This is a genomic window from Ruminococcus sp. 8Y-12, assembly GCF_058119865.1.
The window spans coordinates 4,793,357-4,908,699 of the sequence record NZ_CM176623.1; the positions used below are offsets into that span (position 1 = coordinate 4,793,357).

Sequence of the window (115,343 nt, forward strand, 5' to 3'; positions counted from 1 at the left end):
AGTCCAATGCTGCAGATGCCAAAGGCCAGGCAGATGACTACAAAGGTCCAGAACATCAATGTGGACGGACTCTCCAGCATCCCTGAAAACCCCTGCTGAATCCTGGCTGAGTCCGCAGCTGCAAACTCTCCGCCTGCCATACGGAAACAGTAGTAGAGCATCCATCCCCCCACCATGGTATAAAACATTACCAGCAAATAATTGCCTGCAATGGCAAACCACTTCATTCCATGCCATCTGGTATGTTCCGGCTCCAGCACATCAAAGGATCTGGCAATGCTCTTTTGGCTGGCCCTGCCCACACTGTACTCACACACAATGATCGGCATTCCCAGAAGCACCAGAAAGACCAGATAGAGGAGAATAAAGGCCGCTCCCCCGTATTTTCCAGCCATATAAGGAAATTTCCACACATTCCCCAATCCGATGGCACAGCCTGCGGACACCAGAATAAATCCCAGTCTGGAACCAAAGTGTTCTCGATTCATACAAAATACCCCCAAATTCTTTCTTGATAAAACTCTGGAACCAGTATATCATGAAATAAACAATTTGAATAATTGATATATTCGAATGATTCCATCATTTATTTTGATAGGAGGTTTCTATGGAATTACGAACTCTGGCCACCTTCATACGCGTGGCCCAACTGCGCAGTTTTTCCCAGGCTGCCAGAGAGACTGGCTACTCCCAGTCCGCTGTGTCGACCCAGATCGGCCAGCTGGAGAGGGAGCTTGGAACTCCGCTCTTTGACCGGGTAGGGCGCACAGTCTCCCTTACCCAGCAGGGGCAGATATTTCTGGAACATGCCCAAAATCTGGTCCGCATGTCTGAGACCGCAAAAAAGTCAGTGCAGCATACTCCCCTGGAATCCGGAGAACTGCGCATCGCCATGGCGGAATCTCTGAGCATCTCTCTGTTTCCGTCCATACTCACGGAATATCGCAGACGCTTTCCCCAGGTGAACATCATCCTGCGCACAGGGGGAACAGATGACATGTTCCGAATGCTGGCGCAGAATGAAGCAGACTTAATCTACACGCTGGACCGCAGAATCTACCAGTCCGACCTGGTGATAGTTCAGGATAAGCCCGAGCCCGTGTGCTTCACAGCCCTTCCGGGCCACCCTCTGGCGCAGATGCCCGGGCTGTCTCTATCCCAGCTGGTGTCTCTGCCCTTTCTCCTCACAGAAAAGCACATGAGTTACCGCATGCAGTTGGACCATATCCTGGCCTCCCGGGGCCTGGAGTTGACCCCCTGCCTGGAACTTGGAAACACGGAGATGATTAAGCAGTTTGTTCTGGACGGCATGGGGCTGTCCCTGCTCCCTCTATTTGTGGTGGAAAGAGAATTGGCAGCCGGTGACTTAGTCGCACTGAATGTCACCGACTGCCCTATCGAAATCTGGCGCCAGCTCATTTACCACAAAGGCAAATGGGTCACTCCTGCCATGCAGGCCATGTTTGATCTGATCACTGACATCAAGGCAGAGCCCCCCCTGGAAGCAGCCCGTTCAGAGCGCACCTGCAATAATAAGCCCCATATCCGGCAAAGGCTCACGTGAAATTAAAAGCTCCGTATCCGGTCAGTGCCTTCCTCCCCAGTCTTTTCAATGGATTTGATCCTGATATAGTAGGAGAAATTCTCATTAACCCTCACCTCCACCCGGTCCCCGATTCTGTGCCTGAGGATGGCCTTTCCAATGGGGGACTCTGTGCTGATCAGCCCCTCCAGGGAATTCCCCCGGATGCTGGTCACCACGCGGTAAGTCTCCGTCTCATCCTCGTCCTCGATGTAGATCTGTACCGTATCATTAATTCCCACCTCGTCCTCCCCGGACTCATCGGAGACAATCTGCGCAGTCCTCAGCATCCTCTCCAGATAGCGAATCCTGCTCTCATTCTTATTCTTATCCTTCTTGGCTGCATAGTACTCAAAATTCTCACTCAGATCCCCCTGAGCTCTGGCCTCTTTCACTGCCTCAATGGCCTCCTTGCGGACCACCAGTTTCCGGTACTCAATCTCCTCCTGGATCTTCTTTACATCACTTTTGGTCAGTTGTTCCCGCATCCTTCTACTCCTCCAACTCTCTTCTTAATTTTTCTGCCGCTCACAAAAGCAGGTACCTTTCCCTGCCGTACCTTCCCGTCTGCTTTCCAAACTTCACGCATCCGGCTGCACCCGGCTCAGTTCCCCGCCGTGTACCTTCAGCCATCTCCTGTGCTCACGGTATTCCGGCAAAATCTCCTCCACACAGTCCCAAAACTCTGCGGAGTGGTTCATATGCTTTAAGTGACACAGCTCGTGCACTACCACATAGTCCAACACTTCACCGGGCGCCATGACCAGGCGCCAGTTAAAGTTCAAATTCTTCCTGCTGCTGCAGCTCCCCCAGAGCGTCTTCTGATCCTTAATGCGAATTCTGCCATACGTCACCCCCATCTTCCCGGCATAAACTGCCACACGGCGGGGAATGTGCTGCTCTGCCATCCCTCTGTAAGCCTCATACTTCTTTTCGGGGATGGTCAGATCAGAGGTCCTGGCATCCAATGCCTGCAACTGCCTGCTCTTTCTGACAATCCAATCCGCCTTTTCCGCCACCAGATCTCTCAGCCGCTGACAAGGGATTCCTCCGGATGCCCGCACCTCCACCTGAAAAGGGGCTTTTAAAGTCAGCCCTACCGTTCTCCTGCGGCTGCGGACAATATGATATTCAATCTGCTCACCCCTGTACTCTATCTGCATCCTTGCCCCTCCTGGCATTATGTAAGAAGAAAATGCACAAGCTGCTCAATCATGAGGAACTTGTGCACTCTGCACTTCAGACTTACTTCTTAAAACAGTTTTTCTTCCCACTCTTTTTCCTTAAAGCCTGTCAGTACGAAATCTGTCCCCACAATCAGGGGCCTCTTTACCAGCATTCCATCTGTGGAGAGCAGCTGATACTGCTCCTCCTCACTCATCCCAGGAAGCTTATCTTTCAGCTGAAGGCTCTTGTACAGCATACCGCTGGTATTGAAGAAACGCTTCAGGGGCAGCCCGCTTCTCTGGTGCCACTCTTTTAGTTCCTCTGCCGTGGGGTTGTCCTCCTTTATGTGTCTGTCCTCATAGGCTATTCCATGCAGATCCAGCCATTTTTTCGCTTTCTGGCAGGTGGTGCATTTGGGATACTCTACAAACAATACGCTCATCGCTTACTCTCCTTTTTCTGAATCCGTCTCTGTCTGTGTCTCGCTTACGGATTCCGACTCTGATTCCGACTCTGATTCCGATTCTGATTCCGATTCTGTCCCGCTCTTCGATGTCTGCCTCTTTGGCTTTTCCTTCTTAACTTTTTCCGCGTCAGCTGTGTCATTCTGTACAGAGATCACATTCATCTGATCCGTGTCTGCCCCGGACACCTCCCCGGTGTAAGAGACCACCACTTTGGTTCCCCTGGTCATGCCCTTTGCAAAATACATTCGGACATTGGCAATCTTAAAGGTCAGTTTCTCTTCCTCCTCTGTGACAATGGTCATTTCCCCCATGGCCACATGTTCCACAGCTCCCCTCAGCTCTTTGGCCGGTTCCTGGGACTCTGACTCTTCTTCGGTTTCCTCCGGGTCCGCATCCTCCGGATTCTCTGACTCTGGATTCTCTAAATCCGAGTTTTCTGCCTCCGGGTCCATATCTGATCCAGTTCCGCTTTCCGGCTCCTCCTCAGAGCCTTCCCGGCTCTCGGATTCCGTCTCGCTCTCCTGATCCCCAGGTATCACTTTTACGTCTGCGGAGTCCGCCACCCGGGCCACCTTTACCTCCCCGGCAGTGCTGTCTTTTTCTACGATCTCGCCTGTATATTCCACAGACACCAGGTTTCCCACCCGGAATCCGTTTCGGAAATCCAGCTCAGAATCCCGGATTGATAAGATCACTTCATTTCCATTATCCGTCAGAACCGTGATCTGATCCATATCTATCTCTTCCATGGAGCCAATAATCGTATTGGTCTGCTGCGCTTCGGTTTCTTTTTCTGTCTCGGTCTCCGTCTCTGATTCCGTCTCCGTCTCGCTCTTTGTTTCTGTCTCCACTTTCACTGACTGTTTCTCTGTCTCCGTGGCGATTGTCTGAGGGCTGCTCTGACATCCGATCATGGAAAGGCCAAGCAGCAGGGCAGCTGCAAAGCATACTCTTTTTTTCATCTGTACTCTCCTCCTCATCAATACTGTGCATCCGCCTTGATTATAGCTTTTCAATGATTCAAATACAACTGACTTCATGAAATTTTCACAATTTTATTCCGCGCCCGGTTACTGTTCACTCGTTCACAGTAACATGCATAAATCCATGCAAAATCGCCTTCGGCGATGGGATTTATGCACTCTTGAATCATTTTCTTACAGTCTGCGCAGTATATGCTCAGACCTGAGTGAATAGTAACCACACCTGGTATCTTGTCAAATCTTTTCTATAATCTTACCTGTGCGGTAAGCTTCCACAAGCCGTTCCAGCTCTGTGATGCTCTCCCGCAGTTCTTTTCCGATATCCGTATCGGCCACCGTTCTGCGGCGCATCACGCGCTCCACCACCATGCTCTCAGAGTGGATATCCGTCTCCTTTGCAATAGCCTCCTCAAGGGAGACAAAGGGCTCGTGGGCCACCAGCCTCATCCCGTAGGAATTGTATACCAGGGTATACCCGGCAATTCCTGTCACCTTTTGATAAGCCTTGGAGAAACCACCGTCAATGATCAGCAGCTTGCCGTTGCACTTTAAGGGTGTCTCCCCCTTGGAGACCTTCACTGGCATGTGCCCGTTGACAATATGGGATTCGTTAACGTCCAGTCCAAACTCCTCCAGGATCTGATTCACGGTGCCCTCCTGTTCAATATACCGGTAGTAAGGATTTTTCTCCTCATGGTGGGTTTTAGGATCTTTGACCAGATACCGCTCCAGGGTCGTCATCTTGTCCTTGCCGAATACCGGTGAATTGCCGTTGCACCATATGTACCAGAGAATGTCCTGCCCCTTTGAGCGCTCCTCCAGATCCAGCTGTGAATAGTAGCCCTTTCTGGCATACACCTCCAGAATGTCGTACAGTGCCTTCCCGCTGTATTCCCTGCCAAAGACATTCACCTTCCGGAAGCTTCCGTCCTCATTCAAGGGAACGCATCCGTGATACAGCAGATTTCCATTAAACACTTTATAGAGGCTTCCATTAGAGAACAGGAAACGCACGTGGCGCTGCAGCTTCTCACACTTTTCAAAAGCAGACTGTATCCGCTCCATCACCTCTTCCTCCTCCAAAGAGAGGGCATAGGGGTCTGAGGGGTCAATGGTGGGGAAATTGGTATCCTCCAATGGATACTCCTCCCCCTCCACCAGAATAGTCCCCCGCTCCAGATCCATCTTATCCAGCATCAGCCTGTCTTCCATGCCAAACTCGGGTCTGCGCCTGATGATCTGGCCCTCCAGCTTAAACTGGATGACAGCGATAGCCTTCTGAATCCTTCTGTCCCACTCCAGATCCTTTGTGTTATACTCATCTGCATTGTAATTGATTTTAAAGCAGCTGCACTTGTCATCCCCGTATGTATTCATTGCCAGGTTTGCCAGGGGTATTAGATTGATACCATACCCCTCCTCCAGCATATCCAGGTTCCCGTATCTGGCCGCAATCCGGATCACATTGGCTATACTGGCCTGGTGGCCCGCAGCCGCTCCCATCCATGTGACATCATGGTTGCCCCACTGGATGTCCACAGAGTGATACTGCATCAGCCTGTCCATGATAATGTGCGGACCAGGTCCCCTGTCATAGATATCCCCCACAATGTGAATATGGTCAATGACCAGCCTCTGGATCAGATTGCTCATGGCAATAATAAAGTCCTTAGCACTTCCAATCCGGATGATGGTGCTGATAATGGAGTTATAATAAGCCTCCTTATCCTGCACCTCCTCCTTTTCTGTGATCAGCTCTTCAATGACGTAGGCAAAGTCCTTGGGAAGCGCTTTGCGCACTTTGGAGCGGGTATATTTGGATGACACTCTCTTACAGATCTGGATCAGCCTGTGCAGGGTGATTTTATACCAGTCCTCCAGATTATCCTCTGTCTTTTCCACCATATCCAACTTGCGCTTTGGGTAATAAACTAAAGTAGCCAGGCTTTTTTTGTCCCGGCTACTCAGTGTGTTTCCAAATTCTTCATCAATTTTTCTGCGCACAGAACCTGACCCATTCTTCAGAACATGGAGAAACTGTTCGTACTCTCCGTGAATGTCCGTCATAAAATGCTCGGTTCCTTTTGGAAGGTTTAAAATAGACTGGAGGTTGATAATCTCTGTGGAGGCAGAGGCAATGGTTGGATACAGCTTTGCCAGGCTCTTCAGATACTTGATTTCATACTCCTGATCCATAAATTAATTCCTCCTCGAATCGTTCTTGTCAAGCGTTGATCACATCGCTCATATCATAAAATCCAGGGCCTTTGCCAGCCAGGAATTTTGCGGCCTGAATGGCCCCCTTTCCGAAGACAGCCTTGGAATAAGCTGTGTGCTTAAAGGTGATCACCTCATCCGTGCCTGCGAAAATGACCTCATGCTCTCCCACGATATTTCCACCTCTCACAGCCACCACGCCGATTTCCTTTTCATCTCTGGCTTTGCGCTCCTGACTGCGGTCAAAGGTATAAGTGTAGGAATTTCCAAGCGCCTCGTTCAGGCTGTCAGCCATAGCAAGAGCTGTCCCGCTGGGCGCATCCACCTTGTGTCTGTGGTGCTTCTCCACGATTTCCATGTCAAATCCAGCCGGGGCCAGCACCTTGGCTGCCTCTTGCAGCAGTTTCAGCAAAGTGTTGACGCCCAGGGACATGTTCGCAGATTTCAAAACTGCCACCTGTCTTGAAGTATCCTGTATTTTCTGTACCTGCTCAGGGCTGAGTCCTGTAGTGCAGACCACAACCGGCACCTTTTTCTCTGTACAGTAATCAAGCAGATCATCCTCCGCCTTTGGGGACGCAAAATCAATTATGGCATCCGCCTCCACATCACAGTCCCAGATGCTTTTAAATACTGGATACCCGTTGTCCCTGTTGTCATACAGATCGATTCCCGCAACGATCTGGGCCTCCTGGTCCTCTTTTACCAGCTGCGAAATCACCTGGCCCATATGCCCGTTACACCCATGCATTATTATCCTTACCATATCTCTACTCCTTATCTGCTGGTATTTCTCCGTTTTCTCTGCTCACGGGGAAGGCGTAGCTCTATTTCAGCTTCAGTCCGAAGTCCACCATCTCCCTGGCCAGCTTCTCAGCATTGGCCTCCTCCATCTCGGTCAGCGGCCCTCTCAAGGGTCCGGCTTCCCTGCCCATGAGGTTTAAAGCCTTTTTCACAGGAATGGGATTTACCTCACTGAAGAGTGCGTTAATCAAAGGCAGCGCCTTTAACTGCAGCGCGCAGCTCTCACGCACCTTGCCCTCCATAAACAGCTCCACAATATCATGGGTCTGCTGGGGTGCAATGTTTGAGAGTACAGAGATAACACCCTTGCCGCCCAATGACATCAAAGGAACAATCTGGTCATCATTTCCGGAGTATAAGTCAATACATCCATCCGCCAACTGCATAAGCTTTGCAACCTGTGATATATTTCCGCTTGCCTCCTTGATAGCCACAATGTTCTCCACGTTTTTAGCCAGATACACCGCTGTCTCCGGAGTTATATTGCAACCTGTCCTGCTGGGCACATTGTAAAGGATAATGGGCACCTTTACAGAGCTTGCGATCTCGGTGTAGTGGGCGATCAGGCCCTTCTGTGTAGCTTTATTGTAATAGGGGGTCACCAAAAGCAGGGCATCCGCTCCGTACTTCTCCGCCTCAACAGACAGGTATACTGCTGTTTCCGTGCTGTTGGAACCTGTTCCCGCAATCACAGGTATCCTCTTTGCGACTTTATCCACCGCATACTTGATCACATCCAGATGCTCCTCATGTGAAAGCGTGGAAGACTCTCCGGTAGTTCCGCAGATAATGATGGCATCCGTGGAATTGGCAATCTGCTCCTCCAAAAGTTCCCCTAATTTTTCGTAATTTACCTCTCCATTTTCCTTCATTGGTGTAACAATGGCAACACCTGCGCCTGTGAAAATAGCCATATCTTTTCCTCCTTAAAAATAAGAGCAGACCAATGAGAGTCTGCCCTAAAGAATCGTGATACACGATAGTTTTCTTTCTTCAGGTAGCTCCCCATCGTAATACGATGACAGTCATACAGTTATTCACTGTATGCCCAAGCATGCAGTTACAGGTACTGCATCTTTCGGCGTTCTCCCCTTTCCCCCGCATTCCACTGTGCCTGAACACATCCAGCGGGTTACTGATGAAAAACGCAACCTCTACTCAAAACTATTTAGTTGTTTTAACTATAGCATTATTAAAAAACCTTGTCAATGATTCTTTTTCGTTACCATTTCTGTCACCACATCGGCCAGGTCCCAAAATTCTCTTCCTTCATAAATGCCCGTTAAAATCAATTCCGTGTCATCATGTTTTGCTTCCAACAGCCCACGGATTTCAGAAGCGCCGGCAATGCCGTGCTCCACAAGCCCCAGCACCTCGTCCAGGATCAGTACATCGCACTCTTCTGTAACCAACACCTTTCTGGCAAAATTCAGAGCGTTTCTCAGATTCTGAATCTCTTCCTGCCGCTCTTCTTCCGACAGGCTGTCAAAAGACTTTTCTGTCTTTTCAAACCGGAAAACCTTGATCTCCGGTTCCAGACGCCTGATAAAGCCGATATCATCCCTCTGCTTCTCCTTCAGAAATTGGATGATAATCACAGATTTCCCTTCGCTGGCTGCCCGGATTGCCTGCCCAATAGCAGAAGTTGTCTTACCTCTTCCTTCACCGAATATAATATGCACTAAGCCTTTATCCATAACGCACCTCTCAATTTTCAACGCCTGCTTACAATTTCTTAATATTACTACAAACTGGCGGAAAATGCAATATTCATTCTGAACTGTCTCGTACCGAATCGTAACAGTTCAGGCAGGTGTGCGCATTTACTGCGCATACCGTAAGAACATGATTCAAGAGTGCATAAATCCCATCGCCCCAGGCGCTTTTAATGGATTTATGCAGTAACAGTTATATTTATTCGATATATTCCAGCTTGCTCACGGAAACCTCGTATGCGGTGCGTTTCTCTGTGAGATCGCCCTCCAGCTTCTTCATATAATCCCTGCTCTGAATTCTTCCCCACACCTGAACGTGCCCCCCGACATCAAAGCTGGAGGCAAATCTGGCATTTCTACCCCAACATATGCAGGGAATATAGTCCGATTTCCCATAAGGCCTGTTTACCGCAATCAACATATCTGCAATCTCCCTCCCCAGGGGTGTCTTGCGGTAAACAGGTGCTTTACAGATATACCCATCCAAAAAGATCTGATTGGTCTTCATTCTGTCATTTTCTTCTTCCACAAAGCTGACCTCTCTGGCAAACACAGACAGTACCAGCCTGTTCTTCTTTTCTTCGTGCCTGTTATAGGAGCGGAACTGTCCTGCAATCTGTATGTACTCTCCCTGAAAATCCTGTGTAACATCAATCAGTCGCTCGGACACCATCACTGGTATTCTGTCATAAGAATCGCTTAAGCGCTTTACCAAAATGTCCAGCATGTAAAATCCCTCTCCAAAGACCTCGTGACTGAACACGAACTCTGATGCAATTTGTCCCATAATGGATACCTGATTGTTTTCAATAACCTTATCTGCCATGAATAATTGTTCTCCCTTCTTCTTACGAAGTATCTCTTTTCGTATTTGGTATATAAATATGTTTATGACGTCTCTTTCTCTCTTAGAACTATTTTTTTCAAATTTTTCAAAAAATACCTGAAATATTGAAAACCCCTTGTAATCTTGTGAAAATGTGATAAACTGTATAAGTTAAAATCACACCATACTTAGATATAAGAAGATATACCCTTAAGAAGAAAGAGAGAAATCCAATTTATGAAAAGAGAAGATGTTCGTAATATTGCAATTATTGCCCACGTAGACCACGGTAAAACCACGCTGGTGGATGAGCTGCTAAAACAAAGCGGTGTATTTCGTGCCAACCAGGAGGTTGTGGAGCGCGTTATGGACTCCAACGATATCGAACGCGAACGCGGTATAACAATTTTATCAAAAAACACGGCAGTATTCTACAAAAATACGAAAATCAATATAATTGATACTCCAGGACACGCAGATTTCGGCGGCGAGGTCGAACGTGTATTAAAAATGGTGAACGGCGTTATCCTGGTAGTGGACGCATTTGAGGGTTCCATGCCCCAGACTAAATTTGTTTTAAGAAAAGCGCTGGAGCTGGATCTGCCAGTTATAGTGTGCATAAATAAAATTGACCGCCCTGAAGCCCGCCCTGATGAGGTCATCGATGAAGTTCTGGAGCTGCTGATGGATCTGGATGCTTCTTCTGCCCAGTTAGACTGCCCCTTCCTGTTTGCCTCTGCGAAAAACGGCTACGCTGTCCGCAATATGGATGATGAGCCCAGGGATATGATTCCTCTGTTTGAAACCATATTAGAGTATATCCCCGCACCGGAAGGCGACGAGTCAGCCGGCACTCAAGTGTTGATCAGCACCATAGACTACAATGAGTATGTAGGCCGTATTGGCGTTGGCAAAGTGGACAATGGTACCATCAGAGTAAACCAGGATTGCGTACTTGTCAATCACCATGAGATCGACAAACAAAAAAAAGTGAAAATAAGTAAGCTATATGAGTTCGATGGACTAAATAAAATGGAGGTCCAGGAGGCCACTGTAGGCTCAATTGTAGCTATCTCAGGGATCGCAGACCTCCACATAGGAGATACCCTGTGCTCCCCGGAGCACGTGGAGGCCATTCCCTTCCAAAAAATATCCGAACCCACCATTGCAATGCACTTTATTGTAAATGACAGCCCTCTGGCCGGAAAGGAAGGCAAATTCATTACCTCCCGCCACCTGCGCGACCGCCTGTTCCGGGAGCTGAACACAGATGTGAGCCTGCGCGTGGAGGAGACGGAGACCACAGAGGCTTTTAAGGTTTCCGGCCGCGGTGAACTGCACCTCTCTGTTTTGATAGAGAATATGCGCCGTGAGGGCTATGAATTTGCGGTCAGCAAAGCAGAGGTGCTCTACCACACGGACGAGAGAGGCAGGAAGCTGGAGCCTATGGAGATTGCATACGTGGATGTCCCTGAAGAGTTTTCCGGCAGTGTTATCCAGAAGCTGAGCCTCCGAAAAGGTGAGCTTCAGGGAATGAGCATGGCCAGCGGGGGTTATACCCGGCTGGAGTTTTCCATCCCCTCCAGAGGCCTGATTGGATATCGGGGTGAGTTTATGACCGACACCAAGGGAAATGGAATCTTAAATACTATTTTTGACGACTACGGCCCCTACAAGGGAGATATCCAGTACCGCAAGCAGGGTTCCCTGATTGCCTTTGAGTCCGGAGAATCCGTGGCCTACGGTCTGTTCAATGCCCAGGACCGGGGCACTCTCTTTATCGGACCGGGTGAAAAGGTGTACTCCGGTATGGTTATCGGCCAGAGCGGAAAGACGGAAGATATTGAGCTGAATGTGTGCAAGAGCAAGCATTTGACCAATACCAGAGCCTCCGGTTCCGACGATGCACTGAAGCTCACCACACCCAAGGTCCTGAGCCTGGAGGAGGCTCTGGAGTTTATTGATACGGACGAGCTTTTGGAAATCACGCCAAAGAGCCTGCGCATCCGCAAAAAGATATTGGATCCTACTATGAGAAAGCGCGCAAATAGAAAATAATGTATAAGGTCAAAAGCCATTTTCCGGTTATTGTTTGGAAAATGGCTTTTTGGATGGCAGGTCCCAGGTCCGACAGGTCAGGTATGTTACTGGCTGTGGCGGACGCTTCCTCCGGCGCAGGGCTATGCTTCGTGGACGCGTGCAACATTCCGATGAACTCTCTGCTAACTACAACTAAGACGCTCAGGAAAGCCTTCGCGTCTAAGTTTCCGTAACCAGAGGATTTCATCTCCACTAAAAACGCACGCCAATTGTCCCCGAAGCATAGCCCTGCGCCAGAGAAAGCTGTTTCTTTGAGCCGGAAGATCATACCACCCAGGCAATTTGCAAACAAGCTTTTGGGAGGTTCTCGGTTCCAGTAAGCAGTCACCCGGGCGTTGGCAGCTCTCTAAGCAAACAATTTACGTGCGTTTTTAGCGGCAGGGAAATAACCGTTTACGGAAACTTGGACGCGAAGGCTTTCCTGAGCGTCCTTAGTTGCAGTTAACAGTTAGTTCCCCAGAGCGTTGCACGTGTTTGCGTGAGAGCTGCCAACGCCCGGGTGACGTCCGGATGGTAACGCACGTAACAGCCTGACCCGTCTAAACTATTACCTTTTTATGCAACACTTGGAGACATTCTCCACACTTTTTAGATAAGAGGAACGATTTTCTAAACAGAAGGGAGGAACTTCTATGAAAACTTATCTTTTTAAATTGCTTGCTTTCGTATTTGTAATTATCCTTGCGGGCTGCCAAAGTATTCCATCTGAGGATGCCGTCACATCCTCCGGGGATGAAATCACTTCCAGCAGCCCCTCCTATGAACACCCGGAAGAGCTGCAGACTAATCTGGAAACCACCGATACTGAACTGTCCACTCAGGATAATCCTGATTCGGAATCTGTTGAAGTGGAAGCTGCTTATGATAAGGGAATTTACATAAAATACAGGGACGATTACTATGTTTTCGGCCATGTCGCGGAGGATGGCACCCCACTCCCGGATAAGGGCGTCTTTTATGCCTCTGTACCGGAAGGGCAGCTCTATGACATCAACGGCAGGCAAATCACCCGTGAGGCTTTGAAACCGGGAAATCTTGTGATTATTTCCGGAGATCTTTTTTATGAGGATTCTTATCCAGGTGTCTGTTGTAACATCACGCAGATGAGGGTGTTAAGACAGGGAACTGCCGGAGACGCCGCACTCTTTGGCAAGATGCTGAATATTAAGTTTCTTTCTCCTCCTCCCTCAGAGCAGCCTTTGCTCCAGGTTAAGATAATGGAAGATGGACTGGAGTACTTTTACGTTGATTTCCCCAAATATGGCTATGAGTGGACCTGGGAAAATGAGGATGGCACTGCCTCCAGCTCCAACGCTGATTCCCCTCATGTGCTTGACATCAAGGACCTCACAGAGGTGGACGCGAAGGATGGAAAGCCGCTGACCCTGCATTTCACCAAGGCCCCTGATTCCGTCAAGGTTATCTGTTGGCCTCTGGGTACTCCATCCAGTAAGGCAGATCAGGGAACCCAGGTCCAGGGAAGCCTTAACGGCAAAAACTATACACTCGAGGATTTACCCGCAGACTGTGTATATCAGATAACAGGTATCTGGGAAAGCGGTTATGTAAACTATGGATTTGTGCTGAAATCAGATACCCCATAGCAAACTCAAAACCACTTTGTCTTTATCTCAAAATCGCTTGTCCTCCAGTCAAACAGACTGTCATACTCCTCCTCAGTGAGCACATTTTTCAGCTCTTCCTTTTGTTCCTCCGGTACCACTGCGTGGATGGAATCGATAAAGCAGAGGTTGGGATAGAGGACGCACCACCAGTTTTTGCCCTGCGCCTCCCCGATACACACGCGCAGCGCCTCGTACTCTCCTGCCGGAAAGGTGCAGTCCCCATAGGTTTTTATGGGAAAATAGCATTTGGTCAGCCCCGCCTCCACCGGGTAGTCATACCCCTGGCTTTTGATCACCTCTGTGGCTTTCTCCTCTATCTCTCCCAAATGGTCCTGGATTCGTACTCTCGTCTCACTGATATCCCCGGCGTCTTTCAATATGGGCTCCATATATTTTACAATCTGATCCTTGACCAGGAGTTTCAGATCCTGATCCTCCTGGCTATCACTGTTGGCAATCACATGAAATCGGATAATTTCCCCTGCGATCCCCTCCTGAATGCTCTCTGCAGCCATTGTCCTTCTCCCCTGAACGGTCAAGGTCACCGCTGCTGTGATCCCCAGCACGCTCAGGATGCAGCAAACCGCTACCACCGGGCGTCTGTGTCTCCATAACCAGTCCTTTACCTCTTCCCACATTCTTTTTTTCATAATTTATGTAACCTCCTGATTTTATATTTGCTGTCTGCAATGCCTTCTTATCAGGAGTATGACCCTTGAGGTCACTTCTATTCATTAATTCTTCTTGGAACCGGTGAATTCATAGTGGCAGCCACTGCCTGACGAATGGTCAGACTGTCCTGCGGAAGCGCTTTTCCGTCAGACCATATCAGATAGGGAATTTCAATGGATTCCTCCAGGTTATGCAGATAGTTGAGCATTTCTTTCAATGCGGTGCCCTTAAAGGAGGAGCCCTTTGGCTGATTCTTGTACAACTTTTCCAGATAAGCCCCCATCTGCTCCGAATCGGTCTCTGCCGCCTTCAGAACCTGCTCGTCACCTGCAAAGATGAAAATACTTCTCGCAAATACCGGCCTGTCCTCCAGGTACAGCAGCACTTCCTTCAGGCTCTCTCCATCCTCTGCTATTTCCTGGGAGAGAATTACCGCCTTTACATGTCCATAGTCAATATACTGACTGCTCTCCTCCTGTTTGAGATTCTGCTCCTTTTCCACCTCCGCTGTGGTAATGGCCAGCACGGAGGGGAAACTGCGGTCCTCCAGTTCCCTCTTTGCACATCCGGTCAGCAGCAGAGCTGTCATAAGTACACCCATCAAATATTTTACTGCCCTCAACCTTTTCTCCTCCCTTTGACATATTCCAAAACGATCAGAAATATAGTAAACAGTACCGCCAGAGGCACCAGGATATATCCGTTCACCACAGTAAAAACTTGCGCGGCCGTCTCATAGGAGCCGCACCACACAGACGCCGCCAGGACCAGAAGAGTCAGCACCGGCAGATAGGCGCTGCTCTTTTTTGCAAACACCCTCTCTGTCAAAAAACGCATATAAAAGAGCCCTGTTCCCACTGAGATAAAAAAACTGACCAGAAGCAGTCCTGTGAAGATCACATCCCAGCGCTGCAGAAATCCGCCTGGAATCTTGGCGCTGCTCATCAGGGTCAATGCCGGCCACGCCAGGGCTCTCATACCCGACTCCCCAAAAGCGCCGATGGAGATCAGAAAGATAAAGAATACACTGGCACAGGATATGACCACCGCTTTTTTCAGATAGTGCCCCATCTTTTCCCGCCTGTTCACATAAGGTGCAATGAACAAAAAGATCCCCATCCCTCCAAATGCAATAAACATCTGCAGACCATGCTTCAGTGTCTGGACAGAATAGGATGCCTTCCCGGGTCCCAGATACTCCGGATTGATGGAAAAAGCAGCAAAGAGCAACATCAGCGCCAGGGGATAGAGGACAACCCCGTAGAGAATCTCCCCTACTCTCGCTCTCACCTCCAGCCCTCCTGCGGCGATAAAATAACCTCCGGCCAGAACCATGAGCATCAACAGCATGTGCGCAGTCTCCGGAAGCATAAACAGAGAGGCAATCACTGCAAACAGGCGTATCATGAATACCGTGTTCACAAAAGCATAGCAAATATACAGGATACCTGCCAGCCAGGCTGCTCCCAGCCCCAGCCTTTCCCTGATATAGTCATAAAAATCTGTGTCCACATGCCTTGAAAGCCACCCCACCATACACGCGTACACAAAAGTCAGGGCAATCCCCAGAAGAAGGCTCAGCATAAAGCTTCTTCCATCCGCCTTCTCCGTAAATCTGGGTAGAAGCAGGCCGGCTTTTCCTATCCAGTCCATCACAATCAGCCTTTTTAACTGTCTTCCTGAAATCTTATTGTTATCCGAAAACATTCCAATCCTCCCCTGTCTACTTCATCCGAAGCCGGGTTCTGTTCTGTCTGCGCGCAAATACCGGCCGTTTCCACATATCCATCAGGGGGAAACGGATCAGGCTGTCCTTACTCTCACCCCCTGGATTGATATCTTTTGCGGCGTATGGCATCAAATAGGGGATGCCAAAGCTTTTTAGTCCTGCCAGATGCACAGCTACCAGTACCCATCCAAACATCAGGCCCAAAATGCCGAAGCAGGCACAGAGGGCGATCATTCCATATTTGATCAACCGGAAACTCTCTGAAAGTTCCTCGTTGGGAATGGAGAAGGAGCCCAGGGCGGTGAGGGCCACCACCACAACCACCACAGGGCTGACAATGTTAGCGCTCACCGCCGCCTGTCCGATAATCAGACCGCCCACAATTCCGATGGTATTGCCTATGGGGCCGGGCATCCGCAGCCCCGCTTCTCTCAAAAGCTCAAATGAAAGCTCCAAAAACAGCACCTCCACTAAGCCGGGAAAGGGAACTCCCTCCCTGGCCTTTGCCAGGGATATGATCAGATTTGTGGGCAGCAGCTGGGTGTGGTAGTTGATGGCCGCCAGGTACAGTCCGGGCAGGGATACCGCCAAAAATGCGGCAATGTACCGTATGATGCGCAAAAAAGAGACAATCGCAAAATGCCGGTAATAGTCATCACTTGTCTGAAACAGCGTGTTGAAGGTTGTGGGCAGGATCAGGGCCTCGGGGGAATTGTCGCTTAAGAGTACTACTCTCCCTTCCAGCACGGCCATGGCTGCCCTGTCGGGCCGCTCCGTTGTCTGATACTGCGGAAAGGGGGAATACCAGGTCTCCTCTGTTAGCTGTTCAATCACACCGCTGTCCAGCACCCCATCAATCTCAAAAGAATCCAGCTTTTTTTCCAGATTCTCCAAAAGTCCGGGGTAAACCAGACCGTCCATGTAGACCATGGCAGTCATTGTATTGGAATACCTTCCAACCGGTTTTTCCTTTACTTTGAGCGTTGTGTCCCGGATGCGCTTGCGCACCAGAGCGGTATTTACCTTCACGGACTCACTGAATGCCTCCTTGGAACCTCTCAGTACCTTCTCCGACTCCGCCTTCATCACGCCCGTCCCCGGATATCCCTTGCTGCCTATCTTGATAGCCTTGTCGAAATGGTCCACAAACATGACCACATTTCCGGCCAGCATGGCTGCCATAGCCTCCTCAATTGTGGGAAAGGCTTTTGTGTCCGAAACCCCCAGACTATTCTCACTGATGGCCCGGTAAATCTCCTTTTCATCCTTTTCCCAGAGGTGATTCAACATCTTTCCGATCACAGAGTCTTCCAGCATCATGTTGCTGGCCGCCACCTCCACATAGATCAGAAAGCAGTCCACCTTCACATCCCGGCCCAGCTTCATAGGGCGAAACAGGATATCATCGCAGCCCTCTATTTTTTTCTGAATTATTTCTTTATTTTTCTCAAGCTCAACTGCTACCTTTTCCACATAATCACCGCTTTCCTGTTAAGCATTCTGTGTAAAATAGAAATCCTGCATGCAGGATTTCTGCGCCGAAGCGCGACCGCTTGCGGTCAATTTCCTCTTGCGCACAGTGCGCATCCCGCCCGGAGGGCTTTTTTGTCACATGGGAAAGTGCAACGAACTTTCCCATGTAACAAAAAAGGATAAGCTTTCACTTATCCTTCTGGCTGTTAGCATATTCAATTTTTCCAAATTTATTCTTTTCGCTTTAAGCTGTTGATAATGGACTCTTTCTGGTTGTCTATGTGATTGCGGATCGCAAGGCCTGCCTTTTCTTTATCGTGCTTCTTCAGCGCCCTGCGAATGCTGTCGTGTTCTTCCAGCAGGGTCTTATGCGTGGCTGTGTCTTTTAAGTACTCCATGCGGTAGCGGTACATCTGTTCTCTCAGATTGTTTAAGATCTGTAACAGTCTGTGATTGTTGGTGGCTCCGTAGATGATCTCATGAAACTTCATGTCCGCATGCACGCAGGCAATGATATCATCCCCGTCCAGCACCTTTTTAAATTCTGTATTTGCCTTTTTAAGCTCCTGAAGCTGCTCATCTGTGATATGCTCACAGGCATCCTTCACAGCCAGCTCCTCCAGGGCTGCTCTCACCTCCAGCACATCCTCCATATCCTGGACCGTAATCTCAGCCACCTCAGCTCCCTTTCTGGGGATCATCAGCACCAGGCCCTCCAGCTCCAGCTTGCGGATGGCTTCCCGCACCGGCGTTCTGCTAACCCCCAATCTCTGGGCAAGCTGAATCTCCATCAGGCGCTCCCCGGGCTTTAACTCCCCTTTTAAGATTGCCTGACGCAGCGTATTGAACACCACATCCCTAAGAGGCAGGTATTCATTCATATTAATCTGAAAATCATCTTTCATTCTTATTTCCTCCGTTATTAAATACCCCGGTCAGAAACACCTGCTTTGCCAAATGCTCCCGCCGCAGTTTTTCGTATGCGTGCTTTGCCTGCTCCCTGCTCTTAAATAGCCCGAATACCGTAGGACCGCTGCCGCTCATCATCGCGTTCATTGCGCCGCAGTGCACCATCTCCTCTTTGATCTTACCAATCACGGGATACTCCGGAACAGTCACTGTCTCCAGCACATTTCCCATCCGTGCAGCCATCCCCTCCAGGTCATGCGCCCGCAGGGCCTCCACCTGTCCGTCTATATCCGGGTGGGTGGTGATTTCATCTGCCCTCAGATTTCCATACACAAACTTGGTAGAAACATGTACTCCGGGCTTTGCCACCAGCACATAGCACTGAGGCATGGGCGGCAATGGTGTCAAAATCTCCCCGATCCCCTCAGCCAGAGCGGTTCCCCTCATGACACAGTAGGGCACATCTGCGCCGATCTTCACCCCCCTCTCCATGAGTTCCTGTTTCTTCAGTCCCAGTCGAAACATCCGGTTCATTCCCACCAATACGGCTGCCGCGTCAGAGCTTCCCCCTGCCATTCCTGCTGCCACGGGAATATACTTTTTTAAGTGAATAGAAACGCCGCCTTTTAAATGAAATTCATCCATCAGCACCTTGGCCGCCTTGTAGACCAGATTGTCCTCATTGGAGGGCAGATAAAACAGATTTGTCCTAACCTTTATCCCCGGTTTGTCCATCTGATGAATGGTGATCTGATCGTACATCTGTACGGTCTGCATAATCATTCGCACTTCGTGGTATCCGTCTTCCCGCCTGCGCACCACATCCAGCCCCAAATTAATCTTCGCGAGGGCTTTCAGTCTGATTTCCTCCATACCCTATCTCCTTCGTTTTTTATAATTGCACTTTGTATACAATTTTTGTTATTGTATCATCTCGGACGACAAAATGCAACCTATTTTGCAAAAAATGTAACTATTTAACAGGTCTGCGCATTTACTGCAGGGAATTCCGAAGGACTTTCCTCGTATGTTAAATTATTATTAGTTCCCCATTCTGTTCTTGAATGAGTATACTGTTTATAGACACTGTGGATTAGTTGAACTTTCCTAACGCTTTGACGTTTGAGCATAGGCTCTAACCACGGTTGTCTGCTTTAATGTTAATCAGTTAGATAACGCATGACGTTTTATTTCGCACGAGGCTACATAGCAGGCAGTTCTGTGGGTTCTCCATACAGTGTCAATACATTGCAAAGGAGCATTACTATGATCTGCATTGGTATCGATATTTCCAAAGATAAGCATGACTGCCTTATCTCTAATTCTGATGGTGATATTCTATTTGATAACTTTACCTTTTCTAACTCTCTGGAGGGATTTGAATTACTTTTTTCTCGTATCCAATCCTGCTCTGACAATTTCTCCCAAATGAAAATAGGGCTGGAAGCAACCGGTCATTATAGCAACAACATTACAGAGTTTCTCGTTAACAAAAATCTTCCTATTTTCATTATCAATCCGTTACATACCAGTCTTTACAGAAAAAGTCTAAGCTTTAGAAAGACTAAGACGGATAAGGCCGATGTTCACTCTATCGTATCAATGCTTATGACCCAGAAGCTTACGCCCTACGTACCTGTATCATACCATAGAAAAGAACTCAAGTCACTAACCAGATACCGTTTCAATCTGGTGCAGGATTGTTCTGTCTTAAAAGTCTCTTTTTCAAGACTTATGAATATTATCTTTCCTGAGTTAGAAAAGATTGTTCACCAATTACAGGTGAATTCTGTGTATCAGCTTATGTCTGCATATCCTGATGCTGCTGCTGTTTCAAATGCTAATCTGACACATCTTACAAATCTTCTCCGGAAATACTCCAAAGGACACTATGGCCGGGAGAAAGCTATTGAAATACGCAATGCCGCAATGCAGTCCATTGGAACCAGTGATGGAATACTCAAGCTTGAAATGCAGCAGACGATTGCCCGTATCAGACTCCTCCGAGAGCAAATCAGCATTGTTGAAGTAAGAATCAAGGATATCATCAAGGAAAGTGATTCTCCATTCATTACAATACCTGGCATTTCCTACATTACTGCGGCTATGATCCATGCTGAAGTTGGTGATTTCTCTAATTTTTCATCGGCCGAAAAAATACTTGCCTTTGCTGGAATGGAGCCCTCCATTTATCAATCAGGCCAATATACTTCGACTCATGCAAAAATGGTGAAACGAGGTTCCAAATACCTGCGGTATGCACTCTTTACTGCCGCTAAAAATGTTGGCAAATGGGACAATACGTTCAAGGAGTTTCTTCAGAAAAAACTCTCTGAGGGAAAGCACTACAATGTGGCAGTATCTCATGTAGCCAAGAAGCTGGTCAGAACTCTATACAGTATGGAAATACATCATACTGCATACAGCAAGTAATTTTTTTCTTATAACATACTTCTCAAAGCAGCTGTATAGGTGCTTTATTTGTCATGCAATTATCAAGGTTCAAAAAAACATATTTAACTAACTTTCAAAAAAACACTTGACATAGTTAGTCTATGATATAAAAAACAAAGTTCAAGGCGGAGCCATTCCCTCCGCCTTAAACTTTGTATCACCGCTGCCAGCTGGCCGCTTCCTTTATGATCAGAAGCCGGTTTCCCGGCTGTACCTCCTCCGTCTCCAGAGCATTCAGTTCCATGATCCGGTCCGGGGTGGTGTAGTAGGTTTTAGCAATGTTCCAAAGACTATCTCCGGGCTGTACAATATATCCAACAATTCCCGGAAGCTCCTGAATCTTCTTCAAATCCAGGTCATGCTCCTCCACATCCACGATACAGTCCTCCCTGTGAACCTGCACGATCAGCACACCCAGGTTTACAGATATCTTTACCTCCAACTCTTCGCTGTCTATCATCATAGTGGACAACTGTTCCAGCTCTGTCTTTAGGGAGTACCGGCAATCCTGGTTTATCCCCTCCACCTCGATCATGTGCTGGAAGGGCACCATCCCGTGCATCAGAGCAAAGGGCAGGGTGTCATCCGCTGTGATGTAGAGTATACTCACGTACACCGCTCCCTCCACCTGGATTCCCTTTTCGGTGATCCGGGTCTCGTCGATCTTAACCTCTCCCTTGCTGTGACAGATCTGCAGCATGCGCGGCTGGTTTGCCTCCATACGGATGCGCTCTCCAGCTCTGCACTTGGAAAAATTTTTGATCACCAGGCTCTCATACACCTCCTGGCTGGTTATGGGCACCAGTTCCTTTACCGGAGAATACACATCTGAGAGAATCTCAACGCTCTCCTCCTCATACAGCTTGATATCCAGGTCCAAAACCACCTCCAGCTGAATCAGCCGCTCCTCCCCATCGTAGTCAGGGCGCACCTCCAGTGTGCTCCCCGCAAGGGAGATCTCCACATCCGGAATCATGGCAGAGCTGCAGCCGCTGCACTCAATGCTCCCCTGGAAGGGCATAGCAGTCTCAATCCACTGTTTGGTGCTGTTCTCATCATCTCCCGCATACAACACAAAAATAAACAGTTCCCCGCGGATATCCAGCTGTCCGTCCATGACACGGACATCCGTGCCCCGCAGTTGAACGCTCTCCCACAAGAGTTCCCCAATATTGGGCTTGTTGGAGGCCAAATTGATTTCATCCTTTATGCGCAGAATGTCCTTTTTCTGCACTGCCAATGAGAGGGGCTGGAGTTCCTTGGTTCTGGTACTGATCTCCTCCATCCCGTGCAGCTCCACTGCGGCCTGGGTATCGTATAGCTCCTCGATGGATGCCATAAAGGTCACCAGAGCCTGAATACTCATTTTTCTGGAGTTAATCAAATGTACATTTAGATCCTCCAGGTCCCATTTTACCCGGATGTTGTCCCCTGCCTCCACACCCTCCAGATTCAGTCTCTCCTCAAAGGGCAGCCTGGTATCCAGTCTATGTATCTGTCTGTCTTCGCTGTCGGAGACGTAGAGTATCTTTACCTCCAGATAGCCGCTTAAAAGTACCTGGTTATCCAATATTTTGGTGTCTTCAATCTTGACGTTTCCGCTCTCCTGGATAATGCTGCCGGCATCCGGCTTGCTGTCCGGCACATTCATGTCCTCTTCCAGGGTAATCTGGTTCACGGCCTTGCTCTTCTGACGATTCATACGAATATTTTTCTTTAATATTTCCATGAAAAAACCCTCCCATATAATCTCTTATAAGTTTATGCGGAAGGGTTTGCCCATATGCGTTTCTTTTTTCACTGCTGGTCTGCCTGAATATAGCCCAGATGGCAGCAGGCATTCCAGATACCATCCTGGTCAATATCCGTGGTGACATAATCTGCGGCTGATTTCAGCTGTTCCACGGCATTCCCCATGGCTATGCCGGTTCCTGCCGCCTGTATCATTTCATAGTCATTCATGCTGTCCCCAAAGGCCGCTGTCTGGCTGATCCCCATTCGGTAGTACTGGCACAGGCGCCACAGACCTGCTGCCTTGGAGGAGGCCTGTTCCACCAGAACCGCTCCGGTACCGTCTGAAAACATCAGCAGCTTCACCTGTGGGAAGGCTGCCTCTACTTTTACCGCACCCTCGGCGCTTCCGATATAGTGCAGCGTCCTCACCTTTTTTACCGGAAGCTCTGACAGAGGCCTGCAATTTCTCCTGGATTCCCCGAACCTTTCCTCATCATGGGCCTTCAGTAGCTGAGGATTCACAAAGTAATCCTTTTCATTTAAAGTCGCGCCGATGCACAAACCTTCTGCCTGCGCAAAATCCAACACCCGGCGCAGCAGCCCGGCATCAAAGGTGTGATCGTAGATCTCTTTGCTGCCCACTGTGATCTTCGTCCCGTTTAAATGTATAATGGCATCCGGCTTCACCAGATCCCGGTAAGCCCGGCTGAAGGGGGCATCCATATCTCTCCCACTGGCAATCACAATCTTATTGCCGTTTTCCCGCAGAGCCTCAATGGCTCTTTGCGCGGATTCCGGTATCTCCCAGGTCCTTTGATCCATCAAAGTCATATCCAGATCAAAACTCACAATCATTCCGTTTTTCATTCCTGCATTTATTTCAACGGACCACACACATCCGTTTTTCCTCCTTATATCTTCTCAGAGCGTTCTACATCCACCACGAAAACCGTAGCTCCTCCAGTGTACACCGTTACTGTTTAAACTATTCTACCACTATTTGCTGAAAAAGGGGAGAAAAAATCTAAAAAAAAGAAAAGCGGCAGCTTTTGGGGCCGCCGCTGTCGAAATATTTAGGTATTTGGCTGTCAGTCAAACACCACATCCTGGTTCTGGGCTTCCATTTTCAGCACAATGTATGGATAGGATGCCTCCTCCTGTATGTTTTTATCCTGAGGAGGGCCGATCAGGCTGGTATCCACATGGATACCGTCCCCGGACTGGTAAACCTCATTTACCGCAATGCTGTATCCGCCCGTCTTCTGCTGTCCGTATCCGCGGACCGCATAGGTATAGCCGCCGTCCTCATAGCTCAGTTTGATCTCATCCTGCTTGTTTTCCTCAATAATCTCCTGCAGCTCTTTGGGCACATTATCCGGTTCCACCACCGTAAACTCAATCTGTTCTCCTCTGCTGCCGGCGTCCTGCCCTGTCTCGCACCCGGTCAGAAGCACTGCCATAGCCACACAGAAGACACCCAAAAGCCAGATTCCTTTTTTCATTTTCCACCAGCCTGTTCTTTTACTCTATAGATATTAAAAAGGCCAGTCCTTTATTCCCAAAACTTCCTCCCCATATCTTTTCATCCACATTCTCCCCACCGGCCCGGGAAAATATTTGGCATTCCCGATCTGTCTCACCGGCATTATCCCCATCAGGGAGTTGGTGGCAAAACACTCCTCAAACTCATTTAACATCTGTAACGTGACAACCATCTGGGATACAAAAGCTTCCCTGCAGACCCATTCTCTCAGTATCCCAGGCAGCATACCGCAGCTGAGTTTTGGCGTGTATAGCCTGCCCTTTTTCACAAAAAACAGGTTGCAGGCGCTGCCCTCACAGATTGCTCCCCTGCTGTTTAAAAATACCGTTTCATCTAAACCAGCCTGCTTTGCTCTTTTTCTCTCCAGGAAGTTGTCTCCATAATTCAAAGTTTTGTGAAAAACAAGGGGGGAAGTCTCATTTCTTCGCACTTCGCTGATGTCCATGAAAAACCCTCTCTGATACTGTTCTCTTCTGTAAGGATTTTCTCTGAACAGAAACAATTTGTTTTCTGCAGAGGCCATTATCTTAACTACCCCGTACTCCATCGGATGGCTCTCCAGGGCTCCCCGCACCTCCTGGCCGTCTATCTTCTGTGCTATCAGCAGAAATGCCAGGGTACTGTTTATTCGCTTTACATGCTCCTCCAAAAATACCGGATTATTTTTCACCACTGCTATGGTCTCAAAAGCACCGATTCCAAACTGATATCCCTCATCCATTCTCATGAGACAAACTTCCTCCCAAAGGCCTGGCGCCACGCTATATCAATAGCAGCATGCGGCCCAGTTCCTCCACGCTTTTTGCTATCCTGTCCGCTTTGCAGTCCTGCATCTCTCTGAGGCTGCCGTATCCAAAGAGCACACCGATGGTGTCCAGGCCGCATTTTTTCCCGCCCAGGATATCATGCTTCCGGTCTCCGATCATGACCGCTTCCTCTCTATCACTCACTCTGTTTTCCCTGAGCGCATGCGCAATGACCTCGTCCTTATTCACCCTCGTGCCGTCCAGGTTGCTGCCCTGCACATCCGTAAAAAACCGGTCCAGTTCAAAATGCTCCAGTATCTGTCTGGCATACACCGTGGGTTTGGAGGTAGCTACGATCAATGTCCTTCCGTTTCCGGTCAACTGCTCCAGCAGCTGTGGAATCCCCTGATAAACCTCATTTTCGAAAATCCCCTTTTCGCTGAAGTATTCCCGATACTTCCAGACCGCCTCCTGGGCCTTCTTCTCCTCAAAGCCGTAGTATTCCATAAAGGAGTCCTTCAGGGGCGGGCCTATAAAACTGCACAAAGAGGTCCTGTCCTCTACATGGATTCCGTAGTATTCCAAGGCGTAAGCCACGGAATTGGTAATTCCCTTCATCGGATCTGTCAGTGTCCCGTCCAGATCAAAAAGCAGGTATTTTTTCATGATAGCGCCTCCAAAATTGCTTTTGCCTTCTGCAGTGTCTCCTCATACTCAAACTCCGGCTCTGACTCACAGGTAATTCCTCCTCCAACGCCCAAATAATAGCACCCATTCTGATGCAGCGCGGTCCTGATCACGATGTTGAAGTCGCAGCTCCCGTCCAGGGTCAGATAGCCCATGGAGCCTGTGTAGAGATTTCTCCTGCTGTGTTCCATCTCATCAATGATTTCCATAGCCCGCAGCTTTGGCGCCCCTGTGATGGAGCCGCCGGGAAACCCCGCCCTCAGCAGGTCAACTACCGTTTTCCCTTCCTCAAGATCCCCCTCCACGGTTGACACCAGATGAAAAACTGTGGCATATTCCTCCACAGCAAACAGTTCACTCACCCGTACTGACCCCGGTATGCAGACGCGGTTCAGATCATTGCGCTCCAGGTCCACAATCATTAAAAGCTCACTTTTATCCTTCTGCGAATCCTGAAGCTCACGGCGAAGCAAATCGTCCTCCCCGGGCGTGCGCCCCCTCCTTCTGGTTCCCTTGATGGGCCTGGTCACCACATGTCCCCGGTTCATGCTAAGGAACCGCTCCGGGGATGCACTGATCACCTGAAAGTTTCCGTAATTGAAATACCCGCCAAAAGGTGAGGGATTGTTCGCCCTAAGCCTTTTGAAAACCTCATAGGGCGGCCTGGAACTGTTGATACGAAGCTGTTGAGTCAGATTGGCAATATAAATATCGCCTTCTGTAATATAGTGTATCACATCCTCCACTGCTTTTAAATATTCATCTTTTTTGAAGTTTGAGGTAATCGTAACCCCAGACTCCCCAAAGAACTGCTTTTCCTCCGGTTCATTCAGCTCAAAGATCCTCTCCTTTAACAGACGCAGCCTCCTGCCTGCCTCCTGCAGGCGCCCGTTTGCCACCAGGTATAGTCTTTTTTGGCTGTGATCCTCCACAATAAACACATCGTAAAAGCAGAGAATACACTCAGGTATACGCAGGTCCCTGTTGTGACACGATGGCACCCCCTCCTTTTTCCTCCCGTAGTCATAGGAAAAGTATCCCACCGCCCCGGAGATAATGGGCAGCCCTGTCTCATTTTTTTCCCGATGCTCCGCCAAATATCTGCTCAGGTATTCCTCAAAGGAACACGCCTGCTGTTCCCCGTTAGCGGTAAAAATACCTCCGTTCACCAGCTTCAAATAGGGATACAGCCCAATGATTGAATACTGTCCCAGCCCATTTTTCAGGGATGAATCCAGAAAAACAGCATCCCTCTGCTCCTGAAACAGTCCAAAGATCCTGTGGATGGCGGGATATGCCCTAAGCTCTTCGATTTGACGCACAGGAACACCCCCATTCTCGGCATATGCGGACAAAATTATCTAAAAGACCTGGCCCATGCTCGGTCAGCACTGCTTCCGGATGAAACTGTACCCCGTAGAGAGGCAGCCTTTTGTGGGAAATTCCCATCACAGCTCCATCCTCCGCCACCGCATCAACAGCCAATACCCTTGGCATAGAGACCGGGTCAACTGTCAGGGAATGATATCTGGTTACCAGGTACTCCTTGGGCAGCCCGGCAAACAGCCCCATCCGCCTGCTGTGAATAGGGGTCACCTTACCGTGCATGGGTTTTGCCCCCTTTATCACCTGGGCTCCATAGTAATGTGCAATGGCCTGATGGCCCAGACAAACCCCCAGAACAGGCACCCGGCCCTGGAATTTATGAATGATTTGAAGGGAGAGAACTGCATCGGACGGACGTTTCGGCCCCGGGGAGAGAATGATCCCCTCAGGCTTTAACGACTCAATCTGAGACAGGCTTACCTCATCGGCACGCCTCACCAGAATCTCCTGCCCCAGTTCCTGAAAACAGGCAGACAGGTTGTACACAAAAGAGTCAAAATTATCCAACATAAAAAACATAGACCTACCTCACTCTCTAAGAATTTCCCAGAGTCGTTATCCTTGCGTGAGAAGGTCCGTAACTTGGAATCAAATTTTATTTGCTATTTATTATAGTGAAAAATCCTCTCCAATGCAATACTTTTGTTCTTGAAACACCTGGGGATATCGCTTATAATAAGTAAAGCCCTTTACGGGACGTCATTTACATAAAGGAAAAGAGTGAAATTTATGATTCGTTTTATCATCACCGTAATCGTTGTGGTGGGTTTTCTTGTGCTCTCCATCCCCATTCTGATTCTGGAATGGCTCATTGGCAAGTTTACCCCCAAGTTCCGCGACATCTCCTCCCTGCGCATCGTCCAGTATGTTTTTAAGTTTGTACTCTGGATTTCCGGCGCCGAGGTCACTGTCCTGGGATGGGAAAATGTTCCAAAGGATCAGGCAGTGCTCTATGTGGGCAATCATCAAAGCTTTTTTGACATTCTACTGACCTACTCCAGATGTCCTGGTTTAACCGGATATGTGGCAAAGGACAGTATGGAGAAGATTCCGCTCCTCTCCAACTGGATGAAACGCCTCTACTGCCTTTTTCTCAACCGTGAGGATGTTAAGGAGGGCCTGAAGACGATTCTGAAGGGTATTGATCAGATTAAAAATGGAATTTCCATGTGCATCTTTCCTGAGGGAACCCGAAACAAAGATCCCCTTGGGCCCATGCTCCCCTTTAAGGAGGGAAGTATGAAGATGGCGGAAAAAACAGGTTGCCCAATCATCCCCATGGCCATTACCAACTCCTCTGAGATCTTTGAAAATCATTTTCCAAAGATAAAGCCCTGCAAGGTAATTGTGGAGTACGCAGCGCCGGTTCTTCCAAAAGAGCTCTCCAGGGAGGACCGCAAGTTTTTAGGGGCATATACTCAGAAGCTTATTCAGGGTATGCTCGACAACCACAAAGTCATGATGCAGTAACTTTGGCGGATCTAGCATTTACTGCCCAAAACCCCTGAAGATGATTCAGGTAAGCAAATAAGCACTGGGAATCCGGAGGCATCCCAGCTTCCGGCGTCTCAGTGCTTTTCTGTGTAAATCATATAGCAATTCTTTCCTCTTTCCTTTGCCCGGTAAAGAGCCTGGTCCGCCTTGTCAAGAAGCATCTGATAATCTGTCCCATCCTCAGGATACCTGGAAATTCCGATGCTCACGGACAAAAAGTCCCCGTGTACCTCCATCTGCAAAGCCCTGCACACTTCCTCCGCTTTTCTGCACACCTCCTCCTGGTCCGCCATCCCCGGAAGAAAAATCACAAACTCATCTCCCCCAAGCCTTCCTGCCAGATCACCCTTGCAGAGATGGGCAGTGATCGCCTCCGCCATTAGAATCAGGATATCATCCCCGAAGTTGTGTCCGTACCTGTCATTGGCCCGTTTGAAATTGTCCAGATCCACCATGAACAGGACACCTTCCTCAGCCTCGCTAAGGCGTTCCTCAACAATACGGTCAAATGCCCTCCGGTTGTAAAGCTTTGTGAGGGGATCTGTGTTCGCCTCCTGGCTCAGCACCTTCTTTTCCTCCATCACCTCACGGATCATGTCAAAATAACCCTGGCTTGTCATCACCACCGCATCTATTTCCGGGTCATGGGAAATCATCTCATATGCAACTGCCCTTGCTGCCGCATTTTCTATTTCAATATGGTGTTGAAACATTTCCGCCAACCCTGCCCTGATGCAGTGTGACCGGTCCACCAACACCACTTTCTTTTTTCTGTCCATGTCTGTTTTACCTCTTTTAGTCCCCCTGAATCATTTTCTTACGGTCAGCGCAGTAGATGCGCAGACCTGATGAATAGCTACAAAATTATGGAAAGGTACACTCTTCCATAAATACCTGTTTTATCCATTGTGCAAAGAAAAAAATTGCATTTGAGATAAAATCAGTATATAATAAAATCATAAGCAAACAAAAGGACATCTATGTAAAGGTGTACTTTTACATAGATCCTTTCATGTTATCTTCTGTTTTGTACAATACTAAAACAGGAGGTTTTTTTATGTGTAAAATTTACGGCTATATGAGAGTTTCCAGTGTGGATCAGCGTGAGGACCGACAACTCATTGATCTGCTGCAGTATGGGATTCCCAGAGAGGATATCTATATGGATAAGCTGTCCGGGAAAAATTTTGACCGCCCCGGCTACCAAAAGCTCCGAAAAAGGCTGAGGGATGGCGATCTCTTGGTCTTAAAGAGCCTGGACCGCCTGGGCCGCAGCTACAGAGATATCCTGGATGAGTGGCGTTATCTCACAAAGAAAAAGAATGTGGATATCCTGATTCTGGACATGCCCCTTCTGGACACCAGACGGGACCGGGACCTGATCGGAACACTGATCACAGACATCGTCCTTCAACTGCTCTCCTATGTGTCAGAGGTGGAGCGGAACAATATCCGCCAGCGCCAGGCTGAGGGCATCGCGGCCGCGAAGCAGAGGGGCGTAAAGTTTGGCCGTCCTGCACTACAGATTCCGGAAGAGTTCTCCTGCGTCTACCGCGCCTGGAAAGCAAAGGAGCTGACGCCTCCCCAGGCCATGGATCGGCTGGGGCTGACTGCGGGGCAATTCTACTGGATGGCCAAGGTTTATGCCTCCCGCCAGTCCCAAAAGGATTCCCATCTTGACACCTCTGAGCAGGAAGGAGTAAAGTAACCATTATCGCAGCAAAAGGATTCTGGAATGCAAATTTCTTCATATTTCTATCAAACTTTTATATTACATTGGAATAAACGAGGTGCACTATGGAAAATACACAAAAATTAATCTTTGTGGTGGAAGACGACCACAAACTCAGAAGGACGCTGGAGGACTTCCTGACTGCCAACCAGTATCAGGTCCTGACTGCCCAAGACGGCCAGGAAGCTTTGGACCTTTACTTTGCCAACAATCACCGCATTGACCTGATCCTTCTGGACGGCATGCTGCCAAAAGTAGATGGCTATGACGTTCTGAAATCCATACGGGAGTACTCAGACGTGCCCATCATCATGCTGACGGCCCGGGAATCGGAGGAAGATCAGTTGGAGGGGCTGGAAAACGGGGCTGACAATTACATTACAAAACCCTTTTTGCTGCGTGTTTTAAAAGCCCATATTGAAGCTTTGCTTAAAAGGAGTGGTCGGGCCGCCGGCTCTGAGGAAATAAATATCGGAGCTCTGCGGGTGGAGACGGACTCCAGAAAAATATTCTTAGCGGGAGAACAGCTGGTGGCTACGCCAAAGGAATACGATCTTCTGATCTATTTTATTCAAAATGAAAATGTGGTTCTCACCAGAGAGGGGATTTTGGATGCTGTGTGGGGATTTGACTATGACGGCGGAATCCGGACTGTGGACACGGTTGTCAAACAGCTGCGCAAAAAGATGACAGATCACTATCCCTATATCCAGTCCATCTACGGTGTGGGCTACCGTTTTGAGGTAAATCAGTATGAATAAGCTGCGTACACAGGCTGTCATTGCCTTCAGCGCCTTTTTGCTCCTGGTGGTGGGCGGCTCCAGCATTTTTTACTTTCTCTTTGCGGAGGACTACTATATCTCCAAAAAGAAAAAGCTCATGGATACCGCATTTGAGAGCATCAAGCAGGTAGACCTCACCAAGATGACCAGTGACGGGGATGAAGTCCTGCTGGCCCTGGAGGATGAGAGCTTTTCTGTGATTATCTGCAATGATGACTTTGATCTGATCTATTCCTCCAAAATCAGAAACAACGACATTCTGATTCAGGAGCAGATTATCCATCAGAAAGATGTTTACTCCCACGACGCAAAGGCCAGATATCTGGAGAATCTGGAGAAAAAGCCTGTCTGTCTCTACGGACTCATAGAACAGCAGGACCACCTGTTCTATGTGTATATCTATGAAAACACCACCGTTATCCGCAGAAGTGTGGACTATGCAAACCATTTTTTGATGGATGTGCTGGTAGTGGCTCTGGTATTCGGGGGCTTCTTTGCCTACCTTGTTGCCAGAAAAATTGTAAAACCCGTAGAGAATATTCGTATGGTCGCCAAGAAAATTGCAGAGAATGATTTCTCCGTCAGGGCGGATGGAAATATCAAAACCCGGGAGCTGGCTCAGCTGGCCCAGAGTCTCAATCAGATGGCGGACAAGATTCAGAGGGATATCAATGATCTGAGCAACTATAACTATCTTCTCCTGAGGCAAAACCAAAACATGGCAGAATTTGAGGACATGCGCAAAAAGTTCGTCAGCAATGTAACGCATGAGCTGAAAACCCCCCTGGCCATCATCTCCAGCCAGGTTGAGATGCTTCAGTTTGAGTATGATGACACCAAAAAAGATTACTATTTCTCCTCAATCATGGAAGAGATTGATAAGATGAGCAGGCTGATCAGTGATATTTTACACAATGCCTTTACCGAAGTCCCTCTGCCCAACTCCATGATGGCAAGGGACAACCTTTCCACCCTGGTCTGTACTCTCCTGCCCAAATACGAGGTTTGGCTGGCTGCCAGCAAGATTCGGTGTGTCTCCTCCATTCAGGAGGATTGCTACGCAGTCTTTGACGCCCTGCAGATCGAACAGGCTGTTAATAACTATGTAATGAATGCTTATAACCACACCCCTCCGGGGCATCAGGTAGTGATCTCTTTGAAACAGGAGAAAGATACCATCTGCCTGTCTGTATACAATGAGGGTTCTCCCATACCTGCGGAGGAACAGGAAAAAATATGGAAAAGCTTTTACCAGGTAAACAGGCAGGAGGCTCAAAAGTCCTCCAATGAGATCGGCCTTGGACTCTATATTGTAAAAGATATCATCCGCCTTCACAAGGGGACCTGCGGTGTGACAAATTGTAAAAACGGGGTGGAATTCTGGTTTCGCCTTCCCAAATAGGACAGATAGAAAATCCCGGCTCCGGGATTTTTTATTTGCCTGTAAAAAGACATTAATTCACATATTTCTATCACATCCGTATAGTATATTACGAAATTGTAAAATAGTTTTACAATTTTATGACTTCACGGAGGAAAGTATGACACACTGTATCAAATGCGGCCTGCCGGACATCTATCAGGGAATCCAGATTGATGAAAAAGGAGTCTGCAATTACTGCAACTTTTACAGCAAACACAAAAGTGAGCTGACTGATATGGAAGCCTTGGAGCAGCAGTTCCAGAAGAGGATCGATATCGCTAAACAGACAGCCAAAGAGCGGGGAGCGCCCTATGACTGCCTAGTAGGTCTGAGCGGAGGAAAAGACAGCACCTATATCATTTACCAGTTGAAACACCGCTACGGAATGCGGGTTCTGGCCTTTACCTTTGACAACGGATTTTCCACTGACTATGGGCGCGAAAATATTGAAAACGCCCTGTCGAAGCTGGATGTGGATCACATTCGGATTGCCATGAATGAGACACAACTGCGTCAGTTCTACACAAAATGTGTCCGTCTGATGCATAATTTCTGCAGCGTCTGTTTCCACTTCATGCATTATTACAGCCATCTAATCGCCTCCTGGAACCAAATCCCTCTGATCGTAAACGGCAGGACGAAGGGACAGATTCTGCAGACTGCGGATCGCGAAAAGGGCATCGAGCCCTTTGAAATTTCCCACAGCTTAAAGGAGTTTGAGTATCAGATGTTTGGACGACTGATCGAAAAGCTGGATGGGTATAGCTGCATTGACATGCTTCCCCAGGTCCAGGCAGAATCCCTCTCCTATTTCGCTTACCATGAGATCAGCGAGGAGGAGACCATGGCCTTTCTGGAGCAGGCCATTGGCTGGAAGCGCCCTGCACACGGCATTAAGCACGCGGACTGCTGGGCACATGCCATGGCGGAAAAGATGAGTCTGGAAAAGCACGGGTATCCCATACGCACCGGGGAACTGGCGGTTCTCGTCAGGGAGGGGAAGATGACAATGGCTGAGGCCAGGTCTGTGCTGGATGAAGACAGGGAGCAGTTTTCCCAGGTAGAACCAGAAGTGGAACAGCGTTTCCGGAATCGGATTAAACAGTGAGGGGAGATTTTATGATTTACGAACATATTTTGATTCTGGGCACCGGACGTCTGGCGCTGGACTGCGCTGTACATATAAAATATATGGGGGTGCCCTGTGTTCTCTGTGATATGAACACGATCCCATCCGGTATGCTCTGCCGCCAGTCCGCACACTTCGGTATCCCCTGCCGTCAGACAAGCCCTGAGGAGATTTACAGAGAGATCAAAAGCCTTACCGGAAATACGCTTTTGATCAGCGCAATCAACCCCCGCATTATTCCGGCAGACCTGCTGGCGCGTCCCGGCCTTACGGCCATCAATTGCCATCAGTCTCTGCTGCCCCGGCATCCCGGGCGGAATGCGGAGATGTGGGCGATCTTCGAGGAGGATAAGGAGACCGGCATCACCTGGCATTACATGACTCCCGAGGTGGACGGCGGCAGCATTTTGGTACAAAAATCCTTTCTCATCACAGAGGAGACGACCTCCTTCCACGTATTCCACAGACAGATCCAGCTGGCCTTTGAAGGATTTCAGGAAATCATCGTTTCACTTCTGAACGGGCAGGCCAAAGCCATGCCCCAGCTCCTGTCTCCGCTTCGGAAACTGCACTATTCCTGGGAAATGCCGTCAAACGGCGTGTTAAATCTCAGTTGGAACGGCCGCAAGATCAGTGCTTTCCTTCGCGCTCTGGACTATGCGGGGCTTCAGGTAGTGAAGCCCCCCAGGATTTTTATTCGAGGGGAGTATTTTTCCTGGAAAAAATATAAGATTCAAAAGACCGGAAGTTCCGGAAATGATCTATTTTTTACAGACAGTGCCATCTGCATTCTGCGTGATGGTTACGAAATTACACTGAATGAGTATAAAAAGGAGGACTATAGAAATGGAACAATTACTGGAAATTCTGAACGAGCTGCATCCGGAGGTGGATTTTAGATCCCACAGCCATCTGATTGATGAGGCTGTTTTGGACTCTTTTGACATTGTCTCTCTGATCGGAGATTTGAATGAGGCCTTTTCTATTGAAATATCATTTGATGACATAGATCCGGACAATTTTAATTCCGCAGAGGCTATAATGGCCATGATTCAGAGGCTGCAGGCTGAGGTATAGCTCTTATGACGGTAAACTGTGTATCATTTCTGGTGTTTTTGGCCTTCCTTACCGTGATCTATTACATTATTCGCCCAAAGTACCAGTGGATCTGTCTGTTGGTGGCCAGCTGCGCCTTTTACGCCCTGGCGGGAACTACTGTGTTTGCCTATGTCCTCATCACCTGTGTCAGCACCTATGCGGCTGTGCGCTGGATGGAAAGCCTGGATCTGGAACTTGCAAAACACTTTGCCATGTGCGGGGAGGGGCTCTCCCTCCAGGATAAAAAGGCGCAGAAGGCACGCACAAAATTCCAAAAAAAGAAAATCCTGATAGGGGTTCTGGTTCTAAATATTGGGATTCTAATCCTTACAAAATACTGCGATTTCCTCATTGGAAATCTCAACTCCGTGTTGGGAATCTTCGGCATTTTGGGTGTAAACCGCCTGGGACTGGCCGCCCCTCTGGGCATCTCCTACTATACACTTCAGAGCATGGGGTATGTGCTGGACGTATATAAGGGAAAGTGCAGACCTGAACAAAACTTTTTTAAATCCTCACTGTTCATTATTTTCTTTCCCCAGATGACCCAGGGGCCTATCGGACGCTTTTCTGACCTGGCTCCCCAGCTTTTTGCCCCCCACTCATTCTCCTACGCAAACCTGTCAATGGGATGCCAAAGAATGCTCTGGGGATTTTTTAAGAAGAGTGTCATTGCGGACCGCCTGAAGCCTGTTGCGGATGAAATCTTCGGCAATTACAGCCAGTACGGAGGCATGACTCTGTTTCTGGGCTGTGTGTATCTGTCCGTGCAGATTTATGCCGATTTCTCGGGTTACATGGACATTGTCTCCGGCGCCTCTGAGATTCTGGGAATACGGCTGGCTGAGAATTTCCGCCGTCCCTTCTTTTCCTGCTCCCTGGCGGAATACTGGAGACGGTGGCATATTACTTTAAGCTCCTGGTTTCGGGATTACCTCTTTTATCCCCTGTCCATCTCCAAGTGGGCTGTGAAGTTTGGTAAATTGGGAAAGCGCCATTTTGGTGTGCGGATCGGAAAGCTCTTTCCTTCCGTATTCGCCCTGTTTATCGTTTGGTTTTCCACCGGGCTTTGGCACGATTCCAGCTGGCGTTATATTCTCTGGGGTGTTGCCAACGGAGCGGTCATCATCGGAGCTATGTGGATGGAGCCCTGGTTCAATCGGGCCAAAAATCTGCTGCATATCCGTGACAGCAATCCATTCTGGAAGCTTTTCTGTATCCTGCGCACCTTTCTTCTGGTGTGCTTCCTGAAGGTATTTCCAGGCCCCCCGGATACCTACGGTACCCTGGTGGTGATCCGGAAACTTTTTACGGATTTTCGCCTTTCGTTATCCTATGATGCATTTTTTCCTGGACTGAAGCAGGAGCACCTGAAGTTTATCAGCTTTGGCCTTGTGATCTTTTTTCTGGTCAGCCTGATCCAGGAGCATACGCCCATCAGGGAATCCCTAGCCAGGCGTCCCCTGGCTGTACGCTGGTTTTGCTACTTTCTGCTGTTGGGCTCCATCTTGATTATGGGGGCTTTTGAAATTTCAATGGTAGGAGGGTTTGCATATGCACAGTATTAAAAAAATTCTGCCCAGAGCGGCGGCAGTCTTATGCTTTGTCTTTCTTTTGGAGAGTGCTGTGCAGTTTCTCTATCAGCCTTATGATAAATACAGTATTTATGCCAACCGGGAATACCGTGAACAAAAGGGCGGGGTGGATACCCTGTTCTGCGGCACCTCACATGTGTACTACGCCTTTGACCCGGCTCTCTTTGACAAGAGACTTGGCACAAACAGCTTTAATATGGGAACCGGCGCTCAGCCCATGTCCAGTACGTATTTTCTGATACGGGAGGCATTGGACATCAACCCTGTGAAGACTGTCTATCTGGGAATCTCCTTCTCAAGTCTTCTGAAGGAAGAGAATGACTCCGGAAAACTGGGCGCCTACGACAGGCTGATTACCCTGCGCGGCAGGCTCCGGTGCATTGTGGATGAGACCAGCAATAACCGCAGAGTAAATGAACTGTTTTACAGCACTAGGGTCAATAAGTATCTAGACCTGAACACAGTAAAAACAAATCTGAAGGAAAAACTGGATCCAGCCTATGAGACCACACCACCTGAATCAGACGGAAACCGCTATATGTACAAGGGGTATCTGGCTTCTGACCGGATTTTCTCCGGGAAACGCACCACTGAAGAAAACAAGGAGTATAATGTCTGGGATCCGGAGAACATCTCACAAGAAAATCTGGACTACTTAGTCAAAATCATAAACCTGTGTGAGAAAAAGGGGGTGGATTTAAACCTGATCATTCCTCCTGTGACGGACTCCTTTCTGGAACGCGCCGGCGATTCTCAGGGTATGCATGATTATTACGCAAATATCGCAAGGGCCTATGAGGTGGATTTATATGATTTTACAAACTACCAGGACCGTCCCGTGGATTTCCCAAATGAGTATTTCAAAGATGCCTCCCATCTGAATCAGACAGGCTCCCAAGTGTTTGGAAACCTGCTGATTGATATGATTCTGGAAAAGGAAACACAGCCTCAAGAAATGTGAATAAGAGAGGAGAAGGCAGCCGCCTTCTCCTCTCTGTCTGGACAGTTCCTATTTCATCTACAGCTCCTCCAGCCTCTCCACCACCTTTTCAAAGTGCATTCCATGGGAGGCCTTCACCAGTATGGTATCGTCCTCCTGTACAAGCTTCGGAAGCACCTCCAAAAGCGCTTCCAGGGTGGGTACCTGAAGAACCTCCTGGCATCCGCCTGTCTCAAAGGCCGCCTGTGCCATATGACGGCTGATCTCACCCACACAGATCAGGAGATCTATCTGATTTCCTGCCGCGTGAGCGCCTACGCTGGCGTGAAGCTCCGCCGCGTTTTCCCCCAGCTCGAACATATCTCCAAGGATGGCCACCTTTCTGTGCTGCGCGTCCTTTAGCACATCCAGAGATGCTTTCATGGACACCGGGTTTGCATTATAGCAGTCATCAATGATAACCATCCTGCCTTTCTCAATGATGTGAAATCTTCCGCTCAGGGACTCCAGCTTTTCGATTCCGTCTCTGATCTGTCCCAAAGAGAGCCCCAGTTTCGTCCCCACGGCTGCGGCTGCAAGCGCATTGAGCACCATATGATATCCCGGTATAGGAATCAAGACAGGAATGCTCTGATCTCCCACATGAATCTCACAGGCGATTCCCTTCATTCCCTTTGGCTCTATATGGTCCGCATAGACTGCACTGTCGCTCTCCACACCAAAGAACACCGGGCGTATCCCCCGCACTTCCTGAATGGCGGCCAATTTATCATCATCTCCATTTAAAACAATGGCCCCGTCCTCGCTCATGTAATCAAAAATCTCTGATTTTGCCCTGAGGATGCCGTCCCGGTCCTTTAGAAACTCCAGATGGCACTGCCCAATATTTGTGATTACACAGATATCCGGCCGGGCAATTTTGCTCAGCCTGTGCATTTCTCCAAAATCGCTGATTCCCATCTCCAGGACTGCTACCTGATGCTCCTGTCGCAGCCGGAAAATGGTCAGAGGAAGCCCCAGCTCATTATTAAAGTTCCCAAGTGTCTTCAGTACATTATACTTTTCCGAGAGCACGGAGGCCACCACCTCCTTGGTGCTGGTCTTTCCCACGCTTCCCGTAATCCCCACCACCTTGACATCCAGCTGTCTGCGATAGTACTCTGCGATCCTCTTCACCGCCTGAAGGGAGGAATCTACCAGTATGTATGGGCCCCCTGGTTCCTCCAGGATCTTTTCTGAGAGCACGCCTAAAGCACCCTGTCTAAACACTGCAGGGATAAAATCATGGCCGTCCGCCCTCTCCCCCTTTACAGCCACAAACAGACAGCCCTCTGCTGCCTGTCTGCTGTCCGTTGTTATGCTGGCTGCCTCCCGGTCCGCCAGCGCCTTATCTCCATAATACACACCGCCGCAGGCTTCTGCGATCCGGCTCAGGGACATATTTTTCATCTCAATCTCCATCCTGTCTTCAGACACCTTGCCTGTTATTTACCTGTTTCTTCATGGAAACTTCTATCAGCCTCTCGCACAAATCTGCAAAGCTCATGCCCAGAGCGGCTGCCTCCTGGGGAAGCAGGCTGGTGGGAGTCATACCGGGAAGTGTGTTTGCCTCCAGGCAGTACATGTCTCCCCCATCATCCATGAGAAAATCAATTCTCGCGTAACTTTCCAGCCGCAGCGCCTCATATGCCTTCACCGCATAGTCCTGCATCCGCCTTGTCTGTTCCGGCGTAAGCTTTGCCGGACAGGTCTCAATGGTGCTTCCAGGCTGGTACTTATTTTTATAGTCGTAAAAACCCTCCAGGGGCGCGATTTCGATGATCGGATAGGCCTCTCCCCCCACCACGCCCACAGAGAACTCCCTGCCCTTTATATAAGCTTCCACTACCACTTCCGGCTCGTAGGAGAATGCCTCATCCAGAGCCTTTTGGAACTGTTCCTCCGTCTCCGTGATGTAAACCCCGACACTGGAACCCCCGCAGCAGGTCTTGACCACACAGGGCAGGCCAACCCCAAACTCCCTGGCCGTCTTTCTCTGATCCTGGATGTCCACAGTCACCCCGGCTGGGGCCGGGACCTGATTTTTCTCAAAAAGCTGCTTGGACAGCCCCTTATCCATGGCCAGGGCACTGCCCAGATAGCCGCTGCCCGTATACCGGATTCCCATCAGGTCGAATGCTGCCTGCACCTTTCCATTCTCTCCGTTTTCCCCATGCAGGGCCATAAACACAATGTCTGCCGCCTGACACAGGGCAAGCACCTGAGGCCCGAAAAACGGCTTCCCGGCTGCCACAGACGCCTCCACGCAGCTGTCAAAGCCGCGGATATAGTCTGCCTCTTTCTTCACGTCGTAGGGATTAGCAAACGCCTCCTCCGGATTCTGGCCTTCTTTTCCAAAGTAGACATCCAGCAAAATCGCCCGGTGTCCCTTTTCCCGCAGCGCTTCGCACACCTTTGTTCCGGATACAATGGAGATCTCTCTCTCCGTGCTGATCCCGCCTGCCAACACTACAATATTCATAACTGTCCTCCTAAAAATTGTCTTTTACTATTCTGCCTCATCTTCCTCGTCATCATCGACCACTCTGGTCTCCGCAGGCTGCGATACCGGCACTGCATCCTTTCCCTGATTCTCAGAAGCGCTGTAACAGATCACTGGATCACCCACCTCAATGTTCTCATAGATGATCTTTGCCTGATCCCAGGGTGTATTGATACATCCGTGGGAGCCATCATTCTTATAGAGGGTTCCCCCAAACAGGGGACGCCACTTTGCATCATGGATTCCAACACCGCCGCTGAAGGGCAGCCAGAAGTCTACCGGGGTCTTATAATCCTCCCCTTTCAGAATGGCCTCCTCTTCCTTATTGTAGATACAGAAAATACCCTCCGGGGAATCCCATTTTTTGCTGGAATTTCCGGTTACAACGGGCGTATCCACCAGCAGCTGCCCGTCTTTGTAGAACCACATTCTCTGGTTTGTATAATCGATCTCCACATAGGTGTCACCGATGTCATTCCCATCTGCGCCGTATGCCCTGGCGGACTCCAGATACACAGGGGTGCGCTCCGTGGATTCCCCGCTCTCCAGAATCTTCAACAGCTCATCCACCTCTGTGGCCTCATCGATCTTCCACCCATAAGTCTCGTGATTTACAGTCACCACCTCGCCCAGGGAGGTGGTAAACTCCATATCGTTTCCAAAGGTATCATATTTCTTTGAGAGGGCTGTCATCCAGTCTGCCACCATATTCCAGTTGAAGGTAACATTCAGCTCCTCATCCATGGTCATCCAGTCCTTGATGGTACTGTAATCCAGAATCTCCTGCCTGTCACCTATATTATATGTAACGACCAGATTGAAATATTTATTTAACTTTTTAACTTTTTTGCGCAGCTTCTGATTTTTAGACGTGGCAGCAGGCTTCTGATAACACTCTCCCTCCACCAGACTGACCTCCGTCTTTCCGGAGTCCACTGCCTCTTTGATCAGTGTAAAGGCCTTCTCCTCATCCAACTGATTTCCCTCCACCTCAGGCATCAGCTCAAATCCCTGGGAAGTCTCCTTGATATAGGCATCCTTAGGCTCCACCACCTTTGCCTCGTCGAAGGCATCCAGCTTAAGCATCGCCTCTCTCAAAAGCTTCGTATCATAGGTAGTTTGTGCTGTCATGGTGTAGGTCTGGGGATTGAAATAAGCGCTGAGCCACAGGAAGGAATTCTGTTCATCCTTCAAGTCCTGAACCGCGCCATCCGACACATACTCAAAATTCATCAGTGCCCCATCGATGGACTCCTTTTTACCATCCTTCTCAATAATCTCGATGGTATAATCCTGTACATCGTTTGCAATGAGCTTCTCCACCTCCTCCACCGTCTTGGCGGAAGCATCAATGCCATTGATCACGGACCCCGGGAAAAAGCGGTTGTTGAAGTACACGCACACTCCCAGATAAATTACAATCATCAATAATACAAAAATAGTAAAAATACTTAATATAATCTTTGTGTTTTTCTTCATACCCTTATCCTTTGTTGTCTTATTTTGTAACTGTTCAATACCCTTCACAGTTATATGCAAAAATCCATTTAAAATCACCTTTGGTGATGGTATTTTTGCACTCCTGTATCCTTTTCTCACGGTCAGCGCAGTTAATGCGCAGACCTGTTGAATAGTTACATTAATTTATACTTTACCCTACACTACACATTTTAACACGTATCGTTAAAATGTAAATAAACAGAATGTAAATTCAAATATTTTTCACAAAGCTTAAGGATATATTAAGTCCACCTTTCACAATTCTTTCAAATCTTCTTCACTGGATTTTCACAATTACAGGTTATATTATTAATCAGATAAAGCTTAACAGCTTTTTCTCATAGATATATCTTTTTCATTTACCTGCCGGAGCATTTGCTCCGGCTCTCCCTCTTTATAAGGAAATTTAAGTATGGTTCGTATTCCTATGAAAAGAGTAAGGCTATGCCCTGGGGACACAGCCTTACTCTTTATTGCAGTGGGGTTGTTGACTTGGATTCGAGAATCTTGTCAATGCTTACCAGCTTCACGCTGAGCACGAAGATGTCCGTAGCAAGGGCCAGCTCCTCTGGGGTTGGGAAGGTAGGAGCAATACGGATGTTGCTGTCCTGTGGATCTTTTCCGTAGGGGAATGTAGCTCCGGCAGGGGTCATCACCACACCAGCCTCCTTGGCTTTCGCCACAATCGCCTTGGCACAGCCGGGCAGGGCGTCAAAGGAGATGAAGTAGCCGCCTCTGGGCTCGATCCAGCTTCCAATCTCCAGACCACCCAGTTCGTTTCTCAGTCCTGTGAGCACTGCCTCAAATTTGGGTCTCAGGATATCAGCGTGCTTTCTCATGTGCTGAACCATTCCGTGAATGTCTTTGAAAAACCTTACATGGCGCAGCTGGTTTAACTTGTCGTGGCCAATGGTCTGCAAAGACATCTGTTTCTTGATAAACTCCAGATTGGCCTTGGAAGCCCCGATGGCCGCCACACCGGAACCTGGAAAACTCACCTTTGAGGTAGAGCAGAATTTGAACACCATATCGGGATGGCCTTCTTTTTTACATTCCATCAAAATCTCCACCAGGTTATCTTGTTTGTCATCGTATAGATGATGGATTCCGTATGCATTGTCCCAGTATATGCGGAAGTCTTCAGCCGCGGGATTCAGACGTGCGAATCTGCGCACAGTCTCATCAGAGTAAGTGCTTCCCTGAGGATTGGAATACTTGGGTACGCACCAGATACCTTTCACCGTGGGATCATTGTTCACATACTCTTCCACCAGATCCATATCCGGGCCATCCGCGTTCATTGGAATGTTAACCATCTCAATGCCAAAATGCTCTGTGATGGCAAAATGCCTGTCGTATCCCGGTACAGGACAGAGGAATTTAACTTTATCCAGTTTACACCAGGGAGTGCTTCCCATAACACCGTGCGTCATGGAGCGGGAAACAGTATCATACATAATATTTAAGCTGGAATTGCCGTAGATTATGATATTGTCCTGGGCCACCTCTGTCATATCCGCCAGCAGTTCCTTTGCCTCTCTGATTCCGTCCAGGACCCCATAATTCCTGCAGTCCACGCCCTCCTCGCATTTCAGGTCAGAGCTGCTGTTCAAAACGTCCATCATACCCATAGCCAGATCCAGCTGCGCAGCGGAGGGTTTTCCTCTTGACATATCCAGTTTCAGGCCTTTTGCCTTAATTTCATCGAATTTCTCTGCCAGCGCTTTCTTTTCCTCAAGCAGTTCCTCCCTGCTCCTATCCTTGTAAGCTGTCATAATTATCCTCCTCATTCGGTTGTCTTTTCATGGAATACATTTGTGCGCCTCACAAACATATTCGTCCGCTAACTGCTATTTTATTACTCTGTTAAAGATTCGTCAAGCATTTTTTCTTCTATTCCTGCTTTTCCTGTCTTCTTTTTCGGTAGTCTGCCAGCCGGATGGCATCCTCCACCTCCAGACCCCTCTCCCCGGCCAGAGATTCCAGATGGTGTCTGAACTCGTGAAGGATGGTCTTTCGGACCCGCTCTCTCAATTCTTCTGGCCCTTCGTACCCGTAGACCGCAGCAAAGGAACCGTAATAGATCACTACAAACCTTCCCAGATGTGGATGTCTGCGGTATTCACCCATTATGTTCAGCTCCGCGCCCACACTCTGGGGATGGAGCTTCCGCTCCTCCTTTACCATCACACCTCCGCTCAGCTCCCGAAAGAATTCCTCCGGCAGTGTCTCTGTAATGTCAGCCACCATCTGCTCAAACGCTTCAAAAGATATCATTCAGCCTCCTTACTTTAATAATCCCTTCATCACCCGGTAGTACAGATCCTTATACGGTGCATACCGCATGGGCATATCCAGCCATCTGGCTTTCTTGAGAACGCTCTTTCTGTGGCTAAAGGCCAAAAAGCTATCCTTCCCGTGATAACCGCCCATACCACTGTTTCCCACTCCCCCAAAGGGCATGTGGGAGCTGACCAGATGCATCACTGTATCGTTGACGCAGCCTCCCCCAAAGGAGAGATGCTGCAGCAGATAACGTTCGTTTTCCCTGCTCCCGGTAAACAGGTATCCGGCCAGAGGCTTGGGTCTCTCCTTAATCTCCTCCACTGCCTGCCTCAGATCCCGGAAGGTCAGCACAGGCAGAATTGGCCCGAATATTTCCTCCTGCATGACAGGGCTGCTCCAGGTCACTCCATCCAGAATGGAGGGTGCGATTTGAAGACGCTCTCTGTCAAACACTCCTCCGCACACCACCTCGCCGTTTTCCAAGAGGCCTGCAAGACGCTCAAAATGCTTTTGATTCACGATTCTTGGAAAGTTTTCCGAGCACTGCGCATCCTCCCCATAAAATCTCTTTATATAATGCTTCATCCTTTCCAAAAGCTCATCCTTCACCTCCTCCTGAACATAGAGGTAGTCAGGAGCTACACATGTCTGTCCTGCATTTAAATATTTTCCCCAGACGATCCTCTTGGCTGCCAGAGCAATATCCGCCGTACCGTCCACGATGCATGGGCTCTTTCCCCCCAGCTCCAGACAAACCGGAGTCAGATTTTTGGATGCGGACTCCATGACCATTTTTCCCACGCTGACGCTGCCGGTAAAAAAGATCAGATCAAACTTCTGCTCCAGCAGGGACTTGTTTTCTTCTCTTCCTCCCTCCACCACAGCCACATACTCGGGGGAATAAATCTCACCCAGCATTTTCTTTAGTACGGCCGATACATGGGGGGAATAATTGGATGGCTTCACCACCGCACAGTTTCCCGCAGAGATTGCTCCCACCAGCGGGTCCAGTGTCAAGAGTACCGGATAGTTCCAGGGGGACATGATCAACGTCACGCCGTAGGGCTCCGGATAAATCCTGCTAATTGACGGGAAATTAATGACAGAGGTGGGAACCCGTTTGGGTTTTGCCCAGCTTTTTAAATGCCTCAGGGCAAACTTGGCCTCATCCAGCACCAATCCGATCTCTGTCCCGTATGCCTCAAACCGCGGCTTATTCAGATCCCTTTTCAGCGCCTCCAGGATTTCCTCCTCGTATTTCTTGACGCTCTGGCGCAGTTTAATCAGCTGCCTTTTCCTGAATTCTACGTCCAGTGTATGTCCTTTCGCAAAATACGCCCTCTGGGCCATTATAATTTCTTGAATTGATTTACTTTCCACAGTGGTACCTCCTTGTTTAGGTCTCAATCTACTATAGGGGTGTATATAAGCCTCACTTATCATGTTGAATTGGAAGTACGGCTTCAGGGTACCCTAAAAGCTGACATTTCTATCATACCACAGGATTTTTGTTTCTTCATCCCTGAAATTTGCCACCCCCAGGTATTTCTCTGTCTTTTTTCCTTACCCTGAAACTGTTCAGTACCTTCACAGTTACATGTAAAAATACAGTAAAAATCACCTTCGGTGATAGGATTTTCGCACTTCTGAATCATTTTCTTAAAGCCAGCGAAATAAATTGCGCAGACCTGTTGAAAAGTTACCTTAGCCTTCTGTATAATAGAAAAAAAGGAAAGGAGCGCCGCCTGAATGGATATCATGGAATATATCGTGGAGGATATTGACGGAGACTATGCGCATCTAAAAAGAATGGGGGCAGAGAATGAGGAACCAAAGCTGGTAGCCCGAGCTCTTCTGCCGCCGGAGATCATGATTGGCACCTGCCTGCGCCAGGAATTTTTTGAATATGAGATCATCTCCTGATAAATGGGATACACGATTTAAGGCTTCATCCGGAAATTTATATCTTCCGGATGAAGCCTTGTTTCTCTTCTTACATTACAGCTCTTTTACAAGCTTCTCCAATACCTCCCCACAGGGTTCATGGAAAACCAGGTCCGCTATCCCGTCGGAATAGTGCTCCTCGTTGTTGATCAATACCAGCTTATTTCCCTGAAAATTTTTGACGTACCTTACGGCAAAGTCAGATTTCAGGTTCATGCCTAAAACCAGCAGCACATCCGCCTTGGCGATTTCATTGATGGCCCTGGTCATGGTCCGGTTATCCACCATTGCCCCAAACAGAAGTACCTGGGGCCGGATCACAGCCCCGCACCTCTCACAGGTTGGTATGTTCTTGCTGTCCCTGATGTAATCACTGTCGTATTCCGCTTGGCAGTGCTTGCACTTATTGTACTCCATGTTTCCGTGAAGCTCAATCACGTTTTTGCATCCTGCCTTTCTGGCGAGACCATAGATGTTATTTGTCACAATGCTCTTCAGTATTCTTTTCTCCTCCAGTAATTTTAAACACCCGAACGCTTTGCCGGGTTTCTCATTCCCGAAGACCAGCAGTTCATCCCGATAGAAATCAAAAAACAGTTCCGGCCTTGTGTTAAAGAAGACCTCACTGAAAATCTCCTCCGGAGAATAGCCGTACTTTTTCTCAATGTCATATGCCCTGGAAGGCATACGCATGCCAATGATCCCGCTCTCCTCCGCCAGACCGCTGCTGCAGACTGCAACCATATACCTGCTTTGTCGAACAATTTTCTCCAAATATTCGTTTTTATCCATATGGCTCACCTCGTTTCTCTTTTTTCTATTTTAGTATATAATTCCATAAACTGTCAATATTTTTATGAGCCTTTGGATAAATTGCACAAACATTTTGCAGGTGTTTTTTCAGCATTCCCCCCTTTACACCGCTTTTTGCCATACTATTTTAAACAAGCTAGTATTAAAATTTCAATGTACATACATGACGGTAAAGCAGAAGAGCGAACACACCCTCCAGGGCCGTAAAAACTACCGTCACAATCTCTGTATAGCTGCCTCTTAAAAGAAATATAACTATAATAGGCACAGCTCCGTTTAGCATGCCTCCAAAAATTCCAACCATTGCAGCCATGCTGTTCTTCACCACTGCCGTCTCAGAAGTCCACTGGTAATTGGGCATCTTCAGATTTACATACATGCCCAGCACAGTGCAGAAGGCAGCATACACAGCCGGCGTCACGAAAAGCATAACCAGCATGACCGGACTGAATGAAATCCTCAGTGCCAAAAGCAGGGAGCAGATAAGGCCGGCCGGCACCTGCAGCGCCAGGTTAAACAGCATCTTGCTCTGGTATATGGTCTTGGGATGCAGAGGAAGGGATTTGAGAATCCACAAATTTTTCCCCTCCAGGGACAAGGATACACAGCTGGTACAAACCATACACAGCAGCGCCGCCAGCGCAAAGGGCAGGATAGGGACCAGAATATTTGATAAGCCCGGTACCTGCAGTATCACCTCTATCTTTGATTCTCCCACAATACAGCAGGCAGCGGAAAAGAGCAGCGCCATAATAACCCCCATGCCCATGTTCATGGTGTACACCGGACAGGTGAAAAACCGCTTTGCCTCCTTAAAAAAGAGCGACTTGACAGGGCTGGTCTCCTTTAAAGCTGTGAGCCGGTAATCCGAACGGGTACGGTGCGTGGTAAGCCCTGTATTCATCTTTTTATAGCGAAGTGAAATCAATTTTACAAACACCCAATACCACACCACCGATACACCTGCAAAGACCGCAAAGGAGATAACACTGCTCTCCACAATGGCTCTCTCAAACAGGACAGAGGGCGGATACATCCGGTGAACCTGCTGAAAAATCATATCTCCCACCCTGGCAAGCTGTGTGGTATTCATCTCCTGATTTCCCACTGAGCCCAGAACAAACGAGCCAATCAATACCACTACCACCACCGCGATGGACAAGATTGTGGTGACCGCATTTGCGTGACGGAATCTGGAGCTTATAAAGATAATCACTGCACCCAACAGGGTAGCGATGGTTGTGGGTATCAGCGGTGCAGTAAATATCCCCAGCAGCCACAGGGGATAAAAAAGAACTCCCGCATCTGTATTTATCACATAGCCCGCTCCCATGGGAATCATGACCAGAGCGGTAAAGAGCAGGTTCATCACATACATGGTCAGAAACCGGCTGGCAATCACTGTGCTGGTCTTTACCGGCAGGGACATCAGTATGTCAAAATCCTTGTAGGCAAACAGAATCCCATTGGCTTTCAGGGCTGTAAAGACTATGCTGATAATTCCTGTGATCGCAACTGCATAGGCAGGTATCACATTTGCCATACCAATAGCCCCCATACCCATGGCAATCATAAAGCTGTAAATACAGAGCACCGCTCCCAGGACCACCATTCCCACCATGACCATGGTTTCGCTCTTTTGGCGTCCCCTGCGCCTAAGCTGCCCGGAAAGCTGTACCTTCAGCAGCAAAAAGCACTTACTTTTCATGATCGATCACCTCCATGAAGAGACTCTCGAGGGACTCATCCTGGGTCAGCTGCTCCGTATCCCCTGAGACCATCAGCTTTCCGCCCTTGATAATTGCAATCTTGTTGCAGAGCTTTTCCGCCACATCCAGCACATGTGTGGAGAAGAAAATAGCGCTTCCGTTTCTGCACATTTCCTTCATAATATTTTTTAATATCACAGTGGCCTTGGGGTCCAGTCCCACAAAGGGTTCGTCCAGAATCATCAGCTTGGGCTGATGTATCAAAGCGGCAATCAGAGCGGCCTTCTGCTTCATACCATGTGAGTAGGAGGATATGGGATCTCCAAGGTCCTTGGTGATTTCCAGCTTGTCTCCGTACTCCTGTATCCGGTCCTTGCGGACTTCTGCTGGCACCTCGAAAATGTCACTGATAAAATTCAGATATTGGATTCCGGTGAGGTGCTCATATAAATCCGGATTGTCCGGAATGTAAGCCATCACTTTTTTACACCCCACAGGATCAGTCTGGATATTCTTCCCGTCAATGAGGATTTCCCCCTCCTCAAAATCCAGAACACCTACCACCGCCTTGATGGTTGTACTCTTGCCTGCTCCATTGTGGCCGATAAAGCCGTATATGTCTCCTGCCTCCACTCTCAGATTCAGACCGTCAACAGCTTTCTTACCTTTTTTATAAGCTTTTGATAAATTTCTAATTTCTAACATTTTTTCTTCCTCCCTGTTCAATCTGTCAGCTAAGCACAGTATAGGTCTTCTCCCTAACCATTTCAAGTACATTCGTACGAGGTACAGTTTTCAAGGTTCCAAATACGCCGAAACCTGCTCACCGAAAAAAGACCAGAAGTTTACAATCTATTCATTTTTTAGAAAAATGGATGTAACATGAACCAGCTATAGTAAAAGGTGCCTAGTAGAAATACCACTTACTTTTTCATTGCCAGTGCTTCGGTACTGGCTTTCCTCTTGTCCAAATGCAAATATCCGGTATAATTTGCGTCTCTTGGGAAAACCTATCTGTAAAACAGGATTTGTCTATACAAATATCCACCTGATATCCTTCATCTGCCATTTGGCAAATAAACCATAACCGGCTGTGCCGTAGAAAGGAAGCAAAATGATTGAAAATGAAGAACTCCCCATCGGTTTTACCATGGAGCTGGCTATGCACTCCGATATCCTGAGCCAGTTTGCCAAACTGCCTAAAGACCGTCAGGACACCATTGTTAACGGAGCGCGCACCATTAAGTCAAGAACTGAGATGCGCAATTACGTGGAATCCCTGTCCTCTCATCCATTCTTTTCAATGCGGTAGGTATCTGCCAGCAGCATCCAGTTTGCCCTGAACCATCTCATGATCTGCCAGTATCCACATCCCCGAAGGCCGTACTCCCGGATCAGGGCAAACTTTGCCTGCAGGCTCCTCACATCCTCAAACCACACCTCATGCTCAATCCCCTCCAATATATACCTGAAGAATGGCGACATCGCAGTCTGATCAAACTGGATGGCCGCATTGTTTGTGATGGCGATCTGTACTGCCTCCACGTTCCCTATGGTTACTGCCTCCGTCTCCCCGCGCACAAAGGGCAGCGGCCAGTCATAGCCATAGTTGGGAATACCCAGACTGATCTTGGCGGGCTCAATCTCTGTGACCGCGTAATCCAATACCCTTCTGACCATATTTATGGGGGCCACTGCCATATTCGGGCCGTATTTGTATCCCCATTCATAGGTCATGAGCAGCACCTGGTTGGCTGCCTCCCCCAGCCCTCTGTAGTCCTTTCCCTCATAGAGCAGTCCCACCTGGTCTGCCGAAGTCTTGGGCGCCAGGGCCACGGATACCTGGTAACCGTATGCATTTAACCTCTGGGTGACCTCACCCACGAACTGTGTGAAGGCGTCCCGGTCCTCTGCCAGGATATACTCAAAGTCGATGTCCAGTCCTCCGTATCCCTTTTCCCCCATGACCTGGAGCAACTGCGTGATCAGCTGTTCTTTCGCGGCAGGGTTGTTGACCACTGCGCTGATCAACCGGTTGTTAAATTTTCCGTCCACTCCAAATGGTGTCAGAGTCAGAACAGGCACAGCATTATACTGCCTGGCTGCCTGCACCATCCAGACATCGTCCATTGGCGGCGCGATCAGATAACCGCCCGTGGAAAAGCCGTAAGAAAACACCGAGAGCTCGCTTAAATAGGGCAGCGTCTGCTGAAGCACCCAGGGGCTGATGTACGTATAGGCGTACCCATTTGCAACAATGTACCGGTTCTCCTGGCTGCTCTCTGGCTCCCCCAGCAAAAGGGCCTGCCCAACCGCCAGCCGGTAGGGATAGATGAGCTGATTGTTATAGATTACACTTTCCGGAAGTACACCGTAAGCGGCGGCAATGGTATCCACACTGTCCCCTGGTTTTACCACATAGATCTCCATATTTCCCCTCCTTTTTTACATTTTACTTTATGACCGTCTGTCGTTGTCATACTGGTACAGGGAATACTAAGCTTCTAATACATTGACTTGTCTGGTTACTTCGTATTCACTGTACTAGTACTTGTATTCAACTTGTGTTAATGATATGATAATTGGTAATAGCGTAACTGTGCTGTTCCTTTCCAGTTACATAAAATATTCTATATATAAGGAGAACATGATCATGGAAAAATCAAAAGTTTATTTCACTAGCATGCGTACCAAAATAAATGACAATCTCCTCCAGAAGCTGGAACGCCTCATCAAAACAGCCGGCATCGGAAATATTGATTTTGAGAGAAAATATGCTGCCATCAAAATTCATTTCGGCGAACCCGGCAACCTGGCCTATCTGCGCCCAAATTATGCAAAAGTGGTGGCAGATGCAATAAAGGAGCTGGGAGGAAAGCCTTTTTTGACTGACTGCAACACCCTCTACGTGGGCGGCCGTAAGAATGCCCTGGATCACCTGGAGAGTGCTTATGTAAACGGCTTCTCCCCCTATTCCACCGGATGTCATGTCCTGATTGCAGACGGACTGAAGGGTACGGACGAAGCTTTGATTCCTGTGGAGGGCGGGGAGTATGTAAAGGAGGCCAAAATCGGCCGCGCTGTTATGGATGCGGATGTCTTTATCTCCCTGAGCCACTTTAAAGGCCATGAAGCCACCGGATTTGGAGGCACTCTCAAGAATATCGGAATGGGGTGCGGTTCCAGGGCCGGAAAGATGGAAATGCACAGCGCCGGAAAGCCCTCAGTGGACCAGGAACTCTGCATTGGCTGCGGTATGTGTTCCAAAATTTGCGCCCACAACGCCGCTGTGGTGGCAGACCGCAAGGCCGCCATCCATCATGACCGCTGTGTGGGATGCGGCCGCTGTATAGGAGTCTGTCCCAGGGATGCGGTTCTGCCTGCATCGGATGAGTCCAACGATATCCTGAACAGGAAGATTGCCGAATACACAAAAGCTGTAATTGACGGACGCCCCAACTTCCACATCAGCCTGGTAATCGATGTCTCCCCCTACTGTGACTGCCATGCGGAAAACGACGCAGCAATAGTGCCGGATGTAGGGATGTTTGCCTCTTTCGATCCGGTTGCCCTGGACGTGGCATGTGCGGACGCGGTGAACCGCCAGCCCATCATTCAGAACAGCCTCCTAGGCGAGAGTGACCACCAGGGACACGATCACTTCGGGGCTGTCTCACCGGAGACAAACTGGATGACAGCCATAGACCATGCAGTAAAATTGGGTCTGGGTTCAAAGGAATATGAGCTTGTTGAAGTAAAATAGTCAGAAACGACCGGGTCATTTTCGGAAATGACCCGGTCGTTCCTGACATTTTTGATATATCTGTATTTATGCTTCTCTCAATCCACTTCCTTGCGGTTGAAAAACCCTTCCTGACCCAGCTCCGATGTCCTGGAACGGTCTTTAAACTGAAGCTCAGGATTTTTAATGCTGACTCTTGTATTTGCTGGAACCGAGGAGGTGACAAACGCGTTACTTCCAATCACCGCTCCCCTTCCGATCACAGTCTCCCCGCCCAGGATGGACGCGCCCGAATAAACGGTGACATTGTCCTCAATGGTAGGATGCCTCTTCGCTCCCTTAAGTGACTGCCCGCCCCTGGTAGAGAGGGCCCCCAGGGTAACTCCCTGGTAGAGCTTTACATTGTCTCCGATCACCGTGGTCTCCCCAATGACCACTCCGGTTCCATGGTCAATAAAAAAATACCGACCAATAGTCGCCCCGGGGTGGATATCGATTCCCGTCAGTCCGTGGGCATGTTCCGTCATCATGCGGGGAATCAACGGCACTCCCAGCGCATGGAGCGCATGGGCAATCCGATTGACTGTGATTGCATACACCCCCGGATAGGAAAAAATCACCTCATCCGTGTTGAACGCCGCAGGGTCTCCGTCGTAGGCCGCCTGGACGTCTGTTGCCAGTACTTCACGGATGGCCGGCAGCTTCCTCAAAAATTGGTACACCAGGCATTCTGCCTGCGCATACGCCTCGTCCCTGTCCTCTGTGTGATACTGTGGGTCATGCTGCAGCGCCTTTATCACCTGCTTTGTGAGATTGTACTGGACATTCTCCAGCACCTCCCCCACGTGATATTCAATAGAACTACTCTTTAAATTTCTCATTTCAAAATAACCAGGATAAATCAGATAGCGAAGCATCTCCAGAATATCCATAATCACATCCCGGTTCAGGCGGTTGGTGGAGTCAATATTGCAGACCGCAGGGTACTTTTCATAACTCCCTAACAAGCCCTCAACCATTTCATTTATCTTCTGTTGTGCAGTCTTGGCCATGATACAGCTCCTTTTCTTATTCTCGGTACCTTTTATTGTTGGGTTCATTATATCTTATTCCCCTCTGCTTTTACAAGTGAATCTTTATCCGCTTGTGAAATCCTCTGTTTTGCCGTATAATGGTCATGACACAACGGCCGCTCTTTTCACCCAAGTGAAGGGAGCAGCCCAAAATCTGCGCAAATGAAAGGAGCATACTTATGGCAAATATTTTAATCAGCCCAGGCAAATATGTGCAGGGAGCTGGAGAGATGAAACAGCTCGGAACTTATGCAGAAAAATACGGCAAAAAAGCCCTGATCCTGATCAGTGCTTCCGGCTACCGGAGAATAGGAGCCCTCATAGAAAACAGCTTTCAGAATACCGACTGCACTTTTTTCTTTGACTATTTCAATGGAGAATGCAGCAAGAACGAGATCAGCCGACTGACTGGAATCATGAAGGAGAATGGCTGTGATATGGTCATCGGAGTGGGAGGCGGAAAGATCCTGGATACTGCAAAAGCAACGGCCTACTATCAAAAGGCGCCGGTACTGATCTGCCCCACCATTGCCTCCACTGATGCGCCCTGCAGCGCCCTCTCCGTGATCTATACGGATGACGGCGTGTTTGAGGAGTACCTATTCCTTCCCGCCAACCCAAACATGGTACTCATGGACACGGAGATCATCGCCAAATCCCCCGCCCGCCTGACCATCTCCGGAATGGGGGATGCACTGGCTACCTATTTTGAGGCAAGAGCCGTAAAGGCTAAAGGCGCCGGTACCTGTGCAGGAGGCAAGGTGACCCTGGCTGCCATGGCCTTGGCAAAGCTCTGTTTTGACACCCTGATGGCTGAGGGAAGAAAGGCAAAGATCGCCCTGGAGGCAGGTGTTTGTACCCCTGCTGTGGAGAAAATCATTGAGGCCAATACACTTTTAAGCGGAATCGGATTTGAGAGCGGCGGTCTGGCCGGCGCACACGCAATCCACAATGGTTTCACCGTGCTGGAGGAATGCCATGAAATGTACCACGGGGAAAAGGTGGCATTCGGCACCCTCACCCAGCTTATTCTGGAGGATGTGCCTGAGGAAGAGCTGGAGAAAATCATTGAGTTCTGCGTTGACTTAGGCCTGCCGGTAACGTTAAAGGAACTGGGGATCGAGAAAGTGTCTGAGGAGAAGATCATGAAGGTTGCAACGGCCGCCTGCGCTAAGACCGATACACTGCACAACATGCCCTTTGAGGTGACACCCCAGTCAGTCTATGCAGCAATTATGGCAGCGGATGCCTATGGCAAAGAATACGTGTTCGACGACGACGATGACTTTGACTTTGATGATGATTTCGATGACGAGGATGACTGATTCAGCCTCTCGTGCTTACAGGTAAATGAAATCCCCCGCTTTCTGCCACTGGCAATAAAGCGGGGGTTGTCTATTTTGTACGAAACATTCCTATCCGATAAACTCTACCTGAATTCTTCCATTTGTGGTCCAGGCCTTCAGATGCTTCAGCCGGCCCTGCACAGGGGCACACTGTGCCAGATTATTGGAGCCATTGACCGTACGGCTCTCTATGGTGTAGTCATTGGCGTTTCCGATCACGGATCCCATGATGCTGCCGTTGCAGGTCTGCATGGTGATGTCGTCACTGATCAGGTTTCTTCCCACTACTGTTCCATTTTGGGTCTGCAATTTCAAAGCCCCTGCCCGGATATTCTCAGCCCGGATCTTTCCGTTGCTGCTGACAAACTCACCTTTGCCCAACTGGCTTAAGTTGGAGACCGCGATTGCCGCATTTGAGGTCTTTAACTGCAGAGAACCCGCAAAGCTCTTGGGAATCTCCAGTATGATCACACTGAAATCAATAAACAGGTTCAGCCAGTTCAGATGCAGAAATCCTTTCATCTTATGCTGGAAGGAAAAGATGCCGTTCTCCTCCTTAAAGCTTACCTGATCACAGCCCTCCCTGGGCTTAAACAGCACGCGGATGGGTCCATCCTCCACAGTACGGACGCGGATGCGTACATTTGCCGCCTCTACCTTGACGGTGTGGACCATATCGGATGCCTCGTACCCTTCCTCCTGTGATTTTGCCTCATAGACAATGAGTCCGCCGTACTCTTCCCGCATTTTTCTGGCCGCTTCCTCGGGAGAACCGAATCCCTTTAAGATCTCCTCCTCTGTATAGCCCTGCTCCAGGCCGTCATAAAGCAGCTCCTCATAATATTCCTCTACCTGCTCTAGCTCCTCCCTTCCCATGTCTGAGAGAAGTGCTTTTAATCTCCTCAAAAATTCATCTCGGTTCATTCTGCATCCTCCTTGCTATTCTCCTGAATAAAGGCATATATCTTCTCTATCTCTTCCCACTCATTTAAAAACGACCGGATTTTCTCATCGCCCACCTCTGTAATCTCATAATATTTACGGGTGCGTCCGTTGTGTTCCTGCTTATAGGTGACAACACTGCCGGACTGTTCCAGCCGTTTCAGGATGGGATACAGCGTGGACTCAGATATCTCTATGCACTTTGAAACCTCTCCCATGATCATGTATCCGTAGGAAGGCCCTCTTTTTAAAACAGCCAGCACACAGATATCCAGCAGCCCTTTTTTTCTTTGAGTATCCATATGGCTACCCCCTTTCTTTTCTGCTGTACCTTACTTGTTCCCAATCCATGCGCAATACTATGCAATGCATGTTATCTATAATATAGTATGTTATGCATAGTATGTCAAGACTTTTTTTGAGAGCTCGCATTTTCTAAACGTCAATCGTAACTATTTAATACCTTCACAGTTACATGCACAGACCTGTTGAATAGTTCCCATTAATCATTCTTAAATGCCTTCCACGCTTTGCTCAAGCTTTCAATCACCTTCCGGTAAGCCTTATACTTCTCCTCATAGATCTCTCTGTACTCAGGTCTTGGATATACCGTATTCGTCACCTTCACGGTCCTGCTCACTGCATCCGTATAGTCTTTATAAATGCCGGCGGCGATCCCTGCCGCCATGGCAGCCCCCTGGGCTCCCAGTTCCTTGTCCCCTATGGTGTCCACAGGAATCTGTAGCGCGTCCGCAAATATCTGTACCCATACCCTGGAGTTGGACGCTCCGCCGGAAAGCCGGATGCTGGCCGGCTTTTCCCGGTTACGCAGCAGCTTTTTCACGTGCGTCAGGTGGGAAAATACAATGCCCTCATACACAGCCCGAAGCATATGCTTTTTATTGTGGTAAGCGGTAAGCCCGATAAAGGTTCCCTTGGCCAGAGCATCCTCGTTGGACCCGTTCAGGAAGGGCAGGAAAATCACATTGTTATCCTGAGGTTCAATGGAGGCCACCCACTCATTTGTGAGATCATACACAGAGCCTCCCGATGCCTTAGCTTCGGCCCGCTCATAGCTCATCAGATTTCGGATAAACCACTCCATATTTCCAGCGGAGGTGGGACTGCTCTCCTCAATCAAATAGTATCCTGGAATGCAGAACATGGAATTTAAGTCAACGGTTCCATTTAGCACTGGTGCTTTTGAGATAAACTCATTGATGCTCCAGGTGCCGGCCACCATACACATCTGTTCCTCGTCGCAGAGCCCTGAGGCAATTCCACAGGCATCCACATCGAACATTCCTGCTGCAACAGGCGTGCCCTCAGGCAGGAGTGTCTTCTCAGATGCCTCCTTTGTCACATATCCGCAGACATCCGCGGCATAGCGCAGAGGCGGCAGCTTCTCGAAAATATCCTCCAGCCCGAAAAGTGCCAAATGCTCCCGGTCATACTGCTTTGTATGCAAATTGACCAGATTCGCCCCCGTAAAGTCCGTGTACTCTGCAAAGGCTTCCCCGGTAAGCATAAAACGAATGTAATCCTTTACGGAAAAAATATACTGAGTCCGCTCCAGCACCTCGGGACACCGGTCCTTCATCCATGCCAGAATGCTCACAGGCTGGCAGGCTAAAATCTGCTGGCAGGACTTCTCAAACACCTTTTTGTTTGTCCCGTCCCCATACCACTTCTCCACATACTCCCAGGCCCTGGCATCTGTGGAGATGATACCATTGTAGCTTGGCTTCCCATCATATCCCACCATGTAAAGTCCCTTACCGTGTCCGGAGAAAGAGACCCCTGCAATCTCTTTTGGATCAATCCCGCTCTTGGCAATTGCCCCGCGCACAGCTTTTGCATTGACCTCCCACAGCTCATTCATGTCTCTTTCCGTGTATCCCGGCTTTGGCGTGATGGTGACTGTAGGCTCGCTGGCCACTGCCATCTGCCTCCCATCCTCATCAAACACGGCTGCCTTTGAGAATGTACCTCCATTGTCTATTCCCACTAAGTACCTCATGAACCTGACCTCCTATGTTCCTTAAATTTAATATCTTCATTTTAAAGGAAAACCCGCACAAAGTAAACAGGCTCCTTTGCGTTCCGGAAATCTTCCGTTACCCAAAAAAGCCTGGTATGTCTGCGCAGCAGTTGTTTGGTTTTAATCTTCTGTGCTTTCCCTCATAGCATAGACGCGGGAATAATCCTTTGTCTCCTGGTTTTTGACTGTCTCACTGCGGTTCTGGGACAGAAAGCGGGTCAGCTCATAACAGTCCACCCAGATCTCACTGTTTCCCTCCTTCTGGGATTCATCAAAAATAAGCTGAAGCCCCCAGTGCAGATGAGGGGTATCTATGTTGTTCACATTCTCCTTTGCGCTGTACCCGGTATGCCCCAGATATCCGATGACATCCCCGGCCTGCACCCTGCTCCCCTCTTTTAAAGACTTGTGATAGGGAAAGTTTTGTCTCAGATGAGCATAGTAGTAATATCTCTTGTTGTCAAAGCTGCGGATTCCCAGCCTCCAACCTCCGTACTGGTTCCATCCCATAGCCTCCACATATCCGGATTCCACTGCAATAATAGGCGTCCCTGTCTGTCCCATCATATCGTGTCCCAGATGTTCCCGCTTATACCCATAGGTGCGTGCAACCCCAAAGTCATCGTAATCATAGTATTCATATCCCTTGGCAACAGGTGAGAATGCCTTTAAGCCATACCGTTTTTCCCACACCAGTTCCTCTGCTCCTTCTTCCTTTGGAACCTGTATCTCATATTCCCCAACCATACCTCCCAGCACTGCTGTGTAGGCTTCCAGGTAATAGCTGTAATATTTCCGGTCTGCCGCAATCTCCTGGATTGTCGTCTCCTCAGCCACAAGCTTCCCGGCCAGCTCATCCATCTGGGAGGCCTTATAGCCGGAAAAGTCACCCCCGTTTGCAGAGGCCAGGCAAGCCAGAAGTTCAATCCAGTTCAGGGAAACCTCCTGGTCATGGGTCTTGACATCCCACTGACAGGCCTGGTCCAATACTTCGTGGGGTACCTTAAAGTCCACCCATTTGATGAACTCTTTTTCCGTCTGCTCCTGCGTCTCCGTGCCTGATGACGCAAAAGCCATTGTCCTGCTGGTCTTGCGGCAGGTATGAACATAATTAATACAAAGCAGGCAGAGCATTAGAGTCTCTGCCAGAATGCACAAAAAAAATGCTTTTACTCTCAACTCACACATTCCCACTTTTCTATTCTATGCATTTTATTTTTTTAACCGCAGAAATATGCCTGTGCCTGCTTATGTTTTACTTTTTGTGAGTTCCTGCAAAGCTCCCCATAAAAGCGGCAAACGGAACCGTCAGTATTAGAGCCATGCTGTATAATACTGCATCCACAATATCTAAGGCTTGATAGGCTACAGTCACTTCCCGTCCAATCTCATGCAGTCCATAAAGCCCGAAAAGCACCGCTCCCCCACCCAAGCACCCGGTCAGCAGCATCACTCCAATAATACTCATGTTTACTCTGGCCGCAGCAATTCCCGCATATGCGGTTTCTCCTCTGTTCAGATGAGGCTGCCATTTCAGTGAACGCCTGACTGCTTTCATAATGGAATCCGCTGTCTCCACCAGAGCCCCACAGGCCCCCAGCATAGCTCCTGCAAAAAACGCCTCTGAAACAGGTACATGCGCCTGTCCCAGGTCCCGTCCCGCTGCTGCCAGAAGTGAGGCAACTCCCAACCCCAGTGCTATTCCTGCCACAGCCAGAAAGTAATCCTTTCCAATCCCCATTCTACACGCCAACAGCACTGCTGCAAGGGCGAGACTTCCCAGTCCGCCTGTCAAAATCAGCGGCCCGCCTGTCAAATACATAGGCACCAGTATCTTCCAGATAAAGACAGCTGCCGGAATCATAGCCAGCAGCATTCTCCACCGGCTCCATCCCGCAATACACATCAGAATCACAAGTCCCGCAATCCCCAATGTCAGCTCCCTGTTTAAATACTGTATCAGTTGGGAGTCATGGGCAATGCCCTCCAGCACACTTGTGCTGCTCACACCTGCGTTTTTCCATACTCCCGGGACAGCCAAAAGTACTCCTGTCAAAATTACGCATACAGCTGTCTCCCTGTTAAACGAAAGGCGACGTCCTGCGGCCCGGTACACTTTAGAAACATCCTGTACTTGAAGCATTACTCTCACCTCCTGCCTCTGTTTACAAAAAGCATAGCTGATTTCTGTAAAATCTATCCCCTCTACATTGTAAAATAAATGTAAAAATGCCGGGAGCTGGCTGTTGATACGAAGCCGCCCTCCGGCATTTTTTTATCGGTAATGTATTCCACTCCAATACACGTTTTCTTTTACCATTGTCTCCGGAAGGAGTTCTACCCCTTCTAAAGCCCATTTTTTAAACTCCTGAAAACCCACACGGTCAATGATATACCCCACGTGCTCTTTTCCGCCGGGTGCCTCTCTGTCAATATACTTATCCACAAAGCGATAGGTGTTCATAATGACTTTGACGATGGTGTCCTCGTCCACCCATACCAAAAAATCTTCCCCCAGCCTGGGATTTCGCTTTCCCGTTCTGCCCATAATCGTCAGCCGGTAATATTTGCGCTGACTTCTGGTAAACGCCCTTGTGGGACATTTTGTCACACAGACACCGCAGCCCACACACTTTTCTTCGTTTCTGCGTATTTTGAAATTCTCCATCTGCAGGGCATCCACAGACAGCTTGTCACACCCTTTTATACAGGCCTTGCAGCCCACACAGCGGGAGGGATCGTACTGAGGCATGGTCATACCGATTATGCCAAAGTCATGCATCCTGGCCTTAATGCAGTCATTTGCACAGCCTGTGAGGGCGATCTTAAAATGAAGGTCATTTGGAAAAATCGCCTTCTCAATACGCTTGGCAAAGGCAGCTGTATTGTAGTTGCCAAAGGGGCAGACCCGGTTACCGATACAGGCACTGACATTTCTGGTTCCGGATGCGGGATAGCCTGTTCCCGGCATCTCCTGGTTGATTTCCAGTTCTTCAATCACAGGCTGCAGTTTCCGGTTCACCTTCTGCATCTCCTCCATGGAGATTCCCTCTATCTCAAATCCCTGTCTCGTGGTCAGATGCACACTGCCGTTGCCGTACTGCTCTGCAATCTCAGCCACCTGTCTCAAGACAGATGCACTGCATTTTCCTCCCGGAACGCGCACCCTCGAGGCAGTGATTCCCCGCTCTTTGGAAACCCGAAAAGCGTTCTTTTTTAACTTTTTCGTATTTATATCCATCTCGCATTCCTCCTAATCAAACAGCTCTTTTCCCTTTGTAAAGGGAAAAACGGGGCCGTCCAGGCAGATATAGGTGTCATTCATACGACAGTGTCCGCATTTCCCCAGTCCACAGCACATGCGCCTCTCCTGGGAAATCCAGATCTGCGCCTCCGTCAGGCCCAGTTTTATAAGCTCGGCCGCCGCAAACTTCATCATAACAGGCGGGCCCACCACAATGGCAGCCGCATTTTTCATGTCCTTAAACTTCAGATCCGGTATGTATTTTGTGACAAGTCCTACCTGATATCCCGGCTGGTCCGATGTATCCACGGTCAGGCAAAAGCGCATCTGTGTCTCCCATCGGGCAATGTCCTCTCTGAACAGAATGTCAGCGGGAGACCGGAATCCGGCGATCACCTGCAGAGATTTTACCTCCTCAGGATGGTTTCCAAAATGATCAATCACCCCCCGCACCGGCGACACACCAGTTCCGCCGGCCACGACCACGAGCTCCTTCCCCCGGTAGTCCTCCAGTTCAAACCCATTTCCGTAGGGTCCTCTCATGAACAGACTCTTTTCGGCCTGGCTTTCAAAAATCTCATTGGTCACCCGGCCCACCCGGCGTATGGTCAAATCCACGTAGTCTTCCCCAATTCCGCTGACAGAGATGGGTGCCTCTCCAAATTTGGGAATGGAGACTTCAAAAAACTGACCGGGTTTCACCTCATTGGCATAGCTCATGCGGAACGTGTACTCCACCTCCGTATGCTTGATCACACTCTGTATCTTAGACAGAAAAGGCAAATATTCGTTTGTCATCAGGCATCCTCCCTTCCAATTTTGGAAAGCTTACTCAGGCAGGCAGTGTAAGATATGTATTCCGGGCAAATCTGTTCACAGCGGCCGCATCCAACGCACATCTGTGCTCCAAACCGCTTTTTATAGTCCTGAATCTTGTGCAGGACCTTAAAGCGCAGACGCTCCCCCTGACTCTTCCGGAAGTTCAGCCCCCCTGCCATATCCGTATATCCGTCCACCTGACAGGATGCCCATACCCTTCTTCTCTCACCCGCATTTTCATTGTCCTGGTAAAAGATGTCCTGCATGGTAAAACAGGTACAGGTGGGACAGACAAAGTTGCAGCGGCCACACCCAATGCAGCGGCTTCCGTAAGTCTTCCAGATTTCATTTCCTGCGATATCTGCAGGCAATTCCAAGGGAATCTCCACCTTAATATCATTTTCCTCTGCCCAGCGCACATCTTCCGACGCTTCCTCTGCGCACAAGCCTTCCGCGCACTTAGCAAGCTCTGTGTCCGTAATGTCCAGGTAAAGCGTTTCCTGGTTCCTATGAGCATAGGCATGACTCCCCTCGCATCTGTTGGTTCCCATGCTCACACAGAAACAGGAATCAAAAGATTTCTCACAACCCATGAGCACAAATTTTGCATTTTCTCTGATCCGCTTATAATAGAAATCCTCCGCCCCATTTTTCAGATAAATCTCATCCAGACGCTCCAATGCATTTAGCTCGCAGCTCCTTAAAAAAATCAGCCTCTTCCTGGGCTCCTCCGGAATGCTGGTGCTGTTCTCCGTAAAATACATGATGGTCTCGGATATTGGCAAAAGAGCTTCCTTAAAGCTATAATCTGACTTTTTATCCCATACAATCTCCTCAAAGGAGTCCACTGTGCCGTAGCGCACTACATCCGTATCGGAAAAGCATCCCGTTCCCTCAAAAAGCCTGGGCGCATAGACATCATACTCCTGTCTCAGGCGCTTGAAGAGACGTTTTGCCTCTTCCTGGTTCCATCGTCTTCCCATATACACTCTCCTATCTTCACATTTTGTAAAACTGTGCCAATGCGTCCGGGTCCGGGAGTATAAACCTCCTGTCCCGGTAGATCAGCAGTCCTTTTTCCGCCAGTGTTTTACACGCCCTGGAGATCGTTTCCCTGGGGACCCCTATCAAATCCGCTAAAAGAGTCATGGTCATATCCAGCTCAATGCAGATGCCATCCTCCCCTGCAGCTCCAAAGTCGCGTCCCAGTTTCCACAGCTTTGCGGCGATCTTGCGCTCTGTGTGCATGTTTCCGGTCGTGTTCTTCAGCTGGTGGGACAGTCTCCAGATATACCGCTCATACTCCTGCAGCACTGCCTGCGTAAGTGTCAGATTCTGTTCCGCCAGGCGGGTAAAATCTACCCTGGGGACCAGAAGAACTTCTGCCCGCCCCGCTGCTTCGCAGAACACAGAGGAGGGCCTTGGACTCACCATATTGTGATCCAAAAGGTGCCCTCCTCCCAGGACAAAGATTACCTTGCGGTTCCCATGTTTCGTCAGATTATAGATCATTACCTGGCCTTCCAGCAGAATGTGGATGACCCGGCTCACCTCTCCGGCCCGGTAGACCATCTCTCTTTTCTGATACTCACAGCACCGTCCCATGTTCAGAAGAGTCTGAATCACATTCGGCGGAAGGGATTGAAAAAAACTCCTCCTCTGCAGCTCCTCAATTGCCCAATATTTCATAGATTCCTCCTATTCCTAAACACAGACAGTCCTTTCACTCTCAGTATAGACAAAGATTTTGCTCCTGTCTGTGATCATTGTCACACCTGAATCATGTTCTTACGGTATGTGCAGTAAATGCGCACACCTGCCTGAACTTTTACATGATACCATCATATCACACTGGGCCTGTCCCAGCCATGTAAGTCCAGTAAAATTTTCTGTATATTTCCATTTGTAGAGGGTATACTTTTGATGAGATTTAGAAAGGAAGGATTGCTTATGTCAGTTGATTTTAAAACAAGTATCACCAAAGACAATCTGATGCGCGCCTTTGCAGGCGAGAGCCAGGCCCGCAACCGATATACGATGGCCGCATCACAGGCGAAAAAGGAGGGGCTGCCGGTGATTGAGGCAGTGTTCACCTTCACCGCAGACCAAGAGAAAGAACACGCCCAGATTTTCTACGAGCACCTCTCAGAGCTTGCTGGGGAAACCATCACAGTGGACGGGGGATATCCTGTGGACATCTCACAGAGCGTGGCCCAGCTTTTGCGCTATGCGCAGCACAATGAGTACGAGGAGCACAATGATGTTTACAAGTCCTTTGGAGAAAAGGCTCTGGAGGAAGGTTTCCCCAAAGTTGCGGCCTCATTTAATATGATCGCCAAGATTGAAAAGACCCACGGGGACCGGTTCGGAAAATTCGCTGACCTGCTGGAACAGAACAAGCTGTTTGTGGCAGATGTGGAGACTGCCTGGATGTGCCTGGAATGCGGAAATATCTATCACGGCAAAGAAGCGCCTGAGAAATGTCCCGTATGCCACCACGACAGAGGATATTATATCCGCCTCACGATGGCGCCCTTTGAGGGGGAGTAATACTTTACTATAATTCAGAAAAAGGTTTTGCATACTGAATTGAAAAAGGCACGGATTGCTCCGTGCCTTTTGAAATACAGCATTCTCTATGCCTGTTCTTCCGGCAGCACCATCCTGGCCGCCCCGTAGATACCTGCATCATTTCCCAGTATAGCCAGCGCAAACTCCGCATCCTCACATGCACTGAACGCATACTTTTTATAATACTTACCGATATAGTCAAACAGAATGGGACCTGCCTTGGAGACTCCGCCTCCGATTACAAACACCTCGGGGTCCACCACGCCGGCGATCACCGACAGGGCAGTGCCCAGATACTTTCCGAACTGCTCTGCCACCTCAATGGCCAGCTCGTCCCCATCCTTCACCGCGTCAAACACAGCCTTTGCAGACACTTCCCCGCTGCGGAGGGCCGAGGGTTTGTCAGATGCCGCCAGATGCCTTTTTGCCAGATAGACAATCCCTGTGGCGGATGCCACCTGCTCCAGGCATCCCCAGTTTCCGCAGTTGCATTCCCTTTCCACCTCATCCGTTACATGCACATGGCCGATCTCTCCACCCGCCCCGTGGCTTCCTGTGACAATCCTGCCGTTGACGATGATTCCTCCGCCCACGCCGGTTCCCAGAGTAACCATGACCACATTTTTGTGACCGGCGCCGCCGCCCTTCCACATTTCGCCCAGCGCTGCCACGTTTGCATCATTTCCCGCCATGGCTCTCAGTCCAGTGAGCTTTTGAATCTCCTCAACCAGCTTCACATGTCCCCAGTGCAGATTCACCGCGCAGTTCACCTCACCGGCTTCATTGACTGGACCTGGAACACCGATTCCCACTCCGGCTATTTCCTCTCTGTCCAGTCCCCTATCCTGTATCTTTTCCTCAATGGTCTTAGCCACATCCGGTATAATCTGAACGCCATTGTTTTCAACTTTTGTCTTGATTTCCCACTTTTCCAGCACATTTCCTTTTACGTCAAACAGACCGCACTTTACGCTTGTACCGCCAATATCGATTCCAAAACAATACTTTTTCATAACATTCTCCTATCAATCTCTCTTTTTAGCCAGGGAGTTCTGCACACGGTTGTACAGTTCCTGTGCTGCGTTGTATCCCATCTTTTTCTGTCTGTGGTTGACTGCTGCCGATTCCACGATTACCGCCAGGTTTCTTCCGGGACGGATAGGAAGGGAATGGCACACCACCTTGTTGCCCAGAAATTCCGTGTATTCCTCCTCCAGGCCCAGTCTGTCGTACTCCTTGTCCTTATCCCACTCCTCCAGCTTGATTACCAAATCAATGGACTGCGTATTCTTCACACTCTCCACACCGAACAGAGTCTTAACATCAATGATTCCGATTCCCCTCAGCTCTATAAAATGTCTGGTAATATCCGGAGCGGACCCGATCAGGGTCACATCGCTGACCCGGCGGATCTCCACCACATCATCTGAGACCAAACGGTGCCCTCGCTTAATTAACTCCAGAGCAGCCTCGCTCTTACCAATCCCGCTCTCGCCCATAATCAGCACACCTTCCCCGTAAACATCCACCAGAACGCCGTGGATAGAAATGCAGGGTGCCAGCTCCACATTGAGCCAGCGAATAATCTCCGCCATAAAGGCGGATGTGGTCTGATGAGTCGTCAGGATGGGGACCTGGTACTTTTGGGCCAGCTCCAGCATATCCGCATCTGGTGCGGTCTTTGTGGTATAGACTACGCAGGGAATTTTGCTGGACATAAAATGCTCGTACACAGGCAGCTTTTTCTCCCTGGGCAGATGCTCCAGATAGGTATATTCCACATACCCGATGATCTGTACCCTGTCTGAGTCGAAATGATCAAAATATCCGGCCAGCTGAAGTGCCGGACGGTTAATGTCAGGAAGGAAGATCTTCACCTGGGACATATCGATATCCGGAGTCTCATTTTTCAACTTCAGCGCTTCTACCAGCTTTGACAATGTAACACTGCTCATATGCGTTTCTCCTTATCCGTTTCTAAAATCTATTGTAACTGTTCGGTACCTTCACAGTTACATTTATTTTTTATTTTATCACATTTTCTATTCCACATCCAGCTTATTCAGTGAAAGAACTCATATACTTTTTGCGCACTCCTCTCATTCATTGAGGGGGCGGAAGCAAGTTCCTCCACCTTGGCGTCCCGGATTGCCTCCAGAGACTTGAAGGTGCGCATCAGCGCCTTCCTCCTGGCCGGGCCGATTCCTTCAATGTCGTCCAGGATGGAATGCACCTGCTCTTTGCTTCTCAGGGATCTGTGATACTCTATGGCAAACCGGTGTGCCTCATCCTGGATTCGGGTAATCAGGCGAAAGCCCTCTGAGGATTTTTCAATGGGAATCTCTCGATTTTGAAAATACAGCCCTCTGGTCCTGTGGTTGTCATCCTTCACCATTCCGCAGACAGGAATATCCAGCCCCAGCTTGTCAAGTACCGCCAAGGCCACATTTACCTGCCCCTTCCCGCCATCCATCATTATCAGGTCCGGGAACACGCTGAAGCTGCCAAACTGCTGTCCCATTGATTTATCCTGAAGCTCCCTCTGCTCCTCCAGTCCGTGGGAGAACCGCCTGGTGAGCACTTCATCCATACTGGCATAGTCGTCCGGCCCCTTTACGGACTTGATCTTAAACTTGCGGTAATCGCTCTTTTTGGGTTTTCCCCTCTCATACACGATCATGGAACCCACGGATTCAAAGCCGCTGATATTGGAGATATCGTAAGCCTCCACGCGGGTTACTCCTTCCAGCCCCAACAGCTCTGCAATCTCCCGCATTGCGCCTATGGTACGGCCCTCCTCCCGCTTGATCCGGTCCTTGTCCTGTCTCAGAACGATCTCCGCATTGCGTGCCGCCAATTCCACAAGCTTTTCCTTGGTCCCTTTTTTGGGCACCCGGATGTGTACCCGCTGTCCACGCTTCTTGGTCAGCCACTCCTCAATGATTTCCGCATCCTCTATCTCCTCCGGCAGCATTACCTCTTTGGGTATAAACGGGGTCCCTGCATAGAACTGCTTGAGAAAGCTGGAGAGAATCACACTCTTGGTATCGTGGGGCGCCACACGCAGGAAAAAGTGATCTCTCCCGATCATCCTCCCACCGCGTATAAAGAACATCTGCACCACCGCATCATTTTCTTCCGTCATAAGGGCAACCACATCCTTGTCCTCACCGCCGCTATCCGTGATCTTTTGCTTCTGGGCAATCTGCTGTACGTTCTTTAAAAGCTCACGCTGCTCAATGGCTGCCTCAAAATCCATCCGCTCCGCAGCCTCATTCATCCGTTCCTCCAGCAGCTTTCGTATGGGCTCGCAATTCCCGTTCAAAAAACTCATGGCCTCCTCCACAGCCTTCCGGTAATCCTCCCTGCTGATATATCCCTGGCATGGGGCATCGCACTGCTTGATGTGGTAGTTCAGGCAGGGCCTCTCATTGCCGATGTCCCTGGGAAGCCTCCTGCTGCAGGTCCTTAACTTATACACCTTACATATCAGCTCTATGGTGTTCTTTACCGCGCCAGCACTGGTGTATGGCCCGTAATATTTATTCTTATCCTTTTTCATGGATCTTGAAAAGAGGACTCTGGGGTAGTCCTCCGACACCGTCACCTTGATAAACGGATACGTCTTGTCGTCCTTGAGCATGGTGTTGTACTTTGGCCTGTGCTCCTTGATCAGGTTGCACTCCAGCACCAGCGCCTCCAGCTCTGAGTCCGTCACAATATACTCAAACCGGGCAATCCTGGACACCATCTGCTCAATCTTGGGTCCCTTATTTCTGCTGCTCTGAAAATACTGCCTCACCCGGTTTTTCAGGCTGATGGCTTTTCCCACATAGATAATCGTATCCCAGGCGTCATGCATAATATATACCCCCGGTTTTGCCGGAAGCTTTTTCAACTCTTCCTGTATGTCAAACAAATGGTTCACCTCTTTACATCATTTCATTGTATCAAGTATACCACAAACCCGGTCCCAAATGCTACTGTTTCACATTTGCACGCTCAGCATCCGCACACAGTCCATTAACATACTATTCAGAACTCTCTATCCCCTAAAAAAAGAATCCCGCCCGGAGGGCTTTTTATATCATAGGGAATTCCGAAGGACTTTCCTATGATATAAATGTTACAAGCGCCGCCTGGCAGCCTTGATCTCAGCTGCAGACGGCGCTTGTTCAAACTCTATGTTTCTGAAAACGACACTTCAGGTTCCGGTTCTCTTCCTGTCTTAAGAGGTGCATCCTGTACCTCCGATTGTGTTTCCGCCCGTGAGGAATCTCCTGCCGTTTCCTCTGGTGATGTCTCCAGCCGTGCCTGTGGTTCTTCCACTTTGCGGAAGATCTCCATAAATTCTTTGCCTGTTATCGTCTCTTTTTCAATCAGGAACGCAGCGATTTCATCCAATGCTTTGCGGTGCTCGCTGAGCAGCCGTTTTGCCTCCTCATAGGATTCCCTCAGCACATCCTTTACCTCTGCGTCCACCTCCGCTGCGGTCACATCACTGCAGTTGAGTATGGTGCGGTTGTCAAGATACTGGTTGGCCGCTACTTCAAGCCCCATGAGGCCAAACTTCTTGGACATTCCGAACTGGGTAATCATTGCCCTGGCAAGCTTTGTGGCCTGCTCAATATCATTGGACGCCCCCGTGGTGACAGAGTTGAAAACCAACTCCTCCGCCGCACGTCCGGCCACATATTCTACCAGGCGCGCTCGTATCTCTGCCTCTGTATTGAGGTATTTCTCCTCCTCCGGCACATTCATCACATACCCTAAAGCACCCATGGTACGCGGCACAATGGTGATCTTCTGCACAGGTTCAGAGTCCTTCTGAAGCGCGCTTACCAGTGCATGCCCCACTTCATGATAGGAAACGATTCTGCGCTCTTCCTTGCTCAGAATCTTGTTCTTTTTCTCCTTACCTACCAGCACCACCTCCACAGATTCAAACAGATCCTCCTGTGATACCACATTTCTACCCTTTTTCACGGCCAGGATTGCAGCCTCATTGATCATATTTGCCAAATCAGATCCCACCGCGCCTGATGTTGCCAGGGCAATGGCGTCCAGATCTACCGTCTCATCCAGCTTGACGTTCTTGGAATGTACTTTAAGGATATCCACACGTCCCTTCAGGTCCGGCTTATCTACAATGACTCTACGGTCGAACCTGCCCGGCCGAAGCAATGCGGGGTCCAGCACCTCAGGACGGTTGGTGGCTGCCAATATGAGCAGTCCTGAGGAGGTGTCAAATCCGTCCATCTCCGCCAGCAGCTGGTTCAATGTCTGCTCCCGCTCATCGTTGCCGCCTCCATACCGGCTGTCACGGCTCTTTCCGATCGCATCAATCTCATCAATAAAGATAATGCAGGGGGCATTTTTCTTGGCTTCCTCGAAAAGTTCCCTCACTCTGGAAGCACCCACGCCCACAAACATCTCCACAAAGTCTGAACCTGAGAGAGAGTAAAAGGGTGCATGTGCCTCACCTGCCACAGCCTTAGCCAAAAGTGTCTTTCCGGTTCCCGGAGGTCCTACTAAAAGGGCGCCTTTGGGAAGCTTTGCACCGATCTTGGAGTATTTGCCCGGATTTTCCAGAAAGTCTACCACCTCCTGCAGGGACTCTTTCGCCTCGTCCTGGCCAGCCACATCCTTAAAGGTAACGCCTGTCTCCTTTTGAGCGAACACCTTTGCCTTATTCTTACCCACGCCCATTACGCCGCCGCCCTTGGACATCCTTCTCATAAAAAACCAGAGAACGCCCCAAACCAGCAACAGAGGGATGATGGTGCCTAAAATATTGAAGAGAACTGCTCCCGTCACATCCGGAATCTCATACTCGCACTCCACCCCTGCATCCAAAAGCTTCTGGGTCAGCTGCTCATCGTCCATCCGCCCTGTGTAGTAGCTCACCTCAATCCCCGGGATGGGCTGGTTCTTGGGCACGATAACAATCTTATTGGATTCCACGGTAACCTTGGACACAGCGCCCTCGTCTACCATGCTTATGAACTCATTATATGTGATCTGCGTCTCAGTGGAATTCCTCAGCATACTGTTAAAGAGGTTGATCACCACCAGCGCCAGCAGGGATACGATCAGAAAAATCACAATATTCTGGCCGTTTCTCGGCGTCTTGCCGTTGTTATTCGGGTTGTTTGGTCCCCCCTGGGGGCCGCCTCCCGGCATCTGTTTATTGTCCATTCTATTCCTCCTAGTATTCATTCCTATCCATTATAAGGATAGTTTAGTGAGAAATCAATACGGAGTTTGTGAAAATTCCTCCACAAATCTAAATCTTTTCTAAAAAACCGTCGAAAACTGCTGGCGCAAAGGTTCCTGTATGTAGTATACTGTCTGTGGCGTCAAATTATTTGGCCCATTTGAAAAACATATTCCGGAGGATGATACACGAATGAAAATCGGATTTGACAATGAAAAATACCTGAATATGCAGTCCCAGCATATCCGGGAACGCATCAATCAGTTCGGCAATAAGCTGTATCTGGAGTTTGGCGGCAAGCTCTTTGATGACTACCACGCTTCCAGAGTGCTCCCCGGCTTTGCCCCTGACAGCAAGCTTAGAATGCTCATGCAGCTGTCGGACCAGGCTGAGATTGTCATCGTCATCAGCGCCGGTGACATTGAGAAAAACAAAGTGCGCGGTGATCTGGGCATCACCTACGATACCGATGTGCTGCGGCTGATCGACTCCTTTGAGGAGAAGGGCCTGTATGTGGGAAGTGTGGTCATCACCCAGTACACAGGCCAGAGCAGCGCAGATCTCTTTAAATCCAGGCTTGAGAAGCTGGGCTGCAGAGTCTACACGCACTATGCCATCGAGGGTTATCCCTCCAACATCCCACTGATCGTAAGCGACAACGGATACGGCAAAAATGAATACATTGAAACAAAGCGGCCCCTGGTGGTTGTCACAGCTCCTGGCCCCGGCAGCGGAAAGATGGCTACCTGCCTCTCCCAGCTCTACCATGAGCATAAACGGGGAATCCCGGCGGGTTACGCGAAGTTTGAGACCTTCCCTGTCTGGAACATCCCACTGAAGCATCCGGTAAATCTGGCCTACGAGGCAGCTACGGCAGACCTGAATGATGTAAACATGATCGACCCGTTTCATCTGGAAGCCTACGGCAAAACCGCAGTCAATTACAATCGGGATGTAGAGATTTTTCCTGTACTCAGTGCTATCTTTGAGCGCATTTTCGGGGAAAGCCCCTACAAGTCCCCCACGGACATGGGGGTCAATATGGCCGGAAACTGCATCATTGACGATGAAATCTGCAAAGAGGCTTCCCGCCAGGAGATTGTTCGCCGCTACTATCAGGCGCTGAATGATCTCGCCGAGGGCACAAAGACGGAGGAGGAGGCCTTTAAGATTGAGCTGATTATGAAACAGGCCAAGGTGGCGGTCAATGACCGGCGCGTGGTTCCAGCGGCCCTGAAGCGTGCCCAGCTTACAGGCGGCCCCGCTGCTGCTCTGGAACTGCCGGACGGCAGGATTATCACCGGAAAGACTTCTGACCTGCTTGGGCCTTCCGCAGCGCTGCTGCTCAATGCCTTAAAGACGCTGGCTTGTCTGGATGATGAACTGCACGTGATCTCTCCCGCTGCCATTGAACCCATACAGCGTCTCAAGACCTTGTATCTGGGAAGCAGAAATCCCAGGCTGCACACCGATGAGGTGCTGATCGCGCTCTCCATCAGCGCGGCCACCGACCCGGCTGCTGATCTGGCAATGCGGCAGCTGCCCAAGCTCCAGGGCTGCCAGGCACACACTTCTGTGATGCTTTCCGCTGTGGATATCAAACAGTTTAAGCGTCTGGGAATTCAGATGACCACAGAGCCCGCCTACGAGCATAAACCCATCTATCACTGAAGCATTTTAAATTAATTGAATAGCAATACCGGATAAAAGGCTATCCAGGGAAGATTCTTCCCGGGGTAGCCTTTTACACTTTTTCAGCCCCTTAACCATTGACTGTAATCATTGAAACACACCTGAAAAATCTCGCATTCAGGTGCATAATCCATTCACGATTGTGAACAGTAAGCATAGGAGGAAAATATTATGCCAGTTAAATACGTATTTGTAACAGGAGGAGTCGTATCAGGTCTCGGGAAGGGCATCACCGCCGCATCTTTGGGCCGGCTTTTGAAAGCCCGCGGTTACAGAGTGACCATGCAGAAATTCGATCCATACATCAACATTGATCCCGGTACCATGAATCCCATACAGCACGGCGAGGTGTTTGTCACAGACGACGGCGCGGAAACGGATCTGGATCTGGGACACTATGAACGCTTTATTGATGAAAGCCTGGACAGAAATTCCAATGTGACCACAGGCAAAATCTACTGGTCCGTACTGCAAAAAGAGCGCCGGGGTGACTTCGGCGGCGGAACGGTGCAGGTAATTCCTCATATAACAAACGAAATCAAAAGTCGGTTTTACCGCAACTACTCCGCTCAGGATATGAGGATCGCAATCATTGAGGTGGGAGGCACGGTGGGGGATATTGAAAGCCAGCCCTTTCTGGAGGCCATACGTCAGTTCCAGCACGATGTGGGCAGGGAAAACGCCATATTAATCCATGTAACCCTTATCCCCTATCTGCGCGCATCCGGGGAGATGAAGACCAAGCCCACCCAGGCCAGCGTAAAAGAGCTGCAGAGTATGGGAATTCGCCCGGATATCATTGTATGCCGCTCGGAGCTCCCTCTGGATCAGGGTATCAAGGACAAGATCGCCCTGTTCTGTAATGTCCCCAGCAGCCACGTGCTTCAAAATCTGGATGTGGAATATCTGTATGAGGCCCCTCTTGCAATGGAAAAAGAGAATCTGGCCCAGGTGTCCTGTGAATGTCTGGAACTACATTGCCCCGCCCCCGATCTGGAAGACTGGAAGGCCATGGTGGAGGCCCTGCGCCATCCCAAACGGGAAGTCCACATTGCTCTGGTGGGTAAATACATCCAGCTGCATGACGCCTATATCAGCGTGGTGGAGGCTTTAAAGCATGGGGGAATAGCCAGCCGCGCTACCGTTAATATCAAGTGGGTGGATTCCGAGTTACTGAACCGTGATAACGCAGATGAGGTATTGGGAAAGATGGACGGTATTTTGGTTCCCGGCGGGTTCGGAGACCGAGGTGTGGAGGGTAAAATTGCAGCCATAGAGTATGCCCGCACCCACAGAGTTCCCTTCCTGGGTCTCTGTCTGGGAATGCAGCTGTCTATCGTTGAATTTGCCAGAAATGTGGCCGGTTGCCGGGATGCCCACAGCATTGAGCTGAACCCCAACACCCCGCATCCCGTCATCGCCCTGATGCCGGATCAGAACGGCGTGGAGGATATCGGGGGGACCCTGCGCCTTGGTTCCTATCCCTGTGTTCTCGCCAAAGACACAAAAGCGTACGCTCTCTATAAAGCGGAAACCATCCATGAACGCCACAGACACCGCTATGAGGTAAACAATGACTACCGGCGCCTCTTGACTGAAAACGGCCTAACTCTCTCTGGCCTCTCCCCGGATGGGCGGATAGTGGAAATGATTGAGCTGAAGGAGCATCCATTCTTTATGGGCACCCAGGGACATCCGGAGCTTAAATCCCGTCCGAACCGTCCCCACCCGCTCTTTAGAGGTTTCGTGGAGGCAGCGCTGTCTGGGCAAAAGTAAGCTTTGTCTTTTTATACTCTTTTTTTGAATTATCTGTGCAAGAAGTCAGAGAACCTTTGCATTTTTACCTTAAATAGAGTACACTTAAGCTATCAAAATGTAATAGGAGGGAAACATATGGAATATCCTATAAAAGTCATAGAGGACTGTTCTGAAATTAAGCTCTGCCCCTTATTTCAGGTGGACAAATACAACTGGGGAGGAGATTACCGTCCTGAGACTTTTGGAGCTCTGGGTTTTATCCCCCACACCGGATTTTATCTAAAAATGACCTGTATGGAACAGGAACCGGTGCGTGTTTATACCCAGCCCAATGACCCGGTCTATTTTGACAGCGCCATGGAAGCATTCTTTCAATTTTATCCGGACGAAATGCCGGAGACCTACTTAAACTTTGAAGCCAATGCCAACGGTGCACTACATGCCAAATATGGAAATGGCCGATGGGTCCGAAATGTCTTTCCTCCTGACCTCCATAAAGCCTGTAGATGTAAAGGCACTGTACACGATGGTTTTTGGACCATGGAACTGACAGTGCCGTTCTCTCTGATTGAGTTTGTGTACGGGCACAGTGATTTTGTTTCTGGTGACCGCCTGACCTGCAACTTTTACAAGATCAAGGAGAGTGAGGGGCTGACGCATTTTGGCAGCTATACGGCGATAGAAAATGAGGAACCCAATTTTCATCTGCCGCAATTTTTTGCAGATGCAATCATTGAATGAAAAGGAGAAGAAAAAGAATGCAGATTTACAGAGCAAAAGACTACAGTAACTTGAGCCGCAAAGCGGCAAATATCATTTCCGCACAGGTAATCATGAAACCTGATTGCGTGCTGGGACTTGCCACAGGCTCCACCCCCATCGGCACTTACAAACAGCTGATCGAATGGTATGAGCAGGGGGATCTGGATTTTTCCCAGGTAACCAGCGTCAATCTGGATGAGTATAAAGGCCTTTCTGGAGACAATGACCAGAGTTACCGGTATTTTATGAACCACAATCTTTTTGACCACATCAATATCCGCAAGGAGCATACCTTTGTCCCCAATGGCCTGGAACCGGATGCTGCCAAAGCGTGCGCAGCTTACAATCAGATTATCAAAAATGTGGGCGGCATTGATCTGCAGCTCTTAGGTCTGGGACATAATGGCCACATTGGATTCAATGAGCCCTCTGATATTTTCCCAAAAGAGACACACTGTGTGGATCTGACTGCCAGCACTATTGAGGCCAACAAGCGTTTCTTCGCCTCTGAGGAGGATGTTCCCCGCCAGGCATACACTATGGGAATCGGAAATATCATGAGTGCCAAGAAGGTCCTGGTGGTTGTCAGCGGTGCCGACAAGGCTGATATCCTTCAAAAGGTAGTGGAAGGCCCCATTACCCCGGCGGTACCTGCATCTGTGCTCCAGCTGCACAGCGATGTGATAATCGTTGCCGATGAACCCGCACTCTCCAGGCTGGCTGAGTAAACAGTGATTGAAAGAGGGTTAAGCCATGATTATTAAAAACGCGAAAGTATTTGAGGAAAACGGAGTTTTCGTCAAACGGGATATTTACATAGAGGAGGATTGTTTTACAAGCAATACCGCTGCAGGCGGGGAAGTAGTGGATGCAGAAGGACTCTATGCGGTGCCCGGACTTACGGATGTACATTTCCACGGCTGCGTGGGATATGATTTCTGTGACGGTACCCACGAGGCCTTCCGGGCAATCGGGGAATACCAACTGAAAAACGGTGTGACCACCATGGTTCCCGCAACCATGACCTTAGACGAGGAGACCCTGGCGGGAATCTGCCGCGCTGCCGCCTCATACAAAAGCGAGACAGGGGCAATTTTGTGCGGCATCAACATGGAGGGACCTTTTATCTCCCTTGCCAAAAAGGGAGCCCAGAACGGTAAATATATCCACAAGCCGGATATTGACATGTTTAAGCGCCTTCAGCAGGAGGCACAGGGGCTGGTCAAGCTGGTCGACATCGCTCCTGAGGAAGAAGGCTCCATGGAATTTATCGATGCCCTGAGCAAGGAAGTGGGGATCTCCATTGCCCACACTACAGCTGACTACGATATCGCCATGGAGGCGTATGACCGGGGCGCACGCCAGGCCACCCACCTCTACAACGCCATGCCTGCCTTTTCCCACAGGGCTCCGGGCGTCATTGGGGCTGCCTGCGACAGCGGTCATGTCCGTGTGGAGCTGATCGCAGATGGTATCCACATCCATCCAAGTGTTGTGCGGACGACTTTTAAAATGTTCGGGGATGACCGCGTAATTCTGATCAGTGATAGTATGATGGCCACAGGCCTCACAGACGGCGACTACTCTCTGGGTGGTCAGGCCGTGAAGGTGGTGGGCCAGCTGGCAACTCTGGCTGACGGAACCATCGCAGGATCTGCCGCAAACCTGATGGGCTGTGTGCGCACTGCGGTAAAAAAGATGGGAATCCCTCTTGAGAGTGCAATCAAAAGCGCAGCCGTCAACTCTGCAAAGGCAGTGGGCATCTATGAAAACTACGGAAGTATCACACCGGGCAAAACGGCGAACCTAATACTCTTGGATTCGGACTTAGAGATCCAGAAAGTATTTTTAAAGGGTCAGTGCATTTAAGACCCGTTCGAAATGTCTTCTGACGGCTGCCCTTTCGTATTGAAAAAGGTTCCGTGAGAATGTATCCACATTCCCATGGAACCTTTTTGGTATTTTCGTTTATTTATGCAGAAGGCGCATGCACTGCACTGTTATATTTCGATCACTGAATGGATCTGTACACGCTGCCGCTGTGCAGACGCTGCTTTTTATACTTTGCCATCTCGCTGACCGTGACCAACTGATATCCCTTTTTCTTTAATCTGGGAATTATCGTTTCGGCTGCGATCACTGTGGGCAAATGCAGGTCATGCATCAGGATGATCGCCCCATCCTGTGCAGATCCCATGACGGAATTGATCGTACTCTGTACATCTCTGGTCTTCCAGTCCAGGGTATCCACACTCCATAAAATGACAGGAACACCCGCATTGGAAGTCACAGTGGAATTGTACGCCCCATAAGGAGGACGAAGCAGAGTCGTCTTATGACCTGTAACTTTCTTTACTGCCTGGTCTGTGCTGTTTATCTGAGATAAAACCCCCGCTGAATCCATAGATGTCAGTTGCGGATGGCTCCAGGTATGGTTCCCAATCTCACATCCCATCCGGTAAGCTTTTTTCACTGACTCAGGATAGTTTCCGACACTGCTGCCAACCACAAAAAAGGTGGCTCTGGCATTGTTCTGCTTCAGGCAGCGCAAAAGCCGTTCCGTGAAAGGGCTGGGTCCGTCATCAAAGGTCAAAGCCAGCATGGGCTTGTTGGGATTCACCTGGTTGTCCGGCTTTTTCTCCGGATGGTACACTCCTTTGCGGTCAAAATAATACCATCTTCCCTTTATAAACTGCTCGCCGGTCACCCTGGCCCCGCTGTTTCCCAGGTAGTACTTCTTTCCTTCCAGTGTAAGCCAGCCTTTTGCCAGCTTTCCGCTGATTTTGAAGTAATAATACTTCCCTCTGCTCCTGATCCACTCTCCGGAAGCCATCATTCCATTCTTTTTGAAGAAACGGCGTCCCCGAAAGTCCTTGGCCTGTTTTAGCCAGCCAGTCACCATCCGTCCTTTTTTGTCAAAATAATACTTGTGTTCCTGGTAAGCATACCATCCGGTAACACGGTATCCTCTGTCGTCAAACCGATAGATCTCACCTTTTATCTTCAGAAATTCATTTGCTGCCAAGCTGCCGCTTGGCTTGCGAAATCCATAGTATTTTCCATGCTTAACCCATTTCCCGCGCATGGACGGCGCCTTGCGTACATCCTTGAGAACCTGTTCCACAGGCTTTCCGGGAACCTCACTCTCGTAATGTGCCGCCTGTGCACACAGTCCACTGCTCAAACTCAAAAGCCCGAACCAACACAGGAATACAAAAACCCACACACCCTTTAACCATCTCATACCCTCGCCTTCTTTCCCTCACAAAAAAAACAGATATCCTACTCTGCCTTCCTGGCGCAGGCAATCGCCAGAACTCCGGGCCCCACATGACAGGCAACACTTAAGGAGAGGGAATCCATGTAGAGGTCTGTTCCAGGATATTCTCTTCGGATCTCCTCAGCCCACTCCTTTGCCTCCTCAGGGTTTCCTGCATATGCAGCCAGGAGCGCCATCCGCCCCTCTCTGAAGTCGTCCTTAAACCGGGTATCCATATCCTTCCTCATAGCATCCATCATAACACTTTTTGCCTTGAGTTTTCCACGCACCTTTGCATAAGCATCCAGTTTCTCACCCTGAATCTGCAAAACCGGTTTTAAATTCAACACCGTTCCGATGGCTGCCGCTGCGGGGGTGATTCTGCCGCCCCGTTTTAAATATTTCAAGGTTTCCACCATGAGGTAAATACTGGATTCCATCTTCTCCCGCTCCAGAATCTCTTTGATCTGAACCGCGCTCCTGCCCGTTTCCGCCAGGCGAATGGCATCCAGCACAGACTGCCTCTGGGTAACGGAAATCCGCTGGTTATTTACCACCTGCACCTTTCCCTTGTAATCCAGTGACAATCCCAACGCTGTGGCACAGCTGGCACTCAGTCCGCTGGACATGGGTATGTGTACAATCTCATCATATTCCTTCAGCAGCTTGTCCCACAATTCCATTACATCCATGGGAGCGGGCTGTGAGGTATTGATCTGCGCATCCTCGTCCAGCTTCCGGTAGAATTCCTCCTGTGTAAGATTGATGCCCTCCAGATACATCTCTCCATTAATATAAAAAGGCATAGGCACCACATAGATCCCCATCTCCTGCGCCTGACTCTGTGTGATTCCGCTGTTACTGTCCGTGACTACTGCTATCTTATTCATCAAAAATCCCCTGTCTCCTGTATTCGAGTATGCCTCCGCAAATTCTGGTATACCAACGGGGTATATTCCCCAACTGATCGTCATATTTACATTCTAACAGGTAGCTTTTGCTTTTTCAAGTAGTGCTTCCTGTTATTCTCCCTGCAAATCCTTAAGTTTTTATGCACAATCCTTATTTTATTTGGTTTTATTTCCGCTTGCGGCGGGGTATTTGGCTGACCCGGCTGGAAAGCAGCTTGTCCAGGTATACGGACTTAAACTGCTGGCTGGCAAGTGCCTGCTTAATTGGCGGAAGTTCTAAAATCGTTCCAAAAACGGCTGCCATAGCCCTGTGGTTGGCAAAAGCCTGGTTGTCAAATATCAGATTCTGCAGTGTACCCTTTTCGATGGCCTGCAGCACAAAGCGGTGTGTGCTGTTTACCGGAGTGATCACCTGTACCGGACGGCGCTTCAGTTCAATGGCATCCGCAGGACAATTTCTGGCACAGACACCGCATCCCAGGCAAATCTCTGTATTTACCACTGCCCTCTTCTTCTGCCTTTTATCCACAGTTTGATCTGCCCCATCTTTCTGGCTACTCTCCATATCCACTGCCAGGATGGGACAAACCTTTGCGCACTTCCCACAGCCTATGCATTTCTCAGAAGATATCCTGGGTATATAGTTGGTGGTAGCCACCGGCTGCATAGGGCTGAACTTTCTGGCTGCCTGCAGCGCCTCACAGCAGCATCCGCAGCAGTTACAGATAAAAGCGGGATGCTCCCGCACATTCTCGCCGATCTGCACCAGGTTGCTGGCGTAGGAGCGCTCCAGCACATCCTTTGCCTCCTCCCTGGATATCAGCCGGGCATATTCCCCGTGCTCTGCCAGAGAGCGCGCCACATTGTCAAAGGTGAGGCAGACATCCCAGGGTGCATCTATCTCACAAGGATGTCCTGCGTGGTACATCTTGTGCCTACAGTAACAGGTGCCCAGTCCAATGTACTGCGCTTCCTCCACAATGTGGGTTGCCCGCTCATAGTCCAGGATATGGTTTGTTTTGTCATTGGTGAGCACCGGTTCCTGCACATATACCCTTCCCAGCCTGGTCTCTGTGGCAAAAAACAGATCCTTCACGAAATCCTCTTCCACATTCATATACTGGTAGTAAAGCTCACTCAAATATTGCTGGTCTATATCTCCCCTGGTCCTCATAAGTGCAAACTCAATAAAACCCGCCATGGGAGGCGGCATCACAAACTGCCGTTCTCCGTGGTAACAGGAATCCACCAAAAGTGCTTTTTCACAGAGATGGTCCAGCAGCTTTTCCGCCTTGGCCTCCGTGGTTCCCCACACCCGCGCCGCCTTTTTCAGGGTAAACGGGCGGACCGGCAGCAGAGCCACCCACTTGGCCTCTTTCTCTGTGTAGAGAACCTGCAGGATTTTGTACAGTGTCTCTGAGGCAGGAGCACCCTGAGTAAACCAGTTGATTCTCTGCTCCAGATTTTTATATGCATCCTTCGTCGTTAAATGTCCCATATAATATCAGCCTTTCCACGGGCCAGTTTTCTGACCCATATGAAGGTTATTCTACCACACTAAATCTTAAAATTCCAGAACTGTTCCTTACCTTTCCAGTTACCTTTACCTTTGACTGCACTTCTGAAAGTTCTGCAGCTCTTTTGTCCAGGCATCCTTTCAGTCAATCAGCGGCTTCCAGTTTTCATCCCCGCAGGCTTCAAAGCACATGTACACCTGTTGGGCAGTCGTTTTCTCCTCCGCCAGGGGAGGCAGCTCCTCCCTGGAAAAATAGCCGCTCTCTACAGTCTCTGAGTTCTCCTGAAAGCTTCCTCCAAGCACTCTGCAGAGCATAAATACTTTGCAGACGCTCCACGCATACAAGGGCTTGTTGTGCAGATTGCGGTCCTGTATCGCAATCAGACGCACCGCCTCCACATCCAGGCCAGCCTCCTCCTTCACCTCTTTTACTGTGTTGTTCTTAATGGATTCATTTACGTCGACCCACCCTCCGGGCAGAGACCACACCCCTGCCTTTTCCTTCACCAGCAGGATCTTCCCTTCCTTAAAAACAGCTGCCCTGGTATCCAGCTTCGGAGTCTGGTATCCCTTCTCCTGGCAGAACACCCCCTTTACCTTCTCAAGGGGAATGTCCGTGTAGACACTCATAATCTCGGCCGCAATTTCACGAACCCGCTCATACCGTTCCAAATCATACACGTCCCTGCCGTAAGTCAGTCCATTCTGGGCTATCGCTTGTAACTCCACCGCCCAGTCCATCCACTGTCCCGAAATATTCTTTTTATCCATAGAACCCCTCCTCACATCTGTTTACGCACAATCCGGTACTCATCATCTAACTGGAAATACGAGCAGTTATCAAATGCTCCTGCTATAAACCGCCGCATCTCATCCTCATCCAGATTCATCATGCAGACATAGTAATCATACTCTGCATCATAGGAATAGTTGGAACAGCATTCACAGTTTGTCTTATTTCTCATCCCTTCTTGTCTCCTTATCTGTTCATGGCATAATCTGTTAAACCCGTCTCTAAATGTATTGTGTAAGAAGATGGCTATTTCGTCAAGCAATTTCTATCCCATTTCCATAAAATAAAGCTCTCTTTGGGCAGCAAGTCACTGTGACGTCACTCAACCGCCCAAAAGAGAGCCTAATCCTTATTTTACTATTCCTCCCCAGGCATCTTCCATCCATGGTGGTCTGTGTGCAGCAGTTCATGGGCCCGGTGTCCCAAGGGTCTCTGCAGATATGTCTTATAGCACTCCTGCACAGATGGATTCTCATGGGAGAAACGCAGGTCGTTCACCCGGTCCAGCCCATAGAGATTGTCCGCACGCACCCCTGCCATCTCCAGGCCGTCGTGAATGGGCTGGCCTCCGCCTCCTGAGCATCCGCCCGGACAAGCCATGATCTCCACAAAATCATACTGTACCTTTCCCTTGCGCAGCGCCCTGATCAGCTTCCGGGTGTTGCCAAGCCCACTGGCCACCGCCACCTTAAGGGGTGTGCCGGCCAGGTCAAACTCCGCTTCTTTCCAGCCCTCCATTCCCCGGACTGCCTTGAACGCGTCGGGGTCGGGATTCTCCCCTGTCACCAGATAGTAGGCGCTGCGAAGCGCTGCCTCCATCACGCCTCCTGTAGCTCCAAAAATCACTCCTGCTCCCGTACCCACTCCCAGAGGCTGGTCAAAGGCTTCCTCCTCCAAGCTCTTAACGTCAATGTGCTCCGCACGTATGAGTCGGTCCACCTCCCTGGTGGTCAGAACCACATCCACGTCCTGTCCCGTTCCGCCGTCATTCATGGTGGGGAGTGCACACTCCTGCTTCTTTGCAAGACAGGGCATGATGGACACACTATAGATGCGTGAGCTATCCACCCCCATCAGATCGGCATAGTAGGTCTTAGCCATAGCACCAAACATCTGCTGGGGAGATTTGGCTGTTGAGAGCTGGTCCGTCATATCCGGATACTGGGATTTTAAAAACCGTACCCACCCCGGACAGCAGGAGGTGAACATGGGGAAGGTCTCATGTTCCTTGTTCTGAAGCTTTTTCAAAAACTCGCTCCCCTCCTCCATAATGGTCAAATCCGCGCTGAAGTTTGTGTCAAAGATATAGTCAAATCCCATCTTCCGCAGGGCAGATACAAGCCGCTCCACGGTGGCAAACTCCCTTGAAACGCCAAAGGGTTCTCCCCAGGCTGCGCGTACAGCCGGTGCTACCTGAACTATCGTAATTTTGTCAGGATCAGCCAGGGCTGCCATCACCTTCTCGGTATCGTCCCTCTCCCTGAGTGCCCCCACAGGGCAGTGGGTGATGCACTGACCGCAGAGTACGCAGTCTGCATCCGTAATCTTGCGGTTCATGGATACGTCCACGGTTGTCCTGGAACCGGTATTGGCCACATCCCATATTTTTAGGGACTGAACCTTATCACAGATCTGCACGCAGCGCATACATTTGATACATTTTTTGTAATCCCTGACCAGCGGAAAATCTTTCGGCCATTTTGTCCTGGGCAGCTCCTTTTCAAAGGGCAGCTCCAGGATTCCCAGATCATTGGCAATGGTCTGAAGCTTACAGTTGCCGCTTCTCACACAAGTTGCGCAGTGGCAGTCATGCTGGGAGAGGATCAGCTCCACATTTACTCTGCGTGTCTCCCTCACCTTCGGGCTGTTGGTGTAGACTGTCATGCCCTCAGTCACAGTATTGTTGCACGCTGGCTGAAGCTTCGCATTTCCCTCCACCTCCACCACGCACACTCGGCATGCGCCGATCTCATTGATATCTTTTAAATAGCAGAGGGTTGGGATCTGAATTCCGACAGATGCCGCTGCTGCTAAAATCGTAGTGCCATTTTCCACTTCCACCGGTATGGAATCGATTGTCAATTTTACCATTTGTCCACTCTGCCTCCTTTAAATACTCCAAATCCAAAGTGGTCGCAGCGCAGGCAGCGGTTCGCCTCCTGGCTCGCCTCCTCCGGCGTCAGACCACACTCTATCTGTTCAAAATCTTTTGCCCTGTCAAAGGCGTACCGCTCTTTCATATTGATTCTGGCACAGTGTTTTCTATTGGCCAGACGGGCTTTGGGAATCTCCACCTCCGCCCGGATCGTATGCTTGTAGCCCAGATACTCGTCAATGTTAGCTGCAGCCACCTTTCCTGCCGCAATGGCCCGGATCACGGTAGCCGGACCGGTTACGCAGTCTCCGCCAGCGAATACGCCGGGGATATCCTTCACACCGCCCCAGCTCAGCGCATCAATGACGCCGCGCTTCACCGGTATACCATACTCTGCAAAGGGTTTGGACTCAATGCCCTGGCCGATGGCCACAATCACGGTATCGCACTCTAATCGCTTATCCGGCTCAGAGGAGTCCACAGGAGCAGGTCTTCCCTTAACCAGAGGCCCTATGATCTGCGGCTTCACCCACAGAGCGGAAACCTTTCCCTCCTCATCCTTTTCAATGCGCAGGGGAGAGTGCAGATCCAGCAGCTCACACCCTTCCTCCATGGCTCCGGCCACTTCCTCGGGCATTGCAGTCATATCCTCCTGGCGCCTCCGGTAGGCGATGCGCAGCCTTTTTGCGCCCAGACGGATTGCGGAGCGCGCCACATCCATAGCCACATTACCTCCTCCGATTACCACTATATCCTTTCCGGTAAAGTCAGGCATAATGCCGTCTCCGATCTGCCTGAGCATCTCAACCGCGGAGATCACGCCTTCTGCCTCCTCGCCCTCTATTCCGATTTTTTTGTCTATATGGGCGCCAATGGCTATGTAAACAGCATGGTACTGGTTCTTTAGGTCAATAATGCGTGGGTCCTCTCCAACCGTAATCCCTGTCTTCACCTCCACCCCAACGCTCAGAAGCTGGGAGATTTCCTTGTCCAGAACCTCCCTGGGCAGCCGGTAATTGGGAATCCCGTAGCGCAGCATACCCCCCAGCTCTTTTCTCTGCTCATAGATCGTCACCTCGTGTCCCATGAGGGCCAGGTAGTAGGCCGCGCTGATGCCTCCTGGTCCTCCGCCGATCACTGCCACCCTCTTTCCTGTCTTTTTCGCAGGCTTGGGTACCGGAACTTCCCCGGCATGGTCTACCGCAAAGCGCTTCAGCCCCCTGATATTTACAGAGTCATCCATCATACTTCTGCGGCATCTCACCTCACAGGGATGCTCACAGATCAGGCCGCAGACAGCCGGCATGGGATTGTCCTTGCGGATCAGGCGCACCGCATCCGCGTATCGGCCCTCCGCCACCAAAGCTACGTATCCCGGTATATCCACTCCGGCAGGGCACTGGGCTACACAGGGCACTGGCTGGTTCAGTTCACAGGTACATCTCCCCCTGAGTACATGCTCCTCAAAGTCGTCCCTGAACCCGTGAACTCCCTTTAACACCATTCTGGCCGCCTCATATCCAATGGCACAGTCTGCGGAGTAAAATATGCTCCTGGCTGTTTTCTCAATCAGGTCAATGGTCTCCAAGGACCCCTCCCCATTCAGGACGTCCTCCATCAGGTTTTCCAGCTGTCCCAGGCCGATCCGGCAGGGAACACACTTGCCACAGCTCTGTGCATGACACATTTTTAAGAAAGATACGGACAAATCCACTGGACAAAGTCCTGGCGGGCTGGCTGAAATCCTTCGCTCCAGGTCCTTGTACAGGTCTTCCACTGTGGTCTGTGCCTGATTTTGTGTCAGAATACTTAGTCTGCTCATAATACCTCCTTCTCCAATACAGGTTTTAAAATATAAAGAATGAACAGGGCGCGCATCCCGCCCGGACACATATTACACTTAACAAGGCGTTTTCCAGCTTAGTGTAATAGTATGCAAAGCAGGGCTTTCCGATGTAATGAAAAAGAATCCCGCTCGCGGGATTCTCCGCCTGCGGCGGGTCGCTTTAGCGACATGATTCCTTTCCGCCGCAGTGCGATCCCGCCCGGAGGGCTTTTTATATCATAGGGAATTCCGAAGGATTTTCCTATGATATAAAAAAGGACAACATTTGTAAATACAAATGCTGCCCAGACGGTCGGCTCTTCAACATTTTAGACACACTGTGTTATCTCACAATTTCCGTCAGCATCTAAAATGCACACTCTTTTTCTCATTATATCCTTCAAATCCCGTAATGTCAACCACTTCAAAAACATTCCGTCAATTAACTAAATTTATCAAATTATGTATATTTTTGTCACATTTTTCACTCCAGAGAATACTGTTTTAACATCGCTTTTCCGCTATTCTTGGCATCATAGAGCGCATAATCTGCAGCTTTCATGAGTGTCCCGTAGGCATGCATCTGTTCCCCATACCAAGCCAGTCCTGCTGAAATCCGGATCTCCTGCACACTGCCGTCGGGGAACTCCATCTTACTGTCTTTTAGCCTGCCGAAAAACTCCTCCATGCAGTTTGCGATCTGGGCCTTTGACCCGTAGTGGTGCAGAAACAGACAAAATTCATCCCCGGATCTTCTCGCCGTGATACCATGCTCATGATGGTACTGACGGAGCATCTGCGAAAATTTTCTCAGATATTCGTCCCCACAGTCATGACCGTATTTATCGTTGATCCTTTTAAAATTGTCCAGATCCATCATGACCATCGCCGCATATCCCAAAGTCCCCTGCTGCAGTATGCTCTCCACCTCTTTTTTAAAGATATCAATATTACAGAGTCCGGTCAGTGAGTCATAGTCCCGTTCATGCTCTATCCGGATCTTTTCCCTGGTCTCCTCTGTCACATCCGCCGCCACCCCGAACACGCTGCCGTTATCCTCTTTTATTCTGATCCGAACCCAGCGCTTAGGTGTTGCGTGTATACAAAAGATATCGTTCTCCCCCTCCATGGGGCTGCCCATGATCTGCTGCAGCTTTTCCCAAAACAATTCCCTGTCAGCAGTATACTGCAAGGCCTCTTCCTCCGTCCATCCCAGTACCGTCCGAAGCCTATCCGTGGCCATCACCTGGCGCGACTCCTTTCCGATCTCGAAGACGCCTATGGGCATATCCACCATATCAATGACCTCAGACACCCTCACAGTAGCATCCAGAATCCCCTGGACCATCTTGTTAATTCCCAGGCTCAGCTGCTTAAATTCTGGATTGCTCTCCACCTGAACCACTGTATTCAGATTGCCCTCTGTTATCTCAGACAGTTTATCTGAGATGGTATGTATCCCATCTACAATCTGTCGCTTGAGCAGCCGATTCAACACCCAAATTACAATCAGGCAGGTCAAGAGCAGAAATATGGCAGTCAACATGGTCTGGCTGACAGCAGCAGCATACAGGCCTTTCTCCGTCTGCCCCACCCCCAGCAGCAAATCCCCATACCTGCGGATTACATAGTATACCCGCTCATCCTCGTACCTGCCAAATTTGCCGTTATAAAATTCCGCCAGCCTATCCTGTTTTAAGCCCAGGTCCTCTATCCTTTTTTCCTCCTGCCCCTGATCTGTATTTACCAATGCGGTTTCCTCCCCACTGCCAATGGCAAACAGAAGGCTGCCCGAATCCACAGGCATCCTGGATAATATGTAATCCAGCTGGTTTCTCTTTTGGGCTTCCAGCATCCTGTCCGGAGCCATCCCCACCTGTACAATTCCCTTTTGATCCTTCCTTGCAACCCCAATGTACTGAAAAACCTTCTGCTCATAGCCGTTTGGGCGGATATCTTGTACCAGATAGGACTCCGGGTCATCCAGTATACTTAAAAATTCCCTTGTCTGATCCGTATCACGAAAGTCCATACCAAAATACTTGGGTATACTGCCTGCAAACAGGATACCCTTCTCATCAATCACATGCAGCTCGTCCACATTTAATAGCTTGGCTACCTGTTCCAATTCCTGCTGGCTGTCCAAAACACCCGGATTCTGCTGAATAATATATGCAAATGCGTAAGCCCTTGTCAGGTAGTCTTCATCAAGGCTCTCCTTCAGATTTTCAAGCTCCACCTCATTGCTTTCCAGTGTCCTGGCGATCTGCTCCAGCTTCAGCACTGAATTTTCCACCATCTGCTCTCTGGTGCTGTTCTGAAGGAGCACCCAGTTGAGGGCCAGGATCGTCAGCAGTGCAACTGTCACTACAAAGCTAATATAATTTGTGAAAATTTTCTGCATGTAGTTTCCCCTCTTCCCGTTTAACTGAAGCTTTTTGCCTCTCTGGCCCTAGCTCTCCCGAGTCACTGACTGAAAAAACTCTCTGAGCTCTTCTTTTTTCTCCTTCGCCAGCAGTGCCTTCTTGATTCCCTGCACCGCCCCCTCCAGTGCATAGAGGCAGTGAAGGCAAACTGTGCTGTCGTTCTCCCTAATCTTCAGCCATGCCTGCTGACTCCCCATTTTCCGAAGCAGCTCCGTATTTGTTATACCCGCCTGCCTCAGCTGTTCCTCCAGTACCTTGCCGATATTCGGCAATTTTGACAAGGGTTCCCCACTCTCCTCATTGATTACACTTTCCACTTCACGTCTTGTCTCTTCCATTTTTTCTCCTTTCCACGTAATCATACCGCTTCCGGCTATGCTTTTCCAAATACTCTATTTATACTATAGCTCATTCCCCTCTAACATTCTACTTTTATTTTTAACAGGACACACAGGTGTCCTGTTATGCGTGCTATGATACAGGAAATGGACCTGTCTGCCAGCGCAGACAACTCCATGTGTCAACCCCCCCCGCAAGTACGGCTGCTTGCCTCGCTGCTCGCGGGAATAAAAGAAAGAGAGAACAGACATATGAATTATGAAATTGTAAACAGGGATGTATCCACAATTGCAGGTCTATCTGCCAGAACTAATAACCAGTCCCCAGATATGGGAAATGTGATTGGAGGATTGTGGAAGCATTTTTATGAAGATGGTATCTACGCGTCAATTCCAAACAAAAAGACCTCTAAGGCTCTGGGCATCTATACGGATTATGCCGATGATGAAAAGGGAGATTACACAGCTATGGTTGCCTGTGAGGTTTCCGAACCGGGCAGTATACCACAGGGGGCTGTGATTCACACGATCCCTGCAGGCCGGTATGCCAAATTCATCGTCAAGGGAGATATGCACCAGGCTGTAGCCGGATTCTGGCAGCAGCTCTGGGAGATGGATCTTCCCCGCTCGTTCGTCTGTGATTTTGAGGAATATCAGAATAGCAGTATGGATGAGGCTGAGATTCATATCTATATAGGATTGAAAGAGGAAAAATAATGCACTTCCCCTGAAAATGCAGATCCCCCTCCTGTGCCGCTTTTCGCGGCCCGCAGAGGGGGACTTTAGACACATAGGCACTGATTTAGAGCTGCTCTGAAATCTTCCTGCTGTAGAACACAATGCACAAGGAAAGCAGTGCGCCGGCAAAAAAGATTAGCCACAAGTATCCGGCCATTTCTTCAAACAGAACGCCATATATGACCTGGCCAATGGGCTGTGTACACGTAGAGATGGCGATGATCCAGGCAATCACCTTGCCCACCAGCTCTCTTGGAACTGTGATCTGAATATAGGACATAACCTGAATGGTATATATGGAGGCAAGGGCCATAATTCCCATCCCCGCTGCTGCCAGCACAGAATATGCGATATAGGCTGGACTGTTTAAGAGCAGCACCACTCCCATGGGGATGAGGAGAATCCCGCATGCCAGAAGCAGCTTCCAGTTGGAACGAATCTTCAGCTTTTCGCTGAATAACCCGGCTCCCAAGCCCCCTATCAGACCTCCCGCAGCCAGGATTGCCTGCAGGAAACCGTACATCTGTGAAGCATTTCCTCCCGGGAACTCCAGGGTCTGCATCACAATAACCGGAAGCCCTATGATCATCAGGGCTGTCATAGCCAAGTTTACAAAGGCACAGCAGACCGTCAGTTTTCCAATCTCCTTCTTTTCCCTGACAATGTAGCGGACACTCAGTTTCAAATCAGCCGCTGTCTCCCTCAACATGGAAACGGATCTCTTTCGCCTCTCAAACGGGATATGGATAAAAATCTCCATTATTGCGGAAAAGAGGAAACAACCGATGCAAGTGTAGAGCACAGGCAAAATCCCCCAGATATTGTAAGCGATTCCCCCAAGGGCCGGCCCCATCAGAGCAGACATGGAAGATACCATATTGATAGCCGCATTGGCCTTCATAACCTTATTCTCGGGAACAAGCAGGGGAATGCTGGACTGCACAGAGGGCTGATAAGCCCCGGAGATACCATACAGCAAAAACAGCATCACCAAAATTATTGTCACCAGGCTCATCCTTCCGTACAGCAGAACAAATCCGCTCACCAATCCCGCTGTCAAAAAATCCAGAACCACCATCACGTTCCGCTTATTCACCCTATCCGCAATGATTCCGCCCACTGGGGACATCACCGCTATGGGCAGGAAAGCGCAACCGGACACCAATCCCAATAACGCCGGCGACCCTGTCACATTCAGCAGATGAAGCGGCAGCGCAAACCTCATCACCGAGTTCCCGAACAGGGAAATAATCTGCCCGATCAACACTAACAGAAAGTCCCTGATTCCTCCTTCCCTCTCCCCCATCTTTTGTTTCATTCCTTCCAAAGCTTCCATAAAAACTCCTTTCAATACCAAACGTCGGTATGTATTTAATTATAAAATAAGCTGCCCTGCACAGGCAGAGCAGTCTACTTTCCTGCCGGCTATTCGCCTCTCCTGTTTTTTTCATAGGCCTTTGAATACTTCTGCATCTGTCCTATCATGCCTTCATCAATGATATCCAGCCCAAAAAGCTGTGTCAGATGCTGAAAAAACTTCAATTTGCTCACCAGTTCTTCCGTACTGCAGTGATAGATCATGGGATTCAGCCAAAAATTTCCGATCAGCAGCAACACCTCCGCCAGCTCTTTTGGGTAAGCTGTCTGGATGGAGCCGTCGGCAATCCCCTCCTCCAATATCGGCCTCAGTACATCCGGGGCATCTTTCTGCACACATTCTTCCAAGTAACGGACAAGGAGCTGGGGATTCTTTAGCATATCCGGAGCCGCACTGAAGATATCCGTCTGCCCTGTAGAGTTCAGAGATGTTCGGAAGATCTCTTTTAATTTTTCTGCTCCGTTTAAGTCCATGCGCCTGGCCACTTTCTCCAGAGTGTACTCAGATCCCTCATACATCCGGTCCGCAACTGCCCACATGATCTCTTCCTTTGATTTAAAGTGGTGATAGATCGCTCCTTTGCTCAACCCACCCAGGTGGTCAATGATGTCCTGGATGGAGGTATGTTCATAACCATTTTCTATAAACAGTTTTGCCGCAGTGTCTATAATCTTATTTTTCGTTTCTTCCGGATATTTGTTTCTCGCCATTGTATTCCCCTTACATACCATTAGTATGTTTTATTATATGCACATATACGCTCTATTGTCAAGTATCTTTTTCTATATATCAGAACAAACTCAGTTGGCTGTAGCTGATCTCTCTCTTGCGCTTATCCGCTTTCTCAATTGTCAGCATGGCTTCCGGCAGGCCGGACACAAACTCCGATTCTTCCCCTGAGGTCGTCAGAATCAGTTCCTCCCTGGCCCTTGTCATCCCCACATAGAAGAGCCTGCGCTCTTCCTCTGTGTCTGCTGTGTGGTACTCATTTTCAAATGGAATTGCGCCCTTTCGCACGCCGTAGATGATAGTAACCGGAAACTCCAGCCCCTTTGAGCCGTGCAGGGTCATAAGTGTGACGGCATCGGAGGCATACTGCTTATCCCCGCAGCGCTTCAGGTCACTCTCCACTCCCAAACTCAGGGCCTGTAGAAACTCCGCCATGTTTTTATGAAACAGAGTCATGCCCAAAAGCTTTCTCATACTCTCATTTTCTTCAAGGTGCATCTCCTCCATCCACGTTTTCAAAATCTTCTCCGGTTTTTTCCGGGCACAGAGAGGCCGGTATTTCTCTGCCAAATTCTCAAAGACACTGTCTGAAATGGCATTGCTCTGCAGATCCCAGAGCAGTTTCTGACACTGCTCCCTTGCCAGCGAATCCTGCTCGTCCAACAGGCTCTTAAAGAAGCAGATGCACCCCCTTACCTTGTCCTCTCTAAGAAAATCCTCTCTTCCCGCAACCACATAGGGAATGCCTTCTTTTTTCAGACACTTTTCAAGCATCTTAGCCTCTTTATGGGTCCGGTATAGCACTGCAATATCCTCAAACCCTCTGATCCTGTCTGCATCCACCCGGCCCGACATCTCATGGGCCTCCAGCATTCCGATTCCTCCTGTCAGACGGTTGATCTCTTTGGATACAAATATTGCCTCTCCCATCTCACTTCCCGCCTTTACCAGCCGCACCGGCACATTATCCCTGCGATTAGGTTTCAGAATGCGCTCATCCCCCGGATTGCGTGAAATCACTTCCGTGGCAGCCGCCAGGATCTGCGGCGAGGACCGGTAATTATCCACCAGCGAAATGGTCTCCATATCCTCATACTCCTGCTTCATCCTGGCAAAGCACCGGGCATCCGCCCCCCTGAATCCATAGATGGACTGATCCGGGTCCCCGATCACAAACAGTTCCCTGCCCTGTAAGTTCCATGCGCGCATCAGACTATATTGAAGAGGATTGATATCCTGAAACTCATCCACCAGAAGATAAGAAAAGTGTTTCTCCCAGCCCTTCTGCGCATCCCCTGTCTCAATAAGCCCCAGAGTGTCCAACATCAGGTCGTCAAAATCCAGCAGGCCTCTGTCCCTGAGCGACTCCTGATAATATGCAAAGGCATCCTGCCACTGTTTCTCCACCTTGCACAGCACCCTTGACTTCCAAAGTGAGACCTTTTCCAAAAACTGTCCCGGCCTGCACTCCACTCCAAACTGAGCTGCTGCCTCCAGGGCAAACTCCTTTGCCCTCATCTCATCTATTAAGGTAAAGGAAAGTCCCTGCCCCTGCAGAAATGAGAGGCAGATGGCATGGAATGTTCCAATCTGCATGGTGCGCAGCTGGCGTCTTTTTCCCAACTGCCTCTGCAGGCGCTCTTTCATCTCCGCTGCCGCCTGGTTGGTAAAGGTCACAGCAGTGATCTGGGAGGGCTTTACTTTCCTATGCTCCAACAGATACAGGATATGGGAGATCAGCGTCTTGGTCTTTCCAGTTCCAGGCCCCGCAATCACCGCAATTCTTCTGGATGTGGAGCGGACAGCCTGCTCCTGCTCCCTGTTTAAGACATCTGCGGGAGCAGCCTCCTCTTTCGCGGCTGCGGTGGACGCTTTGTCTTTCGCATCTGCGGTGGTAACTTCCTCCGGGAGATCCCCTGGCATCACCTCTGCTCCTTTGCTGTGATTCAAACAACCGTCCATCTTCCTGGCTGCCGCAGTCTTTGGTTGTTCTTTCCCCGCTTCTGTCACAGAGTCCCCGCCCTGCTTCGCCGGAACACCTAAGAGGTCTAAAAAGTTCATCTGCCCGTCTGTATTTTCAATTTCCTCAGACTCAAACAGTTTCACTGTCCCATATTCCCCGTCAAACCCCGGAATCCGCTCCACCTTTCCCTCTCTCAGACGCCCAATCCCCTCTGAAATCAGCTGCCCGGACAGACTGCGTATCTCCTCTAAAGGAATGTCCCTTAAAATGGCAAACTCCGGCCCCAGATGGCAGAGCATATTCAGATACTCCCTCTGCACCTTCGCACTGGCCGCAGAGTGACCCACTGAGGCTCCAATCACCTCCGGAAGAGGAACCATACTCTCAAACCACTTAGCATTTTCCCGCACAAAGCCCTCCGGCCGGTCAGCCAGCTGCTCCACACGGTGGGAGACTCCGATGGTTATCTTTTTTCCGCAGACCGGGCAGATTCCATTAAACTTTTCTGTCTCCGATGGTGTCAGACACAGACTACACTTCCTGTGTCCGTCAAAGTGGTACTTTCCCTCCTCCGGGAAAAATTCAATAGTACCTGCAAGTCCATGTCCCTCCTGGACCGCTCTCCTCAGCCCGTCATAGGACAGTTCAATATCCAGAAGATTCGCCTCCCTCCCCAGTTTTGCGGGGGAGTGGGCATCCGAGTTGGAAATCAGCTGATACTTGTCCAGAGCGGATACCCTCCAGTTCATAGGCGGATCTGAGGAAAGACCGGTTTCCATGGCGTGAATATGGGATGAAAGGTCTCCAAAGCACTCCTCCACTGTGTCAAAGCCGGAAAATGCTCCAAACAAAGAAAAATGAGGCGTCCAGATGTGAGCCGGGACATAGACTGCCTCCGGGCAGAGCTCCAGGGCAATCTCCAGCAAATCATGGCAGTCCAGCCCCAGTATGGGCCGCCCGTCCGAGTGAAGGTTGCCAATGGCCGCCAGTTTTTCTGCAAGCAGCCGTGCCTGTTCAAGTCCCGGCAGCAAAATCAGGCTGTGCACTTTGCGCACCCGCCCATTTTTCTTGTATATGGAACTGATCTCTCCGGTAATGACAAACCGGGGTGTCAGCGTGTCCGCTACAGTATCGTCCTTTATACGAAACTCCTCTTTTAACGTATAAAGACCGTCCTCCGCGGGCTCCAGCTTTTCCTTCAGCTCCTCCCGCCAGGCCGGATGTGTAAAATCTCCGCTTCCCACAATATGGATTCCCTTCCGCCTAGCCCAGAGGTCTAGGTATTCGGGCGTACAGTCCCTGCTGGTGGCCCGGGAGTATCGGGAATGAATATGTAAATCTGCTATGTACATAAATGCTCCTCTTTTCCTGCGTATTGTTCCCAGGTACAGACCTGATGGATCATTGCATCTCTTTACAGCCAATTCTCCTCTATTTCTTTTTTGAGTGCGCAAAACATATCATAAAAGTCCGCCTTTGCCCTTGCCACAATCTCAAGAGCAATTCTTTGATTATAGGAATGCATCACATTGTTTCGTTCTTGCAGAGCTCGCAGCCACAGTTCTTCATCTTTAATCATCCCCGCACTAAATGCTGTTTTTAAAATGATTTTGGGCGAACCGGTCGCTCCTTCCTCATATCCGTGATTCTCTAGCAATTCTTTCATCATTTTCCAGGACTGCTCAAAGCAGAGCTCATATAGCCCCACCAGGCCTGTCAAAATCACATTGTCATAAGGCTCTTTATAATTGTATATCTCCTTCATGTTCGATAAGGCAGCACAAAAATTTTCATATTTCTTCATAGATCACCTTTCCGTCTCTTTCAATTGATTCCCGCAGCTTAGGCTGAACCTCTCTGTCTAAGTTAACAATATCATATTCCAGGAGCGTGGATGTGTCCTCGTTTACATCCAGTGAAAAGCGCTCAAAATTTCCGCCCTCCACTGCCAAATCAATATCACTGGTTCTTCTAAAATCTCCCCGTGCACGAGACCCGAATAGAATGACTCTCTTAACCTCATATTTTTCAGCTAACTCCTGAATTTCTCTCATTACCTGCTGTTTGATTCCTGTTCCGTCCATATCTATCGCCTCCTATAGCAACTCCCCCGCCTGCATCAGCTAGAATACCAGTTCCTGCTGCTGTATTACCTTAATTTGGGACACGATCATAGTCTCAGGCTCACTTTCCCTGCATCCAAAAGCTTTCTGGCACTTCTTTTTATATTTTACCATGCATTTGCTGTGCATAGCAATGAGAAACGAAATGAGTGATGTCTGGCTGTTACTCTTGCCTGGCTCTTACGATCAACTGCTCCAGGGAGAGCGCAAAATGCTCATCATCCTTCCCTGTCCGCTTTGAGGGTCCCTTCAAATGATTTTTCGAATTTGCCCTCCTTGCCTTTTTTGCCAGATGTCTCTCCATAAGCATTTGATCTATATTTTCATTAGTATACCACTTCCCACTCTGATGAATCCCATAAGCGCCCTTGCCCAATATCATGGCCGCCACACCATAGTCCTGGGTCACCACCACATCTCCCCTCTGACACATGCCAACTAATGCAAAATCCACCGCGTCTGCCCCGGCTCCGATGATTTTTACTTCACTGTAGGCAGACTGCAGTACGTGGTTGGTGTCACAAAGCAGAACAACCGGTACCCCACATTTTTTTGCTATGCGTTCCGTGATTTCCACAACGGGACATGCATCAGCATCCACTAATATCCTCATAATAAATGTTCCTGTCTCCTCTCCCTAATCGTATGTTTGGTTCATTATACGCTCTGTGCAGGATCAATGCAATATGTTACTGTTCACACGTACACAGTAACATGCATAAATCCATGCAAAATCGCCTTTGGCGATGGGATTTATGCACCCTTGAATCATTTTCTCACGGTCTGAGCAGTAACTGCAATATCTCTTAAAATCAAAATATTCAAAAAAATATTGACTTACACGTAACGTGATAGTGTATGATGTAATCAGAGCTCAAAATATTACCGGTAAACGTTTGCACTTTGCACGATTCAAAGGACTGATGAACATGAAAACAATAAGCCAGGTTGCACAGATAACAGGCGTGAGCACACGCACTCTGCAATACTATGATGAAATTGATCTGCTGAGACCAAGCGGACTCACCCCGTCCGGATACCGTTTATATAGTGACGAAGCACTGCAGAAAATGCAGCAAATCCTGTTTTTTAAGGAACTGGGCTTTCCTCTCAAGGATATAAAAAATATCCTGGAAGACCCAAAGTTTGACAAAGCAAATGCTTTTAAAAAGCAGAAAGAACTGCTTCTGTTAAAGCGCAACCGTATCGACAGACTTGTGGAGCTGCTTGGCCGATTAGAGAAAGGGGACGAGTGTATGAGTTTTAAAGAATTTGATCTCACCGAATATATAGAGGCTTTGGAATGTTTTAAAAACAACAACACAGAGGATGTGATTAAACATTGGGGAAGTGTTGAGATCTTTGACCTGTTTATACACAAAATAAAAGAGGATGAAGACAATGTGGCAAAGCTTGCCATCAAAGAGTTTGGCAGTATTGAAAAATATACGGAAGCTATGAAGTACAACCTGGAACACTTTTCAGAAAACATGGAAGAAAAATTGTCCGGTGAGACAGGAGAAATCTTACAGCGGAACAATGAGCTGTACACAGAGCTGACTGCCCATATGGAAAAAGACGTTTCCTCCCCTGAAGTCCAGCGCATTGTCCATGATATCATCACCTACGCCCAGGAACATCTGCATACCTCAGAGGTGGGGGATGATTATTGGGATATGATAATTGATACCTATTCCAGGGATTTCGTAAAGGCTGTAACTGACGCGAAGTATGGGTCTGGTGCCGCTGAATATATTGCACAGGCCTTGCACTATTATTTTCACGGTGCGTGCTAAGTGAGGTCAGCATAGGAACGGTGGGCATTAAAGTCCATTCGCCGGTCACTGAATGCAGAACGCTTGCATTCAGCATTCGGAGGAGTTGGGAAGCCAGCATTCCAAATTCGCTGGCTTCCAAGAGAACACTACCCCACCGCAATCCCACAAACCCGGTATTTCTACCATGTCAAACACTTTTTACATACGCTTTTCCAGCATGTAAAAGCCTTTTGATCGCATCTTTTTGCCTACTGCCTTATGATAGACCCAGATCAAGAGTAACGCAAAAGAAAGGAGGTCAAACCTTGGAACTTCATACCCAAATAAAAAAATATAGAAGCAACCTGAACTTATCACAAGAAGAACTCGCTGAAAAGGTGTATGTCACCCGTCAAACAATCTCTAACTGGGAAAACAATAAAAATTATCCTGACATTCACAGTCTTCTTTTGCTGAGTTCTATATTTCATATATCTCTTGATCAATTAGTCAAAGGAGACATAGACATTATGAGACAAGAAATAAGTGAAGCTGAACTAAAAAACTTCAATCGTAACGGCGCCATTTTTACATCCCTGCTTGTGCTGTTTATCGTATCGGTTGTTCCTCTTACCGTTTTTTTAGGTTATTACGGCCTGATAATATCAGCAGTACTATTTGCAGTAACTATGTATTTTGCTTTTAAAATTGAGAAATACAAGAAGGTCAACGATATTCAGACATTTAAAGAAATTATAGCTTTCACAGAAGGAAAACGTTTGGATGAAATCGAAAGAAATCAAGAATATGGCAAACGCCCTTACCAAAAAATATTGGCTGCTTTAACATGTGCAGTAATCACCTTTTTTGTTAGTATGCTATTTATTTGGCTGTTAAAGTCATTTATCTTCTAAACGAAAATTTCATCTGCATTTGAATGTTCCCGAAAACAATAAACAAACTACCAAGTACAAGCATCCCCGGACACCCATATAGGATATCCGGGGATGCTTCTGCCATCAGGACTCGTTTTGATATTATAAGTACAGTCGCTGATATTTTTTCTCCAGATTTTCATTGCATTTTTCGATTGCTGCGATTCTTCCGTCCTTTAAGAAAACATTGCTGTCAGCTAAACTCCCAACAAAATCTAATATATGGCTGGATATTACAATGATACTGCTCTCCTCTTTCGCAGCCTTCATATACCTTTTTAGGGTTAAAATACCAGATGTATCCACCCCATTGGTTGGCTCATCCAGTATAATAAGCTTAGGCCGGCCAATAAAAGCTGCAATCATTGCCGTTTTCTTTTTCATTCCCAACGACAGTTTCGCAAATGGCTTATCCATATACTGAGCCAAACCAAAGTCTGCTATGGCCTTGTCAATATCATTTTTAAATTTACCCTCAAACTTGTAATCGGATATCATATACAAAAAACTTTTCACTGTCAATTTATGAGACAGCTCATAATTCTCCGGCATATATCCTATGGATTTTCTGGTGCTGAAATCTGTTATATTTAAATCTCCGAGCATGACAGAACCAGCATCCCCTTTCAAGACACCTGCAATTATTTTCAGCAAAGTACTTTTCCCCGCTCCATTTGGTCCAATTACTGCAACTACATCCCCCTCATCAGCCGTGAATGATATATCCAGAATGCCGTCTTGATTTGCATAGTTTTTTGTAATTTTTTTCACTATAAGCATTTATACACCCAACCACCTCTTCTTTATTTTTTTGTAAAGCCAAATGAGCACAAAAATATTCCCCACCGGGATCATACCAGCTACTAAAAATAAAATGCTCCATTGTGTCATCATCAGCTCCCTTTCATGATCCACAGTCAGCCAAAGATAGATCTGTACGAAATACCAGAAGATAACCATATAAATCATAAGCACTAAGCAGAGTAGAACAGGAGCGAAACCTGCCTTACATGCAATGAGCAGCAGTATAGGTACCATCACATTAAAACAGACCCCACCCACAATATGAACACAGAGATACTTTTTGATGGGAATTCCTAAACTTGAAAAATAACAAAAATTTCTGCTCTCCAATTTCCAATATCCATCATTTATTAAGATCAAAAATGTATTAAAAACCAAAACGAATCTGATATCCAAAGATTGAAAACGGTTCGCCGCACCCGCAAAAACCAATAGAAAAATAAAACAGATCTTACCCAGTAAAAGGCTTTTGCATCTGTACAATTCCAGAATTGTGGAAACAATGAGTTCCGTATTAGGATGTTTTCTTAAAAAACTCACACTCCAAAAGCCATTTTTTTTGCGGCAGACAGAAGACAAGCCCCATCTTCTCTTAGTATACTCTTCTTTCTCAACTGAATGATAATGAAGTAAAAAGCAAAGGCTGTAAAACACCGTTCCTGCTGCAGCTGTTGCAAAGAGAAACCTATTTCCGGTATTGATGATCACAAACAGGAAAACCATAAAATAGTAATACCAGCCAACTTTTGAGAGAAAGTCTACCACAAACGCTGCCCCTCTTGTCACTGTAAGCTGGTAAAAAACATATTTATTTTTTTCACAGACATCTTTCAACACATGTCGAAGCACAACGGCTGTGACCATCAGATGCAATAAGAGGATTAAATTGAAAATAGTATCCTCCTTTGAACCAGCCCACGCATGAATTCTCTCTATGTAGATTGGCTTAACGAAAACGACAGACAGCACAGAAATGATAACAAATGCGCTCAGCTGAAACAATGCCTGTCGGCTATCGCTTATTTTTTTCCATATTGACCATCCGGTTTTTATATCCATCTTTATTGAATCCATATTGCTCCCCTAGAATAGTGCATACTAAATCAGAGAACTCATCATAAAAAGTTCATTCCATAGTTCAGCAGGCCCCTTTTCTTTGCCCTACAGCTGATTTCTCTGTAAAATTCTCATAAACTTATATCTGTTACCAGCATGTCCCGCTCCTTAGTTAATATTGATTCTTCATTTATCCATGGCCACTGTAAACTTGACCTGTCTCTACGCTAATTTGCTGCCTCAGATTCAACTCTTTATTGCTTGCTTTGATCCAAATGTTGATTTTTAAGGGTAACCGTCTGAAAGAGAATCCTTATGAAAACTGAAACACTATAATTATGCATAGGGAATAAAATAGAATGGCTGATCAGCATCTTTTCCGGTAAACAAGACATTTTTCTGGTAGAAATGAATTTCTTTACGATACGCTGATGATAAAGAAAATTTTATAGGCGTTATTCAAAATTATCTCAGAAAGGAACACATAGGTATCTTCATACTAATGCTTTCCAGCTTGCTACTTTCATTTAATTCCAGGTATCTATGAAGCAATCATAAAAAGGTATATACCTTTTCCGACTGAATCTTCAATGTTTATACAATTAAAAAGCATCAGATTCAGAACAGTTTTATCTTTTGTATAAATTCTCTTTATCTTCTGCTCTGAGCCTGACACTTCTCAATTGAATTATATCAGATCGTTTCCAAATACGCAACTACCTTAATTAATTTATTAAAAGTTCCCTTAAATAAAATTCCACCCTTATGCTGAATACGTCATACACTCTTTCAGATCATTGTTTTATGATTCTTTGTGCCTACAATCCACAGTAGAAAGAGGTACTTATGTGTAAAGCAACAATAACATGGAATCAAACCATATGACTTTGGACGACCGTATTATCATTGAAAAGGACCCGGTTTAGCAACACTCCCTTCGCAGCATTGTTTCACGGTTAGAAAAACCTACCACTGCCGTTTGGATAAAGCTTCCTATAAGGCCCCTGATCTTCCCCAAAAACTAAAATCCGGTTTTCCCATACGATTGCTCCTCTTAACAGGGCTGTTTACGAAGGCCGTACTTACAAAGATCTTCAGGTATTCTTAAAAGATTTTCCTGATATGAGGATTACGTAAATGGACTCGGTATTTGGCTGCATTTTTAGGTTTTTTCAGACTGACTGAAATACCGGCAGACGAGATCGTATTAACATCAGCATTGCTTAAAAATCAGAATACAAAGAAAAATCTGTGAATACGCGCCCCATATACCTTTCAATAGACATATGGAATTAGTCTTACAGGAAATATTTTAGTTGTTTTATTAATACACCCGTTAATAGCAGAAACCCCACTGTTATCCGGTTAGGCAGACCCTATAAAACTGTATTACGTCTTCCGTGTGGAATTTAAGTTACATGCGTAATCTACTTTTTCATTTACGCTACTCAAAGTTCTTAGTCGCTAGTCATGGGACATCTATGAAAAATCTATAGGCCACTTGAAAAAAATTGTCTGATGTGATATATTGAACGTAAAGAGAGCCGCCGCCCACATGGTGGAGCCTCCGGAGTGCAGTTTACGTCCTCATGAGGACGCGCCTACCCCGTTTGCCGACAGGGTAGGCATTTTTTATTTCCTGTTATGCCTATCTATGTAGGTCAGTAATGCGATCAGAAAACCGTCGCTCAAAAAAAGCAGCGACAACACTTGATAAGTGTCCATCCGCATCACCTCCCCTCTTGTGAAATTGGGGAGGCTCCCACCCTGTACACGGTGTTCTCACAGGCATTATATCAGACTGTTTCCAAATAAGCAACAGCCTGTTCCGGAATGCCTAGCTCTACATTGGCTCTATGATTATAATGTCACCGTAATGTCACGGGGCGAAAAAAAAGCCCGGGAAGCCGCATAAACACTGGCTTCCCGGGTTTTAGAGCGCTATTCGAATTCGGCGTGTTCTTTGTTGTTCTTAACTATATTTATTTAAGTTTTATGCAAATATACGCCCTTTTTTACTTCAATTACATCATTTATTCTGGCTTACTGATTTTCTGTTGCCAAAATGTTGCCACTAATCTATCTCTACTTTTGTCCATTAGAAGATTTGTCTATTTTTTCTTGCAATTTCATTAAAGCATCAAAACTCTGCATTCCTTTTTGAGGATTCTCAATCAATTTATTCATAAAGATTTCTAACATTCTATCCTCCGGTTTAATCGAACTCCCAACCTGTTCATTTTTTATCGTCTCTATAAATGCAGAAAGCATCTGTGAAAACCTTGTTTCAATATTATTTTCTAGTGCTTTTAAGTTATCAGGAATTTGTTGCACCTCCAACAATAATGTTGATAAGATTTCTGCATTTTCTTCTGTACTATTCTCGGAGAGATTCAACAAAGTACTTACCTCACTAACCGGATTATGTACAATTTCTCCATTCTCAATAGCATTCAACATAGCCTCTATTTCTTTTTTAGCAAAATTTGCACCGCTCAAAGTCGTGTCATACGAAATAGTTCTCATGTTAGATACATCAAATGGTATTTCAATGTCTCCTTTTATAATTTGAATAGCTGGTTTCCGATAAGAGTGCCTAATAGCCAATTCATAAAATACATTAGGGTTATTTCCTGTTAAATCAGCAATAACTAAATCAGCAGAAATAATTTGTTCAATAATAGCTTTTGTAATTAATCCACTATTTGCCATTTTATCTGCTCTTACAACAGAGTATCCAAAATCTTGGCATACTGGGCTAATAATATATTCCATAACCTCATCTGCATTTTTGCGTACTTCCGTTCCTTCTTTACCAATAGGTGTGATCATAAAACATACTTTATCCATCTTATCCCCTCTTTTTCAATATGGTATTTCTAGTACCATCCTCTTTTTATGGCAACAAACTTTTCTTGCATTTATATGCAAATCAAATAATATCTTGAAAAATGAACTAACTTAAATAGTGTTCAGTATATAAAATAATCTATGGAAAATTTTTCATCACTCAAACTCGGCGTGTCCTTTGTCATTCTTAACTATATTTATTTAAGTTTTATGCAAATACACACCTATTTTTACTTCAATTACATCATTTATTATGGCTTGCTGATTTTCTGTTGCCAAAATGTTGCCACGCATTTATTATAGCAAATCCCAACAATTTGGCAACCCATTTTTGAAATGTTACGCACTAAAAGCCGTTTTTGATAATTAAAGTACAAAATATCCCCCTAAGTCTATTTTATGTTTGAAAGCTCTCACAAAATAAGGCTTTTAAAACGTCTAATGCGTAACACAATACACTTTTTTCCTTATTCACCCTTATTACATGGTGCTAGCACCATGTAGAAAATAACCATTAAGAAAAAAATTTATATTCTGTTTCCCACAAGGATATTACATAGGCAAAATAGAAAATACCTACTTGACAATTCCTATTTCATTTATTATACTTAGTTTACTAAGTAATCGGAGGGCAGCTTATGAAACAAAACAGACACGCCGCACGTTATATCAGTAAATTATCAAACAAATTACGCAGAAAAATTGACGCTTTTTCAAGCAAAGAGAATTTCAGCGGTTCACAGGGAAAAGTATTGCATTTCCTTTTGGCGCAGACAAGTGATGTTTTCCAAAAAGACATTGAAGAAGAATACAGCCTGCGCCCCTCAACGGCAACAGTACTTCTAAAGAAAATGGAGCAGAATGGTTTAATTTACCGTGAAGCTGCTGAAAATGACGCACGTTGGAAAAAAATCATTGTCAGTGAAAAGGCTCTGCAATACAAGGATATTGTTATGGCTGATATACTGAACTTAGAAAAAGAATTAACACAGGGGATTTCAGAAAATGACCTTGATGTTTTTTTCAGTGTTGTTGAAAAAATGCTTGATAATATTTCCTAAAATTTGTTATCCGGCATTTTTTATCCATATACTTAGTAAGCTAAATAAATTCTATGGAGGTTATAAAAATGAACGAAAAATCGGTAGATTACTTAAATGGACGGCTGTTTCCTATGATACTGAAATTCTCAATCCCGGCAGCGATTTCACTTTTAATTACTGCTATTTACAACATTGTTGACCGAATGTTTGTCGGCAATTTCAACGGTACTTCCGCATTAGCCGGATTGTCTGTCTGTTTCCCTTTGTCGTATATGATGATGGCGTTTGCCCTAATGTGCAGCGCAGGCGGTTCAACCTTTTTCAGCTTATTTTCCGGGCAGAATGAAAAAGATAAAATGAACAAGTCCTTTGGAAATGCCTTTGTGTTGGTCTGCATTTTTGAAATACTGCTGACTATTTTTCTGCTTCTGTTTCCCGAACCCATTTTAAAACTTTTTGGCGTTACGGAAACATCTTACCCGTTTGCGCTTTCCTATTACAGAATTGTTGCAATGGGTTGTCTTTTTCAAGGGTTTTCACAGCTATTTTGCGATTTTGTCCGTGTTTCCGGCAAGCCGGTTTTAGGAATGTGTGTAACAGGAATAGGTGCTGTCACAAATATTGTGTTGGACGCTGTTTTCATCATTATTTTTGACTGGGGCGTGGTTGGTGCTGCCAGTGCAACCGTAATCGGACAAATTTTTTCTGCCTTGTTCGGTGCATATCTTGTCTTTGGAAAGAAAACACAAGTAACGATTTCCAAAAATATATTCCGTTTAGAAAAGGTGCTTTGCCTGCAAATCATTTCCTGCGGCTTCTCATTCTTTGTTGCACAAATGGCTATGGGTTTCATTAGCCTTGTTTACAACAGCCAGTTAGGAAAGTATGGCGGGGATATTGCAATCAGCGTGTACGCCGTTGTTTCCAGTATTATGACTTTTGTTATCATGCCCGCAAGCGGTATCAGTCAAGGTATTCAGCCTATTATCGGAAATAATTACGGTTCAAAAAATTATAGCCGGGTAATTCAGACACTTTTTCAGGCTACAATCTTTTCCGTATCAATTACCTGTTTTATTTGGCTTATTGTACTGTTTTTTCCGAAACAGATACTTGCCACATTTGGTGGAACAGAAGAAATGTTCCATATCGGAATTACGGGACTGCGGATAAACTTCTGCATTACCCCGGTTTTAGGATTTGTCATGTTGACAACCACTTTCTTTCAATCCATTAACCGCCCCACACCCTCTATTCTGATAACTGTATTAAGACAAGTGGTGTTTTTAGTTCCGTTTATATTTATTTTGCCAATCTTTTTCGATATAAATGGTATATTTTTTGCACAGCCAATCAGTGACGTAATAGCAACAATCTTATCTATGTATCTTGTTTTAAAAGAACGTAAAAAAATGTTGTCATTATCACAATGCTTATAATTACAGCATAATTGATAACTATGGAAAGAGGTGGTAGCATATGGGAAAATTTTAGTGCTGACACTTAATGAACAGGAAGAAAAAGTAACCAACAAAATTATATCGGCAATCTCTGACTATATACAGATTGAACCTATGCACGTTTCTTCTGTTTCCATTCTGTCTTTTCCGGGACTGGAAATCATACTGCACCAACGTCGGGTACTGCGTGACGGAAAGGACATCAGCCTTACCCGGCTTGAATACAGTACCCTTGTACTCCTTGCCTCCAATCCCGGCATTGTCCTCACACGGACGCAAATTTTTGAAGCTGTTTGGAACATGGACAGTGATAGTTGTCATTCAAGCATTTCTACCGTGATTTGCAATCTACGGAAAAAGATAGAGCCGAACAGCAAAAACCCGACTTATATAAAAACCGTGTTGGGTGTCGGCTACAAATTTGACGTAAAAAGAGCCGGGGAATGACTTCTTCTATCACTGTCATTCTCCGGCAACCTTTTATCGTTCCAGTGCCCTCTCTATCTGCTGTTTCTGCCCTTTCAAATCATTCTGTTTTTCATATAGGCTGCTGCGTTCTTTGCAGAGTTCTTTCATGCGTTCCAACTGCGCCCGCACTCCCTCCCGGCAATCCGGCTCTATCTTCTTATATTCCCCGGTCAGATTGCGGATTGTATTATTGTTTTCCTTTATCTGCTCCGAAAGACATACCCAGTCTATCAGATTTTGCACTTCCTTATCCGTTTCGTAAAGGTCTGTATCTGCCACAATTTTAGCACACAGCCGTATCATAACTTTCTTTTCCATATCGGTCATATCTATCAATCCCCCTTTCCTATCGGCTCATTTCAAAAACACGTTTGGGGCGTTTAGTTGCCCTTTCTGCCTGTTCTAACGCCTTTGACCGTTCCACTATCGACTGCACCTGCTCTCTGCCTAAATGACGCTCCAAACGCCCCAAATCAGACACTTTTTCCTGCAATCGGTCTATGGTGTCGCTCTGCTCCATGACCTTATCCGTCAAGCGGCTAATCTGTTTCTGTTGTCCGTCCACTTTGGCGGTCAGCTTCTTGCTTTGTTCTGCAAGCTGTACGCATTTGATAGTCAGATTTTTTACCACTTCTTTCAATTTCTCCACAAGCGGTAAAGCCTTTTTATCATGATAAGCCTTTGCGCTCATCAATGCCCCTGGCTCTGCCAACTGCCATTTCGCATCTTCATCATAGGCGTGAATGTTGCGCTCCATATCCTCTTTTGACTGTACCATTTTGTTGATTTCCTGCTGTAACTTTTTCTGCTGTTTCTCCAACTTTTCATTTTCGGATAACAGCTTTTCTTTATCTCCTGCCAGTAGTTCCGTCTGCTCTTTGAGCAGATAATTGGTAGCGGAAAGTTCTGATACTTCCTGCCGGATTGCTTCGCCCTCTTTCCGTATCTGTTCCGTTTCCTGTCCTGCCGTTATCTGCTGATGAAGAATAGAAGATAATTCCTCTTTACTGCCGGAAATTGTCTGCTCCAGTTCGGCAACTTCTTTTTGCCGTTCCTGCTTCTCATAATCGAGTACAGACAAATGTTTGTTATGTGTGCCTAACTGTTTCCACTGTACGCCACGCCGCCCCATGACTTTTGAAAGTTCCTGTTTCTCCGCTTTAATCCATTCATTCCATTCCGTCATTCCCCTTGTGCCGCCTTTGAAGCCCTGTTCCGACAATGCACCCTTGAGGGAAACTCTCGTATCAAGTCCACGCTTGCTATTGCAGATAAAAGGGACAAAATCAATGTGGATATGCGGTGTCTGCTCGTCCATATGCAAATGGCTTGAAAATACATAAAGGTTCGGATTTCTTTTCTGAAACTGCTCCATAAACTCGCATAAAATTTCTTTCGCCAACTGCCCCTCATTGCTCTGCACGTTCATATCATCTTTATTGCCGATTTGAAAAATGACTTCATAAAATAATTTCTCCTGTTTTCCCCGGCGTATCTTCTCATAGTAATCGTCAATCTTTCGGTCACTCCGTTTCTGTTTTGCGTTGTAGCGTTCCAGTGCTTCATCAAAAAGATTGTGGTAAACTTCTTTTATATCCGAGTGGCAAAATTCCACGTTATCCCGGCTACGTTCCTTATTTATATTTTTAGCTGTAAAGGCTCTTGTATTGTGATTGACTGAACCTTTCCCCATCATACCGCTAATCGTTCTTTCCAATAGGCATATCCTCCACATTCTATATATTGATTTTACTGCGCCGACAGGCGCAAGGCTTTGTTACTTTCCCGAAAGTAACGCAAAAGCACTTTCGACAGGCTACGCTCTATCAAAAGTGCCGTTGCGCCCTGCCGGGGGCTTTTCGTCCTGCGGACGTTGGACGGCTACTCGCCGCTTTACTGCTCCCCCATGCGTCGGTTTGCGTCGATAGAGTCGATATTTTCTATACCGCCCGCTATCAAAAATACCGTCGCAACCGACGCATATCGTCGCACCTTACGATTTTTGCTCTAGCCGTTTCAGAATGATTTTTCTCTCATGCCCCCGCTTGTTGTCGTAGAAAATGCCATAGTCATTCAACAACTGGCTGTTCACTACATTTAATCTCCGGGAAAGCACATTTGCCGATAACTGCATATCCGGCAACTGTTTCAGAAGTTCCGTTGCCGTCCCCTCCCACTCCTGCATTTCTTCTGTCAGAAATTCATTGATTGCTTCAAGTAACGGGTTCGGCGGCTGTTTCCAAAGTTCTGTTTCCGCTTTCTGAAATTTCCAAATACATTGTTCCCGGTCAAATTCGATTGTTAATTCTTGATCGGGCTGGTCACGTCCCACAATGTCCATGACCGCCGTATTGTCCGTGCGCTTTTTCTTGTGCATGATAAACGCCCCGTCTGCCGCACCGAGAAGTCCGTTTGTGCCGGAAATCATATCAAAACTGTCCTCGGACTCCAACTTGCGGGTATGATGAACCACCAACAAGCAGACACCATATTTATCGCTGAATGATTTCAGCTTTGTCACAATCTCATAGTCACTGGAATAACTGTACCTGTCCCCGCCGACCTCACGCACTTTTTGGAGCGTGTCAATGATAATCAGCCTTGCGTCCTTATGCTCTTTTAGAAAGCCCTCTAACTCCCCGTCCAGTCCCTCATTCAGTGTCTTTGCCTGCGTTGCAAAAAATAAATTGTCCGCACACTCCACACCAAACATGACGGACAGCCGCCGCTGAAGCCTTGCATAATCATCTTCCAGTGCAAGGTATAATACCGTCCCTTTTCGGACGGGATAATTCCACAGCGGAAGCCCCATTGCCACATGATAGGCAAGCTGCCCCATAAAGAACGATTTCCCCACTTTCGGCGCGCCCACAAAGAGATAAGTGCCGCCATACAGGAAGCCGTCCACAACAGGCGTTCTCGGCGGGTAAACCGTATCATACAGTTCTGTCATGGAAACCGTTTGAAGCCCGCCGCCCTGCCCGGATTTCTCCGGGCAATTTGTGGCTTGCAGATTGATTTGTGCTATTTCATTTGCTATAATTTCAGTGTGATTTTTCATAATCGGCTGTTTCCCATCTGCGCCAACAGATGATACGGGAGCAGTCGTTTTTATTTTATTTGTCATTCATCTTCCCCTTTCAGACCGTCTAATGTGATTGCGATTACCTGTAACGTGTAGAGCAGTTCGTCATTATCCGAGCTTATGCTTTCCATGCGTTTCAATTCCTCATAGATTGCCGCCATCTGATTTTTCAGTGCTTTATACACCCTCGGATTGCCCTGCACCACAACGTCCCGACATAAGAGCCGTCTTGTGATGTAGTCCTGCTTTGTCAGCCCCGACAACGCCACCAAATCATTCAACAGCTTTGCTTCTTCATCAGATACTCGGAACGCCACCGTATGATTGCGCCATCTTCCCTTGTAATCAAGTGATTTTTCCATGTTCTTAGTCCTCCTTTGTCATTCTCTCCATTTCCAATTTCTCCGCCATTTCCGTCTGCACCGTAGGGAACAAGTGGGCATAACGGTAAGTGATTTTCTCCGCTTCATGCCCCATGCGCTCCCCAATCGCCAGTACCGAAAATCCCATGTTGATTAACAGCGAAACCGCACTATGGCGAATATCGTGGACACGGATTTTCTTAACGCCCGCCTGCTTCGCCCCTCTCTCCATTTCGTGATTGAGGTAGGATTTTGTGACCGTAAATAAACGTTCGTCCGGCTTAATGTCATAAAGCATTTTGATGTACTCCTGCATTTCCTCACAGAGAAATGGCGGCATTTTGATTGTGCGGTTGCTCTTTTTCGTCTTAGGGCTTGTGATAATGTCCCGCCCTTTAGAACGGTGGAAAGTCTTGCTGATTGTGACTGTCTGCTTCTCAAAATCAATATCAGCAGGCGTGAGCGCAAGTAATTCGCCGGAACGCATACCGCACCAGTAGAGCATTTCAAACGCATAATAGGAACGGGGCTTATCCATCATGGCTTCGGAGAATTTCAAATATTCCTCTTTCGTCCAAAAGTCCATTTCCTTGACGGCTTCGCTTCCAATCGTCCCCGCCCGTCTTGCCGGATTGTAAGGAAGATTATAAAAGTTTACCGCATGGTTGAATATCGCCGTCAGTTGTGCGTGTATCGTCCGCAAATAATCTGCGGAATAGGGCTTGCCTTTCTCGTCCCGGTATGCCATCAACTCATTCTGCCACGAAATCACGTCCTTTGCTTCTATCTCTGCGATTTTGCGGTTTTCAAAGTACGGTAAAATCTTTGTCCGTATCACATGGCTTTTGGACTCCCAAGTGCTTTCTTTGACACGCTGTTTCTTGTCGGCTTCGTACACTTCAAAGAAACTGCCGAAAGTCATATCCAATCTTGCGCCCTGTTTAAGCATGGCTTCATGCTCCCACGCCTGCGCTTCCCTTTTGGTTGCAAATCCTCTCTTTTGTGTCTGTTTCCTCTCCCCTTTCCAGTTGGTAAAGCGGTAGATTACCCGCCACGTCCCCGTAGCGTTGTCCTTGTATACAGCCATTCCCTCAACTCCTTTCTATTCGCTGTAACATACTTTTTTATAAAAAAATGTAGCGTTCACACGTCCTGCCACCGTCAGATAGCCCTGTTTCTGCATTTCTGCGTTCAGTTCCCTTACAATCTGATAGGCTTTTGACTTTGACACACGCAATTCCGCTGCCACTTCCTCCACCGTCATAAACGATTTTTCCGTCATTCAGATACCCTCTCCTTTCTTTCTCTTAACTCTTTTTAGTTAAGTTATATTGATATGATACTAAATAAATTCCGTTAAGTCAAGTGGTTTCCAAGAAAATATTAACTTTTTTTATTTAAGTTATTCTTGCTATTTCTATTGCACCATGTTATACTAACTTCAACAGATTTGTTTAAGTACAGTCATGCAAGGCTGTACCACAATCACTACAACGGAGGTTTTATTATGGCAATCGGCAAACGTATCCGCTTTTTCCGCAACCGAAAAGGCATGACACAGAAACAGCTAGGCGAAATCCTCGGTTTTCTCGGAAAAACCTCTGATGTCCGCATGGCACAGTATGAAACCGAAGCGAGGACACCGAAGCACGACCTTGTAAAAGAAATGGCGAGTATCTTTGATGTAAGCACCCACGCCCTCACCGTGCCGGATATTGATACCTATATCGGGCTTATGCACACGCTCTTTGCGTTGGAAGATATGTACGGGCTGAAAATCGGGGAGATTGACGGGGAAATCTGCCTGCGCCTTGACAAGTCCGACTATTCCACCTATTCGTCCATGTTTGATATGTTCCACGCATGGCAGGAGCAAGCCGCCAAACTGGAACAGGGCGAAATTACCAAAGAGGAATACGACCAGTGGCGGTACAAGTACCCCGAACTGGACACCTCAAAGCATTGGGCGAAAGTCCCCTCACAGGCGGTCAGTGATATGCTTATAGAGGAATTTCAGAAAATCGAGAAAGAAGAAAAGAAAATAGCTAAAAAGAAAAAGCAGAAATAAGCATAAAAAGACCTTGCCGATATTCAGTTTCCATATCTGAAAATCAGCAAGGTTTTCTTATGCCATTGATGTAATTATTTCGTGAGTGATGTTGAAAATGTTGCCAAATCGTTGCCGGCGCTTAAACGAATTTGTTTGCAACCCGCATAAACACTAGGTTTTTAAAGCCCATTTCATCACTCGAATTCAATTGTCCCCGGCGGCTTACTAGTAATATCATACAACACCCGATTCACATGCCCCACCTCATTAATGATCCTGCTCGTCACCTTTCCCAGCACTTCCCAGGGAATCTCTGCTGCCTCAGCGGTCATGAAATCAATGGTATTTACTGCTCTGAGTGCCACTGCATAGTCATAGGTTCTCTCATCCCCCATAACGCCCACGCTTCTCATATTCGTCAGCGCTGCAAAGTACTGTCCAACTGTCTTATCCAGTCCTGCGTTTGCAATCTCCTCGCGGTAAATTGCGTCTGCATCCTGGACAATCTTTATCTTTTCTGCCGTAACCTCGCCGATGATCCGGATTCCAAGACCTGGGCCAGGGAATGGCTGGCGAAACACCAGGTATTTGGGTATGCCCAGCTCCATTCCAACTTTCCGAACCTCATCCTTGAACAGATCCCTCAATGGTTCTATGATTTCCTTAAAGTCCACACATTCCGGCAGACCGCCCACATTGTGATGGGACTTAATCACAACTGACTCACCGCCCAGGCCGCTTTCCACCACATCCGGGTAAATGGTTCCCTGTACCAGGAAGTCAACTGCGCCTATCTTCTTTGCCTCTTCTTCAAACACACGAATAAATTCTTCGCCGATAATCTTCCGCTTTCTCTCCGGTTCCGTTACTCCGGCAAGCTTTTCATAGAAACGCTCCTGCACATTTGCGCGTATGAAGTTTAGGTTATAGTTTCCGTCCGGCCCAAACACTGCCTCAACTTCATCGCCCTCATTTTTTCTTAAAAGGCCATGATCTACAAACACACAGGTCAACTGGTCCCCCACCGCTTTAGACAGAAGGACTGCTGCCACAGAAGAATCCACTCCGCCTGAAAGTGCACAGAGCACCTTGCCGTCCCCTACTTTCTCACGGATTGCCTGAATGGACTGTTCCACAAAGGAATCCATCTTCCAGTCTCCTGCACAGGAACATACATTGTACAGGAAGTTGTGCAGTATCTTGCTTCCCTCCACAGTATGAAGCACCTCCGGATGGAACTGGATCGCATAGAGCTTCTCGTCCGCATTTTCAGCCGCCGCCACAGGACAGTCCACTGTGTGGGCTGAGATTGAAAATCCGGGAGCAGAATTTGAAATATAATCAAAATGGCTCATCCAGCAAATCGTTTTCTCCGATACATCGGAAAATACCAGGGAGTCTTTTTTGTCAATCAATACCTCTGTCTTACCATACTCGCGTACATCTGCCCGCTCTACCTTTCCTCCCAGCATATGCATCATCAGCTGCGCACCGTAGCACAGCCCCAGCACAGGGATTCCCAGTTCAAACAGTTCTTTGGTATAGGTGGGGGAATCCGGCAGATAACAGCTGTTTGGCCCTCCTGTGAGAATAATTCCCTTGGGATTCATCGCCTTAATTTTTTCTATATCTGTTTTGTAAGAATAAATCTCGCAGTACACATTGCACTCGCGTACACGCCTTGCAACTAACTGATTGTACTGTCCTCCAAAATCCAGAACAATTACTACTTCGTTTTTCACAATCTTTCCTCCTAAGTTTCTTCAAGTGGGCCAAAATGGCATCTGGCTTTATTATAAGGGAAAGCCTCTATATTTACAAGCCGCAAACAGGAAAATAATATTCTCTATATTTTTTGTAGCTGCCATTTTCCTCTGAAATAGCGCAGTGTAAAACAGATCGCCCGAAAAAGCCAGTCAATCGTCATGGCTACCCAGATTCCGAAAACACCCCACCCCAGAAATTGACCCAACACATAGCTAAAGGCGATACGGAAAACCCACATGGAGAAAATCGAGATCCACATGGTAAATTTCACGTCATTGGCCGCCCTCAGTGTATTGGGCAGTGAGAAGGATGCCGGCCAGATGGTAGTGCAACAGCATGCATGATAGATTAAGATCTTTTCAGCCAACTGCGCTGTGACATCTGACAGATGGTACACATGGATGATCAGCGGAAGCATAAAGAATATGACCACATTCATCAGTACCATGGCTGCATAAGTCACGATCATCAGCTTCTTTGTATAATACCTGGCCTGCTGGTAATCCCCTGCGCCCACGCATTGTGCCACAACCGTAAGAATTGCAAACCCCATGGCCATTCCGGGAAGTATTTGAAACAGTGCAATTGTATTGGAAACCGCGTTTGCCGCAATGGACGCTGTCCCAAAGGTTGCTACCAAACTGAGTACCAAAATTTTACCCAATTGAAACATACTGTTTTCCAGTCCATTGGGTACTCCGATATGTAAAATCTTTTTTACTGTATGCTTTTCAAAGCAAAAACGCATCCCCTTTCTCAAATGCACCGGATAACGCTCTCTTCTTAAAAGCAGGATAATAATCACTGCCGCCAATACTCTGGAACACAGTGTGGGGATTGCCGCACCGGCCACTCCCATCTTAAACCCATAGATCAGGATAGCATTACCCACTATATTCACACCGTTCATCAAAAGGGAGGTCTTCATAGAAATCTGGGAGTTTCCCATAGAGCGAAAGATGGCCGCTCCTCCATTGTACAGTGCTATAAAAGGAATAGATGCTGATACAATCAAGAGATAAATTCTGGAGTTCTCCATCACCTCAGGCTCAATTGCGCCGAATACACCGTGAAGGATCAATTTCTGTCCTGCATACACCAGAAACGTAATACCAATCGAGAGAACAGTGATAAACATAACCAACTGTTCTGCAGCCTTGCAAGCGTTCTCTGTCCGTTCCTGCCCAATATACTGCCCGGCCACCACAGCTCCTCCGGTGGCCAGAGCAGCAAAGATATTGATGAGCAGCACCATCACCGTATCCACCAAAGATACCGCAGAAACAGCCGCCTCCCCTGCACTGGCCACCATCACAGAATCAGCAAGTCCTACTGTGACTGTCAGCAATTGTTCAATGATTAAAGGAACAATCAACTGCGCCAGCTGTTTATTTGTAAATCTCATTTCCCCATCTCCTTACTTTATCTTTCCGTTATCTATTTTAGCACATTTTACTGGTATGCATAGCCCTTACTCCTTTTTTATATAGAACAAATAAGGCAGGCTACTCCACAACCAAACACAAACGTGTTCCGGTGTTGGGCAGCCTGCCTTTGTCTATAAATATTTGCGTATGTCACTCCAATACTCCAGCAGCCGTTCCAACTGAAATGCCGCATTGGCCGGACTGGTAGATGGAAGTTTCTCAATCTCCCTCTTTGTATCCCTGAAAGAATATTTTTGGTACAGCTCACAGGCTTTGTTGCCATTGGCATAGATTTTGCGTATGGGTGCATGGTCCAGGATAACCGATAAATCCGCTGGTACCACATTTTTTATGGAGCTGTCGCTGGACCCGATTATATCGCAGTGGGCCACAACATCCCATACAGCAATATGCTTTTTTAACAGAAAAGCCCTTTTCTCCTCCACTGTGAACGGTACTTCACAGCCAGTCACGTGGGCCAGTACCTTCCAAAAGCGGTTCTGCGGATGTCCATAGTAGAATTGATTTTCTCTGGACTTCACGGAGGGGAATGTCCCCAAGATCAACACCTTGGAGTGCTGGTCAAAAACTGGCTCAAAACTGTGGGTAAGCGTCTTGTATTCGCTCATCTTCTGTCTCTTCTCCCTTTTCTTCTAATTTACTGTCTGATGCAGATACTTTTCTCTGGTAGCCATTCCACCCCGTATATGGCGTTCCGATTTGTTCACATCCAGAACCCTTCTGGCCTTTTTTGCAAGTGTAGGGTTGATCTGAAGTAAGCGTTCTGTTACGTCTTTATGTATGGTTGTCGCTAATTAGAACGCTCTCATCTAAACCTAAATCGCCGAAAAGACGCAGATAGATGTCTACATTGCCCTCTTTGTCCACTTCTATTTTCTGGATGATTTGTTTCAGCTGTTCATTGGTCATCTCCCGGACAGAGGTAATATCTTCTATATTCTTAAAGGTCTTTTTTATGACCTCTTCTAACTGATCCCCTTTGTTCAGATTATACTGTACCAGTTTCAGATCATTTTCCAGCTTTTCAACTTCTGTTTTCATGCCGCCGATTCTCTCATTCAATTCTTCCCGGCTGATCAGATCATCGGTATACATGTCCATGTATTTCTGCCGGGTCTTCCGAAGCTTCGCCAGCTTGTCCCGCAGTTCCTTTTCATAATTTTCATTTGAATCTTTTGCCTTATAAATCTTCGTGAATTCCTTTACCACATGCTTGATGATATTCTTTTTCGCTTTCAGCATTTCAGCAAAATATTCTTCCAATGCCTGAATCAGATCTTCTTCATCCACAGTAACCGCATTAGGGCAGCTATCCGCTCCTTTTCCGTTATGACCGGAACATACCCACCGCACGTAGGTATTCTTGTAGGTGCGCACAGTCCGGCGGAAAGACCATCCGCATTCCTTACATTTTATCAGGGTACTAAATAGGTATTTATTGCTTTGTCTTTCTCTCTTCATATTAAATGCTCCGTGACGTGAGGATAATATTTTCTGTGCCTTATCATATATCTCCGGTTCAATGATTCGTAAATCTGGGCGGTCTGTGACCATCCATTCCGAGTCATCCTTATCTGCCCTTACTCCTGTCAGAAAATCAGTGACCTCCTGCTTGCCATTAATTACTTTACCCGTATACAATTCGTTGGTGAGAATCCTGCAGACTGCATTTTGGCTAAAGCTGCAATTACGTTTTGTTTTAAGACCTTTCTCATTCAGCATATTGGCAATCTTGGCAGCCCCGTAACCCTCTTCGGTATACCATTCATATATCTGCCGGACTATATTTGCTTCTTCTTTATTGATCTCCAGATTAAAATAATCTCCAATGGTTTTATCATACCCATATACAATATTGGGAACACGTCCTTTTTCCGCATTCATCTTTTTGCCAAACTTTACACGCTTGGAAGTGTTGGCACTTTCCTCCTGAGCCAGCGCGCCAAATATTGTGAGCACAAACTCAGACTGTCCTAAGACTGTCATATTGGCGGTTAGGAAAGTAGTTTCTATCCCCAGTGCCTTAAGGGTTCTTACACTCTGCAGCAGATCCACCGTATTCCGGGCAAACCGGGAAATGTCTTTTACCACTACCATGTCAAAAAGACCTTGCCCGGCATCCCGCATAAGCTGCAGAAATTCTTTTCTATT

Annotated in this window: 107 protein-coding genes, 1 pseudogene and 2 riboswitches (2 of these 110 running past the window's edge); of the genes and pseudogenes, 30 read left to right on the forward strand and 78 right to left on the reverse strand. The window is 48.0% G+C overall.

All coding sequences use genetic code 11. The annotated features are described in order from the left end of the window. A protein-coding gene (locus AC0THY_RS19465) for a sodium-dependent transporter (protein ID WP_489992239.1) crosses the window boundary here: on the reverse strand, positions 1 to 488 show its 5' end (the start). The gene continues 979 nt to the left of window position 1, outside the view; 488 of the gene's 1,467 nt are visible here — the first part of the coding sequence; the start codon lies at positions 486 to 488; its stop codon lies off the left edge, out of view. Positions 489 to 607: 119 nt separating this feature from the next. Between AC0THY_RS19465 and AC0THY_RS19470 the strand changes: the two genes are divergently transcribed. After that, positions 608 to 1,564 (forward strand): LysR family transcriptional regulator, encoded by a 957-nt coding sequence (locus tag AC0THY_RS19470; protein ID WP_489992240.1) that lies wholly within the window; start codon positions 608 to 610, stop codon positions 1,562 to 1,564. Between the two features lie 2 nt (positions 1,565 to 1,566). Here AC0THY_RS19470 and AC0THY_RS19475 read toward each other — a convergent pair whose 3' ends face one another. The 9 genes from AC0THY_RS19475 to AC0THY_RS19515 form a co-directional block, all read right to left on the reverse strand. After that, positions 1,567 to 2,070, reverse strand: a complete 504-nt coding sequence (locus tag AC0THY_RS19475; protein WP_489992241.1) for a GreA/GreB family elongation factor — start codon at positions 2,068 to 2,070, stop codon at positions 1,567 to 1,569. A 93-nt stretch (positions 2,071 to 2,163) separates the two neighbouring features. Next, positions 2,164 to 2,745: a M48 family metallopeptidase gene (locus AC0THY_RS19480; RefSeq protein ID WP_489992242.1), complete on the reverse strand. Its 582-nt coding sequence runs from the start codon at positions 2,743 to 2,745 to the stop codon at positions 2,164 to 2,166. Between the two features lie 89 nt (positions 2,746 to 2,834). Then, positions 2,835 to 3,191 (reverse strand): arsenate reductase family protein, encoded by a 357-nt coding sequence (locus tag AC0THY_RS19485; protein WP_489992243.1) that lies wholly within the window; start codon positions 3,189 to 3,191, stop codon positions 2,835 to 2,837. A gap of 3 nt (positions 3,192 to 3,194) precedes the next feature. Further along, a complete protein-coding gene (locus AC0THY_RS19490) occupies positions 3,195 to 4,178 on the reverse strand; it encodes a hypothetical protein (RefSeq protein WP_489992244.1) in 984 nt (327 codons plus the stop codon). 255 nt (positions 4,179 to 4,433) lie between these two features. Next, on the reverse strand, positions 4,434 to 6,395 hold the full coding sequence (locus AC0THY_RS19495) for a fructose-1,6-bisphosphatase (protein ID WP_489992245.1): 1,962 nt from the start codon (positions 6,393 to 6,395) through the stop codon (positions 4,434 to 4,436). Between the two features lie 28 nt (positions 6,396 to 6,423). Then, entirely contained in the window at positions 6,424 to 7,182 is a 759-nt protein-coding gene (gene dapB, locus AC0THY_RS19500) for a 4-hydroxy-tetrahydrodipicolinate reductase (protein ID WP_489992246.1), read from the reverse strand. Positions 7,183 to 7,243: 61 nt separating this feature from the next. Continuing rightward, positions 7,244 to 8,134, reverse strand: a complete 891-nt coding sequence (dapA, locus tag AC0THY_RS19505; protein WP_489992247.1) for a 4-hydroxy-tetrahydrodipicolinate synthase — start codon at positions 8,132 to 8,134, stop codon at positions 7,244 to 7,246. Between the two features lie 76 nt (positions 8,135 to 8,210). Further along, positions 8,211 to 8,385: riboswitch (Lysine riboswitch) on the reverse strand. Between the two features lie 40 nt (positions 8,386 to 8,425). Continuing rightward, on the reverse strand, positions 8,426 to 8,917 hold the full coding sequence (locus tag AC0THY_RS19510) for a cob(I)yrinic acid a,c-diamide adenosyltransferase (protein WP_489992248.1): 492 nt from the start codon (positions 8,915 to 8,917) through the stop codon (positions 8,426 to 8,428). A gap of 217 nt (positions 8,918 to 9,134) precedes the next feature. Continuing rightward, positions 9,135 to 9,761, reverse strand: coding sequence for a single-stranded DNA-binding protein (locus AC0THY_RS19515; protein ID WP_489992249.1), 627 nt, complete (start codon positions 9,759 to 9,761; stop codon positions 9,135 to 9,137). Positions 9,762 to 9,998: 237 nt separating this feature from the next. On the opposite strand from AC0THY_RS19515, the gene typA reads away from it, so the two are divergent. Continuing rightward, complete coding sequence (gene typA / locus AC0THY_RS19520) at positions 9,999 to 11,819, forward strand: translational GTPase TypA (RefSeq protein ID WP_489992250.1); 1,821 nt, start codon at positions 9,999 to 10,001, stop codon at positions 11,817 to 11,819. A gap of 674 nt (positions 11,820 to 12,493) precedes the next feature. Beyond that, positions 12,494 to 13,465, forward strand: a complete 972-nt coding sequence (locus AC0THY_RS19525) for a hypothetical protein (protein WP_489992251.1) — start codon at positions 12,494 to 12,496, stop codon at positions 13,463 to 13,465. Positions 13,466 to 13,470: 5 nt separating this feature from the next. Here the strand turns inward: AC0THY_RS19525 and spoIIR are convergent, their stop codons facing one another. The 6 genes from spoIIR to ispE form a co-directional block, all read right to left on the reverse strand. Beyond that, positions 13,471 to 14,136 (reverse strand): stage II sporulation protein R, encoded by a 666-nt coding sequence (spoIIR, locus tag AC0THY_RS19530; RefSeq protein ID WP_489992252.1) that lies wholly within the window; start codon positions 14,134 to 14,136, stop codon positions 13,471 to 13,473. Positions 14,137 to 14,213: 77 nt separating this feature from the next. Beyond that, on the reverse strand, positions 14,214 to 14,780 hold the full coding sequence (locus tag AC0THY_RS19535) for a Ger(x)C family spore germination protein (protein WP_489992253.1): 567 nt from the start codon (positions 14,778 to 14,780) through the stop codon (positions 14,214 to 14,216). Further along, positions 14,777 to 15,865 carry a GerAB/ArcD/ProY family transporter gene (locus AC0THY_RS19540; protein ID WP_489992254.1) on the reverse strand — a complete coding sequence of 363 codons (1,089 nt, stop codon included), beginning with the start codon at positions 15,863 to 15,865 and terminating at the stop codon, positions 14,777 to 14,779. The genes AC0THY_RS19535 and AC0THY_RS19540 overlap by 4 nt, the downstream gene beginning before the upstream one ends. A 16-nt stretch (positions 15,866 to 15,881) precedes the next feature. Continuing rightward, the gene (locus tag AC0THY_RS19545) at positions 15,882 to 17,360 is read right to left on the reverse strand and encodes a spore germination protein (protein ID WP_489992255.1); all 1,479 of its coding nucleotides are present in this window, start codon (positions 17,358 to 17,360) and stop codon (positions 15,882 to 15,884) included. A gap of 230 nt (positions 17,361 to 17,590) precedes the next feature. Then, the gene (locus AC0THY_RS19550) at positions 17,591 to 18,265 is read right to left on the reverse strand and encodes a GntR family transcriptional regulator (RefSeq protein ID WP_489992256.1); all 675 of its coding nucleotides are present in this window, start codon (positions 18,263 to 18,265) and stop codon (positions 17,591 to 17,593) included. Further along, positions 18,255 to 19,142 carry a 4-(cytidine 5'-diphospho)-2-C-methyl-D-erythritol kinase gene (gene ispE, locus AC0THY_RS19555; protein WP_489992257.1) on the reverse strand — a complete coding sequence of 296 codons (888 nt, stop codon included), beginning with the start codon at positions 19,140 to 19,142 and terminating at the stop codon, positions 18,255 to 18,257. Before ispE ends, AC0THY_RS19550 begins: the two co-directional genes overlap by 11 nt. A gap of 393 nt (positions 19,143 to 19,535) precedes the next feature. Here ispE and AC0THY_RS19560 point away from each other — a divergent pair, with 393 nt between their 5' ends. Beyond that, positions 19,536 to 20,702 (forward strand): IS110 family RNA-guided transposase, encoded by a 1,167-nt coding sequence (locus AC0THY_RS19560; RefSeq protein WP_489992258.1) that lies wholly within the window; start codon positions 19,536 to 19,538, stop codon positions 20,700 to 20,702. 178 nt (positions 20,703 to 20,880) lie between these two features. Here AC0THY_RS19560 and AC0THY_RS19565 read toward each other — a convergent pair whose 3' ends face one another. From AC0THY_RS19565 to AC0THY_RS19595, 7 genes are all read right to left on the reverse strand, one after another. Further along, positions 20,881 to 22,452 (reverse strand): DUF3794 and LysM peptidoglycan-binding domain-containing protein, encoded by a 1,572-nt coding sequence (locus tag AC0THY_RS19565; RefSeq protein WP_489992259.1) that lies wholly within the window; start codon positions 22,450 to 22,452, stop codon positions 20,881 to 20,883. 68 nt (positions 22,453 to 22,520) lie between these two features. Then, positions 22,521 to 23,351 (reverse strand): Cof-type HAD-IIB family hydrolase, encoded by an 831-nt coding sequence (locus AC0THY_RS19570; RefSeq protein WP_489992260.1) that lies wholly within the window; start codon positions 23,349 to 23,351, stop codon positions 22,521 to 22,523. A gap of 194 nt (positions 23,352 to 23,545) precedes the next feature. Further along, on the reverse strand, positions 23,546 to 23,959 hold the full coding sequence (locus AC0THY_RS19575; protein WP_489992261.1) for a protease complex subunit PrcB family protein: 414 nt from the start codon (positions 23,957 to 23,959) through the stop codon (positions 23,546 to 23,548). 33 nt (positions 23,960 to 23,992) lie between these two features. After that, positions 23,993 to 24,727 carry an aminotransferase class IV gene (locus AC0THY_RS19580; RefSeq protein WP_489992262.1) on the reverse strand — a complete coding sequence of 245 codons (735 nt, stop codon included), beginning with the start codon at positions 24,725 to 24,727 and terminating at the stop codon, positions 23,993 to 23,995. A gap of 34 nt (positions 24,728 to 24,761) precedes the next feature. Then, on the reverse strand, positions 24,762 to 25,412 hold the full coding sequence (locus tag AC0THY_RS19585; RefSeq protein ID WP_489992263.1) for an HAD family hydrolase: 651 nt from the start codon (positions 25,410 to 25,412) through the stop codon (positions 24,762 to 24,764). Then, on the reverse strand, positions 25,409 to 26,755 hold the full coding sequence (gene pabB, locus AC0THY_RS19590; protein ID WP_489992264.1) for an aminodeoxychorismate synthase component I: 1,347 nt from the start codon (positions 26,753 to 26,755) through the stop codon (positions 25,409 to 25,411). The genes AC0THY_RS19585 and pabB overlap by 4 nt, the downstream gene beginning before the upstream one ends. Further along, on the reverse strand, positions 26,733 to 27,338 hold the full coding sequence (locus tag AC0THY_RS19595) for an anthranilate synthase component II (RefSeq protein ID WP_489992265.1): 606 nt from the start codon (positions 27,336 to 27,338) through the stop codon (positions 26,733 to 26,735). The genes pabB and AC0THY_RS19595 overlap by 23 nt, the downstream gene beginning before the upstream one ends. 210 nt (positions 27,339 to 27,548) lie before the next feature. On the opposite strand from AC0THY_RS19595, the gene AC0THY_RS19600 reads away from it, so the two are divergent. Then, positions 27,549 to 28,289: a lysophospholipid acyltransferase family protein gene (locus AC0THY_RS19600; RefSeq protein WP_489992266.1), complete on the forward strand. Its 741-nt coding sequence runs from the start codon at positions 27,549 to 27,551 to the stop codon at positions 28,287 to 28,289. Between the two features lie 98 nt (positions 28,290 to 28,387). On the opposite strand, the gene AC0THY_RS19605 is transcribed toward AC0THY_RS19600, so the two are convergent. Beyond that, a complete protein-coding gene (locus AC0THY_RS19605; RefSeq protein WP_489992267.1) occupies positions 28,388 to 29,092 on the reverse strand; it encodes a GGDEF domain-containing protein in 705 nt (234 codons plus the stop codon). 278 nt (positions 29,093 to 29,370) lie between these two features. Here AC0THY_RS19605 and AC0THY_RS19610 point away from each other — a divergent pair, with 278 nt between their 5' ends. The 8 genes from AC0THY_RS19610 to AC0THY_RS19645 all read left to right on the forward strand — a co-directional run bounded on the left by AC0THY_RS19610 (position 29,371) and on the right by AC0THY_RS19645 (position 37,033). Further along, entirely contained in the window at positions 29,371 to 30,021 is a 651-nt protein-coding gene (locus AC0THY_RS19610; protein ID WP_489992268.1) for a recombinase family protein, read from the forward strand. 89 nt (positions 30,022 to 30,110) lie between these two features. After that, positions 30,111 to 30,806, forward strand: coding sequence for a response regulator transcription factor (locus AC0THY_RS19615; protein WP_489992269.1), 696 nt, complete (start codon positions 30,111 to 30,113; stop codon positions 30,804 to 30,806). Then, the gene (locus AC0THY_RS19620; protein WP_489992270.1) at positions 30,799 to 32,229 is read left to right on the forward strand and encodes a sensor histidine kinase; all 1,431 of its coding nucleotides are present in this window, start codon (positions 30,799 to 30,801) and stop codon (positions 32,227 to 32,229) included. The genes AC0THY_RS19615 and AC0THY_RS19620 overlap by 8 nt, the downstream gene beginning before the upstream one ends. A gap of 139 nt (positions 32,230 to 32,368) precedes the next feature. Continuing rightward, on the forward strand, positions 32,369 to 33,358 hold the full coding sequence (locus AC0THY_RS19625) for an adenine nucleotide alpha hydrolase family protein (protein WP_489992271.1): 990 nt from the start codon (positions 32,369 to 32,371) through the stop codon (positions 33,356 to 33,358). An 11-nt stretch (positions 33,359 to 33,369) separates the two neighbouring features. Further along, entirely contained in the window at positions 33,370 to 34,278 is a 909-nt protein-coding gene (locus tag AC0THY_RS19630) for a formyl transferase (RefSeq protein ID WP_489992272.1), read from the forward strand. Further along, complete coding sequence (locus AC0THY_RS19635; RefSeq protein ID WP_489992273.1) at positions 34,226 to 34,456, forward strand: phosphopantetheine-binding protein; 231 nt, start codon at positions 34,226 to 34,228, stop codon at positions 34,454 to 34,456. The genes AC0THY_RS19630 and AC0THY_RS19635 overlap by 53 nt, the downstream gene beginning before the upstream one ends. Before the next feature lie 5 nt (positions 34,457 to 34,461). Further along, on the forward strand, positions 34,462 to 36,045 hold the full coding sequence (locus AC0THY_RS19640) for an MBOAT family O-acyltransferase (RefSeq protein ID WP_489992274.1): 1,584 nt from the start codon (positions 34,462 to 34,464) through the stop codon (positions 36,043 to 36,045). Then, positions 36,032 to 37,033, forward strand: a complete 1,002-nt coding sequence (locus tag AC0THY_RS19645) for an SGNH/GDSL hydrolase family protein (RefSeq protein ID WP_489992275.1) — start codon at positions 36,032 to 36,034, stop codon at positions 37,031 to 37,033. The genes AC0THY_RS19640 and AC0THY_RS19645 overlap by 14 nt, the downstream gene beginning before the upstream one ends. Positions 37,034 to 37,090: 57 nt before the next feature. Here AC0THY_RS19645 and AC0THY_RS19650 read toward each other — a convergent pair whose 3' ends face one another. The 6 genes from AC0THY_RS19650 to AC0THY_RS19675 form a co-directional block, all read right to left on the reverse strand. Next, a complete protein-coding gene (locus tag AC0THY_RS19650; protein WP_489992276.1) occupies positions 37,091 to 38,461 on the reverse strand; it encodes a UDP-N-acetylmuramoyl-tripeptide--D-alanyl-D-alanine ligase in 1,371 nt (456 codons plus the stop codon). A 19-nt stretch (positions 38,462 to 38,480) separates the two neighbouring features. Next, the gene (locus AC0THY_RS19655) at positions 38,481 to 39,533 is read right to left on the reverse strand and encodes a D-alanine--D-alanine ligase family protein (RefSeq protein WP_489992277.1); all 1,053 of its coding nucleotides are present in this window, start codon (positions 39,531 to 39,533) and stop codon (positions 38,481 to 38,483) included. Positions 39,534 to 39,560: 27 nt separating this feature from the next. Next, a complete protein-coding gene (locus AC0THY_RS19660) occupies positions 39,561 to 41,033 on the reverse strand; it encodes a L,D-transpeptidase family protein (protein WP_489992278.1) in 1,473 nt (490 codons plus the stop codon). A 491-nt stretch (positions 41,034 to 41,524) separates the two neighbouring features. Further along, entirely contained in the window at positions 41,525 to 42,829 is a 1,305-nt protein-coding gene (locus AC0THY_RS19665) for an aspartate aminotransferase type Ic (RefSeq protein ID WP_489992279.1), read from the reverse strand. Between the two features lie 118 nt (positions 42,830 to 42,947). Next, positions 42,948 to 43,331, reverse strand: a complete 384-nt coding sequence (locus AC0THY_RS19670; RefSeq protein ID WP_489992280.1) for a metallopeptidase family protein — start codon at positions 43,329 to 43,331, stop codon at positions 42,948 to 42,950. Between the two features lie 9 nt (positions 43,332 to 43,340). Then, on the reverse strand, positions 43,341 to 44,720 hold the full coding sequence (locus tag AC0THY_RS19675) for an aldehyde dehydrogenase (RefSeq protein WP_489992281.1): 1,380 nt from the start codon (positions 44,718 to 44,720) through the stop codon (positions 43,341 to 43,343). Between the two features lie 369 nt (positions 44,721 to 45,089). On the opposite strand from AC0THY_RS19675, the gene AC0THY_RS19680 reads away from it, so the two are divergent. Beyond that, positions 45,090 to 45,263 (forward strand): chorismate--pyruvate lyase, encoded by a 174-nt coding sequence (locus tag AC0THY_RS19680; protein WP_489992282.1) that lies wholly within the window; start codon positions 45,090 to 45,092, stop codon positions 45,261 to 45,263. A gap of 75 nt (positions 45,264 to 45,338) precedes the next feature. Here the strand turns inward: AC0THY_RS19680 and AC0THY_RS19685 are convergent, their stop codons facing one another. The 3 genes from AC0THY_RS19685 to AC0THY_RS19695 form a co-directional block, all read right to left on the reverse strand. Continuing rightward, a complete protein-coding gene (locus AC0THY_RS19685; RefSeq protein ID WP_489992283.1) occupies positions 45,339 to 46,076 on the reverse strand; it encodes an SIR2 family NAD-dependent protein deacylase in 738 nt (245 codons plus the stop codon). Between the two features lie 163 nt (positions 46,077 to 46,239). Further along, the gene (locus tag AC0THY_RS19690) at positions 46,240 to 47,805 is read right to left on the reverse strand and encodes a putative ABC transporter permease subunit (protein WP_489992284.1); all 1,566 of its coding nucleotides are present in this window, start codon (positions 47,803 to 47,805) and stop codon (positions 46,240 to 46,242) included. Further along, the gene (locus tag AC0THY_RS19695; RefSeq protein WP_489992285.1) at positions 47,795 to 48,511 is read right to left on the reverse strand and encodes an ABC transporter ATP-binding protein; all 717 of its coding nucleotides are present in this window, start codon (positions 48,509 to 48,511) and stop codon (positions 47,795 to 47,797) included. Before AC0THY_RS19695 ends, AC0THY_RS19690 begins: the two co-directional genes overlap by 11 nt. A gap of 409 nt (positions 48,512 to 48,920) precedes the next feature. Here AC0THY_RS19695 and AC0THY_RS19700 point away from each other — a divergent pair, with 409 nt between their 5' ends. Continuing rightward, positions 48,921 to 49,118, forward strand: a complete 198-nt coding sequence (locus AC0THY_RS19700) for a hypothetical protein (RefSeq protein WP_489992286.1) — start codon at positions 48,921 to 48,923, stop codon at positions 49,116 to 49,118. Here the strand turns inward: AC0THY_RS19700 and AC0THY_RS19705 are convergent. Then, complete coding sequence (locus AC0THY_RS19705) at positions 49,094 to 50,236, reverse strand: glycosyl hydrolase family 18 protein (RefSeq protein ID WP_489992287.1); 1,143 nt, start codon at positions 50,234 to 50,236, stop codon at positions 49,094 to 49,096. The genes AC0THY_RS19700 and AC0THY_RS19705 overlap by 25 nt on opposite strands. 223 nt (positions 50,237 to 50,459) lie before the next feature. On the opposite strand from AC0THY_RS19705, the gene AC0THY_RS19710 reads away from it, so the two are divergent. Further along, positions 50,460 to 51,569: a DUF362 domain-containing protein gene (locus tag AC0THY_RS19710; protein WP_489992288.1), complete on the forward strand. Its 1,110-nt coding sequence runs from the start codon at positions 50,460 to 50,462 to the stop codon at positions 51,567 to 51,569. 77 nt (positions 51,570 to 51,646) lie between these two features. Here the strand turns inward: AC0THY_RS19710 and epsC are convergent, their stop codons facing one another. Further along, the gene (gene epsC / locus AC0THY_RS19715) at positions 51,647 to 52,600 is read right to left on the reverse strand and encodes a serine O-acetyltransferase EpsC (protein WP_489992289.1); all 954 of its coding nucleotides are present in this window, start codon (positions 52,598 to 52,600) and stop codon (positions 51,647 to 51,649) included. A 200-nt stretch (positions 52,601 to 52,800) separates the two neighbouring features. Here epsC and AC0THY_RS19720 point away from each other — a divergent pair, with 200 nt between their 5' ends. Then, entirely contained in the window at positions 52,801 to 53,946 is a 1,146-nt protein-coding gene (locus AC0THY_RS19720) for a glycerol dehydrogenase (protein ID WP_489992290.1), read from the forward strand. Between the two features lie 90 nt (positions 53,947 to 54,036). Here AC0THY_RS19720 and AC0THY_RS19725 read toward each other — a convergent pair whose 3' ends face one another. The 9 genes from AC0THY_RS19725 to AC0THY_RS19765 form a co-directional block, all read right to left on the reverse strand. Next, a complete protein-coding gene (locus tag AC0THY_RS19725) occupies positions 54,037 to 54,891 on the reverse strand; it encodes an HAAS signaling domain-containing protein (RefSeq protein WP_489992291.1) in 855 nt (284 codons plus the stop codon). After that, positions 54,888 to 55,211, reverse strand: coding sequence for a PadR family transcriptional regulator (locus tag AC0THY_RS19730; RefSeq protein WP_489992292.1), 324 nt, complete (start codon positions 55,209 to 55,211; stop codon positions 54,888 to 54,890). Before AC0THY_RS19730 ends, AC0THY_RS19725 begins: the two co-directional genes overlap by 4 nt. 200 nt (positions 55,212 to 55,411) lie before the next feature. Beyond that, positions 55,412 to 56,929: an FGGY-family carbohydrate kinase gene (locus AC0THY_RS19735; protein ID WP_489992293.1), complete on the reverse strand. Its 1,518-nt coding sequence runs from the start codon at positions 56,927 to 56,929 to the stop codon at positions 55,412 to 55,414. A gap of 141 nt (positions 56,930 to 57,070) precedes the next feature. Beyond that, positions 57,071 to 58,129: a M23 family metallopeptidase gene (locus tag AC0THY_RS19740; RefSeq protein ID WP_489992294.1), complete on the reverse strand. Its 1,059-nt coding sequence runs from the start codon at positions 58,127 to 58,129 to the stop codon at positions 57,071 to 57,073. A 76-nt stretch (positions 58,130 to 58,205) separates the two neighbouring features. Then, the gene (locus tag AC0THY_RS19745; RefSeq protein ID WP_489992295.1) at positions 58,206 to 59,093 is read right to left on the reverse strand and encodes a YibE/F family protein; all 888 of its coding nucleotides are present in this window, start codon (positions 59,091 to 59,093) and stop codon (positions 58,206 to 58,208) included. 132 nt (positions 59,094 to 59,225) lie between these two features. Then, positions 59,226 to 60,191, reverse strand: a complete 966-nt coding sequence (gene asrC, locus AC0THY_RS19750) for a sulfite reductase subunit C (protein WP_489992296.1) — start codon at positions 60,189 to 60,191, stop codon at positions 59,226 to 59,228. A 12-nt stretch (positions 60,192 to 60,203) separates the two neighbouring features. Continuing rightward, entirely contained in the window at positions 60,204 to 60,992 is a 789-nt protein-coding gene (gene asrB / locus AC0THY_RS19755) for an anaerobic sulfite reductase subunit AsrB (protein WP_489992297.1), read from the reverse strand. Continuing rightward, positions 60,992 to 61,996: an anaerobic sulfite reductase subunit AsrA gene (asrA, locus tag AC0THY_RS19760; protein WP_489992298.1), complete on the reverse strand. Its 1,005-nt coding sequence runs from the start codon at positions 61,994 to 61,996 to the stop codon at positions 60,992 to 60,994. Before asrA ends, asrB begins: the two co-directional genes overlap by 1 nt. A 16-nt stretch (positions 61,997 to 62,012) precedes the next feature. Further along, positions 62,013 to 62,702 carry a Crp/Fnr family transcriptional regulator gene (locus AC0THY_RS19765; RefSeq protein WP_489992299.1) on the reverse strand — a complete coding sequence of 230 codons (690 nt, stop codon included), beginning with the start codon at positions 62,700 to 62,702 and terminating at the stop codon, positions 62,013 to 62,015. A gap of 261 nt (positions 62,703 to 62,963) precedes the next feature. On the opposite strand from AC0THY_RS19765, the gene rbr reads away from it, so the two are divergent. After that, positions 62,964 to 63,563, forward strand: a complete 600-nt coding sequence (gene rbr / locus AC0THY_RS19770) for a rubrerythrin (protein ID WP_489992300.1) — start codon at positions 62,964 to 62,966, stop codon at positions 63,561 to 63,563. Positions 63,564 to 63,649: 86 nt separating this feature from the next. Here rbr and AC0THY_RS19775 read toward each other — a convergent pair whose 3' ends face one another. From AC0THY_RS19775 to ftsH, 4 genes are all read right to left on the reverse strand, one after another. Continuing rightward, the gene (locus tag AC0THY_RS19775) at positions 63,650 to 64,597 is read right to left on the reverse strand and encodes an ROK family glucokinase (RefSeq protein WP_489992301.1); all 948 of its coding nucleotides are present in this window, start codon (positions 64,595 to 64,597) and stop codon (positions 63,650 to 63,652) included. Between the two features lie 12 nt (positions 64,598 to 64,609). Continuing rightward, on the reverse strand, positions 64,610 to 65,539 hold the full coding sequence (hprK, locus tag AC0THY_RS19780; protein ID WP_489992302.1) for an HPr(Ser) kinase/phosphatase: 930 nt from the start codon (positions 65,537 to 65,539) through the stop codon (positions 64,610 to 64,612). Between the two features lie 107 nt (positions 65,540 to 65,646). After that, on the reverse strand, positions 65,647 to 67,503 hold the full coding sequence (uvrC, locus tag AC0THY_RS19785) for an excinuclease ABC subunit UvrC (protein ID WP_489992303.1): 1,857 nt from the start codon (positions 67,501 to 67,503) through the stop codon (positions 65,647 to 65,649). 263 nt (positions 67,504 to 67,766) lie between these two features. Then, positions 67,767 to 69,782, reverse strand: a complete 2,016-nt coding sequence (ftsH, locus tag AC0THY_RS19790) for an ATP-dependent zinc metalloprotease FtsH (RefSeq protein WP_489992304.1) — start codon at positions 69,780 to 69,782, stop codon at positions 67,767 to 67,769. A gap of 211 nt (positions 69,783 to 69,993) precedes the next feature. Here ftsH and AC0THY_RS19795 point away from each other — a divergent pair, with 211 nt between their 5' ends. The 5 genes from AC0THY_RS19795 (at position 69,994) to nagA (ending at position 75,882) form a co-directional block, all read left to right on the forward strand. Continuing rightward, positions 69,994 to 71,472, forward strand: coding sequence for a DUF1846 domain-containing protein (locus tag AC0THY_RS19795; RefSeq protein WP_489992305.1), 1,479 nt, complete (start codon positions 69,994 to 69,996; stop codon positions 71,470 to 71,472). 192 nt (positions 71,473 to 71,664) lie between these two features. After that, positions 71,665 to 73,269: a CTP synthase gene (pyrG, locus tag AC0THY_RS19800; RefSeq protein ID WP_489992306.1), complete on the forward strand. Its 1,605-nt coding sequence runs from the start codon at positions 71,665 to 71,667 to the stop codon at positions 73,267 to 73,269. A 117-nt stretch (positions 73,270 to 73,386) separates the two neighbouring features. Beyond that, positions 73,387 to 73,992 (forward strand): carbohydrate-binding family 9-like protein, encoded by a 606-nt coding sequence (locus AC0THY_RS19805; protein ID WP_489992307.1) that lies wholly within the window; start codon positions 73,387 to 73,389, stop codon positions 73,990 to 73,992. A gap of 17 nt (positions 73,993 to 74,009) precedes the next feature. After that, the gene (gene nagB / locus AC0THY_RS19810; RefSeq protein ID WP_489992308.1) at positions 74,010 to 74,741 is read left to right on the forward strand and encodes a glucosamine-6-phosphate deaminase; all 732 of its coding nucleotides are present in this window, start codon (positions 74,010 to 74,012) and stop codon (positions 74,739 to 74,741) included. A gap of 25 nt (positions 74,742 to 74,766) precedes the next feature. Next, on the forward strand, positions 74,767 to 75,882 hold the full coding sequence (nagA, locus tag AC0THY_RS19815; protein ID WP_489992309.1) for an N-acetylglucosamine-6-phosphate deacetylase: 1,116 nt from the start codon (positions 74,767 to 74,769) through the stop codon (positions 75,880 to 75,882). A 142-nt stretch (positions 75,883 to 76,024) separates the two neighbouring features. Here nagA and AC0THY_RS19820 read toward each other — a convergent pair whose 3' ends face one another. The 9 genes from AC0THY_RS19820 to AC0THY_RS19860 form a co-directional block, all read right to left on the reverse strand. Then, positions 76,025 to 77,257 carry a polysaccharide deacetylase family protein gene (locus AC0THY_RS19820; RefSeq protein WP_489992310.1) on the reverse strand — a complete coding sequence of 411 codons (1,233 nt, stop codon included), beginning with the start codon at positions 77,255 to 77,257 and terminating at the stop codon, positions 76,025 to 76,027. 38 nt (positions 77,258 to 77,295) lie between these two features. After that, positions 77,296 to 78,162 (reverse strand): DegV family protein, encoded by an 867-nt coding sequence (locus AC0THY_RS19825; protein WP_489992311.1) that lies wholly within the window; start codon positions 78,160 to 78,162, stop codon positions 77,296 to 77,298. Between the two features lie 187 nt (positions 78,163 to 78,349). After that, positions 78,350 to 79,681, reverse strand: coding sequence for a 4Fe-4S binding protein (locus AC0THY_RS19830; RefSeq protein ID WP_489992312.1), 1,332 nt, complete (start codon positions 79,679 to 79,681; stop codon positions 78,350 to 78,352). Positions 79,682 to 79,840: 159 nt separating this feature from the next. Beyond that, positions 79,841 to 80,470 carry an NUDIX hydrolase N-terminal domain-containing protein gene (locus AC0THY_RS19835; protein ID WP_489992313.1) on the reverse strand — a complete coding sequence of 210 codons (630 nt, stop codon included), beginning with the start codon at positions 80,468 to 80,470 and terminating at the stop codon, positions 79,841 to 79,843. An 11-nt stretch (positions 80,471 to 80,481) separates the two neighbouring features. Further along, positions 80,482 to 80,664, reverse strand: coding sequence for a DUF6472 family protein (locus AC0THY_RS19840; RefSeq protein ID WP_489992314.1), 183 nt, complete (start codon positions 80,662 to 80,664; stop codon positions 80,482 to 80,484). Between the two features lie 185 nt (positions 80,665 to 80,849). Beyond that, positions 80,850 to 82,583, reverse strand: a complete 1,734-nt coding sequence (locus AC0THY_RS19845) for an NADH-dependent [FeFe] hydrogenase, group A6 (protein ID WP_489992315.1) — start codon at positions 82,581 to 82,583, stop codon at positions 80,850 to 80,852. Beyond that, positions 82,577 to 84,409: an NAD(P)-binding protein gene (locus AC0THY_RS19850; protein ID WP_489992316.1), complete on the reverse strand. Its 1,833-nt coding sequence runs from the start codon at positions 84,407 to 84,409 to the stop codon at positions 82,577 to 82,579. The genes AC0THY_RS19845 and AC0THY_RS19850 overlap by 7 nt, the downstream gene beginning before the upstream one ends. A gap of 299 nt (positions 84,410 to 84,708) precedes the next feature. Next, positions 84,709 to 84,790, reverse strand: a riboswitch (ZMP/ZTP riboswitch). Positions 84,791 to 84,896: 106 nt separating this feature from the next. Beyond that, positions 84,897 to 86,816 (reverse strand): GGDEF domain-containing protein, encoded by a 1,920-nt coding sequence (locus AC0THY_RS19855; protein ID WP_489992317.1) that lies wholly within the window; start codon positions 86,814 to 86,816, stop codon positions 84,897 to 84,899. Positions 86,817 to 86,864: 48 nt separating this feature from the next. Continuing rightward, positions 86,865 to 87,176 carry a TfoX/Sxy family protein gene (locus AC0THY_RS19860; RefSeq protein WP_489992318.1) on the reverse strand — a complete coding sequence of 104 codons (312 nt, stop codon included), beginning with the start codon at positions 87,174 to 87,176 and terminating at the stop codon, positions 86,865 to 86,867. Positions 87,177 to 87,428: 252 nt separating this feature from the next. Between AC0THY_RS19860 and AC0THY_RS19865 the strand changes: the two genes are divergently transcribed. Continuing rightward, the gene (locus tag AC0THY_RS19865) at positions 87,429 to 87,893 is read left to right on the forward strand and encodes a GyrI-like domain-containing protein (protein WP_489992319.1); all 465 of its coding nucleotides are present in this window, start codon (positions 87,429 to 87,431) and stop codon (positions 87,891 to 87,893) included. An 85-nt stretch (positions 87,894 to 87,978) separates the two neighbouring features. Here AC0THY_RS19865 and AC0THY_RS19870 read toward each other — a convergent pair whose 3' ends face one another. From AC0THY_RS19870 to AC0THY_RS19895, 6 genes are all read right to left on the reverse strand, one after another. Beyond that, complete coding sequence (locus AC0THY_RS19870; RefSeq protein WP_489992320.1) at positions 87,979 to 89,250, reverse strand: MFS transporter; 1,272 nt, start codon at positions 89,248 to 89,250, stop codon at positions 87,979 to 87,981. Between the two features lie 89 nt (positions 89,251 to 89,339). Beyond that, entirely contained in the window at positions 89,340 to 90,002 is a 663-nt protein-coding gene (locus AC0THY_RS19875) for a TetR/AcrR family transcriptional regulator (RefSeq protein WP_489992321.1), read from the reverse strand. Between the two features lie 79 nt (positions 90,003 to 90,081). Continuing rightward, complete coding sequence (locus tag AC0THY_RS19880; RefSeq protein WP_489992322.1) at positions 90,082 to 93,336, reverse strand: UvrD-helicase domain-containing protein; 3,255 nt, start codon at positions 93,334 to 93,336, stop codon at positions 90,082 to 90,084. A gap of 62 nt (positions 93,337 to 93,398) precedes the next feature. Further along, the gene (locus AC0THY_RS19885; protein ID WP_489992323.1) at positions 93,399 to 93,788 is read right to left on the reverse strand and encodes an HI0074 family nucleotidyltransferase substrate-binding subunit; all 390 of its coding nucleotides are present in this window, start codon (positions 93,786 to 93,788) and stop codon (positions 93,399 to 93,401) included. Continuing rightward, positions 93,775 to 94,068 carry a nucleotidyltransferase family protein gene (locus tag AC0THY_RS19890; protein ID WP_489992324.1) on the reverse strand — a complete coding sequence of 98 codons (294 nt, stop codon included), beginning with the start codon at positions 94,066 to 94,068 and terminating at the stop codon, positions 93,775 to 93,777. The genes AC0THY_RS19885 and AC0THY_RS19890 overlap by 14 nt, the downstream gene beginning before the upstream one ends. 202 nt (positions 94,069 to 94,270) lie before the next feature. Then, the gene (locus AC0THY_RS19895; RefSeq protein WP_489992325.1) at positions 94,271 to 94,720 is read right to left on the reverse strand and encodes a YaiI/YqxD family protein; all 450 of its coding nucleotides are present in this window, start codon (positions 94,718 to 94,720) and stop codon (positions 94,271 to 94,273) included. A gap of 316 nt (positions 94,721 to 95,036) precedes the next feature. Between AC0THY_RS19895 and AC0THY_RS19900 the strand changes: the two genes are divergently transcribed. Further along, positions 95,037 to 95,903 carry a MerR family transcriptional regulator gene (locus AC0THY_RS19900; RefSeq protein ID WP_489992326.1) on the forward strand — a complete coding sequence of 289 codons (867 nt, stop codon included), beginning with the start codon at positions 95,037 to 95,039 and terminating at the stop codon, positions 95,901 to 95,903. 287 nt (positions 95,904 to 96,190) lie between these two features. Next, positions 96,191 to 96,778 carry a helix-turn-helix domain-containing protein gene (locus AC0THY_RS19905; RefSeq protein ID WP_489992327.1) on the forward strand — a complete coding sequence of 196 codons (588 nt, stop codon included), beginning with the start codon at positions 96,191 to 96,193 and terminating at the stop codon, positions 96,776 to 96,778. A 123-nt stretch (positions 96,779 to 96,901) separates the two neighbouring features. Here AC0THY_RS19905 and AC0THY_RS19910 read toward each other — a convergent pair whose 3' ends face one another. The 4 genes from AC0THY_RS19910 to AC0THY_RS19925 all read right to left on the reverse strand — a co-directional run bounded on the left by AC0THY_RS19910 (position 96,902) and on the right by AC0THY_RS19925 (position 101,509). Further along, on the reverse strand, positions 96,902 to 97,579 hold the full coding sequence (locus AC0THY_RS19910) for an ATP-binding cassette domain-containing protein (protein ID WP_489992328.1): 678 nt from the start codon (positions 97,577 to 97,579) through the stop codon (positions 96,902 to 96,904). Beyond that, a complete protein-coding gene (locus AC0THY_RS19915) occupies positions 97,580 to 98,677 on the reverse strand; it encodes a hypothetical protein (protein ID WP_489992329.1) in 1,098 nt (365 codons plus the stop codon). It abuts the gene before it with no gap. Positions 98,678 to 100,291: 1,614 nt separating this feature from the next. Further along, positions 100,292 to 100,390 carry a putative holin-like toxin gene (locus tag AC0THY_RS19920; RefSeq protein WP_489992330.1) on the reverse strand — a complete coding sequence of 33 codons (99 nt, stop codon included), beginning with the start codon at positions 100,388 to 100,390 and terminating at the stop codon, positions 100,292 to 100,294. Positions 100,391 to 100,744: 354 nt separating this feature from the next. After that, complete coding sequence (locus tag AC0THY_RS19925; protein ID WP_489992331.1) at positions 100,745 to 101,509, reverse strand: hypothetical protein; 765 nt, start codon at positions 101,507 to 101,509, stop codon at positions 100,745 to 100,747. Positions 101,510 to 102,147: 638 nt separating this feature from the next. On the opposite strand from AC0THY_RS19925, the gene AC0THY_RS19930 reads away from it, so the two are divergent. The 3 genes from AC0THY_RS19930 (at position 102,148) to AC0THY_RS19940 (ending at position 104,459) form a co-directional block, all read left to right on the forward strand. Then, positions 102,148 to 102,570 carry a MarR family winged helix-turn-helix transcriptional regulator gene (locus tag AC0THY_RS19930; RefSeq protein ID WP_489992332.1) on the forward strand — a complete coding sequence of 141 codons (423 nt, stop codon included), beginning with the start codon at positions 102,148 to 102,150 and terminating at the stop codon, positions 102,568 to 102,570. Positions 102,571 to 102,638: 68 nt separating this feature from the next. Beyond that, entirely contained in the window at positions 102,639 to 103,991 is a 1,353-nt protein-coding gene (locus AC0THY_RS19935) for an MATE family efflux transporter (protein ID WP_489992333.1), read from the forward strand. Between the two features lie 54 nt (positions 103,992 to 104,045). Then, on the forward strand, positions 104,046 to 104,459 hold the full coding sequence (locus AC0THY_RS19940; RefSeq protein ID WP_489992334.1) for a winged helix-turn-helix domain-containing protein: 414 nt from the start codon (positions 104,046 to 104,048) through the stop codon (positions 104,457 to 104,459). 33 nt (positions 104,460 to 104,492) lie between these two features. On the opposite strand, the gene AC0THY_RS19945 is transcribed toward AC0THY_RS19940, so the two are convergent. From AC0THY_RS19945 to AC0THY_RS19970, 6 genes are all read right to left on the reverse strand, one after another. Then, positions 104,493 to 104,807: a hypothetical protein gene (locus AC0THY_RS19945; RefSeq protein ID WP_489992335.1), complete on the reverse strand. Its 315-nt coding sequence runs from the start codon at positions 104,805 to 104,807 to the stop codon at positions 104,493 to 104,495. Between the two features lie 19 nt (positions 104,808 to 104,826). Further along, positions 104,827 to 106,197, reverse strand: coding sequence for a plasmid recombination protein (locus AC0THY_RS19950; protein WP_489992336.1), 1,371 nt, complete (start codon positions 106,195 to 106,197; stop codon positions 104,827 to 104,829). 276 nt (positions 106,198 to 106,473) lie between these two features. After that, positions 106,474 to 107,607, reverse strand: a complete 1,134-nt coding sequence (locus tag AC0THY_RS19955) for an AAA family ATPase (RefSeq protein ID WP_489992337.1) — start codon at positions 107,605 to 107,607, stop codon at positions 106,474 to 106,476. Continuing rightward, a complete protein-coding gene (locus tag AC0THY_RS19960; RefSeq protein WP_489992338.1) occupies positions 107,604 to 107,927 on the reverse strand; it encodes a plasmid mobilization protein in 324 nt (107 codons plus the stop codon). The genes AC0THY_RS19955 and AC0THY_RS19960 overlap by 4 nt, the downstream gene beginning before the upstream one ends. Positions 107,928 to 107,931: 4 nt before the next feature. Then, entirely contained in the window at positions 107,932 to 109,014 is a 1,083-nt protein-coding gene (locus AC0THY_RS19965) for a site-specific integrase (RefSeq protein ID WP_489992339.1), read from the reverse strand. A 15-nt stretch (positions 109,015 to 109,029) separates the two neighbouring features. Then, positions 109,030 to 109,209, reverse strand: a complete 180-nt coding sequence (locus AC0THY_RS19970; protein WP_489992340.1) for a DNA-binding protein — start codon at positions 109,207 to 109,209, stop codon at positions 109,030 to 109,032. A gap of 225 nt (positions 109,210 to 109,434) precedes the next feature. On the opposite strand from AC0THY_RS19970, the gene AC0THY_RS19975 reads away from it, so the two are divergent. Next, entirely contained in the window at positions 109,435 to 109,995 is a 561-nt protein-coding gene (locus AC0THY_RS19975; protein WP_489992341.1) for a helix-turn-helix domain-containing protein, read from the forward strand. A gap of 176 nt (positions 109,996 to 110,171) precedes the next feature. Here the strand turns inward: AC0THY_RS19975 and guaA are convergent, their stop codons facing one another. From guaA to AC0THY_RS20000, 5 genes and pseudogenes are all read right to left on the reverse strand, one after another. Beyond that, positions 110,172 to 111,719 (reverse strand): glutamine-hydrolyzing GMP synthase, encoded by a 1,548-nt coding sequence (gene guaA, locus AC0THY_RS19980; protein WP_489992342.1) that lies wholly within the window; start codon positions 111,717 to 111,719, stop codon positions 110,172 to 110,174. Positions 111,720 to 111,823: 104 nt separating this feature from the next. Beyond that, positions 111,824 to 113,149: an MATE family efflux transporter gene (locus AC0THY_RS19985; protein ID WP_489992343.1), complete on the reverse strand. Its 1,326-nt coding sequence runs from the start codon at positions 113,147 to 113,149 to the stop codon at positions 111,824 to 111,826. Between the two features lie 153 nt (positions 113,150 to 113,302). Continuing rightward, entirely contained in the window at positions 113,303 to 113,800 is a 498-nt protein-coding gene (locus AC0THY_RS19990; protein ID WP_489992344.1) for a DNA-deoxyinosine glycosylase, read from the reverse strand. 24 nt (positions 113,801 to 113,824) lie between these two features. Then, positions 113,825 to 113,980, reverse strand: a pseudogene (locus AC0THY_RS19995) (sporulation transcriptional regulator SpoIIID); the annotation flags it as partial. Next, positions 113,967 to 115,343 carry the 3' portion of a recombinase family protein gene (locus AC0THY_RS20000; RefSeq protein ID WP_489992345.1) on the reverse strand. 159 nt of this gene lie beyond the right edge of the window, so the window shows 1,377 of its 1,536 coding nt (coding positions 160–1,536); its start codon lies off the right edge, out of view — the gene reads right to left on this strand; it ends in the stop codon at positions 113,967 to 113,969. The pseudogene AC0THY_RS19995 and the gene AC0THY_RS20000, both read right to left, overlap by 14 nt.

Excerpts from the sequence above, each read along its gene's own strand:
- AC0THY_RS19960 (WP_489992338.1), bottom strand. The coding sequence starts at position 107,927 with ATGGAAAAATCACTTGATTACAAGGGAAGATGGCGCAATCATACGGTG.
- AC0THY_RS19975 (WP_489992341.1), top strand. The coding sequence starts at position 109,435 with ATGGCAATCGGCAAACGTATCCGCTTTTTCCGCAACCGAAAAGGCATG.
- AC0THY_RS19630 (WP_489992272.1), top strand. The coding sequence starts at position 33,370 with ATGATTTACGAACATATTTTGATTCTGGGCACCGGACGTCTGGCGCTG.
- AC0THY_RS19475 (WP_489992241.1), bottom strand. The coding sequence starts at position 2,070 with ATGCGGGAACAACTGACCAAAAGTGATGTAAAGAAGATCCAGGAGGAG.
- nagB (WP_489992308.1), top strand. The coding sequence starts at position 74,010 with ATGCAGATTTACAGAGCAAAAGACTACAGTAACTTGAGCCGCAAAGCG.
- AC0THY_RS19490 (WP_489992244.1), bottom strand. The coding sequence starts at position 4,178 with ATGAAAAAAAGAGTATGCTTTGCAGCTGCCCTGCTGCTTGGCCTTTCC.
- AC0THY_RS19625 (WP_489992271.1), top strand. The coding sequence starts at position 32,369 with ATGACACACTGTATCAAATGCGGCCTGCCGGACATCTATCAGGGAATC.
- AC0THY_RS19930 (WP_489992332.1), top strand. The coding sequence starts at position 102,148 with ATGAAACAAAACAGACACGCCGCACGTTATATCAGTAAATTATCAAAC.
- AC0THY_RS19575 (WP_489992261.1), bottom strand. The coding sequence starts at position 23,959 with ATGAAAAAAGGAATCTGGCTTTTGGGTGTCTTCTGTGTGGCTATGGCA.
- hprK (WP_489992302.1), bottom strand. The coding sequence starts at position 65,539 with ATGAGCAGTGTTACATTGTCAAAGCTGGTAGAAGCGCTGAAGTTGAAA.
- dapB (WP_489992246.1), bottom strand. The coding sequence starts at position 7,182 with ATGGTAAGGATAATAATGCATGGGTGTAACGGGCATATGGGCCAGGTG.
- AC0THY_RS19540 (WP_489992254.1), bottom strand. The coding sequence starts at position 15,865 with ATGTTTTCGGATAACAATAAGATTTCAGGAAGACAGTTAAAAAGGCTG.
- AC0THY_RS19595 (WP_489992265.1), bottom strand. The coding sequence starts at position 27,338 with ATGTTTTTTATGTTGGATAATTTTGACTCTTTTGTGTACAACCTGTCT.
- AC0THY_RS19665 (WP_489992279.1), bottom strand. The coding sequence starts at position 42,829 with ATGACAGCTTACAAGGATAGGAGCAGGGAGGAACTGCTTGAGGAAAAG.
- asrC (WP_489992296.1), bottom strand. The coding sequence starts at position 60,191 with ATGGATATAAATACGAAAAAGTTAAAAAAGAACGCTTTTCGGGTTTCC.
- AC0THY_RS19925 (WP_489992331.1), bottom strand. The coding sequence starts at position 101,509 with ATGGATAAAGTATGTTTTATGATCACACCTATTGGTAAAGAAGGAACG.
- AC0THY_RS19635 (WP_489992273.1), top strand. The coding sequence starts at position 34,226 with ATGGAACAATTACTGGAAATTCTGAACGAGCTGCATCCGGAGGTGGAT.
- AC0THY_RS19695 (WP_489992285.1), bottom strand. The coding sequence starts at position 48,511 with ATGTTAGAAATTAGAAATTTATCAAAAGCTTATAAAAAAGGTAAGAAA.
- AC0THY_RS19670 (WP_489992280.1), bottom strand. The coding sequence starts at position 43,331 with ATGATATCTTTTGAAGCGTTTGAGCAGATGGTGGCTGACATTACAGAG.
- AC0THY_RS19900 (WP_489992326.1), top strand. The coding sequence starts at position 95,037 with ATGAAAACAATAAGCCAGGTTGCACAGATAACAGGCGTGAGCACACGC.
- AC0THY_RS19830 (WP_489992312.1), bottom strand. The coding sequence starts at position 79,681 with ATGGGACATTTAACGACGAAGGATGCATATAAAAATCTGGAGCAGAGA.
- AC0THY_RS19935 (WP_489992333.1), top strand. The coding sequence starts at position 102,639 with ATGAACGAAAAATCGGTAGATTACTTAAATGGACGGCTGTTTCCTATG.
- AC0THY_RS19845 (WP_489992315.1), bottom strand. The coding sequence starts at position 82,583 with ATGGTAAAATTGACAATCGATTCCATACCGGTGGAAGTGGAAAATGGC.
- AC0THY_RS19510 (WP_489992248.1), bottom strand. The coding sequence starts at position 8,917 with ATGGATAAAGGCTTAGTGCATATTATATTCGGTGAAGGAAGAGGTAAG.
- AC0THY_RS19730 (WP_489992292.1), bottom strand. The coding sequence starts at position 55,211 with ATGGATACTCAAAGAAAAAAAGGGCTGCTGGATATCTGTGTGCTGGCT.
- spoIIR (WP_489992252.1), bottom strand. The coding sequence starts at position 14,136 with ATGAAAAAAAGAATGTGGGAAGAGGTAAAGGACTGGTTATGGAGACAC.
- AC0THY_RS19700 (WP_489992286.1), top strand. The coding sequence starts at position 48,921 with ATGATTGAAAATGAAGAACTCCCCATCGGTTTTACCATGGAGCTGGCT.
- AC0THY_RS19645 (WP_489992275.1), top strand. The coding sequence starts at position 36,032 with ATGCACAGTATTAAAAAAATTCTGCCCAGAGCGGCGGCAGTCTTATGC.
- AC0THY_RS19725 (WP_489992291.1), bottom strand. The coding sequence starts at position 54,891 with ATGAACCGAGATGAATTTTTGAGGAGATTAAAAGCACTTCTCTCAGAC.
- AC0THY_RS19605 (WP_489992267.1), bottom strand. The coding sequence starts at position 29,092 with ATGGACAGAAAAAAGAAAGTGGTGTTGGTGGACCGGTCACACTGCATC.
- AC0THY_RS19660 (WP_489992278.1), bottom strand. The coding sequence starts at position 41,033 with ATGAAGAAAAACACAAAGATTATATTAAGTATTTTTACTATTTTTGTA.
- AC0THY_RS19720 (WP_489992290.1), top strand. The coding sequence starts at position 52,801 with ATGGCAAATATTTTAATCAGCCCAGGCAAATATGTGCAGGGAGCTGGA.
- pyrG (WP_489992306.1), top strand. The coding sequence starts at position 71,665 with ATGCCAGTTAAATACGTATTTGTAACAGGAGGAGTCGTATCAGGTCTC.
- AC0THY_RS19585 (WP_489992263.1), bottom strand. The coding sequence starts at position 25,412 with ATGAAAAAATACCTGCTTTTTGATCTGGACGGGACACTGACAGATCCG.
- ftsH (WP_489992304.1), bottom strand. The coding sequence starts at position 69,782 with ATGGACAATAAACAGATGCCGGGAGGCGGCCCCCAGGGGGGACCAAAC.
- AC0THY_RS19970 (WP_489992340.1), bottom strand. The coding sequence starts at position 109,209 with ATGACGGAAAAATCGTTTATGACGGTGGAGGAAGTGGCAGCGGAATTG.
- AC0THY_RS19690 (WP_489992284.1), bottom strand. The coding sequence starts at position 47,805 with ATGAAAAGTAAGTGCTTTTTGCTGCTGAAGGTACAGCTTTCCGGGCAG.
- AC0THY_RS19640 (WP_489992274.1), top strand. The coding sequence starts at position 34,462 with ATGACGGTAAACTGTGTATCATTTCTGGTGTTTTTGGCCTTCCTTACC.
- AC0THY_RS19890 (WP_489992324.1), bottom strand. The coding sequence starts at position 94,068 with ATGGACGGAACAGGAATCAAACAGCAGGTAATGAGAGAAATTCAGGAG.
- AC0THY_RS19825 (WP_489992311.1), bottom strand. The coding sequence starts at position 78,162 with ATGAATAAGATAGCAGTAGTCACGGACAGTAACAGCGGAATCACACAG.
- AC0THY_RS19965 (WP_489992339.1), bottom strand. The coding sequence starts at position 109,014 with ATGGCTGTATACAAGGACAACGCTACGGGGACGTGGCGGGTAATCTAC.
- typA (WP_489992250.1), top strand. The coding sequence starts at position 9,999 with ATGAAAAGAGAAGATGTTCGTAATATTGCAATTATTGCCCACGTAGAC.
- AC0THY_RS19580 (WP_489992262.1), bottom strand. The coding sequence starts at position 24,727 with ATGAGAATGGATGAGGGATATCAGTTTGGAATCGGTGCTTTTGAGACC.
- AC0THY_RS19705 (WP_489992287.1), bottom strand. The coding sequence starts at position 50,236 with ATGGAGATCTATGTGGTAAAACCAGGGGACAGTGTGGATACCATTGCC.
- AC0THY_RS19910 (WP_489992328.1), bottom strand. The coding sequence starts at position 97,579 with ATGCTTATAGTGAAAAAAATTACAAAAAACTATGCAAATCAAGACGGC.
- AC0THY_RS19850 (WP_489992316.1), bottom strand. The coding sequence starts at position 84,409 with ATGAGCAGACTAAGTATTCTGACACAAAATCAGGCACAGACCACAGTG.
- AC0THY_RS19920 (WP_489992330.1), bottom strand. The coding sequence starts at position 100,390 with ATGCGGATGGACACTTATCAAGTGTTGTCGCTGCTTTTTTTGAGCGAC.
- AC0THY_RS19610 (WP_489992268.1), top strand. The coding sequence starts at position 29,371 with ATGTGTAAAATTTACGGCTATATGAGAGTTTCCAGTGTGGATCAGCGT.
- AC0THY_RS19875 (WP_489992321.1), bottom strand. The coding sequence starts at position 90,002 with ATGGCGAGAAACAAATATCCGGAAGAAACGAAAAATAAGATTATAGAC.
- ispE (WP_489992257.1), bottom strand. The coding sequence starts at position 19,142 with ATGGAGGAAATCAGACTGAAAGCCCTCGCGAAGATTAATTTGGGGCTG.
- AC0THY_RS19820 (WP_489992310.1), bottom strand. The coding sequence starts at position 77,257 with ATGAGATGGTTAAAGGGTGTGTGGGTTTTTGTATTCCTGTGTTGGTTC.
- AC0THY_RS19775 (WP_489992301.1), bottom strand. The coding sequence starts at position 64,597 with ATGAAAAAGTATTGTTTTGGAATCGATATTGGCGGTACAAGCGTAAAG.
- AC0THY_RS19855 (WP_489992317.1), bottom strand. The coding sequence starts at position 86,816 with ATGCAGAAAATTTTCACAAATTATATTAGCTTTGTAGTGACAGTTGCA.
- AC0THY_RS19745 (WP_489992295.1), bottom strand. The coding sequence starts at position 59,093 with ATGCTTCAAGTACAGGATGTTTCTAAAGTGTACCGGGCCGCAGGACGT.
- asrA (WP_489992298.1), bottom strand. The coding sequence starts at position 61,996 with ATGGGAAGACGATGGAACCAGGAAGAGGCAAAACGTCTCTTCAAGCGC.
- AC0THY_RS19860 (WP_489992318.1), bottom strand. The coding sequence starts at position 87,176 with ATGGAAGAGACAAGACGTGAAGTGGAAAGTGTAATCAATGAGGAGAGT.
- AC0THY_RS19955 (WP_489992337.1), bottom strand. The coding sequence starts at position 107,607 with ATGACAAATAAAATAAAAACGACTGCTCCCGTATCATCTGTTGGCGCA.
- AC0THY_RS19880 (WP_489992322.1), bottom strand. The coding sequence starts at position 93,336 with ATGTACATAGCAGATTTACATATTCATTCCCGATACTCCCGGGCCACC.
- AC0THY_RS19885 (WP_489992323.1), bottom strand. The coding sequence starts at position 93,788 with ATGAAGAAATATGAAAATTTTTGTGCTGCCTTATCGAACATGAAGGAG.
- AC0THY_RS19650 (WP_489992276.1), bottom strand. The coding sequence starts at position 38,461 with ATGAAAAATATGTCCCTGAGCCGGATCGCAGAAGCCTGCGGCGGTGTG.
- AC0THY_RS19515 (WP_489992249.1), bottom strand. The coding sequence starts at position 9,761 with ATGGCAGATAAGGTTATTGAAAACAATCAGGTATCCATTATGGGACAA.
- AC0THY_RS19805 (WP_489992307.1), top strand. The coding sequence starts at position 73,387 with ATGGAATATCCTATAAAAGTCATAGAGGACTGTTCTGAAATTAAGCTC.
- AC0THY_RS19735 (WP_489992293.1), bottom strand. The coding sequence starts at position 56,929 with ATGAGGTACTTAGTGGGAATAGACAATGGAGGTACATTCTCAAAGGCA.
- rbr (WP_489992300.1), top strand. The coding sequence starts at position 62,964 with ATGTCAGTTGATTTTAAAACAAGTATCACCAAAGACAATCTGATGCGC.
- AC0THY_RS19685 (WP_489992283.1), bottom strand. The coding sequence starts at position 46,076 with ATGGATAAAAACGAATATTTGGAGAAAATTGTTCGACAAAGCAGGTAT.
- AC0THY_RS19765 (WP_489992299.1), bottom strand. The coding sequence starts at position 62,702 with ATGAAATATTGGGCAATTGAGGAGCTGCAGAGGAGGAGTTTTTTTCAA.
- AC0THY_RS19915 (WP_489992329.1), bottom strand. The coding sequence starts at position 98,677 with ATGGATTCAATAAAGATGGATATAAAAACCGGATGGTCAATATGGAAA.
- AC0THY_RS19615 (WP_489992269.1), top strand. The coding sequence starts at position 30,111 with ATGGAAAATACACAAAAATTAATCTTTGTGGTGGAAGACGACCACAAA.
- AC0THY_RS19620 (WP_489992270.1), top strand. The coding sequence starts at position 30,799 with ATGAATAAGCTGCGTACACAGGCTGTCATTGCCTTCAGCGCCTTTTTG.
- AC0THY_RS19565 (WP_489992259.1), bottom strand. The coding sequence starts at position 22,452 with ATGGAAATATTAAAGAAAAATATTCGTATGAATCGTCAGAAGAGCAAG.
- AC0THY_RS19795 (WP_489992305.1), top strand. The coding sequence starts at position 69,994 with ATGAAAATCGGATTTGACAATGAAAAATACCTGAATATGCAGTCCCAG.
- AC0THY_RS19985 (WP_489992343.1), bottom strand. The coding sequence starts at position 113,149 with ATGAGATTTACAAATAAACAGCTGGCGCAGTTGATTGTTCCTTTAATC.
- epsC (WP_489992289.1), bottom strand. The coding sequence starts at position 52,600 with ATGGCCAAGACTGCACAACAGAAGATAAATGAAATGGTTGAGGGCTTG.
- dapA (WP_489992247.1), bottom strand. The coding sequence starts at position 8,134 with ATGGCTATTTTCACAGGCGCAGGTGTTGCCATTGTTACACCAATGAAG.
- AC0THY_RS19835 (WP_489992313.1), bottom strand. The coding sequence starts at position 80,470 with ATGGATAAAAAGAATATTTCGGGACAGTGGATGGACTGGGCGGTGGAG.
- AC0THY_RS19840 (WP_489992314.1), bottom strand. The coding sequence starts at position 80,664 with ATGAGAAATAAGACAAACTGTGAATGCTGTTCCAACTATTCCTATGAT.
- AC0THY_RS19600 (WP_489992266.1), top strand. The coding sequence starts at position 27,549 with ATGATTCGTTTTATCATCACCGTAATCGTTGTGGTGGGTTTTCTTGTG.
- AC0THY_RS19560 (WP_489992258.1), top strand. The coding sequence starts at position 19,536 with ATGATCTGCATTGGTATCGATATTTCCAAAGATAAGCATGACTGCCTT.
- asrB (WP_489992297.1), bottom strand. The coding sequence starts at position 60,992 with ATGACAAACGAATATTTGCCTTTTCTGTCTAAGATACAGAGTGTGATC.
- AC0THY_RS19470 (WP_489992240.1), top strand. The coding sequence starts at position 608 with ATGGAATTACGAACTCTGGCCACCTTCATACGCGTGGCCCAACTGCGC.
- AC0THY_RS19680 (WP_489992282.1), top strand. The coding sequence starts at position 45,090 with ATGGATATCATGGAATATATCGTGGAGGATATTGACGGAGACTATGCG.
- AC0THY_RS19525 (WP_489992251.1), top strand. The coding sequence starts at position 12,494 with ATGAAAACTTATCTTTTTAAATTGCTTGCTTTCGTATTTGTAATTATC.
- AC0THY_RS19870 (WP_489992320.1), bottom strand. The coding sequence starts at position 89,250 with ATGGAAGCTTTGGAAGGAATGAAACAAAAGATGGGGGAGAGGGAAGGA.
- nagA (WP_489992309.1), top strand. The coding sequence starts at position 74,767 with ATGATTATTAAAAACGCGAAAGTATTTGAGGAAAACGGAGTTTTCGTC.
- AC0THY_RS19550 (WP_489992256.1), bottom strand. The coding sequence starts at position 18,265 with ATGAAAGATGATTTTCAGATTAATATGAATGAATACCTGCCTCTTAGG.
- AC0THY_RS19710 (WP_489992288.1), top strand. The coding sequence starts at position 50,460 with ATGGAAAAATCAAAAGTTTATTTCACTAGCATGCGTACCAAAATAAAT.
- AC0THY_RS19865 (WP_489992319.1), top strand. The coding sequence starts at position 87,429 with ATGAATTATGAAATTGTAAACAGGGATGTATCCACAATTGCAGGTCTA.
- AC0THY_RS19895 (WP_489992325.1), bottom strand. The coding sequence starts at position 94,720 with ATGAGGATATTAGTGGATGCTGATGCATGTCCCGTTGTGGAAATCACG.
- AC0THY_RS19945 (WP_489992335.1), bottom strand. The coding sequence starts at position 104,807 with ATGACCGATATGGAAAAGAAAGTTATGATACGGCTGTGTGCTAAAATT.
- AC0THY_RS19485 (WP_489992243.1), bottom strand. The coding sequence starts at position 3,191 with ATGAGCGTATTGTTTGTAGAGTATCCCAAATGCACCACCTGCCAGAAA.
- AC0THY_RS19480 (WP_489992242.1), bottom strand. The coding sequence starts at position 2,745 with ATGCAGATAGAGTACAGGGGTGAGCAGATTGAATATCATATTGTCCGC.
- AC0THY_RS19495 (WP_489992245.1), bottom strand. The coding sequence starts at position 6,395 with ATGGATCAGGAGTATGAAATCAAGTATCTGAAGAGCCTGGCAAAGCTG.
- AC0THY_RS19655 (WP_489992277.1), bottom strand. The coding sequence starts at position 39,533 with ATGAATATTGTAGTGTTGGCAGGCGGGATCAGCACGGAGAGAGAGATC.
- AC0THY_RS19990 (WP_489992344.1), bottom strand. The coding sequence starts at position 113,800 with ATGAGCGAATACAAGACGCTTACCCACAGTTTTGAGCCAGTTTTTGAC.